General features: G+C 62.4%; 98 protein-coding genes and 2 pseudogenes (2 of these 100 running past the window's edge). 59 read left to right on the top strand and 41 right to left on the bottom strand.

Annotated features, from left to right (window positions below; all coding sequences use genetic code 11):
• A protein-coding gene (locus tag ACRANW_RS06530; protein WP_479433720.1) for a cysteine synthase A crosses the window boundary here: on the bottom strand, positions 1–422 show its 5' end (the start). 619 nt of this gene lie to the left of the window's left edge; only the first 422 of its 1,041 coding nucleotides appear in the window; its start codon is at positions 420–422; the stop codon falls past the left edge of the window.
• 42 nt (positions 423–464) lie between these two features.
• The gene (locus tag ACRANW_RS06525) at positions 465–782 is read right to left on the bottom strand and encodes a 2Fe-2S iron-sulfur cluster-binding protein (protein ID WP_479433719.1); all 318 of its coding nucleotides are present in this window, start codon (positions 780–782) and stop codon (positions 465–467) included.
• 105 nt (positions 783–887) lie between these two features.
• Here ACRANW_RS06525 and ACRANW_RS06520 point away from each other — a divergent pair, with 105 nt between their 5' ends.
• The 3 genes from ACRANW_RS06520 to ACRANW_RS06510 all read left to right on the top strand — a co-directional run bounded on the left by ACRANW_RS06520 (position 888) and on the right by ACRANW_RS06510 (position 4,570).
• A complete protein-coding gene (locus tag ACRANW_RS06520) occupies positions 888–1,505 on the top strand; it encodes a DNA-3-methyladenine glycosylase family protein (RefSeq protein ID WP_479433718.1) in 618 nt (205 codons plus the stop codon).
• Between the two features lie 85 nt (positions 1,506–1,590).
• Positions 1,591–3,666 carry a S9 family peptidase gene (locus tag ACRANW_RS06515; RefSeq protein WP_479433717.1) on the top strand — a complete coding sequence of 692 codons (2,076 nt, stop codon included), beginning with the start codon at positions 1,591–1,593 and terminating at the stop codon, positions 3,664–3,666.
• 85 nt (positions 3,667–3,751) lie between these two features.
• Positions 3,752–4,570, top strand: a complete 819-nt coding sequence (locus tag ACRANW_RS06510; RefSeq protein ID WP_479433716.1) for an SDR family oxidoreductase — start codon at positions 3,752–3,754, stop codon at positions 4,568–4,570.
• Positions 4,571–4,740: 170 nt separating this feature from the next.
• Here the strand turns inward: ACRANW_RS06510 and ACRANW_RS06505 are convergent, their stop codons facing one another.
• Positions 4,741–5,040, bottom strand: a complete 300-nt coding sequence (locus ACRANW_RS06505; protein WP_479433715.1) for a 4a-hydroxytetrahydrobiopterin dehydratase — start codon at positions 5,038–5,040, stop codon at positions 4,741–4,743.
• A 64-nt stretch (positions 5,041–5,104) separates the two neighbouring features.
• On the opposite strand from ACRANW_RS06505, the gene ccmA reads away from it, so the two are divergent.
• From ccmA to ACRANW_RS06485, 4 genes are read left to right on the top strand one after another with little or no spacing between them, the layout of a single operon-like run.
• Complete coding sequence (gene ccmA / locus ACRANW_RS06500; RefSeq protein WP_479433714.1) at positions 5,105–5,713, top strand: heme ABC exporter ATP-binding protein CcmA; 609 nt, start codon at positions 5,105–5,107, stop codon at positions 5,711–5,713.
• A complete protein-coding gene (locus ACRANW_RS06495; RefSeq protein WP_479433713.1) occupies positions 5,710–6,360 on the top strand; it encodes a heme exporter protein CcmB in 651 nt (216 codons plus the stop codon). The genes ccmA and ACRANW_RS06495 overlap by 4 nt, the downstream gene beginning before the upstream one ends.
• Positions 6,360–7,022, top strand: a complete 663-nt coding sequence (locus tag ACRANW_RS06490; RefSeq protein ID WP_479433712.1) for a hypothetical protein — start codon at positions 6,360–6,362, stop codon at positions 7,020–7,022. Before ACRANW_RS06495 ends, ACRANW_RS06490 begins: the two co-directional genes overlap by 1 nt.
• Positions 7,023–7,032: 10 nt before the next feature.
• Positions 7,033–7,410 (top strand): hypothetical protein, encoded by a 378-nt coding sequence (locus tag ACRANW_RS06485; protein ID WP_479433711.1) that lies wholly within the window; start codon positions 7,033–7,035, stop codon positions 7,408–7,410.
• A 131-nt stretch (positions 7,411–7,541) separates the two neighbouring features.
• Here ACRANW_RS06485 and map read toward each other — a convergent pair whose 3' ends face one another.
• Positions 7,542–8,369, bottom strand: coding sequence for a type I methionyl aminopeptidase (gene map, locus ACRANW_RS06480; protein WP_479433710.1), 828 nt, complete (start codon positions 8,367–8,369; stop codon positions 7,542–7,544).
• 32 nt (positions 8,370–8,401) lie between these two features.
• Positions 8,402–9,334 (bottom strand): PdaC/SigV domain-containing protein, encoded by a 933-nt coding sequence (locus ACRANW_RS06475; RefSeq protein ID WP_479433709.1) that lies wholly within the window; start codon positions 9,332–9,334, stop codon positions 8,402–8,404.
• A gap of 89 nt (positions 9,335–9,423) precedes the next feature.
• Between ACRANW_RS06475 and ACRANW_RS06470 the strand changes: the two genes are divergently transcribed.
• From ACRANW_RS06470 to ACRANW_RS06435, 8 genes are all read left to right on the top strand, one after another.
• On the top strand, positions 9,424–10,809 hold the full coding sequence (locus tag ACRANW_RS06470; protein WP_479433708.1) for a leucyl aminopeptidase family protein: 1,386 nt from the start codon (positions 9,424–9,426) through the stop codon (positions 10,807–10,809).
• A 104-nt stretch (positions 10,810–10,913) separates the two neighbouring features.
• Positions 10,914–11,276 (top strand): hypothetical protein, encoded by a 363-nt coding sequence (locus ACRANW_RS06465; RefSeq protein WP_479433707.1) that lies wholly within the window; start codon positions 10,914–10,916, stop codon positions 11,274–11,276.
• A 6-nt stretch (positions 11,277–11,282) separates the two neighbouring features.
• Positions 11,283–12,209: an N-acetyl-gamma-glutamyl-phosphate reductase gene (gene argC / locus ACRANW_RS06460; protein ID WP_479433706.1), complete on the top strand. Its 927-nt coding sequence runs from the start codon at positions 11,283–11,285 to the stop codon at positions 12,207–12,209.
• Positions 12,210–12,442: 233 nt separating this feature from the next.
• Positions 12,443–12,781 (top strand): P-II family nitrogen regulator, encoded by a 339-nt coding sequence (locus ACRANW_RS06455; protein ID WP_479433878.1) that lies wholly within the window; start codon positions 12,443–12,445, stop codon positions 12,779–12,781.
• An 80-nt stretch (positions 12,782–12,861) separates the two neighbouring features.
• Positions 12,862–14,271 carry a type I glutamate--ammonia ligase gene (gene glnA, locus ACRANW_RS06450; protein WP_479433705.1) on the top strand — a complete coding sequence of 470 codons (1,410 nt, stop codon included), beginning with the start codon at positions 12,862–12,864 and terminating at the stop codon, positions 14,269–14,271.
• 149 nt (positions 14,272–14,420) lie between these two features.
• Complete coding sequence (locus tag ACRANW_RS06445) at positions 14,421–15,380, top strand: calcium/sodium antiporter (protein WP_479433704.1); 960 nt, start codon at positions 14,421–14,423, stop codon at positions 15,378–15,380.
• A 194-nt stretch (positions 15,381–15,574) separates the two neighbouring features.
• The gene (locus tag ACRANW_RS06440; protein ID WP_479433703.1) at positions 15,575–16,183 is read left to right on the top strand and encodes a hypothetical protein; all 609 of its coding nucleotides are present in this window, start codon (positions 15,575–15,577) and stop codon (positions 16,181–16,183) included.
• Positions 16,184–16,433: 250 nt separating this feature from the next.
• Positions 16,434–16,835 carry a hypothetical protein gene (locus ACRANW_RS06435; protein ID WP_479433702.1) on the top strand — a complete coding sequence of 134 codons (402 nt, stop codon included), beginning with the start codon at positions 16,434–16,436 and terminating at the stop codon, positions 16,833–16,835.
• Between the two features lie 78 nt (positions 16,836–16,913).
• On the opposite strand, the gene ACRANW_RS06430 is transcribed toward ACRANW_RS06435, so the two are convergent.
• Together ACRANW_RS06430 and ACRANW_RS06425 are read right to left on the bottom strand one after the other, a co-directional pair.
• On the bottom strand, positions 16,914–17,570 hold the full coding sequence (locus tag ACRANW_RS06430) for a hypothetical protein (RefSeq protein WP_479433701.1): 657 nt from the start codon (positions 17,568–17,570) through the stop codon (positions 16,914–16,916).
• Complete coding sequence (locus tag ACRANW_RS06425) at positions 17,567–17,773, bottom strand: helix-turn-helix transcriptional regulator (RefSeq protein WP_479433877.1); 207 nt, start codon at positions 17,771–17,773, stop codon at positions 17,567–17,569. Before ACRANW_RS06425 ends, ACRANW_RS06430 begins: the two co-directional genes overlap by 4 nt.
• Before the next feature lie 209 nt (positions 17,774–17,982).
• Here ACRANW_RS06425 and ACRANW_RS06420 point away from each other — a divergent pair, with 209 nt between their 5' ends.
• Positions 17,983–18,543, top strand: a complete 561-nt coding sequence (locus tag ACRANW_RS06420) for a lysozyme (protein ID WP_479433700.1) — start codon at positions 17,983–17,985, stop codon at positions 18,541–18,543.
• A 79-nt stretch (positions 18,544–18,622) separates the two neighbouring features.
• Here the strand turns inward: ACRANW_RS06420 and ACRANW_RS06415 are convergent, their stop codons facing one another.
• From ACRANW_RS06415 to ACRANW_RS06400, 4 genes are all read right to left on the bottom strand, one after another.
• Positions 18,623–22,870 carry a translocation/assembly module TamB domain-containing protein gene (locus ACRANW_RS06415; protein WP_479433699.1) on the bottom strand — a complete coding sequence of 1,416 codons (4,248 nt, stop codon included), beginning with the start codon at positions 22,868–22,870 and terminating at the stop codon, positions 18,623–18,625.
• Positions 22,870–25,242 carry an autotransporter assembly complex protein TamA gene (locus tag ACRANW_RS06410; protein WP_479433698.1) on the bottom strand — a complete coding sequence of 791 codons (2,373 nt, stop codon included), beginning with the start codon at positions 25,240–25,242 and terminating at the stop codon, positions 22,870–22,872. Before ACRANW_RS06410 ends, ACRANW_RS06415 begins: the two co-directional genes overlap by 1 nt.
• Positions 25,211–26,068, bottom strand: coding sequence for an arginyltransferase (locus tag ACRANW_RS06405; protein WP_479433697.1), 858 nt, complete (start codon positions 26,066–26,068; stop codon positions 25,211–25,213). Before ACRANW_RS06405 ends, ACRANW_RS06410 begins: the two co-directional genes overlap by 32 nt.
• A gap of 199 nt (positions 26,069–26,267) precedes the next feature.
• Positions 26,268–27,530, bottom strand: coding sequence for a threonine ammonia-lyase (locus ACRANW_RS06400; RefSeq protein WP_479433696.1), 1,263 nt, complete (start codon positions 27,528–27,530; stop codon positions 26,268–26,270).
• A 134-nt stretch (positions 27,531–27,664) separates the two neighbouring features.
• Between ACRANW_RS06400 and ACRANW_RS06395 the strand changes: the two genes are divergently transcribed.
• Entirely contained in the window at positions 27,665–29,320 is a 1,656-nt protein-coding gene (locus tag ACRANW_RS06395; RefSeq protein WP_479433695.1) for an amidohydrolase, read from the top strand.
• On the opposite strand, the gene tatC is transcribed toward ACRANW_RS06395, so the two are convergent.
• The 9 genes from tatC to ACRANW_RS06350 form a co-directional block, all read right to left on the bottom strand.
• Complete coding sequence (gene tatC / locus ACRANW_RS06390; protein ID WP_479433694.1) at positions 29,321–30,130, bottom strand: twin-arginine translocase subunit TatC; 810 nt, start codon at positions 30,128–30,130, stop codon at positions 29,321–29,323.
• On the bottom strand, positions 30,117–30,542 hold the full coding sequence (tatB, locus tag ACRANW_RS06385; RefSeq protein WP_479433693.1) for a Sec-independent protein translocase protein TatB: 426 nt from the start codon (positions 30,540–30,542) through the stop codon (positions 30,117–30,119). Before tatB ends, tatC begins: the two co-directional genes overlap by 14 nt.
• 36 nt (positions 30,543–30,578) lie before the next feature.
• Positions 30,579–30,815: a twin-arginine translocase TatA/TatE family subunit gene (gene tatA / locus ACRANW_RS06380; RefSeq protein ID WP_479433692.1), complete on the bottom strand. Its 237-nt coding sequence runs from the start codon at positions 30,813–30,815 to the stop codon at positions 30,579–30,581.
• 90 nt (positions 30,816–30,905) lie between these two features.
• Entirely contained in the window at positions 30,906–31,544 is a 639-nt protein-coding gene (scpB, locus tag ACRANW_RS06375) for an SMC-Scp complex subunit ScpB (protein ID WP_479433691.1), read from the bottom strand.
• A complete protein-coding gene (locus ACRANW_RS06370; protein ID WP_479433690.1) occupies positions 31,541–32,329 on the bottom strand; it encodes a segregation and condensation protein A in 789 nt (262 codons plus the stop codon). Before ACRANW_RS06370 ends, scpB begins: the two co-directional genes overlap by 4 nt.
• The gene (nagZ, locus tag ACRANW_RS06365; RefSeq protein ID WP_479433689.1) at positions 32,326–33,348 is read right to left on the bottom strand and encodes a beta-N-acetylhexosaminidase; all 1,023 of its coding nucleotides are present in this window, start codon (positions 33,346–33,348) and stop codon (positions 32,326–32,328) included. The genes ACRANW_RS06370 and nagZ overlap by 4 nt, the downstream gene beginning before the upstream one ends.
• Positions 33,349–33,439: 91 nt before the next feature.
• Entirely contained in the window at positions 33,440–34,120 is a 681-nt protein-coding gene (locus tag ACRANW_RS06360) for an SPOR domain-containing protein (protein WP_479433688.1), read from the bottom strand.
• 44 nt (positions 34,121–34,164) lie between these two features.
• Entirely contained in the window at positions 34,165–35,913 is a 1,749-nt protein-coding gene (argS, locus tag ACRANW_RS06355) for an arginine--tRNA ligase (RefSeq protein WP_479433687.1), read from the bottom strand.
• A gap of 239 nt (positions 35,914–36,152) precedes the next feature.
• A complete protein-coding gene (locus ACRANW_RS06350) occupies positions 36,153–36,803 on the bottom strand; it encodes a hypothetical protein (protein ID WP_479433686.1) in 651 nt (216 codons plus the stop codon).
• Positions 36,804–36,874: 71 nt separating this feature from the next.
• Here ACRANW_RS06350 and ispH point away from each other — a divergent pair, with 71 nt between their 5' ends.
• From ispH to rnhA, 3 genes are read left to right on the top strand one after another with little or no spacing between them, the layout of a single operon-like run.
• Complete coding sequence (gene ispH / locus ACRANW_RS06345; protein WP_479433685.1) at positions 36,875–37,864, top strand: 4-hydroxy-3-methylbut-2-enyl diphosphate reductase; 990 nt, start codon at positions 36,875–36,877, stop codon at positions 37,862–37,864.
• A gap of 13 nt (positions 37,865–37,877) precedes the next feature.
• Positions 37,878–38,861: a homoserine kinase gene (locus tag ACRANW_RS06340; protein ID WP_479433684.1), complete on the top strand. Its 984-nt coding sequence runs from the start codon at positions 37,878–37,880 to the stop codon at positions 38,859–38,861.
• 25 nt (positions 38,862–38,886) lie between these two features.
• Positions 38,887–39,330, top strand: a complete 444-nt coding sequence (gene rnhA / locus ACRANW_RS06335; RefSeq protein ID WP_479433683.1) for a ribonuclease HI — start codon at positions 38,887–38,889, stop codon at positions 39,328–39,330.
• A 20-nt stretch (positions 39,331–39,350) separates the two neighbouring features.
• Here rnhA and ACRANW_RS06330 read toward each other — a convergent pair whose 3' ends face one another.
• The 3 genes from ACRANW_RS06330 to ACRANW_RS06320 are packed head-to-tail and all read right to left on the bottom strand — an operon-like array spanning position 39,351 to position 41,662.
• Positions 39,351–39,527 carry a YegP family protein gene (locus ACRANW_RS06330; RefSeq protein ID WP_479433682.1) on the bottom strand — a complete coding sequence of 59 codons (177 nt, stop codon included), beginning with the start codon at positions 39,525–39,527 and terminating at the stop codon, positions 39,351–39,353.
• Between the two features lie 60 nt (positions 39,528–39,587).
• The gene (locus ACRANW_RS06325) at positions 39,588–40,703 is read right to left on the bottom strand and encodes an NAD(P)/FAD-dependent oxidoreductase (RefSeq protein WP_479433681.1); all 1,116 of its coding nucleotides are present in this window, start codon (positions 40,701–40,703) and stop codon (positions 39,588–39,590) included.
• Positions 40,700–41,662 carry an alpha/beta hydrolase gene (locus ACRANW_RS06320; RefSeq protein WP_479433680.1) on the bottom strand — a complete coding sequence of 321 codons (963 nt, stop codon included), beginning with the start codon at positions 41,660–41,662 and terminating at the stop codon, positions 40,700–40,702. The genes ACRANW_RS06325 and ACRANW_RS06320 overlap by 4 nt, the downstream gene beginning before the upstream one ends.
• 133 nt (positions 41,663–41,795) lie before the next feature.
• Here ACRANW_RS06320 and ACRANW_RS06315 point away from each other — a divergent pair, with 133 nt between their 5' ends.
• The 7 genes from ACRANW_RS06315 to ACRANW_RS06285 all read left to right on the top strand — a co-directional run bounded on the left by ACRANW_RS06315 (position 41,796) and on the right by ACRANW_RS06285 (position 49,231).
• The gene (locus ACRANW_RS06315; protein ID WP_479433679.1) at positions 41,796–42,281 is read left to right on the top strand and encodes an A24 family peptidase; all 486 of its coding nucleotides are present in this window, start codon (positions 41,796–41,798) and stop codon (positions 42,279–42,281) included.
• 89 nt (positions 42,282–42,370) lie between these two features.
• Complete coding sequence (cpaB, locus tag ACRANW_RS06310; RefSeq protein ID WP_479433678.1) at positions 42,371–43,489, top strand: Flp pilus assembly protein CpaB; 1,119 nt, start codon at positions 42,371–42,373, stop codon at positions 43,487–43,489.
• 86 nt (positions 43,490–43,575) lie between these two features.
• Complete coding sequence (locus tag ACRANW_RS06305; protein WP_479433677.1) at positions 43,576–45,174, top strand: type II and III secretion system protein family protein; 1,599 nt, start codon at positions 43,576–43,578, stop codon at positions 45,172–45,174.
• 19 nt (positions 45,175–45,193) lie between these two features.
• The gene (locus ACRANW_RS06300) at positions 45,194–45,844 is read left to right on the top strand and encodes a CpaD family pilus assembly protein (protein WP_479433676.1); all 651 of its coding nucleotides are present in this window, start codon (positions 45,194–45,196) and stop codon (positions 45,842–45,844) included.
• A 3-nt stretch (positions 45,845–45,847) separates the two neighbouring features.
• A complete protein-coding gene (locus ACRANW_RS06295) occupies positions 45,848–47,128 on the top strand; it encodes a pilus assembly protein CpaE (RefSeq protein ID WP_479433675.1) in 1,281 nt (426 codons plus the stop codon).
• A gap of 107 nt (positions 47,129–47,235) precedes the next feature.
• A complete protein-coding gene (locus tag ACRANW_RS06290) occupies positions 47,236–48,207 on the top strand; it encodes a type II secretion system F family protein (RefSeq protein WP_479433674.1) in 972 nt (323 codons plus the stop codon).
• A gap of 19 nt (positions 48,208–48,226) precedes the next feature.
• Positions 48,227–49,231: a type II secretion system F family protein gene (locus ACRANW_RS06285; protein ID WP_479433673.1), complete on the top strand. Its 1,005-nt coding sequence runs from the start codon at positions 48,227–48,229 to the stop codon at positions 49,229–49,231.
• 32 nt (positions 49,232–49,263) lie between these two features.
• Here the strand turns inward: ACRANW_RS06285 and ACRANW_RS06280 are convergent, their stop codons facing one another.
• Both ACRANW_RS06280 and ACRANW_RS06275 read right to left on the bottom strand, forming a co-directional pair.
• On the bottom strand, positions 49,264–49,740 hold the full coding sequence (locus ACRANW_RS06280) for a MarR family winged helix-turn-helix transcriptional regulator (RefSeq protein WP_479433672.1): 477 nt from the start codon (positions 49,738–49,740) through the stop codon (positions 49,264–49,266).
• Positions 49,733–50,605: a crotonase/enoyl-CoA hydratase family protein gene (locus tag ACRANW_RS06275; RefSeq protein WP_479433671.1), complete on the bottom strand. Its 873-nt coding sequence runs from the start codon at positions 50,603–50,605 to the stop codon at positions 49,733–49,735. The genes ACRANW_RS06280 and ACRANW_RS06275 overlap by 8 nt, the downstream gene beginning before the upstream one ends.
• A 132-nt stretch (positions 50,606–50,737) precedes the next feature.
• Between ACRANW_RS06275 and ACRANW_RS06270 the strand changes: the two genes are divergently transcribed.
• Positions 50,738–51,631 carry a hypothetical protein gene (locus ACRANW_RS06270; RefSeq protein WP_479433670.1) on the top strand — a complete coding sequence of 298 codons (894 nt, stop codon included), beginning with the start codon at positions 50,738–50,740 and terminating at the stop codon, positions 51,629–51,631.
• A gap of 40 nt (positions 51,632–51,671) precedes the next feature.
• On the opposite strand, the gene ACRANW_RS06265 is transcribed toward ACRANW_RS06270, so the two are convergent.
• The gene (locus tag ACRANW_RS06265; protein ID WP_479433669.1) at positions 51,672–52,457 is read right to left on the bottom strand and encodes an SDR family NAD(P)-dependent oxidoreductase; all 786 of its coding nucleotides are present in this window, start codon (positions 52,455–52,457) and stop codon (positions 51,672–51,674) included.
• Between the two features lie 134 nt (positions 52,458–52,591).
• Complete coding sequence (locus ACRANW_RS06260) at positions 52,592–53,761, bottom strand: acetyl-CoA C-acetyltransferase (protein ID WP_479433668.1); 1,170 nt, start codon at positions 53,759–53,761, stop codon at positions 52,592–52,594.
• 1,429 nt (positions 53,762–55,190) lie between these two features.
• Here ACRANW_RS06260 and ACRANW_RS06255 point away from each other — a divergent pair.
• From ACRANW_RS06255 to ACRANW_RS06240, 4 genes are all read left to right on the top strand, one after another.
• Complete coding sequence (locus tag ACRANW_RS06255) at positions 55,191–58,166, top strand: TonB-dependent receptor domain-containing protein (RefSeq protein WP_479433667.1); 2,976 nt, start codon at positions 55,191–55,193, stop codon at positions 58,164–58,166.
• Positions 58,167–58,273: 107 nt separating this feature from the next.
• Positions 58,274–58,618, top strand: a complete 345-nt coding sequence (locus ACRANW_RS06250; RefSeq protein WP_479433666.1) for a hypothetical protein — start codon at positions 58,274–58,276, stop codon at positions 58,616–58,618.
• A gap of 697 nt (positions 58,619–59,315) precedes the next feature.
• Complete coding sequence (locus ACRANW_RS06245; protein WP_479433665.1) at positions 59,316–59,729, top strand: hypothetical protein; 414 nt, start codon at positions 59,316–59,318, stop codon at positions 59,727–59,729.
• 735 nt (positions 59,730–60,464) lie between these two features.
• Positions 60,465–63,764 (top strand): TonB-dependent receptor domain-containing protein, encoded by a 3,300-nt coding sequence (locus ACRANW_RS06240; RefSeq protein ID WP_479433664.1) that lies wholly within the window; start codon positions 60,465–60,467, stop codon positions 63,762–63,764.
• An 80-nt stretch (positions 63,765–63,844) separates the two neighbouring features.
• Here the strand turns inward: ACRANW_RS06240 and clpB are convergent, their stop codons facing one another.
• Positions 63,845–66,421, bottom strand: coding sequence for an ATP-dependent chaperone ClpB (gene clpB, locus ACRANW_RS06235; RefSeq protein ID WP_479433663.1), 2,577 nt, complete (start codon positions 66,419–66,421; stop codon positions 63,845–63,847).
• A 218-nt stretch (positions 66,422–66,639) separates the two neighbouring features.
• Here clpB and ACRANW_RS06230 point away from each other — a divergent pair, with 218 nt between their 5' ends.
• The 4 genes from ACRANW_RS06230 to ACRANW_RS06215 all read left to right on the top strand — a co-directional run bounded on the left by ACRANW_RS06230 (position 66,640) and on the right by ACRANW_RS06215 (position 72,730).
• Positions 66,640–68,856, top strand: coding sequence for an acylase (locus ACRANW_RS06230; RefSeq protein ID WP_479433876.1), 2,217 nt, complete (start codon positions 66,640–66,642; stop codon positions 68,854–68,856).
• Positions 68,857–68,902: 46 nt separating this feature from the next.
• Positions 68,903–71,752: a M16 family metallopeptidase gene (locus ACRANW_RS06225; protein WP_479433662.1), complete on the top strand. Its 2,850-nt coding sequence runs from the start codon at positions 68,903–68,905 to the stop codon at positions 71,750–71,752.
• 117 nt (positions 71,753–71,869) lie between these two features.
• On the top strand, positions 71,870–72,169 hold the full coding sequence (locus tag ACRANW_RS06220) for a lipocalin/fatty acid-binding family protein (RefSeq protein ID WP_479433661.1): 300 nt from the start codon (positions 71,870–71,872) through the stop codon (positions 72,167–72,169).
• Positions 72,170–72,295: 126 nt separating this feature from the next.
• Positions 72,296–72,730, top strand: coding sequence for an META domain-containing protein (locus ACRANW_RS06215; RefSeq protein WP_479433660.1), 435 nt, complete (start codon positions 72,296–72,298; stop codon positions 72,728–72,730).
• 31 nt (positions 72,731–72,761) lie between these two features.
• Here ACRANW_RS06215 and acs read toward each other — a convergent pair whose 3' ends face one another.
• Both acs and ACRANW_RS06205 read right to left on the bottom strand, forming a co-directional pair.
• Positions 72,762–74,699, bottom strand: coding sequence for an acetate--CoA ligase (gene acs, locus ACRANW_RS06210; RefSeq protein ID WP_479433659.1), 1,938 nt, complete (start codon positions 74,697–74,699; stop codon positions 72,762–72,764).
• Between the two features lie 233 nt (positions 74,700–74,932).
• The gene (locus tag ACRANW_RS06205; protein ID WP_479433658.1) at positions 74,933–75,610 is read right to left on the bottom strand and encodes an OmpW/AlkL family protein; all 678 of its coding nucleotides are present in this window, start codon (positions 75,608–75,610) and stop codon (positions 74,933–74,935) included.
• A gap of 147 nt (positions 75,611–75,757) precedes the next feature.
• Here ACRANW_RS06205 and ACRANW_RS06200 point away from each other — a divergent pair, with 147 nt between their 5' ends.
• The 12 genes from ACRANW_RS06200 to gdhA all read left to right on the top strand — a co-directional run bounded on the left by ACRANW_RS06200 (position 75,758) and on the right by gdhA (position 87,578).
• Positions 75,758–76,525, top strand: coding sequence for a Crp/Fnr family transcriptional regulator (locus tag ACRANW_RS06200; protein WP_479433657.1), 768 nt, complete (start codon positions 75,758–75,760; stop codon positions 76,523–76,525).
• Between the two features lie 75 nt (positions 76,526–76,600).
• Positions 76,601–78,268, top strand: coding sequence for a cytochrome-c oxidase, cbb3-type subunit I (gene ccoN / locus ACRANW_RS06195; RefSeq protein ID WP_479433656.1), 1,668 nt, complete (start codon positions 76,601–76,603; stop codon positions 78,266–78,268).
• Positions 78,269–78,290: 22 nt separating this feature from the next.
• On the top strand, positions 78,291–79,058 hold the full coding sequence (ccoO, locus tag ACRANW_RS06190) for a cytochrome-c oxidase, cbb3-type subunit II (RefSeq protein ID WP_479433655.1): 768 nt from the start codon (positions 78,291–78,293) through the stop codon (positions 79,056–79,058).
• Positions 79,055–79,219, top strand: coding sequence for a cbb3-type cytochrome oxidase subunit 3 (locus ACRANW_RS06185; protein WP_479433654.1), 165 nt, complete (start codon positions 79,055–79,057; stop codon positions 79,217–79,219). The genes ccoO and ACRANW_RS06185 overlap by 4 nt, the downstream gene beginning before the upstream one ends.
• Positions 79,206–80,147 carry a cytochrome-c oxidase, cbb3-type subunit III gene (gene ccoP, locus ACRANW_RS06180; RefSeq protein ID WP_479433653.1) on the top strand — a complete coding sequence of 314 codons (942 nt, stop codon included), beginning with the start codon at positions 79,206–79,208 and terminating at the stop codon, positions 80,145–80,147. The genes ACRANW_RS06185 and ccoP overlap by 14 nt, the downstream gene beginning before the upstream one ends.
• A complete protein-coding gene (gene ccoG / locus ACRANW_RS06175) occupies positions 80,140–81,687 on the top strand; it encodes a cytochrome c oxidase accessory protein CcoG (protein ID WP_479433652.1) in 1,548 nt (515 codons plus the stop codon). Before ccoP ends, ccoG begins: the two co-directional genes overlap by 8 nt.
• Positions 81,684–82,142, top strand: coding sequence for a FixH family protein (locus tag ACRANW_RS06170; protein WP_479433651.1), 459 nt, complete (start codon positions 81,684–81,686; stop codon positions 82,140–82,142). Before ccoG ends, ACRANW_RS06170 begins: the two co-directional genes overlap by 4 nt.
• Complete coding sequence (locus tag ACRANW_RS06165; RefSeq protein WP_479433650.1) at positions 82,139–84,262, top strand: heavy metal translocating P-type ATPase; 2,124 nt, start codon at positions 82,139–82,141, stop codon at positions 84,260–84,262. Before ACRANW_RS06170 ends, ACRANW_RS06165 begins: the two co-directional genes overlap by 4 nt.
• Positions 84,259–84,411, top strand: a complete 153-nt coding sequence (ccoS, locus tag ACRANW_RS06160) for a cbb3-type cytochrome oxidase assembly protein CcoS (RefSeq protein ID WP_479433649.1) — start codon at positions 84,259–84,261, stop codon at positions 84,409–84,411. Before ACRANW_RS06165 ends, ccoS begins: the two co-directional genes overlap by 4 nt.
• The gene (locus ACRANW_RS06155; RefSeq protein WP_479433648.1) at positions 84,408–84,635 is read left to right on the top strand and encodes a hypothetical protein; all 228 of its coding nucleotides are present in this window, start codon (positions 84,408–84,410) and stop codon (positions 84,633–84,635) included. Before ccoS ends, ACRANW_RS06155 begins: the two co-directional genes overlap by 4 nt.
• 156 nt (positions 84,636–84,791) lie before the next feature.
• Positions 84,792–86,102, top strand: a complete 1,311-nt coding sequence (locus ACRANW_RS06150) for a radical SAM protein (RefSeq protein ID WP_479433647.1) — start codon at positions 84,792–84,794, stop codon at positions 86,100–86,102.
• 120 nt (positions 86,103–86,222) lie between these two features.
• The gene (gene gdhA, locus ACRANW_RS06145) at positions 86,223–87,578 is read left to right on the top strand and encodes an NADP-specific glutamate dehydrogenase (RefSeq protein WP_479433646.1); all 1,356 of its coding nucleotides are present in this window, start codon (positions 86,223–86,225) and stop codon (positions 87,576–87,578) included.
• Positions 87,579–87,714: 136 nt separating this feature from the next.
• Here gdhA and ACRANW_RS06140 read toward each other — a convergent pair whose 3' ends face one another.
• The 3 genes from ACRANW_RS06140 to ACRANW_RS06130 all read right to left on the bottom strand — a co-directional run bounded on the left by ACRANW_RS06140 (position 87,715) and on the right by ACRANW_RS06130 (position 90,062).
• Entirely contained in the window at positions 87,715–88,074 is a 360-nt protein-coding gene (locus ACRANW_RS06140; RefSeq protein ID WP_479433645.1) for a hypothetical protein, read from the bottom strand.
• 91 nt (positions 88,075–88,165) lie between these two features.
• Positions 88,166–89,095, bottom strand: coding sequence for a tetratricopeptide repeat protein (locus ACRANW_RS06135; RefSeq protein WP_479433644.1), 930 nt, complete (start codon positions 89,093–89,095; stop codon positions 88,166–88,168).
• Positions 89,096–89,183: 88 nt separating this feature from the next.
• Positions 89,184–90,062, bottom strand: coding sequence for a hypothetical protein (locus ACRANW_RS06130; RefSeq protein ID WP_479433643.1), 879 nt, complete (start codon positions 90,060–90,062; stop codon positions 89,184–89,186).
• Between the two features lie 263 nt (positions 90,063–90,325).
• Between ACRANW_RS06130 and ACRANW_RS06125 the strand changes: the two genes are divergently transcribed.
• From ACRANW_RS06125 to ACRANW_RS06115, 3 genes are all read left to right on the top strand, one after another.
• Entirely contained in the window at positions 90,326–92,464 is a 2,139-nt protein-coding gene (locus tag ACRANW_RS06125; RefSeq protein ID WP_479433642.1) for a S46 family peptidase, read from the top strand.
• A gap of 102 nt (positions 92,465–92,566) precedes the next feature.
• Positions 92,567–93,574 carry a glucokinase gene (locus ACRANW_RS06120; protein ID WP_479433875.1) on the top strand — a complete coding sequence of 336 codons (1,008 nt, stop codon included), beginning with the start codon at positions 92,567–92,569 and terminating at the stop codon, positions 93,572–93,574.
• Positions 93,571–96,333: a phosphoenolpyruvate carboxylase gene (locus ACRANW_RS06115; RefSeq protein WP_479433641.1), complete on the top strand. Its 2,763-nt coding sequence runs from the start codon at positions 93,571–93,573 to the stop codon at positions 96,331–96,333. The genes ACRANW_RS06120 and ACRANW_RS06115 overlap by 4 nt, the downstream gene beginning before the upstream one ends.
• Positions 96,334–96,345: 12 nt before the next feature.
• Here ACRANW_RS06115 and ACRANW_RS06110 read toward each other — a convergent pair whose 3' ends face one another.
• Positions 96,346–97,380 (bottom strand): LacI family DNA-binding transcriptional regulator, encoded by a 1,035-nt coding sequence (locus tag ACRANW_RS06110; RefSeq protein ID WP_479433874.1) that lies wholly within the window; start codon positions 97,378–97,380, stop codon positions 96,346–96,348.
• A gap of 154 nt (positions 97,381–97,534) precedes the next feature.
• Between ACRANW_RS06110 and ACRANW_RS06105 the strand changes: the two genes are divergently transcribed.
• From ACRANW_RS06105 to eda, 4 genes are all read left to right on the top strand, one after another.
• Positions 97,535–98,950 carry a sugar MFS transporter gene (locus ACRANW_RS06105; RefSeq protein ID WP_479433640.1) on the top strand — a complete coding sequence of 472 codons (1,416 nt, stop codon included), beginning with the start codon at positions 97,535–97,537 and terminating at the stop codon, positions 98,948–98,950.
• Between the two features lie 90 nt (positions 98,951–99,040).
• Positions 99,041–100,495, top strand: a complete 1,455-nt coding sequence (zwf, locus tag ACRANW_RS06100) for a glucose-6-phosphate dehydrogenase (protein ID WP_479433639.1) — start codon at positions 99,041–99,043, stop codon at positions 100,493–100,495.
• The gene (gene edd, locus ACRANW_RS06095; protein ID WP_479433638.1) at positions 100,488–102,317 is read left to right on the top strand and encodes a phosphogluconate dehydratase; all 1,830 of its coding nucleotides are present in this window, start codon (positions 100,488–100,490) and stop codon (positions 102,315–102,317) included. The genes zwf and edd overlap by 8 nt, the downstream gene beginning before the upstream one ends.
• Positions 102,318–102,320: 3 nt before the next feature.
• Positions 102,321–102,929, top strand: coding sequence for a bifunctional 4-hydroxy-2-oxoglutarate aldolase/2-dehydro-3-deoxy-phosphogluconate aldolase (gene eda / locus ACRANW_RS06090; protein ID WP_479433637.1), 609 nt, complete (start codon positions 102,321–102,323; stop codon positions 102,927–102,929).
• 33 nt (positions 102,930–102,962) lie between these two features.
• Here the strand turns inward: eda and ACRANW_RS06085 are convergent, their stop codons facing one another.
• From ACRANW_RS06085 to ACRANW_RS06075, 3 genes are all read right to left on the bottom strand, one after another.
• Positions 102,963–103,835, bottom strand: coding sequence for an ROK family protein (locus tag ACRANW_RS06085; RefSeq protein ID WP_479433636.1), 873 nt, complete (start codon positions 103,833–103,835; stop codon positions 102,963–102,965).
• On the bottom strand, positions 103,835–104,914 hold the full coding sequence (locus ACRANW_RS06080) for a glycoside hydrolase family 68 protein (RefSeq protein ID WP_479433635.1): 1,080 nt from the start codon (positions 104,912–104,914) through the stop codon (positions 103,835–103,837). Before ACRANW_RS06080 ends, ACRANW_RS06085 begins: the two co-directional genes overlap by 1 nt.
• Positions 104,915–105,016: 102 nt before the next feature.
• A complete protein-coding gene (locus ACRANW_RS06075) occupies positions 105,017–107,482 on the bottom strand; it encodes a TonB-dependent receptor domain-containing protein (protein WP_479433634.1) in 2,466 nt (821 codons plus the stop codon).
• A 176-nt stretch (positions 107,483–107,658) separates the two neighbouring features.
• Here ACRANW_RS06075 and ACRANW_RS06070 point away from each other — a divergent pair, with 176 nt between their 5' ends.
• The 4 genes from ACRANW_RS06070 (at position 107,659) to ACRANW_RS06055 (ending at position 112,322) form a co-directional block, all read left to right on the top strand.
• A complete protein-coding gene (locus tag ACRANW_RS06070) occupies positions 107,659–108,987 on the top strand; it encodes an MFS transporter (protein ID WP_479433633.1) in 1,329 nt (442 codons plus the stop codon).
• Between the two features lie 21 nt (positions 108,988–109,008).
• On the top strand, positions 109,009–110,031 hold the full coding sequence (locus ACRANW_RS06065; RefSeq protein ID WP_479433632.1) for a LacI family DNA-binding transcriptional regulator: 1,023 nt from the start codon (positions 109,009–109,011) through the stop codon (positions 110,029–110,031).
• Between the two features lie 56 nt (positions 110,032–110,087).
• The gene (locus ACRANW_RS06060; RefSeq protein ID WP_479433631.1) at positions 110,088–110,348 is read left to right on the top strand and encodes a hypothetical protein; all 261 of its coding nucleotides are present in this window, start codon (positions 110,088–110,090) and stop codon (positions 110,346–110,348) included.
• 174 nt (positions 110,349–110,522) lie between these two features.
• Positions 110,523–112,322 (top strand): DEAD/DEAH box helicase, encoded by a 1,800-nt coding sequence (locus ACRANW_RS06055; protein ID WP_479433630.1) that lies wholly within the window; start codon positions 110,523–110,525, stop codon positions 112,320–112,322.
• A gap of 228 nt (positions 112,323–112,550) precedes the next feature.
• On the opposite strand, the gene ACRANW_RS06050 is transcribed toward ACRANW_RS06055, so the two are convergent.
• The 4 genes and pseudogenes from ACRANW_RS06050 to ACRANW_RS06035 all read right to left on the bottom strand — a co-directional run.
• Positions 112,551–113,681, bottom strand: coding sequence for an acyl-CoA dehydrogenase family protein (locus ACRANW_RS06050; protein WP_479433629.1), 1,131 nt, complete (start codon positions 113,679–113,681; stop codon positions 112,551–112,553).
• Between the two features lie 23 nt (positions 113,682–113,704).
• Positions 113,705–114,901 carry an acyl-CoA dehydrogenase family protein gene (locus ACRANW_RS06045; protein WP_479433628.1) on the bottom strand — a complete coding sequence of 399 codons (1,197 nt, stop codon included), beginning with the start codon at positions 114,899–114,901 and terminating at the stop codon, positions 113,705–113,707.
• Positions 114,902–115,132: 231 nt separating this feature from the next.
• Positions 115,133–115,294, bottom strand: a pseudogene (locus tag ACRANW_RS06040) (LLM class flavin-dependent oxidoreductase); the annotation flags it as partial.
• Positions 115,283–115,343, bottom strand: a pseudogene (locus ACRANW_RS06035) (TIM-barrel domain-containing protein) (its annotated part continues 590 nt past the right edge of the window); the annotation flags it as partial. The pseudogenes ACRANW_RS06035 and ACRANW_RS06040, both read right to left, overlap by 12 nt.

Raw genomic sequence — 115,343 nt, 5'->3', positions numbered from 1 at the left:
GTTTCTTCAGCCAGCCGGCGCGAGGTGTGGACGAAGTGGCCGGCGTCGGCAAACTTGGTGGGCGGCACCAGCACCAGTTCAGCGCCCAGCGCCCGCAGCGTGTCCATCTTCTCCTTGGACTGGTTGTCGGGCATGACAATGATGGTCTTGTACCCGCGTGCATTAGCGACCAGCGCAACGCCGATCCCGGTGTTGCCCGCCGTGCCTTCAACCACTGTGCCGCCGGGCTGCAATTCCCCGCGCCCCTCCGCATCGCGGATAATCCACAGCGCGGCGCGGTCCTTTACCGAGGAGCCGGGGTTAGCGAATTCGCACTTGCCATAGATGTCGCAGCCGGCCGCAGCGCTGGGTCCGGCCAGACGAACCATGGGCGTATTACCGATAAGCGCGAGCGTATCGCCGTAAGGGCGGGTGATGTTCATGAGTGTAGACCTAGGATCACCCGACCCCGATCGCAAACAAGTTTAGTCTTCAGGGGCAATAGTGACGTGCAGCCCGTCCAGCGCGTCGGTCAGCGGCACCTGGCACGACAGGCGCGAGGTTTCCGTGCGGTGATCCGACGATTCCAGCAGATCATCCTCATCCTCGCTCATTTTGGGAAGCTTGTCTGCAAACGCCGGATCGACATGAATATGACACGTCGCGCACGAACAGCATCCGCCGCACAGAGCCAGCAGTTCGTCAAAGCCATTGTCGCGGATCGCTTCCATCACAGTAAGACCGTCCTGAACGGAAATCTCACTGGTTTCGCCTTCGCGGTTGGTGACGACCAGTCTGGGCATGGATCGAAATTCCTTTTGAGCTATTGGGCGCAAGGATGTGCGCTTCAAGAAGGCACGGCGCTGCTAAGATAATCTTGGCACCAACGCAAGTTAAGGAAAATGGCCATGGGCCTGACAGCGGAAAAATTGCACAGGGATCTTGACGCTTTGGCTGCGCGCGAACCGCATCTGGCATCGGCGCTGGCGCGGGTCGGCTATCCCGATGCGCGCATCCGCGACCCGGGATTTGCGACCATGCTGCGCACCATTATCGGCCAGCAGGTGTCCGTGGCCTCGGCCGCATCGGTCTGGAACAAGCTCGAGGCAGAACTGGGCGCTGATTTTACCCCTGATAGCCTGCTCGCACGCGATTTCGACACGCTGCGCGCTTGCGGCCTGTCGCGCCAGAAGCAGGGCTATGCGCGCAGTTTGTGCGAACTGGCCCAGTCGGGCGCGCTCGATTTCGCGACCCTGCCTGCCGATGATGAAGACGCGATCGCCCTGCTCACGCAGATCAAGGGGATCGGGCGCTGGTCGGCGGAGATTTACCTGCTGTTTGCCGAAGGCCGCCCCGATATCTGGCCCGCGGGCGATCTGGCGGTGCAAGAGGGCGTCAAACGTCTGCTCCAACTGGAAGAACGCCCCGGCGAAAATGTCACCCGGCGCCTTGCTGAACCATGGTCTCCGCAGCGTGGCAGCATGGCGATCTTCACCTGGCATTTCTACGCCAATCCGTCGCTTTGAAACAGGGTCTCGCTTGCAAACCTGGCTGTTGCGTCTTACTCATCCAACACACTAGCTATCACGACACGCGATGGGGGTTTAAGCCATGACACGACTGACCAATATTCGGCGCTTGTGCCTGATTTCTGCGGCCGCTGCCGCGCTGGCAATGCCTGCGGCAGGACACGCCGACAACCACACTGCCAAAAACGGAACCGCGATGACAACCACAGCCGAAACCGCCCCTCTGATCCCGCGTGATGCCCTGTTTGGCAATCCCACCCGCGCTGGCGGCCAGATCAGCCCCGATGGCAAATGGCTCAGCTGGCTTGCCCCCAAAGACGGAGTGCTGAACATCTGGGTCGCCCCCGCCAGCAATCCCGATGATGCACGCGCGCTGACCAGTGCAACCGATCGCCCGATCCGGCAGCATTTCTGGTCACCCGATGCCAGCGCCGTGATGTATATCCAGGACAAGGGCGGGGATGAGAACTTCCTGCTTTACAAGATTGATGTCGCCACCGGCGCGGAAACCAACCTGACCCCGTTCGACAAGACCCGCGTGCAGATCGTCGGCGCATCGACGACCATCAAGGACAAGATCCTGCTGGGCCTCAACAACCGCGATCCGCGGTTCCACGATGTCCATATGCTTGATCTGACCACGGGCGAATTGGCACTGGTGCTGGAAAATCCCGGTTACGCCGGGTTCATGGCCGATGACACGTTGACCGTGCGCATGGCGCTGCGCCAGAACGCGCAAGGCGGGACCGATTACTTCCGGGTCGAAAACAACGTGGTGGCGGCAGAGCCGTTTGAATCCAACGATATGGAAGATTCGCTGACAACCTCGCCGGCCGGGTACACATCGGATGGCAGCACGCTGTACTGGATCGACAGCCGCGGCCGCAACACCGCAGCGCTGATCGCACAGGACAGCGCCACGGGCGAAAAGCGGATCATCGCCGAGGATGCCAAAGCCGATATCGGCGGCACCATGCGCGATCCGATCACCGGGGTGGTGGAAGCCTATGCCGTCAATTACCTCAAGAACGAATGGACCGCGATCGATTCCGAAATCGGCGCGTCGCTCGATTGGCTCGAAAGCCGGCTCGAAGGCCAGTTCGGCATCGCCAGCCGGACCGAGGATAACAGCATCTGGATTGTCGCCAATGATCCGCTGGTGAAGCCGGCAGCGACCTACATCTACGATCGCAAGGCGGAAACGCTGACCCCGTTCTACACCTCGCGCCCGGCGCTGGAAGGGATGCCGCTGCAACCGCTGCACCCCCGCGAGATCACCAGCCGCGATGGCCTGACCCTGCCCTCCTACCTCACCCTGCCGCCGGGCAGCGATGCCAATGGCGACGGCAAGCCTGATACGGCAGTGCCGATGGTGTTGCTGGTGCATGGCGGCCCGTGGGCGCGCGATGGCTATGGATTCAATTCGGCGCACCAGATGCTCGCCAATCGCGGCTATGCGGTGCTCAGCGTCAATTTCCGCGGGTCGACCGGTTTCGGCAAGGACTTCACCAACGCCGGGAACCTGCAATGGGGCCTAAAAATGCATGACGACCTGATCGACGCTGTCGATTGGGCGGTGGGCGAAGGTATCGCGCAGGCCGACAAGGTAGCAATCATGGGCGGTTCCTACGGCGGCTATGCGACGCTTGCAGGCCTGACCTTCACCCCAGACAAATTTGCCTGCGGGGTGGACATCGTCGGCCCGTCAAACCTCGAAACCCTGCTGAAGACGATCCCGCCCTATTGGGAACCGCTGGTCAAGCAATTCCATGACCGGATGGGCAATCCCAACACCGAAGAAGGCCTCGCACTGCTCAAGGCAGCCAGCCCGCTTTACAAGGCAGACCAGATCGTGAAGCCGCTGCTGATCGGTCAGGGCGCAAACGATCCGCGTGTGGCGCAGGCCGAAAGCGATCAGATCGTGGCCGCGATGAAATCGGCAGGAATCCCTGTGACTTACGTTCTGTATCCCGATGAAGGCCACGGCTTTGCCCGGCCCGAAAACAACATCGCCTTCTATGCGGTGGCCGAGAATTTCCTCGCCGAATGCATCGGCGGGCGCGCCGAACCGGTGGGCGATGCCCTGGCGCCGTCCAGCGCTCAGATCGTCGAGGGCGCAGAGCATGTTAAGGGGCTTGAAGCCACGCTCGGCGGGTAGCGGAAGCCTTGCGCCGATCTGCGCTGCTGACAACCCGCCCGTGCCGTTCTAATCAGGTTGCAAATCGCAATCAGAGGGGATCACCATGGCGTTTGAAGGTTCGGGGCAGCGCAGCATTTTCATCACCGGCGGCGGGTCAGGCATCGGCCGCGCGGCCGCGCTCCATTTTGCCAAAGCAGGGTGGTTCGTGGGCGTGGCCGATATCAATGCCGCCGGGATGGCCGAAACGCTCGCACTGATTGCGGACGAGGCCACGTGGTCAGGCCCCCTCGACGTGCGCGACCGGGCGGGCTGGGACGAAGCGCTGTCGTCCTTTGCTGCGGCGGCCGGCGGGCGGATCGACGTGCTGGTGAACAATGCCGGAATCGGCACGGGCGGATCGCTGGCAGACCTCGACCCGGAGGAAATCGACCGCTGCCTCGATATCAATCTCAAGGGCGTGCTGTACGGCGCGCAAGCTGCCTATCCCTATCTCAAAGCGAGTGCGCCGCGATCGGCCATGGTCAACATCGCCAGCGCGGCAGGCATTGCCGGCTCGGCGGGCATGAGCGTCTACTGCGCCACCAAGTTTGGCGTGCGTGCCGTTTCAGAAAGCCTTGATGCCGAATGGGCGCCGGACGGGATCACCGTCGCCTCGGTCTGCCCCGCCTTCATTGAAACGCCGCTGTTGAACGGCACCGGCAACCGCAAATCGAACGAGCAGATCCGCGACCGCGTCACCGCCGCAGGGCTGGAAATCAGCCCGGTTGAGCTCGTCGCCCAGGCGATCTGGGACGCGGTGCACGGCGACAAGCTGGACTATTTCGTCGGCGCCACGTCCAAGCGGATGGCCTTTGCCAAACGCTGGATGCCGGGCAAGGTCCGAAAGCAGCTGCGCGGCAGTGCAGGGCCGCTGGGGCGGTAAGGTAAGCGCACGGCTGATCTCACTAGCGGTGCGACGGTCGCGCAGCGACCGCAAGGCCGGAGTCGAAGCCAAAGGCCCAGACGTGCGGAGCACACTTGCACGGCCGCCCGCAGCGATGCGGCCTTCAGGCCGCGTGAGCGAGGACACCGCACGCCGGAGGGCGTGCGAAATCAAAGAAGCCCGTCAATCGCGCGCGCCAGCTTGGCATCGCGCTGTGAAAGGCCGCCGCTATCGCCGGCATCATGCGTGGTGAGCGTCACTTCAACCTTGGCGTAGACGTTGAACCATTCGGGGTGATGATCCTGCGATTCCGCCAGCAGCGCAACCCGCGACATGAAGCCCCAGGCCTCGGAGAAGTCCGCAAACTGGAACGTCCGCGTGATCGCTTTGCCGTCACGCGCAAGGCTCCAGTCAGGGTGCCGTTCGAGCAGGGTCTTTACTTCGGCGGCGTCGAGTTCGGAGACGGACATGGGGCACTTCCTGAAAAAGGGGTCGCTTGTTTGCTTGGCCCCTTTTCCCTAACGCGGACACGCAATGCAAGTGCCCTCTCCTTCCCTTGCCGCCGATAATCTCGCCTGCCGCCGCGGGGACCGGCTGCTGTTCCGGCGCCTGTCATTCCGCCTCGGCGCAGGCGCGGCGTGCCATGTGACGGGCGCGAATGGTGCGGGCAAGACCACCCTGATCCGCGCCGTCGCAGGATTAACGACGCCCTATGCAGGGACCGTGACACGGGATGGAGCACTGGCGCTGCTGGATGAACGCTCGGGCCTCGATCCCGACCTGCCGCTGGGCCGCGCACTGGCCTTTTGGCTCCAGATAGACGGCGCGGGCGAGGCGGAGGCGATCATGGCCCGGCTGCGGCTGGAGGCCTTGGCCGAAGTGCCGGTGCGCTACCTTTCCACCGGCCAGAAAAAGCGCGCAGCCCTCGCCCGTGTGCTGGGACAGGCGGCACCGATCTGGCTGCTGGACGAGCCGCTCTCGGGCCTCGACACCGCTTCGCAAGGTCTTGTCAGCCAATTGGTGCGCGAACATTGCGCAGGCGGCGGGATCGCGCTGATCGCGTCGCACCAGCCGCTGGACGTGCCGGGAATGACGAGCTTCGCGATCGAGGACTTTCCCCCCGTGGAAAAGGCCGAGACATGATCGCCGCCCTCCTCCGCCGCGATCTGGCGCAGTTCTTCCCCTTCACCGGCACAGGAGCCGCGCTGCCGGTGATGTTCTTCATCGCCGTCGCCATGCTGTTTCCCTTCGCGGTCGGGCCGGACGCCAATGTGCTGGCGCGCACCGGCGGCGGCGTGGTGTGGATCGCGGCGCTGCTGGCGGCGATCCTGCCGCTGGAGAAGTTGGTGGCGCGGGATATTGAGCTAGGCTTCTTCGACCAGCTCAAGCTGCGCGGGATAGCCGAAGAGTCGATGATGGCGGTGCGATTGGTCGCCCATTGGCTCAGCTTCGGCCCGCCATTGGTGCTGGCGACCTTCCCTGCCGCCGCGCTGCTCAAGATCGAGGGTGAGATATTTAAGATCCTGATCCTCGGCCTGATCGCTGGCACGCCGGGCCTTGCTGCCATCGGATTGATGATTGCCGCGCTGACCGCGTCCTTGCGTGCAGGCGCGGCGCTTTCGGGTCTGCTCCTCATCCCGCTGTCCCTGCCAATCCTGATTTTCGGCGCCGGCGCTCTCGCTCGTCAGGATCAAGTGAGCCTCGGGTTCGTTGCAGCCATAAGCCTCGGGCTGGTGGCACTCGCTCCGTTTGCCGCAGGCGCCGCAATCCGGGCGGCAAGGGAGAACTGATGCGCGCACCTGAAAACCACGTTCGCGCCAACAAGCTGATGGGTAACATCGCGCTGGGGCTGCTGGCCTTCACGCTGTTCGCCTTTGCGCTGAAGGCGGCGGCGCACCCGCAGGTTCAGGCGCGTTATACGCCCATCGTGGTTTTTCACGCAGGCTCAATGATTGCCTGGCTCGGTCTGCTGGCCAGCCAGAGCTTCCTCGCCGCAGGCTTCAAACTGTCCGCCCACAAGGCGACAGGCCGCGCCTCGATTGCGCTGGTGGGCGCGATGCTGGTGAGCGGCGCGGTGATTTCCTGGCGCATCGGGCAGGAACTGGGCCGCCCCGAAGTGACGGTGGTCAACCTCGCCGCCTTTGTGACCTTCCTGCCGCTGTACTTTACCGCGCTGCACTTCGCCCGCCGCCGCGACATCGCCGCGCACCGCCAGGCGATGCTGATCGCGACCCTCGCACTGATGACCCCCGCCTATGCCCGCGTGGTGCAGGTGCTGGGTCTGCCCGATCCGGTGGCGATTGCGGTGCAGCCGCCGATCACGATTGCGATTGCGGTGGCGTATGATTGGGTGCTGCACGGGCGGATTACCAAGCCGGTGCTGGCGATGCTGGCGTTTTCGGTGGGGGTCGTAGTGGTGATGGCTGGGGTGTTGGCGGCGTTGTTTTTGTAAGGAGGATGCGATGCGGATCGTGACCCTTTTGATGTGCGCAGCCCTCGTAGCTTGTGATGCGCCCGCAACCGAGACCGCTTCGCCCGCATTTGACGATCGCGCCATACTCGCCTCGAAGATCGAAGCGGCGGTTGGGACAGCATTGCCCAATATCGTCGTAGGACAATATGCACGGTATTACGCTCAGGATGCGGACGGTCGCATCCGCGCGCTCTATGCCCACAGATGCAAATACAGCGAGGCCACCTGCGCCGAAGCCAAGACTATTTGGACCAGTTTGGACAAGCTGCCGCCGCCGGTCATGGACGGGGGCTGCATAGTGGTCCGCGTTGAATATGATCTCGCCGACGACAAGCTGATCGGCGCAAGTTGCAATGGCTTGGCCTAAGGCAGGTTGCGTAAATCAACCGTCGTCATAGCGAGCCGCAGGCGAAGCAATCCATGGCCTGACCTCGCGACCAGCCGCAGCCGCAGTTCATGGATTGCCACGCCGCCTTCGGCGCCTCGCAATGACGAGTGTTACACGTAAGGCGGGCAATCCCGCCCCGTCGGGCTCTTCGTGAAGATCTCGTTGCCCGTTTCCATAATCGCTATCGAGTGTTCGAACTGCGCCGACAGGCTTTTGTCGCGCGTCACCGCCGTCCAGCCATCGCCCAGCACTTTCGCCCAGGGCTTGCCGAGGTTGATCATCGGTTCGATGGTGAAGAACATGCCCGCCTTCAGTTCCGGCCCGGTCCCGGCCTTGGCGGCGTGGACCACTTCGGGCGCGTCGTGGAACAGGCGGCCGACGCCGTGGCCGCAGAACTCGCGCACCACGCCGTAGCGAAACTGGTTGGCGTGCGCTTCGATCGCCGCGCCGATATCGCCCAGCCGTGCGCCGGGCTGCGCGGCGGCAATGCCGAGCATCAGGCATTCATAGGTCACTTCGACCAGCTTCTTGGCTTTGAGCGAAGGCTCGCCCGCGTAGAACATCCGCGACGTATCACCGTGCCAGCCATCGACCAGCGGGGTCACGTCAATGTTCAGGATGTCACCATCCTTCAAAACCTTGTCGCCCGGAATGCCGTGGCAGATCACATGGTTGATCGAGATGCAGCAGCTATGCGCATAGCCCCGGTAGCCCAGTGTGGCGGGGACAGCGCCGGCATCGAGCGTCATGGTGCGCACCGCATCGTCCAGCTGGCCGGTGGTCACGCCAGGCTTCACCATGTCGGCCAGGGCATCGAGGATCTCGGCAGCCAGCGCGCCTGCCTTGCGCATCGCGGCAAAGCCTTCGGCCCCATGCAGCTTGATGGTGCCATCGCGGTAGACGGTCTGATCGCCGTCAACGAGTTGATAATCGTGCATGGCGACTACATAGCAATGCCATGCGCAAAAAGCTACTTTGTGCGGGCGAAAACCGCCGTGTATTCGGGTTTGACCGCCGCAAAAACCGCCGCGTTGACGGGCAAGGTCGCCTCATACGCCCCTTCTGCGTAAGATCCGGCCACGTAAGGCGCGGCGATCAGGCCGATCCGGTCGAAGCTTTGCTTGTCCGATGAACCGACCAGCACGGTCAGATCGGCGATGGGTGGGCAGGTGAAGATGCTGTCTTCGCTGTAATCCGCGCCCAGCCGGGCCTTGCGTTCCGTTTCCAATGCCTTGCACCACGATGCCCCCAGCGCATCCTGCAAGGCGGCAGGCGAGCGGAACATGGCCTTGGGATCGAACGCCGCTCGCGCCTCGCGGTCCCACACCAGCGCGTCATAGGCGCTGTTGCCATGCGCGCCGCCGGTGTAGGCGTAGAAGCTGGCCGAGAGCGAAAGGAAGCGCGGCAGATCGGCGATCACTTCCCACGTCTTTTCAAAGCCCCGGTTGATGCAGGCCACGCAGTCGCTGCCGGCAAATTCGCGCAATGCGCCGTTCCAGTCGGCCTTCTGTTCGGCCAGCAACCGGTCACGCTCGGCGGTAAAGCGCGCGGTCAGCGCGGGGACGGCGGAGACTTCGGCGGGCCAGCTATAGGCGAATTCGCGCGTCGCCTCGCCCTTGCTGGCATTGTCGGTGAAATCGGTCTTGCCCGGTGCTGGAGCGGGCGGAAGGGGCGGAGCCGGGGGGACTGGCGCCGCCGAAGCCTGTTGCGCGCCGGAGCGTTCGGCGACATCGCCGGGCGCGGTACATGCCGCCAGCATAAGTCCCAACATCGCCCCCAGCATCGCCACCGTGCTTGCCCGAAGCAGACCCCTGCCTGTCCGGACGGGCAAGGCGCTTGCCTCCGCCAGACCCCCGCTAGACCCCTTCTTGCCCGGTCTTGCCTGATGTTTCACGTGGAACATGATGGCGCGCATCGTAGATCCCCTGCCTTCTCAAATTGCTGACCCGAATCTGCTGGTGACATTCGGCGTGCGCGGACTATGGAACACAGATGAGCGAACCCAAAGCACTGATCCGGCCCGATCGCGGCGAAGAGGCGACGGCCATTTATCTGGTCAACAAGGACGGTTTTGAAGCCTTCGCCAAAGAGCTGAAAACCGGGCAGTGCGCGGCGTTGGCTGGGCAGAAATTCGATGGCAGCGGCTATCAGGTCGCCATCGTTCCTGACGGGGACGGCTGGTTCGCAGTAGGCGGAGTCGCAAATCCGGAAAGCTTGTCGAGCTGGTGCCTGGCCAAGCTTGCCGAAGACCTGCCCGAAGGGGTGTACCGCGTCGCCAATGCGCAGCCCGGCCCGGCGATGTTCGGATGGATCACCGGCCAATATCGCTTCACCCGCTACAAAAGCGAGGACAAGGGCCAAGGCTCCCGCGTGCTGCTGACCACGCAAGTCGGACAGATCGAAGGTTTGACGGCCGAAGCCGAAGCAGAAAGCCTGATCCGCGATCTGGTCAATGCGCCGCCCGAAGACATGGGGCCAGCCGCGCTCGAAGCCCAGTGCGCAGCGCTCGCCAAGACGCACAAGGCGGAAATGACCGTGGTGCGTGGCGATACGCTGGAACAGGACTATCCGATGATCCACGCGGTAGGCCGGGCGGCGGCGCGGCATCATGACCCGCGGCTGATGCATCTTACGTGGGGCGATCCTTCGCACCCGGTGCTGGCGGTCGTCGGCAAGGGCGTGTGCTTCGATAGCGGTGGCCTGAACATCAAGCCGGGCGCAGGGATGCGGCTGATGAAGAAGGACATGGGCGGCGCGGCCCATGCGCTGGCGCTGGCCGGGCTGATCATGGGTGCGCGGTTGAAAGTGCGGCTGCATCTGCTGATCCCCGCGGTGGAAAATGCCATTTCGGGCGGCGCCTTCCGCCCCGGCGATGTGCTGAAAAGCCGCAAGGGCCTGACCGTGGAGATCGACAACACGGACGCCGAAGGGCGGCTGATCCTAGGGGATGCGCTGACCCGCGCATCGGAGGAAAAGCCCGATCTCATCGTCGATTTTGCCACCCTGACGGGCGCAGCGCGTGTGGCGCTCGGCCCTGATCTGCCCGCAATGATGGCGCGCAAGGCCGCAACCGCGGACGCGTTTCTGGCAGCGGGCAAGGCTCATGACGACGCGCCCTGGCGGCTGCCACTGCACGAGGGCTACCGCGAATATCTCGCTTCGGACATTGCCGACATGGTCAATTCCGCGTCCAATCCCTTTGCCGGGGCAAGCGTTGCAGGACTGTTTCTCGACCGCTTCGTCGATGAGGGGCTGGACTGGGTGCATTTCGACACCTTCGCCTGGACCCCTGCGCCCAAGCCGGGCCGCTCACGCGGAGGCCGCGGTCTTGGCTTGCGCGCATCATGGCACGCCTTGCGCGCCCGGTATGGCCAATGATTGATCGGCCTAGCCTTGCTCCACGGGCCGCTTGCCGCTAACGGCCCTGCCACGCCGACACTGGCCAGTGCGCGAGCGGGACAACCGGGGCTGACGGAACACAGATGAACGGCGCGGAGCGCGACAATCCGGAATACGCAGTGCCTGCGGGCGTGCTGGGCCTGAAAGGCCCGGTCGAAAAGCCTGCGCCCGGCACGCTCCCCCTGCGCGGCGATCTGGCGCACGTCGCGCTCGCGGGCATTCATTTGGCCGCACACTATGTCGTCCCCCAAGTCCGCATGATCAGCGCGACTGGCGCAGGTCTTCGCCTTTCTCCGCGCAATGATGCCGAGGTGTTTGTGCAGCTTGCACCCGAAAGCCGCTTTGAACTGCTTGATGTTGCAGGCGAATGGGTGTGGGGATGTCCGGGGCCGCAAGGGCCGAGCGGTTGGTGTCGGGCGAGTGAACTCGTTCCGGCTGAGGCCTGACGCGCGATGGCGATACGGCTGTTCATCGACGGTGCGGCAGGCACCACCGGCCTCGAAATCCGCGAGCGGTTGCAGGGGCGTGACGAGTTCGAATTGCTGGTGCTGGACGATGCCCAGCGCAAGGATGAAAGCGCCCGGCGCGATGCGCTCCACGCGGCGGACATTGCCATCCTTTGCCTGCCGGATGAGGCGGCCAAGGACGCGCTGACGCTTGTCAAAGGCGGCTCTACACGCATCATCGACGCCTCTAGCGCGCACCGGGTGGCATCTGGCTGGACTTATGGATTTCCCGAACTGATCGGGCACGACGCCATCGCAAATGCGCGTTTGGTGAGCAATCCAGGGTGCTACCCGACCGGCTTTCTCGGGCTGATCGCACCATTGGTGCGTGCCGGGCTGCTACCCGCCGACTGGCCCTTCACTGTCAACGCCGTGAGTGGATATTCTGGCGGCGGCAATACGCTGATTGCACGCTTTGAGGCAGAAGGCGCGCCCGCATTTCGCGCCTATGGTTTTGACATGGTGCACAAGCATCGCGCTGAGATGAAGTGTTACGCCGGGCTGGCGCATGGCGTGATCTTTGCTCCTGCCGTGGTGCCCGCCTATCGTGGCATGGTTGTTGAGGTGCCGCTGCATTTGGGCGCAATGCCGGGTGGCCCGGGTGCCCCGCAGCTTCGCGCGGCATTGCGAGATTTCTACGCCCATTCCGCCATAATTTCGGTCGCCGACGATACGGCCCCGGGAGAGCTGTTGCTGGAACGCAGCGCACCGCCCAGCGATTCAATGACGCTCCATGTTATTGGCAATGAAGGGGGCTGGCACGCCCGGCTTGTTGCCCGGCTCGATAATCTCGGCAAGGGTGCATCGGGCGCGGCGATCCATAACCTCAATATCATGTGCGGTCTGCCGGAGGCCACGGGCCTTCGCTTGTAAGCCTTAAGTTGCTGCTTAAAATTTGGGCAGGCCCCGATCAGATGCTGTGCACCCATTGCGCAGTGCACCATAATGTTGCTACCCATCAAACTCCGGTGAAAGACATCCGGCCCCTTGAGTCTTCAAGCGGCAAGGATCGTTCGCAGCCACAACAACAAGGCTTGGCACGGTTCTTGTTAAGAATCGGTCAGCAATCCAGCCAAGCGCGGATGGGCCAATCGGACGGGGACGACGTGAAAAAGATCGAAGCGATCATCAAACCCTTCAAGCTCGACGAGGTGAAGGAGGCGTTGCATGAAATCGGCGTGTCCGGGATCACCGTCACCGAAGCAAAAGGGTTTGGCCGCCAGAAGGGCCACACTGAGCTTTATCGCGGCGCTGAATATGTCGTCGATTTCCTGCCCAAGGTGAAGCTTGAAGTGGTCGTTTCCGACGATCAGGTTGAGCGTGTGGTCGAGGCCATCGCCGCAGCTGCGCAGACCGGACGCATCGGCGACGGCAAGATCTTCGTCACCGCAATTGAAAGCGCGCTGCGCATCCGCACCGGTGAGACCAACGACGACGCGGTCTGATTTTCCACCTCTCCTGCCTGCCCAAAATTGAATGGAATTGGGCAGAACGGTTACGATGATACTCGAAAGGCACACTCAAAATGTCGAACGCAAAAGATGTTCTCAAGCTCATCAAGGACGAGGAAATCGAGTGGGTTGATCTGCGCTTCACCGATCCCAAGGGCAAGTGGCAGCACCTCACCATGGTGGCTGGGCTTCTTGGCGAAGACGAGCTTGAAGACGGCCTGATGTTCGACGGTTCGTCGATCGTGGGCTGGAAGGCGATCAACGAGTCCGACATGATCCTGAAGCCCGATCTCACCGAAACATGGATCGATCCCTTCAGCGCCACGCCGATGCTGATCATCAATTGCGACATCGTCGAGCCTTCGACCGGCGACTGGTACAGCCGCGATCCGCGCACCACCGCCAAGCGCGCCGAGGTCTACCTCAAGTCGACCGGTATTGGTGACACCGTCTATGTCGGCCCGGAAGCCGAGTTCTTCATGTTCGACGATGTGCGCTTTGAAGACGGCTACGCCGGTTCCGGCTTTTCGATCGACGATATCGAACTGCCCACCAATACCGCCAAGGAATACGACCAAGGCAACATGGCCCACCGTCCGCGTGCCAAGGGCGGTTATTTCCCGTGCGCGCCGGTTGACAGCGCCGTCGACATCCGTGCCGAAATGGTGTCGACCATGCTTGAAATGGGCCTGCCCTGCGACAAGCACCACCACGAAGTCGCCGCCGCCCAGCACGAACTCGGCCTGACCTTCGGCACACTGGTGCAGACCGCCGACCGGATGCAGATCTACAAGTATGTCGTGCACCAGGTCGCCCATGCCTATGGCAAGACCGCAACCTTCATGCCTAAGCCGATCAAGGCCGATAACGGTTCAGGGATGCACACCCACATTTCGATCTGGAAGGATGGCAAGCCGATGTTTGCCGGCAATGAATATGCCGGCCTGTCGGAAATGTGCCTGTATTTCATCGGCGGCGTGATCAAGCATGCCAAGGCGCTGAATGCCTTCACCAACCCGACCACCAACAGCTACAAGCGGCTGGTGCCCGGCTTCGAAGCGCCAGTGCTGCTGGCCTATTCGGCGCGCAACCGTTCAGCTTCGTGCCGCATTCCTTACGGCACGGGCGACAAGGCCAAGCGCGTGGAATTCCGCTTCCCCGATGCGATGGCCAACCCCTACCTGTGCTATTCGGCATTGCTGATGGCGGGTCTGGACGGGATCGAGAACAAGATTCATCCGGGTGAAGCGATGGACAAGAACCTCTATGATCTGCCCCCGGCAGAACTGGCTGAAGTGCCGACCGTGTGCGGTTCCTTGCGTGAAGCGCTGGATAGCCTGGCCGCCGATCACGAATTCCTGCTCAAGGGCGACGTGTTCACCAAGGACCAGATCGAAGCTTATGCCGAGATTAAGTGGGAAGAGGTCATGCGCACCGAAACCACCCCGTGCCCGGTTGAATTCGATATGTATTACAGCATGTAAATCGCTTTGCACCGCATGGCAGTGCACGGTCAGGATCGAGGGCGGGGAAAGCGATTTCCCCGCCCTTTTTCGTGCCCTGCCCCTGCGCACTTCACCTCGGGGTGGGCGGGCAGTAAGGACGCAACACGGAACGTTAAACGAGGATATGCATGACCGAATCCCTTCTGCTATTGGCAGCCGGCCTTGTCTTGCTGGCGGTGGGCGGCGAATTGCTGGTGCGCGGAGCCGTCGGCATGGCAGCGCGGCTGGGCATCTCACCCCTGTTGGCAGGGCTGACAATCGTAGGCTTCGGCACGTCAATGCCTGAACTGGCGACCAGCGTGCAGGCTGCGCTGGCCGGATCGCCAGGTATTGCGTTGGGCAATGTCGTTGGATCAAATATCGCCAACATCCTGCTCGTGCTGGGCGTGTCGGCGTGTATCATGCCGCTGGCAGTGAACCCTGCCTCGTTTGCCCGCGATTCCCTCGCGATGGGCGGATCGGCCGTGCTGGCAACCGGCGCGGTGCTTCTGGGCGTGATCGGCTGGCTGCCGGGCGTCGTGCTGATTGCCGCGTTGATCGGTTACATCTGGTGGGCGTACAAATCCGAAAGCGCCGCCCCCTGCCCTGAAGGCGCGCGCCACGAAGCCGAGGTCGAGGATCACCCGGTGCCACCCAACACCGGCCCGGTGGTGTTGGTGGGAATGATCATCGCAGGCTTGGCCGCTGCTGTTTTCGGCGCGGGCTTCCTTGTCGACGGTGCAACCGTCATCGCGAGCGCGGCGGGCGTATCGGAAAGCGTCATCGGCCTCACCGTCGTGGCGGTTGGCACGTCCTTGCCTGAGCTGATCGCCTGTGTCGTTGCTGTGCTTCGCAAGCACGGCGATGTCGCGCTGGGCAATGTGGTGGGTTCGTGCATCTATAACCTGTTTGGCATTCTTGGGGCTACGGCATTGATCACCCCGATCGCGGTTCCCGCCGAGATCGCCGGTTTTGACATCTGGGTGATGCTTGGCGTGACCGCCTTGCTGCTTGTGCAATTGCGCAGTGGCTGGAAACTCTCGCGCATCGAAGGTGGGCTGCTTGTGCTGCTTTATGCAGGATACACCACGCTGCTGGCCATGCGCTGATTGGCTGCAATGTCCCCTATCGCGTGATGCGATAGGCCTGTTTGATCAACCATCATGCGCGTTGTGATGCCATAAAGCCACGGCTACGGGTTTCTATTACTCTGAGATGCTTCGTTCGGTCAGAGGGTTAGTTTGCCGGGTGCCAGCGAGCCATCATCGGCAGGTTTCAGGTCGCAAAAACCCCCGGAGGATCCATGATTGTGCGTGTTGGCCGGGTTTTTCCAGCGCTGATGGCGCAGATCGCCTCGTCATGTTTCGTGCTGGGTGGCGCAAGTGCACACGCTCAGACCAGTGCGGCGGCGTCGGCACCACAGGTGCGACAGGCGGGATCGGTGTGCCGTCAGGCGGTTCGCGCTTTTTCGATCCGAAGCCAGGTTCCAGCTACGGCAGGGCGCCATTTTACCGCCGCTCCATTTTATTGGGACTGGATCGCCCAGAACAATCCCTACTGCTATGTCGGAGCGAAGGCGTGCAACGGAAGCTGGGAAGACGCATCCCATTGGGTGTCCTTGCAGGGCGCCAACTACCGCATCAGCGGCGCAAAGGGAGAATTGGTGACCGGGGTGCCGCGCAAGCATGGTGAAGAGAACCTTGGCACCTCGGGTCAATTTGGTCAGGTCTGCATCCAGGGTCCGGCTGCCGGGACCGGCGTGCAGGGTTGTTCCGATCTTTCCACCGGCGCGTTCACGCCGACGCCGGGCGGCATCGGCATGGCCGACGGCAACCGCTTGGCCGGCGTGGTTCTACGCGACTTCGACGTAACGCTTGACAATGCTGGCCCAGGACACCCGGCAGCACGGTGACAATTGACCGCGTGACACTGCGCGGCCCTGCCGGGCTAAGCGTCGCCGGGTTAGTCGACGGTCTCGGCCGAGCGCACAGGATCCGTAGCGCCACAGATGGGGTATCCGGCGCCTTCACAGCTCAAAGGCTGCCGGCTATCCTCAGCCAATTGTTCACCTATCTGGACGACGCCGTGCTGATGGAAATCGTGGCAAAAAGCTACGGCGCCGTGATCAACCTAGCAGCTCCGTTCAGCGCGCATGCGCGAAATTGTTCGATCAGAACTGTCCAAACGCGGCGCTTGCGGGGCTCTACGATCTCAATTTCGTCACTGCCGATACGATCCGCACTACATTTGCTGCGCTGCCTCCAGTGAACGAACAGGCGGTGCAATCACTTTCAGCGCGATCGCTCAAACTGCGGCAGAACTTCAACGAAGCGCGCTTGCGCATAGCGGACAAGGCGCGCCAGGGCGGCAAGGTGGCTGTCACCGGGCGTCCGCTCGATCTCACGCACATGCGTGTTTCATCAACGGGCTTGCCGCTTGGCAGTGCGCTGATGGCGCTCCACGACGGCGCCAACAGTACTGAAATGACGGAGAGGAGCCTGCCCGACAATGTCGGCATTTTCCGTTCGGACGGCTGTGTCGGGCGCGCTGGGGCTTTCCTATGATCTCGAGAGCCGTTTTGGCACGGTCTCGCCTGGGGTCGAAGCCCGCCACGCAACGGTCGATCTTGCCACCGGCCGGCGTCAGCGGGGCGCCAGCATCCCGCGCCGTCCAACGGCAATGAAGCTCGCCATCAGAACCAGCACGTAGAACAACGTCAGCAGATCAAGTGGCGCGAGCGCGGCGGCGTAACCAAGATGCGCGAGGATCGACCACAGGCCCACCACGAGAAAGACCAGCCCGAAACCCCAGGCTCCGGCCTCGAGATTGATCGCCAGCATCAACTCGTCGCAGGCGCGGTAGATCAACGCGGACAGCACTGTCCCGATCACCAGTCCGCTCGCCGCCACCAGCAGCGCTGCAGCCTGCGGCACTGGGCCACCGGGCGCTGCAAGTGCCAACGCGAGAAGCGCCACACCCCACAGCGTCATGGCCCAACTCGAAAGGCTGAGCACCTTCTTCTGTTCGCGCAGTTCGTCGGCATCTTCGACATTCAGGAACCGCTCGCCAATCTTTGGGTTCGCCGCGCCGAGCGTTATACTGATCCCGATCACGGCATAAAGCACGCCCACTACCGCGGCGATGGTCCCCGATGCATTGAGCCCTCCCACGGCAGAACTATCGATAAACCGCATCATCGCGGCCGTGGCTGCAAACCCCGCAACGCCGCCGATCAGGGCGGGGATCAGCAGCTTGCGCACCCAGCGGGGCATGGCGGAGGACTTGTTGTCGGACATCATGCTTCAGGCTCCCAATGATCGATGAACAGTTCCGGCACGGTAACATCAAACAGACGCGCCATGCGCAAGGCGAGCGGCAGTGACGGATCATACTTGTCGGTCTCGACGGCGTTGATCGTCTGACGCGACACACCCAGCCGCCGGGCCAACTCACCCTGACTCCAGCCGTGTGCCTCGCGATGGTGCTTCAAACGGTTTTCCACGCAATCCCTGACCAGCGAATTATTCACGTGCATCCCAGCCGCGGGAGATTAGGAGGCCTGCCCAAGGCCGAGCCTGACAAGAGCTCTTTACAGTCAAGAACTCTTGTCAGTCAAGACCTCTTGTCACCCCATTTGCATAAAACCATTTTCCTACTGCAAGCGATTATGCGCAATGCGTTCGCCTCACTGCCAATGGAGGCGCATCTCCCATGCCCTATAAGCCGTCCTCTTCGCTGCTTACGCTGATCCGCCGATTGGCTGCTCTTTCCGGAACCACACCACCGGCTCCGCACCGCGTCAGCGCCGCAGGGATTGCCCTGATCAAGCGGTTCGAAGGCTGCGCGCGTCTTCGCACCGATGGCATGGTTGAAGCCTATCCCGATCCGGGCACGGGGGCTGCTCCGTGGACCATCGGCTGGGGCGCGACGGGGCACGATCACGTGAATGGCGGGCGCATCGGTCCCGGCACGCGCTGGACGCAGGCCGAATGCGACACGAGGCTGGCGCAGGATCTGGTCCGTTATGCGGCCGAAGTTGCCGCCGCAATCGGCGCCGCCCCGACCAATCAGGCCCAATTCGATGCGCTAGTCAGCTTTCACTACAACACCGGCGCGATTGCCCGCGCCACGCTGACGCGAAAGCATATTGCGGGCGATCATGCAGGCGCAGCGCGCGAATTCGCCCGCTGGAACCGTGCCGGCGGGCGCGTGCTCAAAGGCCTTGTGCGCCGCCGCGCCGCCGAAGCCGAATTGTATCTGAGTGCGGACTGAGAAAGCTGCTGTAGTCAAGGCGCCTGCTTCGCGTCACGCAAGGGGTGATCGCAGGCCGGATCGCATCTCTACCTCTTAATCAATAATCACGGCTCACCTGCACCACAGCCGAATCGCGCCCGATGGTTGACACCGTCCCCAGCAGTGCCAGCCAGCTTGTGATCCGATATTCGATCTGCGTCGCACTATAGCCACGCCCATCGGTCACCAGTTCAACATAAATGTTGCGGGTGATGTTCTTGCCAATCGCCACGCCCGTGCCGCGCCCGATCAACGGGTCGGCGCTGACAATCCGCAGTTGGTCAAGCCCGATCGAACGGCGCAATTCCCCGATCGGATCAAGCCCCCCACCCCCGCTTTGGAACGACGCCAGCGCCGCAGCCAGCTGCAAGGCATCGGTTGCGGAAAGCGAAGTCACCGATCCACCAAACAGCAGCCGCGCAAGGATCTCTTCCTCGGGCAAGGAAGGATCGCTCGAAAAGGCAATCAAGGGCGACTGCGCATTGCCGGTGATGGCGACATCGACATTGGTGCCGTTTTTCGCGGTTTCGGCCAGCACATCCAGCCGCGGATTGATCGGCTCGTTCACGTCGAACTGGATCCGCCCACGGGTCAATTCAAAGCGTGTTCCGGCAAAGGTGTAATCGCCGCGCACCAGCCTTGCACTGCCGCCGATGCGCGGATCGTCCACCGTACCGCGCAGCGCGATATCGATACCCCATTCGCTTTCAAGCCCAAGACCGTCGACAGCGACCCGGTTTGGCCCGCTGGCATTAACCAGATAGCGCCAGGCGGCATCACGTCCTGATACTTGCGTCCGAGCGCGCCCGTCCTCGCCATTGATTTCCCGCGTGGCAATGCGCGGCAGAGCGGCATCTTCTTCCGCGATCCCTAGCGCCCAAGCCGCCCGATCAATCGTGACGCGCCCGGCAATCGTTCCGCCCAAGCCGTTGGATACGATCCGCAAGGGCCCGGTGATGGTCGCCTCAAGGCCATTGGCATTCAGTATGCGCGCGTTGTTTACGGCTGCGCGCAAGTCCATCTGCGGTCCGCGTGTCGCGCTGATCCCGCCCAGATCAACCGTGCCACTCCCGCTGATCGTGCCGCCACCGGCGGTCGAGCCTGCAAAGCGCACCAGTTCAAGCCGCGATCCGGCAAAGCGTCCGCGCGCATTGATATTGCTGACGCGCGTGCCGGTAAGCGAACTTTCGAGAGTCAGGTCATCGGTTGCGAGCGTGCCGGTAATGCGCGGATCGGCGAGCGTACCGGTGGCACGCGCGGCGATCCGCAACGGGCCAGACAGGTCGAAAACCTCGATAGCGGCAAGGCGCCACAGCGTCTCGGCTGCGCCATCAAAGGTCAGACGCGCGCCCAGCTGGCCCCGCATCAAGCGATCCGTCAGCGCACCGTCTGCGCTAAGACCCGATATCCGCAACGCCACATCACCGCGCCGGTCCTCACCTTCAAACAGGCGCGCTGCCGCAGTGAGCTGCGAAGCTGTCAGATCAATTACCGCCAGCACGTTGACCGGCTTGGACGACAGCACCAAGCCAGCACGGCTGAAACGGTTGATCCGGCCCCGTGCGGTGGCGGTCGGCGGTGCGCGGCCATCCTGACGATAATCGAGCACTCCTGTCAAACGTCCACCAAGGCCAAGGTCAGCCCCCGCCAGATCGAGCAGGCGCAGAGGCATCCGCGCCAGCTTCAGCTCAAGCGCGGTGGTCCCGCCCCCAAAGCTGCCCTGCGCGATGGCAAAGCCGCCGCCAAAACCAACCTGGGTGGGGGCCAGCTGCCAACCATCGCCATCTTCGCGGGCAGTCAGAACAGCGCGTCGTGGCATCGTGATTTGCGCATTGCCATATTGGCCCCGCGCGACCGCTGCGATCCGGCTTGGCGCGACATCAGCATCGAAATTGAGTGCGAAGCGATCCGCACGGCGTCCGGAAAGTGCACCTGTGACCTTGCCTTGACCATTGGCAATCGCAGCCTTGGCTGTGAGATTGGCCAGGTTTAGGCCACCATATTCAAGCCCGGCCGCGGTGACATCGGCATCGACATTGGTGCCGCTTTCAGCATAGCGCCCGGTCGCAGTAATGTCAGCGCTGGCGATGCTGATCGGTGTGGCCCCGCCGAAACTTGCATTGCGGGCCGCCAGATCGACAGCAAAGCCGATGGCATCGACGGGCTGCGGACGGAACGCGACGGTGCCGTTCACGCCGCCGCCTGTCAGTCTGAGATCGCCCGATGGACCTGCGTCCGCCAGAACCACCTCTCCGGTAACAGTGGTGCGATAGACATCCAGCCGATCAATCGCTACGCGCGTCGGCGCATCCGCGGGCAGGATCAGTTGCAGGGCGCCTTCGAACTCTCCGAGCAAAGACTGTCCCGCCACATCCAGACCGAAGCCCTGATCGCTAGGGGCCAACGCAATGCGCACGTCCTTGAGGCCGGCAGCGGGGTAAGGATCGGCGAGCACTAACACGGCGCGCGGGCCATCTGCCGCGATTTCGGCGTCAAAGCTGAAGGGGCCATATTGCGCCTGTCGCCCGCTGCCCGCCAGCACGGTGCGGGTGACGCCTCCACCGGTCACGATCCGGCTATCGAGCCGGGCGTTGAGCCGGGGTGAGGTGATCACGGTATCACGAAACACGATCGCCTCGTTCGCGCCCATGCTGAACGCGCCCCTGAAGCGGACCTGTTCGCCAGCGAGATTGACGAGCGTGGCATTGCCGATCCGGCTGAGAACGCCTGCGAGGTTGGCGCGCAGGCTCCAGGGCACCGATGGGCCGAACTTGGCCAGAATCTTGGCGTTGGCGGTCACATCGCCCGCCCCTTCGATGGCGAGGCGGCTGGCTGTGATCGGGCCTGCGATCGCGTAGGCACCGCTGGCAATGTCACCGCGCAATGTCAATGTGGCGTCAAGCCCGGGGAAGTCGATCTGCGTGCGATCAGCGACGAGGCGTTGGCGCGCGAAGTCATAGGTCAGAAGACCTGTGATACGGCCCTTGACCAGGCGCGGATCGGCAAAGGCATTGCCAGTGGTCACGCGTTCGGCCGTGAGTGCAAGCGGAAGGCTCAGAACCTTTCCGTCGATGCGGCCCACGCCGTCCTGCGCCAGTCCAGTGGCGATAATGCCCGAAGCGGCCAAACGGGCAACGGCGATTTCATGTTTGATCGCAAGATCGTCAAACGCGCCCTGAAGATTCGCGGCCAAGCGTCCGCCTTCGATTTGCAACGCTTCGCCAAATAGGTCGGGATCGCGAAGGGCAAATTGTACCCGCGCCCCGTCAACGACATTGTCAGCAAGATCGACCACGCCGGCGGCGCGCAGGTCCACCGCATCTGAAACAGCGGTCGCGCTCCCCTCGATCACGCTATTTTCCAGCTTGAACCCGACCGCAAGCGACAGCGTCTCCCCCAGCGCACGGGCAGTGAGCGTTTCGCCGGAAAGGCCGGGGCGAAGCTGGCCAATCACACCGTAGCGTCCTGCATCGTTGCTGATCCGGAATGCGGCAACCGGCGGTTGTGCGCTGTCACCGATGCGCCGCGCGGTCGCAGCGCCGCGCCAGCGTGTCCAGGTGCCGTCGCCAACGATGCGCCCGGCATAACCTTCTTCCAGCCCCGCCAACCCCGCCAGCACGCCGCCCGCAGGCGCGCGTACGTCCGCTGCAAGATCGAACCGGTCCCCATCAGGCTCAGCATCAAGTAACAGATTGATCCGGTCTTGCGCCCCCAATTGCGCCTTGGCATCAATCAGCGCGCGCCCTCGGCGGATATCGACTTGCGCGACAAGATTGGCGCGCTCGTCACTATCGGTAGCGACGCCTCGGGCAATCACCAGATTCTCGATCCTGAGCGTGTCGATCCGGATATCAAAATTCGGCAGCAGGGGCGCATCAGGATCGCCGGGGAGCAGTTCCGGCAAGCGGGTCAGGCGCCCGCGCTGTGCGGTGACTTCACGGATATCAAGTCCGCTCCACAGCCAATTCAGCGGTCGCCAATCGAGCTGCATCACGGGAACGGTCAGGAACGCACCCTTAGTATCGCTCACCACCACATTGCGCAGCACGGCCTGCCGGTAAATATCGCCTTCGATCCGTCCGATCGTAAACCTAAGACCCGATGCTGGCGCCACGCTGGCGATCTGATCGGCAATGAAACGCTTGCCAATCGGGGTGGCAAAAAACAGCGCGATCAGCAGCAGTGGTCCCAGGAGGATCGCCAGCGCCCAGCCCAATCGCTTGCGCCAACGCCGCCACACGCCGCTGCCCCGCAGAGGCATAGTCTCGTGCTCACGCTCAGGCGGGATGGCGGTGTCTTCAGTCATCAGAAAGCTTGACCCAAGCTGACATAGACCACCACCGGGCTATCAAACTCGGTGCGGTTGAGCGGCGTGGCGACATCGACGCGGATCGGACCGAAGGTCGTCTTGTAGCGTATGCCAATCCCTGCGCCGAAGCGAATTTCCTCAAAATTGGGCGTCGATCCCCGCGAGACCGAACCTGCATCGATGAAGGGCACGACTTCCACCGCGCCATCGAACAGCGGCGTTGCAATGCGGGCCTCGAGCGCGAATTCCACAAGCGAGGCGCCCCCTGTGGGGATGCCCTGCTCGTCGCGCGGCCCAACGCCCTGGAAGCCGTAGCCGCGTACGGACGCGCCGCCGCCGCCATACAGCCGGCGCGAAGGCGCAATCGCCTCGATCCCTGCGCCCTGGATCGTCGCCGCTCGTACCCGCCCTGCCATCACGGTCGATCCGATCGACTGATAATAGGTTGCGTCTGCCTGCGAGCGCAGATAAAACGACTGCGTCCCTTCCGAGCGTGAAACCTCGGGCGCGACGAAGAGCGTTGCGCGGTAGCCTTGCGTGGGATCAAGCAGATCGTCGCTCGCATCCAGCGTCACACTGCCGAACACTCCGCCGATGAGGAACGCCCGTCTCGGAAGCGTGAGATCCGGTTCGTCGCGCAAGCGACGATTGAAGTTGCGTTCGTCGGTGTAAAGCAGTTCGCCGCCAACCTGGAAACTGAGCGGTTTCTGGAACAGGATGTTGGACACTTTTTCAAAGGTTCCACGCAAGCCAAAGCCGCGCGAATCCACCGCCAGCGTGGTGATGTCGCTGGCATAGAGATCCGCGCTCAGCACCTGATCGCGGCCAAGGAAATTGTTGCGCCGCACCCCCACGCTGGCGAGCGCTTCGCGTGTGCCGAGAATACCGCGCAGCCGCAGCGCGCCTTCGGGCGGAAACAGGTTGCGATGTTCCCACCGGCCTTCAAGCTTGAACCCGTCTTCGGTGCCGTAGCCGATCGCACCGGCGATGGTGCGCAACGGGGCGCGTTCAAATTCGACATCGAGTGCGACTTCGCCGGGCACACCATCTTGCGGGCTGCGCGTTTCGCGCGGCGTGACAGATACGCTGGAGACAAGGCCGGTGGCGATAATCGCACGGCGCAGATCGGTTTCAAGTCTTTGCTGGAATACATCGCCTTCATCAAAACGCGCGATTTCGGCGATGTGCCGACCGGACAGAAAGCGATCATCGCTGCTCACGATCTCGCCGAAAACATACTTGCCACCAGGCACGACCGGCAGTGTCAGATCACCTTCGACGCGGGCGTGATCAATCAGCAAAGCGGGCTCAGACACTTCAGCGAAGGGGTAACCCGTCTCGCCGAGCGCGACGCGCAATTCAAGCTCGCGCTCGATTATCCGATCGGCATACAGCGGATCCCCCGACTTGATCCCGAAGGCTGCGATTAGGCGGGACGCGTCCGGTTCCGGTAGGGCCGGCAGACCGCCCAAATCGACGCGGCCAAAGCGGTAGAGCGCGCCGGGCAGGATATCGAACCGAACGCTCGGTTCACGCGAGGCGGCCTGGGCCGCCTGCTCGGCTTCGGCCGCATCATCATTGCCGTTGCCAGCGCGCCTGCCACCGGAAAGCTGGCGCACCACTTCGCCGTCGTAATAGCCATAGGTGCGCAGGATATCGCCCAACAACACCTCGTCAGCACGCGCCCGGGCAGCAACTTGCGGGCCGGATTCATCGCCATCATCGAGCAAGCGCAAGGTCGATAGATCCTTGAACCGCTGAACGAATTCGTCCTTTTCCGGAAAGGCGTCCTCGGCCTCTGGCATAGCAAGCACTAGCGTGCTGGAGATTTTTGTTTCTGCCAGTTCCGGTAGATCACCCAGCGTCGGCGGCGCTATTGAAGCCAGAGCCTCAAGTTCCGGATCGGGATCAAGCGGCTGGGGATTCTCCAGCGAAAAATCTGCAAAGACGCCATCAATAGCAGGCTGCAAGGCAGGGTCTGGCGGCGGGAGAAAACCCTCCAAAGGGTCGCCTGACGCAGGGCTACCGCCGTCAACAAAATCATTGTCCGACACCACCACTGGAGCAGTATTAGCCACCCCCGCGGCTGCCCAATCTTCGGGATTGGTCACGGCATCGGCCGGGATCAGATCGTCAAGCGATTGTGGCACCGGGGCCGGTTCAGCATCCCCGACCAAAACATCCCCCGGCTCGCCATCGGGCACAGGCCCAGTCTGCGGACGCGAGTCTTCATCGGGCGCCGCCTGCTGCGCTGCAGCCGGAAACGCGCCTAGTGCCAGCGCTCCCTGACCCAATCCGGCAAATATCGCGAGACCGAGCTTGAGATGCCGCTGGATCTCAGCTTGCCGAGAACTTGACAGGTTGGCCATCCTTGCCCCGAGCACCTGCGCCCATTGCGACTAGGCCTTCGTCTTGCGATTGCCGCGGCGCCGTAGCAGCCGCAATCAACCGATGCTGTTCATCCGCTTCCATGCGCTGCCAACCTTCGCGGGTCAGCCGCTCAAGCGGGCGGTAGCGAACCTTGTATTGCATACGCGGACTGCCTTCGACCCAATATCCGAGATATACATAGGGCAATGCCTCATCGGCGGCCCGGCGAATATGATCGAGGATAATAAAATTGCCCAAACCTGCGCGATCCGGGTGATCGGGTTCATAAAAGGAGTAGATCATCGACAAGCCATCACCCTGCCGATCGGTCAGGCAGGCGCCCACCAGCCGCCCTGGCTTGCCGTCCGGCAAAGGCTCTCGATATTCGGTCACGACACTGCCGACGGGCGTGTGTTCGATCATGTCGGCGTAATCGAGCTCATCCATCGCCGACATGCCGCCATCGGGATGTCGCGCGCCAAGATAGCGCGCCAACAGCGCAAATTGTTCATCGGTTGCCCAAGGGCGACATTCATTGACGATCAGATCGGCGTTACGCTTGAGTTCGCGCTTCTGCGTGGCCGACGGCTGGAATTGCGTGGCCAGTACGCGCACCGAAACACAGGCCTCACAATCGAGGCACGACGGGCGATAGGCAACCGTCTGACTGCGGCGAAAGCCAATGCGGCCCAGCGCTTCATTCAGCTGATCGGCGTGCGGGCCTTTCAGCTCAGTGAAAACCTTCCGCTCGCTCCGCCCCGGCAGATAGGGACAGGGCGCAGGGCTGGTCACAAAGAACCGGGGAAAGCGGATCGGAGCCGTCACGGATGGAGCCAGTCCTTCTTGTGTTGAATCGCAAATGGCGAAACCGTTAAGAAAATCTTATGCCCGTACGTGTGCTCCGGTAAAAGTCCTTTAACCATGAAAATATCGCGAATTGCGCAGGCAATCGCGCAACCTGTCGAAAAGGGCGTGTGTGAGGATGCCAGGCGGGACGATTTCGTCCTGTTCCAGCGCGCGGGGTTCAGCCCAGCTCAACCAGCTGGACGATATATCCCTTGGCACGCAGGCCTTCGACCAACCGCTCGACCTGCTCAGCGTCGCGCGCTTCGCATTCGATGTCGGTAATCAGCCCCTTGGCTGGCAGGGTCGTGAAAATCCGCTGGTGATAGATTTCGATGATGTTGACGTTGTGTTCGTCAAACAGGCGCATCACCTTGAACAGCGCGCCCGGGCGATCCTGCAAGGTGATCCGCAGGCGCGCTAGACGCCCCTGGCGGGCCAAATCGCGCAGCAGCACGTTCGCCAAAAGGCGCGTGTCGATATTGCCCCCGCACAGCGCAAGGCCGATGCTTTTACCTCGGAACCGCTTGGGACTGCCCAGCACCGCCGCCAGCCCCGCCGCGCCCGCGCCTTCAACCACGGTCTTTTCAATCTGAAGCAGCAGCGCAACCGCCTTTTCGAGCGCAGGTTCATCGACCAGCAGGATATCGTCCACCCGCTCTGCGATCACCTTGGCGGTGAAATCGCCCGGCTGCTTGACCGCGATGCCTTCAGCCAGCGTATCGCCGCCGCACGGCAGGTTGGCGCCCTTGATCCGATCAAACATGGACGGAAACAGGCCCGCCTGCACGCCCACGACTTCGATATTCGGGTTCAGCGCCTTGGCCACCGTCGCCATCCCCGAAATCAGCCCGCCCCCGCCAATCGGCGTGACGATGCAATCAAGATCGGGCTTCACTTCAAGCATTTCCAGCGCAACCGTGCCCGCCCCTGCAGCCACATCGGGATCGTCGAACGGGTGAACGAAGGTCAGCCCCAGTTCGATTTCCAGCTTGCGGGCGAACGCATAGGCTTCATCGAAGGTCTCGCCTTCGAGCAGCACCTTGCCGCCGACGCTTTCGGTCTGCATCACCTTCACCGTGGGCGTGGTTTTCGGCATGACGATGGTGACCGGCACGCCCAGACGGGTGCCGTGATACGAAAGACCTTGGGAATGGTTGCCTGCCGAGGCCGCAATCACGCCCCGGCGACGTTGCTCGTCATTCAGCAGCAGCAGCGCATTCAGCGCGCCACGCTCCTTGTAAGCGGCGGTAAACTGGAGATTTTCAAACTTCAGCCAGATATCCGCGCCGGTGATTTCTGACAGCGTGATCGAATGCATCATCGGCGTCTCAACCACTGCGCCGCGAATGCGGGCGGCCGCGGCGCGGACGTGATCCAGGGTCAGGTCGGCCGGCGTGGCGGCGGCACCCTTGGGGCTGGCAGAGGCAGGTTGTGTCGACATGGCGACGGAGCGATTAGAGCCTTGGGGACGTAAGGGCAATCGGCCCCGCACCGATTTCGTATGCGAACGAGCCGTTGGCAAGCGTGCGGGAAGGCGATAGGCACCGCGCTCTCCCAGCATTTTCAAGGATTGTCATGCTCCGCACTGTCTCCGCCGCTTTTGCTGCTGTTTCCATTCTCGCGCTGTCTACCCCCGCATGGGCTGATACGCTGGTCGACAATGTCGATGGCGTAACACTTGACGCCGAAGGCAAGGTCAAACGCTTCAGCGCGCTGGTGTTCGACGCGGACGGCAAGGTCACAGCGGTGCTGGACCGCGGCGACAAGCGGCCGCAGGTCGATTACCGGCTGGATGGTGAAGGCCGGGTGATGATCCCGGGCATGATCGATGCCCATGTGCACGTCATGGACATCGGCTTTGCGGCAATGACACTCGATCTGTCGGACACAACCTCGCTTGAAGATGCGCTCGCCAAAATCAAGACCTTTGCCGATGCCAATTCAGGCCGCCCGTGGATCATTGGGCGCGGGTGGAATCAGGAAAAGTGGGGCCTGGGCCGGTTTCCGACGGCGGCGGAACTGGACACGGTGGTGTCTGACCGCCCGGTGTGGCTGGAACGCGCGGACAACCACGCCAACTGGGGCAACACGCTTGCCATCCAGACCGCCGGCGTCACCGCCAAGACCCCCGATCCGGCGGGCGGCAAGATCATCCGCGATGCCAAGGGCGCGCCTGCGGGCGTGTTTGTGGACAATGCGGTCGGGCTGGTGGGCAAGGTCGTGCCTGCCCCTCGCCCCAAAGACCGTGACCTGGCCTTTGCTGCGGCGCAGAAGGCGCTGCTCGCCAAAGGCGTCACCGCAGTGGCCGACATGGGCACCGAAATGCCGGACTGGACGACCTTCCGCCGCGCGGGCGATCAGGGCCGCTTGCAGATCCGGATCATGGCTTACGCTGACACGTTCGAGACGCTGGAGACCGTTGCCGGGCCAGAGCCCACCGCGTGGCTTTATGACGACAAGCTGCGCATGGGCGGGATCAAGCTCTATCTCGATGGCGCGCTGGGATCCCGCGGGGCGAGCTTGAAGGAACCCTATCATGACGATCCGGGCGCACGCGGTCTGCCCCTGCTGACCCCTGCGCAATTGCGCAACCTGATGAGCCGCGCCAGCATGGACAACTTCCAGACCGCCATTCACGCCATTGGCGATGCCGCCAATGCCGAGGTGCTCGATGCCGTCCAGGAGCTGTCAGAAAGCTACACGGGCGACCGGCGCTGGCGGATCGAACATGCGCAGATCATCGATCCGGTCGATCTTTCGCGGCTGGGCCAGCACGGCACCATCGCCTCGATGCAGCCGCTCCACCAGACCTCCGACCGGCTGATGGCCGAAGCGCGGCTGGGGCCGGACCGGCTGGATGGCGCCTATCCGTGGCGCAGCGTCATCAGCGTCGGCGGGCGGCTGGCGTTCGGTTCGGACGCACCGGTGGAACCGGCCGATCCCTTTGCCGGAATGGCCGCCGCGATCAGCCGCACCGATGCCAACGGCCAGCCTTTCGGCGGCTGGTTTCCTGAAGAAACGGTAAGCCGGGAACAGGCGCTGGCTGGATACACCTCCGGCGCGGCCTTTGCGGGCTTTGCGGAAGGTCGCTTCGGCCGCCTCATCCCCGGCGAACGGGCGGATTTCCTGCTGATCGACCGCGACCCGCTGTTCGCGTCGCCCGAAGCCTTGCGCGAAACGCAGATCTTTCAGGTGTGGATTGGCGGTGTGAAAATGACCGGCGCGGAATAGCTACTCTGCCGCAGCGCGCTCCGTCGCTTCCTCGGCCTCGCGCGCGGCCTTGTCCGCCGCGACGGCCTTGTCCTGAAAGCGCATCAGCACCAACGAGGCTTCAAACAGCAGAATCAGCGGCAACGCGAGGATCACCTGCGATCCGGGATCGGGCGGTGTCACAATCGCGGCGACTGCAAAGATGCCAACGATCACATAACGCCGCGCGCCCGCCATTTGCGTGCGCGAGATAATTCCGGCGCGGTGGAGCAGCAGCAGCAGCACTGGCAACAAGAAAGTCATCCCGAAAGCGAGGATAAACTGCATCACAAGCCCGAGATATTCCTCCGCGCTCGGCAAGGCCTGCAAGGTCAGGTTCCCGGCCTTGCCGCCATAGCCCAAAAAGAACACGAAAGCGGTCGGCATGACCACGAAATAGGCCAGCGCCGCGCCGCTCAGGAACAGCACCGGCGTTGCCAGCAGAAACGGCAGAAACGCCTTCTTCTCTCGTGCATACAGCCCCGGCGCGATGAACGCCCATAACTGGTTCGCTATCACCGGGAAGCTGACCATGAAGCCAGCAAATAACGCGACCTTGAGTTCAACAAAGAACACTTCGGGCAGCTTGGTGAAGATCAACTGGCCCTGACCTTCAGGGAAAGCGCGTTCCAGCGGCCACACCAGAAAGCCGAGGATGTCGTTGGCAAAATACAGGCACACGCCAAACCCCACCGCCAGCGCCAGCAAGGCGCGGATCACACGGGTGCGCAGTTCGACCAGATGATCGAGCAGCGGCGCACGGGTCTCGTCGAGGTCGTCAACCTTGAACATGGTCGCCGCCTTTGGGAGGAGTTTCAGGCAGTGGTTGTGCATCGGCCGGCAGGGGCTCGATCGGCGGCGGATCAAACGCAGCGGGCGGCGTTTCGGAGGCAGGCTTTTCGAGTGGTGACTTTTCGAGCGATGGCGGGCCGGTCATCACCGGAGCGCCCGCTTCAGCTTCGGTCAAAGCGGCGGACCGGCGCATGATTTCCTCGTTCTGCGCCTTCCACTTCTTTTCCATGTCCTCCAGTTCGGCCTCCCTCACCATCGTGTCGATGCCCGAGCGGAAATGGCCGGAAATGCGCCGCATCTTGCCGATCCAGCGACCGGCCACCCGCATGGCGAGCGGAAGATCTTTCGGCCCGATCACAACGACCGCGACGATGATGATGACCAGCAGTTCTGCGACGCCGATGTCGAACATGTCAGATGCGGGCGCGCCGCCTCCTCAAGACGTGGATCAGGCGCTGGTGCTGTCGTTCTTGTCCATCACGACCGGCTTTTCGGCCGGCGGCGGCGGCGCGACCGGCGGTTCGATCCGGGCCTTGGCCTGCGGCTCGTCCGGCTCGCTCATGCCCTTCTTGAAGCTGGAGATGCCCTTGCCAAAATCGCCCATCATCTCCGAGATGCGCCCGCGTCCGAACAGGACGAGCACGACAAGTGCGATGATGAGAATTTGCCAGATACCGGGTTGCATAGTTCAAGACTCATGTTGGTGTGACACCCTCTATATAGGGGGCTTATCGTGCGGATGCCAACTTTGGCGACGGATCAGCGCGCAGCAGGCCTAATGCTGGTCATCCCGATGGCCCTCGCTATCAGTCTCATCGGGATCGAAGTGCACCAAACCTTCCAGCGCGGCCTCCATCGCCCCGTCGACCGGATCGAGCAATCCGGCAGCGCGCAATTCGTCGATGCCGGGCAGATCGAGGCGACTGGCGAGGCCGAAATGGTCGAGAAATTCCGGCGTCGTGGCATAAATCACGGGCCGTCCCGGCACCTCGCGCCGGCCGGCGAGGCGAACCCAGCCGGCCTCCAGCAGCACATCCAGCGTGCCCGCGCTGGTCTGTACACCGCGAATGGACTCGATCTCGGCGCGGCTGACCGGCTCATGATAGGCGATGATCGCCAAGACTTCGGTGGCCGCGCGGCTGAGGCGGCGGACCTGTTCCTTTTCGCGGCGCAACAGATGCGCCAGATCAGGCGCGGTTTCGAAATGCCAGCGCCCGCCCCGCTCCACCAGGTGCACGCCGCGGGCGCGGTAGCGGGTTTCAAGGCTGGCCAGCGTCTCGCGCACGTCGCCAAGTGCCAGACCACCCAGATGCGCGGCAATCGCAGCGACGGTCAAAGGCACCTCGGACGCAAAGAGCGTGGCTTCCACTGCACGTTCGCGCATATCCGGTTCTTCGAAATCCCCGTCGTTCATGCCGGGGCGGCATTCTTCAGGCGGCGGATGCGCAAGGGGGCGAAGGCGCCGTCTTGCTCCAGTTCCGCCCGGCCCCGTTTGGTCAGTTCCAGCGCGGCGACGAAAGACGATGCCAGCGCGGAACGCTTGAGTTCAGGGGTGGCATGAGGCGGCAGAAAAGCGCGGATGTCCATCCATTGCAGCGTGACGCCCAGCATCGCGGTGACGCGCTCAAGCGCGCTGTCGAGCGTCATCACCTGACGATTGGCAACGTGATAGATTCGCGGCGCAGTGCGCGCCTTGACCTGGCCATAGGCCTGCATCAGAGTGAAAACATCACTCCGCCATACCGTCTTGCGGTCTGTGCGCAGGCCTTCGGGTGCGCCGCGCAGGAACACATCGCGCCCGATCCGATCGCTTCCCATCAGCCGCGCTGCTGCCTCGCGCATAGCGCCAAGGCGTTGCAGTCGCAGTTGCAGGCGCAGCGCGAGTTCCTCAGGGCTGGGGTCTTCCTGCTCGGCTTTTGGTAGCAGCATCGCAGACTTGAGATAGGCGAGCCACGCCGCCATCACGAGGTAATCGGCAGCCAGTTCCAGCTTCATGGCGCCTGCCTGCTCGACATAGGCGAGGTATTGATCGACCAGCGCGAGGATCGAGATTTGCAACAAATCGACCTTTTGCCGCCGCGCCAGATCGAGCAGAAGGTCCAGCGGGCCTTCCCAGCCATCAAGTTCGAGATAGAGCGCATCGGCCTCGGTCCTGGCCGTGTCGGGCGCGAACAGGAACGGGGCAGGATCCTCGTTCATACCGGCCTACCGGTCAGCGCCAGAAGCGCATCGCGTTTGGCCAGCAATTCGGCGGCTTGCGGCGCAATGGAGGGCGCGATGCGGGTGCCGGCCAGCGCCCGGTCCAGCCGGGCCGTCGTAGCCTCGGACATGGAGGGAAGCACATCGCAAATGCCCCGCATATCATCCATTTTTGCCCAGCAATTCAGCATGATATCGCACCCCGCCGCATGAGCACGGGCGGCGCGCTGCGGGATGGTGCCGCCAAGGGCTTCCATGTCGATATCATCGGTGAGCAGCAGGCCATCGAATCCGATCTGTCCGCGGATCACGTCGCGGATCACTTTTTCGGACAGCGTGGCGGGATTTTCTGGGTCCCACGTGGTGAAGACCAAATGCCCGGTCATGCCGATAAGCGCATGATTAAGCGTCCGAAACGGAAAAAGGTCATTGTCCAAATCGGCTGCCGACGCGGTCACAGTGGGCAGCGCCTTATGGGTGTCAACATCGGTGCGGCCGTGGCCCGGCATATGCTTGATGCAACCCGCCACGCCGCCCGCTGCCAGCCCTTCAAGCACCGCGCGCCCGATTGCAGCGACCTGCATCGGATCGCTGCCGAAGGAACGGTCCCCGATCACGTCATGCGCGCCGGGAACGCGCAGGTCGAGCGGTGGGTGATAATCCACCGTGATGCCCATCGCCGACAGCTCCAGCCCCATCGCAGTCGCATTGGCCCGCGCCGCCTCAATCGCACTGGCAGGCGCAATATCATACAATTTTTCAAAGGCCTGCCCCGATGGATAGCTGGCCCACAGCGGTGGACGCAGGCGTGCGACGCGGCCGCCTTCTTGGTCGATAGAGACCAGCAAGCGGTCGCGTCCATGGATACTCCGCAGATCATCGGTCAGGCTGCGCAACTGATTGGGCTCGACGCAATTGCGACCGAACAGGATATACCCCGTCGGATCCGCCTCACGGAAAAAAGCGCGCTCGTCAGCGGTCAGGTGCGGGCCGGAAAGGCCGAAGATTGCCGGAATCATGGCTTAAACTCGCACTCTGGCGGGGGTCTAGCAAGGGCTAGCGTGGGTCAAGAGCGGGGAAAAGCTCCACCAAAACCGACCTGCCGAACCCTTATTTGACCTGACAATCGACCCCGTCACCTTTGAGCGCAGCGCACAGCCGATCGGCTTCGGCGCGAGTGGCTGCAACCGCCTGCAAGCGATAGACAGTTCCGATATCAACCTTGCCTTCAACCACCCGGTATTTGACGCCGGACAGCACATCGGTGCGGCGGGTGATGTCGGTCCAACCCTGTTCGGCGCGGGCGCGGGTGCCGTAGGCTGCCAGCTGCACGCCAATGCCGGTCAGATCGGCGCCTGCGGGGACCGCGGCAGGCACCGTCGAGATTGAAGGTTTGGGAGCGGCGCTCGGGGCTGGCGCGGGTGCTTCAGCCACCACGGCGGGGCGCGACCCACCCTCACCCACGACCGGCGCGACATTGCCGGTGCCCGCGAATTCCTTGCCGCCCGGATCATCGGGGCGCTGTTTCACAGGGCCTTCGGGGGCAGCGATAACGCTGCCATCGGCGACTACATCGCCGCCCGATGCGCGGTGCGAGATGAACCATACGCCGCCCACAACTGCGCCCAGCACCAGCACCAGCGCCGCGCCGAACAGCATGATCTGGCTGGTGTCGAGCCCGCCCGCCTCGCTGTCATCCTCATCGGATTCAAGCCACGGCAAGCTGTCCGTATCGGCCAGGTCCAGCGCGCTGCCTTCGTCATTCAATTCTTCGTACTCGGCATCGATCATGGCGATCTTTCGCTTCCCCCCCCAAGAGACCAACGACCTCTGGGTTACATGCTTTCCACAGCCTCGACGCCCAAGACGGCGAGCCCGCTTCTGATCACTTGCCCGATTGCGTTGCCGAGGAAAAGCCTTGCCGCTGTCACTTGCGCATCCTGTTCCACGATGAAGCGCTTTTCCGGCCGGTCGTTACCCAGATTCCAGTAGGAATGGAGATCGGCGGCAAGGTCAAAGAGGTAAAAGGCAATCCGGTGCGGCTCTCGCGCACGGGCGGCGGCCTCGATCTCGCGCGGGAACTGTGCAGCGCGGGCGATCAGGGCAAGCTCTTCGGTGCCCAGCCGATCAAGGTTCGCATCAGACGGCGAATGCCCCGCCTCGGCGGCCTTGCGCAGCGTCGAGCGGATCCGGGCATGGGCATATTGCACATAGAACACCGGATTGTCCTTGGAGGCTTCGACCACCTTGTCGAAATCGAAATCCATCTGCGCATCGGGCTTGCGGGTGAGCATGGTGAAGCGCACCACGTCCTTGCCGACCATGTCGACCACATCGGCCAGTGTCACAAAATTGCCCGACCGCTTGGACATCTTGAATGGCTGGCCCCCCTTCAGCAGCTGCACCATCTGCACCAGCTTGACCTCGAAAGGCTTTGCAGTCCCACCGTCCGCGCTGGTCAGCGCCGCCACCGCCGCCTTGATCCGCTTGACCGTGCCGGCATGATCCGCGCCCCAGATATCCACCAGCGCATCGGCGATCTGGGCTTTCTGGAAGTGATAGGCGAGATCGGCCCCGAAATAGGTCCACGCGCCGTTCGACTTCTTGATCGGGCGATCCTGATCATCCCCAAACCTGGTCGAGCGAAACAGCGGCAGCTGCACGGGCTCCCAATCCTCGGGCGGGGCCTTGGCCTTGGGCGCTTCGAGCACACCGTCATAGACAAGGTCATGGCTCCGCAGCCACGCTTCGGCAGCATCAACCTTGCCCGAGGCCTGCAATTCGGCCTCAGAGGAGAACAGGTCATGCTTGATACCCAGCGTCGCCAGATCGTCGCGAATCATGTCCATCATCGCCGCGACCGCGCGGGTGCGGAACAGGTTCAGCCAGTCGCCTTCGGGTGCGGTGGCGTAGCGATCACCGAACTCGGCAGCGAGGGTTTGGCCGATGTCGACCAGATATTCGCCGGGATACAGGCCTTCGGGGATGGTGACGCTTTGCCCCAGCGCCTCAAGATACCGCAGATGCACCGAGCGGGCGAGCACATCGACCTGCGCGCCGGCATCGTTGACGTAATATTCGCGCGTCACCTTATAGCCGGCGAATTCCAGCAGGCTGCTGAGCGCATCGCCTACCACCGCGCCGCGGCAATGGCCCATGTGCATCGGGCCGGTGGGGTTGGCCGAGACATATTCGACATTGACTACGCGGCCCCCGCCCATGGCAGAGCGGCCGTAATCATCGCCAAGCGCGGCGATGGCGCGCAATTCATCAATCCATGCGTCAGGTACTAGCCGCAGGTTGATGAAGCCTGGCCCGGCAATATCGGCGCTGGTGATCGTCGGCTGCGCGGCAAGCTTGGCCGTGATGGCCTCGGCCAGCGCGCGCGGGTTCATGCCGGCAGGCTTGGCCAGCACCATCGCGGCGTTGGTGGCAAGATCGCCATGCGAAGGATCGCGCGGCGGCTCCAGCGTGACGTTGGTGAACGCGGTGCCAGCGGGCAGCACGCCTTCGTCCACAAGCTGGGTCAGCACGGTTTCGATCAACGCCGTGTAAGTGGTGTAAAGGGTAGTGGGTTGGGTCATGTTGGTCTCGTGCGATGTGCGCGGAATATTGCGCCTGCAAGATAGAAAGCGGGGTCCTGGGTCAAGTCCGCGAAGACGTTAGGTGGAATTCACCAAATGACGCGAAGACGTCGCAAGGCCGGAGTCGTAGCCGAAGGCGCAGACGTGCGCTGCACACCTGCATGGCCGCCCGCAGGTACTCCGGCGCGAAGCGACGGAAACGCACCGAGGACGCGGGCGCGGAGGCGCCCGCGCAAACCCTAACGCGTCACATTATACGCCAGCTGCGCCTCGGTCAGCTGGAAACCGACCAGCATTTCAAAACGCGTCCGGGCAATCGCGGCCTTCACTTCGGGGTCGGCCAGCGGATCGAGCGCCGCTTCAGGATCACCGGCGCGGCGTCGCTTCGTGATTTTCTCACGGATATCAGCGGGCAAGGCGGCATCGGCCCGGTTTACGAAGCTGCCGACCTTGCCATTGGCAGTGGCGCGATCCTGCCCGTCGGCAAAGGTCAGCGTTACGGTGCCCAGCCGCTTGCTCACCACGGCGCTGCCACCGCGCAAAACTGTGACAAAGTAGGGCAGTTCAACACTGCGCGCGCCGCGTGCATCGGTGCGGCGCGCGTTCACAGTAAAGGAGGCTTCGGAATAAATTTGCTCGCCGGCGTCGTTACATACGGTCCGCAGATCGGTCATCGCCGCGGACACATCAAGGCTGGCCGTGGTCGTATCCTCGGCGCTGCGAAAAGTGGTGACATCACCGGTGTAGTCCGGAATACCGACCGAGGGACAAAGGGTCAGCACGCTTGTGATACCAACACCCTCGTTCAGCACCAGTTCGCCCTCGTTCGAACAGGCAGCCAAGGCCATGGCGGCGGAAAGAGCAAAAAAAGCGGGTGCGCGAAGCTTCATCAAAGCCATCCTAGCATTTACGTTCTCGTGCGCCCTAGCGATGACGCGGGGAAAGCGCTAGAGGGAGCGATATGAACGCGCCCTTTCAAGCATCCGACGCCGACGCCGCAGCGACCGTGGCGGACCGCCCGCCTCTCAATCTCTTGATAGCCGCCCCGCGCGGCTTCTGCGCCGGGGTCGACCGCGCGATCGAGATCGTCGAAAAGGCGCTCGAACGCTATGGCTCGCCAGTCTATGTCCGGCATGAAATCGTCCATAACAAATATGTGGTGGAAGGGCTGAAGGCCAAGGGCGCGATCTTCGTCAAGGAACTGGACGAAGTGCCCGATGATGCGCCGGTGGTGTTCAGCGCCCATGGCGTGCCCAAAGCGATCCCGGCCGAGGCCAGACGCCGCGAGTTGCTGTATGTCGATGCCACTTGCCCACTGGTCAGCAAGATTCACCGGCAGGCCGAACGCCAGATCGAAAAGAACCGCCACATCATCTTCATCGGCCACGAAGGCCACCCCGAAGTGATCGGCACGATGGGACAGGTCGAGCCCGGACAGATGACGCTGGTCGAAACAATCGAGGATGTCGACAAGCTGCCGTTCGATTCCGAGGAAGAATTGTCGTACCTTACGCAAACAACTCTGTCGGTCGATGACACGCGTGAAGTGATTCAAGCGCTCGAATGGCGCTATCCGAATATCTCCGGCCCGCGCGCTGAAGACATTTGCTATGCGACTTCCAACCGGCAGGCTGCGGTCAAGGAACTGGCGCATGACTGCGAGCTGGTTCTGGTGATCGGAGCGCCCAACTCCTCCAATTCGTTGCGACTGGTGGAAGTATCAGAACGGCTCGGCACCCCCGCCAAGCTGATCCAGCGCGCCAACGAAATCGACTTCGCTTGGCTGGAAGGCGTGGAAACGCTGGGGCTGACGGCAGGGGCTTCGGCGCCCGAGGTGCTGGTGCGCGAAGTTGTCGCCGCGCTCGCACAACACCGTACAATCAGCGAAAAGGAAATCACGGCAACGGTCGAAAAGATGGTGTTCAAGCTGCCCCGCCAGCTGACCGAATAAGGCCAGGGCGCAGGTGGCGGTCTACACCCATCTCGGAGCCGAAGACCTCGCCCGGTTGATGGCACACTACGATGTGGGCGAACTGGTTTCGGCCAAGGGCATTGCCGAAGGCGTGTCCAACTCCAACTGGCTGGTGGAGACAACGGGGGGTTCAGGCGGCACCGGTGGTTCTGGCACACGCTTTATCCTGACGCTGTATGAACGGCGAATCGATTACAGCGATTTGCCCTATTTCCTCGATCTGCTCGATCATCTGGCCAGTAAGGCCTGCCCTGTGCCGCGGACGATGCATGATCGCGATGGCGCGTCGTATCGGACGGTCGAAGGCAAAGCCGCCGCGCTCATCGAATTTCTCCCCGGCGTGTCTCCCACCCGGCCCACACCGGCCCAGGCCCGCGCCGTGGGCGAGGTGCTGGCGCAGTTGCATCTGGCGGCCCGCGATTTCCCGCGAACCCGCGCCAACGCAATGGACTTTGCTGCCACGGCGGCGATCCTTGATGCCTGCGGAGCGCCAGCCTTGGCCACGATTGACGCTGGGCTGCCCGCCATGCTGGCCCACGCCCATGCTGCCGCTGCGCTTGATCTTGCTGCCCTTCCGCAGTCACAGACACACACCGATCTGTTCCCTGACAATGTCCTGATGCTGGGCGACCGCGTAACCGGGCTGATCGATTTCTACTTCGCCTGCACCGGGCCGATGTTGCTCGATCTGGCCGTCACGCACGCGGCGTGGTGCTTCGATAGCGCCAATGCCTACCGCGCCGATTGCGGCGCGGCGTTGATTGCGGGCTATCAAAGCGTCCGCCTGCTCGAGGCCGCTGAACGCCAGCTGTTTCCCGATGTCGCCAAGGGGGCGTGCCTCCGGTTCGTGGCCAGCCGGGCCGAGGACTGGCTGGATACCCCTGACGATGCGCTCGTAACCCGCAAGGATCCGATGCAATTCGTCCAGCGCTGGGAATTCTACCACCGGGCGGGCGAAGGCGTGCTTGCAGCCTGATCGCTGCCGCGCCAAAGCATCTGCCATGAAACAGGTCGAAATCTACACCGACGGCGCGTGCAAGGGCAATCCGGGCCCCGGCGGCTGGGGCGCGCTGCTGCGCATGGGCGCGCACGAAAAGGAATTGTCGGGCGGGGAGCCTGATACCACCAACAACCGCATGGAAATGATGGCCGCAATCAAGGGGCTGAATGCGCTGATCGAACCGTGCAAGGTCGATCTGTATTCCGACAGCAAATATGTGCTCGACGGGATGAACAAATGGATTCACGGCTGGCAGCGCAATGGCTGGATGAACGCATCAAAGAAGCCGGTACGCAATGCCGATCTTTGGCACGAGCTGATCGAGGCGGCACGCCCGCACCAGATCACCTGGCATTGGGTCAAAGGCCACAATGGTCATCCCGAAAACGAACGGGTTGATGCGCTGGCCAGCACCGAAGCGTCGCGGATTGCGGCGGGAGGTTAAATCCCGCCGCCTGCGCGTGATCAGCTGTTGTCCTGAACCTCGGCGCCGGGGCCGTTTTTCTTGATCGAATCAATCGCGTTCTGCGCACTGGCTTTGCTCGAATAGCCTTGCGTGGAGAACATCACTTCGGAATTGTACTTGAACCGCACGCGGAATTCGCCCGCGTTATCCTTGTAGATTTCGAATGTGTGCGCCATCGGCTGCCCCTCCCTTGTGGTTCAACAAGGTTAGAAAATGACAGATTGGCCCGCCGCTGGCTAGGCCGACTGCGCGGCGCGGGCGGGGTGGAAACGCGCAGGCGCATAGGCGGCGGGATCAATCTTGGCGGTCATCGCGTCCCGGCTCTGCCCCAGCAATAGTTGCGCTCCCAAACGCGCGGCTGCGGGCGCCGTCTGGATACCAAACCCGCCCTGCCCGGCAAACCAGAACACGCTTGGGTCGTGCGGATCGCGGCCATAGACCGGCAGCCGATCAGGCGCGAAACTGCGCAGGCCCGCCCAGCGCCGCTCAACTGCCGCGATGCGCCAATCGGTCACGCTCTGGAAGCGGTCAATGGCGATGGCGACATCGAGTTCTTCGGGTGCGGCGTCGCACGGCGCAGACGGTATCTCGTCATGCGGGCTTAGCCACAAACGGCCTGCATCCGGCTTGAAATAGAACCCGCCATTGATGTCGAGCACCAGCGGCAGATCGGCAGGTGCTTGCGGTTCGACGCGCAGCACGGCGACTGTGCGGCGCAGCGGATTGATGCCGATGGGGCGCACGCCAGCCATCTGCGCAACGCTGTCCGCCCAGGCCCCGGCGGCGTTGACGATGGTGGCGGCGCGCCAGGTTTCGCCGCGTTCAGACATGATGCGCCACGCCCCGCCCTCGCGCACCAATCCGCTCACTTGCGCACGGCAGGCGATGGTGACGCCATGGCGGCGGGCCGTGGCAAGGTAATGCTGGTGCAACCCCGCCACGTCGATATCGGCGCAGGCAGGCTGATGCAGAGCCTCGCTCCATTCCGGACGGATATGGGGCACCTTGGCAGCAAGGCCAGCGGGCGACAGGCGTTCGATAGTGACGCCGGTGCCGGCAAAGGTTTCAACGTGGGCGTCCATCGCAGTGCGGTCCTCGGCGCGCCCGACATAGAGCGCGCCGCGCGGCGTGAGAAAACCGTGTTCCTGAAGATATGCGCCTGAGGCGAGCGTCAGCGGAACCACACCGGGGCCGCCATAGCATTCCTCCCAGAACGCGGCCGATCGCCCGGTCGCGTGATAGCCCGGCGCATCTTCCGCCTCCAGCAGCAGCACACTGGCATGAGGAGCGAGTTCGGCGGCGATGCTGGCGCCAGCCATCCCGGCGCCGATAATGGCGAAATCATGGATCATGCGGGGATTGTTTCTCCGGGAGCCACGCGGTCGAGGAAGGTCGCAATCGCTTGCATGACGCTGTCGCGGACAACGTCAACCTCCCGCAGCACCTCGTGATGCGCTTCGCTGCCCAATGCCAGCAGTTCGCCCCTCGGCAGGCGAGCAGCGGCTTTGAGGTTGGCAGGGTGGCTGACCAATTGGTCCGTCGCAGTGGAAATCAGCAGCACCGGCACGTCCACGGCCTCCAGCGCGCCAGGCGCATCAAGCACCCGCCACGAGGCATAGGCCCGTTCGACCCAGCGCCAGCTGGCCGGGCCCATCACAAGCTCAGGCCGGTGATCGCGCCACCATTGTTCGTCGGCATAGCGGTCAGGATCGTGGGTGAGGAGATCGGATCGGGCAGCGGGAAGCTCACCCGGCTTTTCGCTCCACTTCCACGCAGGCCGCATCGGATCACCCACCCGGCACATCGTCTGCGCGACCGTGTGGAGCAACGCCAAGGGCAAGGCTGGCCCGGCAATGCCCGTCATCGGTGCGCTCAGTACCACCGCGTCGGGGTGGATACGCCGGCTCGCCAGCGCCCGCAACGCCAGATGCCCGCCCATCGAATGCGCGGCGAGCACATGGGGGCCGGGCGTTTCGACGATCCAGCGGTCCCACAGCGCCGCCAGATCATCCACCCAGATGCCGAAATCCGCGATGTGGCCCGTGACCGGATCCTTGCCCAGCCGCCCGGATCCGGCCTGCCCGCGCCAGTCCGCCGCCGTCACCCGCCACCCGGCGCGGTGCCATTCTTCCAGCGTATCGAGATACTTTTCGTAAAAATCGCCGCGTCCCGGCAGAAACAAAATCGACCCGCGCGGGCCATCACGGGTGTCCGCTGCGCCCCGCCAGTCGATGCGGCGCACTGCATGACCGTCAGCCGCGGCCCACAGGCTTTCTTGCGCGTGAGACGGGATGCTCCGGCGATCGATCATGGGCGCATTCCTTCAACACACGGCCGCAAGCCGTTAAGCGTGGTTACTATTTGGTAAGTCATAACCTGTAGCAGTGTCCCGATGAAGGACGGCCCGCGTTTCCTGCGAGGCCCGCCCCGGGGGCACGAAGTCGATGAGTTCCATTTCCTACGGTTTGCTGATCGCGTTGGCAATTGCGCTGGTCTTTGCCGCGTTCACCGATTTGCGACGGCGCCAGATCGCCAATTGGCTCAATGGCGGCATCGCTCTGGCAGCGCCGGCGTTCTGGTGGGCGAGCGGCTTGTCGCTATGGCCCGATGTCGCCATCCAGCTGGGCGTGGCGCTGGCGGCTTTCGCGCTGTTTGCCGGATTGTTCGCGCTCAAGATGATGGGCGGCGGCGATGTCAAGCTGCTGACTGCTCTGGCCCTGTGGGTGAGCCCACAGCATTTCGTCGAATTGCTTTTTGTGATGGCATTGGCAGGCGGCGCGCTGACGATCGTGATGGTCGGTTGGCACACGATCCGCCGTCAGAAAGACAGGATTGCGATCCCCTACGGCGTGGCCATCGCCTTTGGCGGATTATGGGTGCTCGCATTCAATTATTGGCCGGCTGGAACGCTGGCCGTCACCAGTGCGTGAACCCGATCTTAACCAGTCACAGCTTACGCATCGCAACCATACCTGCCCGCTAACCAACCAAGGGCATATACGAGGGGGCTTATTGAGCCATGGATAGGAAGAAACTGGTTCTGCTGCTCGGCGCGCTGATCATCGCGATCGGGACGGCCTTTGCCGCACGGAGCATGTTTGCCGGAAGCTCGGCTCCCGTTGCTGAAGCAGCGCAGCCCACCGGGCCACGCGTGCTTGTTGCAAAGCGGGCTCTGACGGCGGGGACAATCATCACCGCCGATGCGCTGGGGTTCCAGCCTTGGCCCACCGAATTGGTGCAGGACGTCTATTTCATTGATGGCGAAGCCGATATGAACACGCTGCTCGGCACCGTGGTCCGCTATCCGATCACTGCAGGTGAACCGGTCACGCAAGGCTCGCTGGTCGCGCCGGGCGATCGCGGCTTCCTCGCGGCGGCGCTCGGACCGGGCATGCGGGCGGTCACCGTCCCTGTGTCGGCAACGACGGGCGTTGCAGGCTTCATTTTCGCAGGTGACCGTGTCGATCTCGTCCTGACCCAGAATGTGGCGGGCGAAGGGGACGGCGAATCACTCAAGACGGCGGAAACGGTGCTGCGCAACTTGCGGGTGCTGGCAACCGACCAGACCGTCGAGAAGACCTCCGACGAGAACGGCAAGACTGTGGTCAACCAGTTCAGCAACGTCACCCTCGAAGTGACGCCCAAAATCGCTGAAAAGGTTGCGGTGGCGCAGACCATCGGAACGATCAGCCTGGTGCTTCGCTCGCTTGCGGATAGCCCGGCAGAGCTGGAACGGGCCGTGGCCTCAGGCGACATCCAATTGCCTGCCAACGCGACACCGGAGCAGGAAGAATCGATGCTGAAGGCGGCCATGTCGCGGCCGATCGACAAGGGCACCACCTATGTCACTGGCGGCGATGTTTCGCGCTTCCAGCGCACGACGGTCCCGTCCAAGCCGCAGCCAACCGCCAATAGTTACAATCAGGCGCCGGCACAGGCCCGCTCCGAAGCGCCGTCGGGTGGAAACGCCGCACCTGCCTACTCCGGCCCAAGCGTGCGGGTGACCCGTGGCAAAGACACCGAAGACACGCCGGTCAGTGCCAAGGCTAACAGCACGTCGATCCTCTCCAGTCAGCAAAGTGGTGTCCGCCGCGCCGGGAAAACGCTCCCAGCTGCTGGCATGACCGTGATCAACTAAGAGGCATCGGACCCATGTCAAACATCATGACCTATCGCTTGCCTGCTCTTCAGGCTCGCCGTGGCACACCCGAAGGGGGGCAACCCATGACACGCACATTCAAGATGAAGCTGCTGGGGGCTGCGCTGGCCGCAGTACCGATTGCAGCAATGCCGGCGGCAACCGCCACCGCGCAGCAGATCGTCAGCCCGGCGCAGGAAATCGTCTTGTCGATCGGCAAAGGTGAACTGGTGACAGTGCCTGGCACCATGGCGGATGTTTTCGTTGCCAATGACTCGGTCGCCGACGTTCAGGTAAAGTCGCAGCGCCAGCTTTACGTTTTCGGCAAGGCAGGGGGTGAAACCACCATCTATGCCAGCAATGATCGCGGCGATGTGATTTTCTCGGCGAACATCCGGGTGGGCTCGAACATCGGCAGCATTGATCAGATGCTCGCAATGGCCATGCCCGATGCCAAGGTCAGCATTTCGACCATGGGCACCAACACCGTGCTGCTCACCGGCACCGTGGCCGCACCCGAAGATGCCGCCGAAGCCGAACGATTGGTAACAGCGTTCCTAGGCGAAGAGGCCAATGTTATCAGCCGCCTGAAGACGGCAACACCGCTTCAGGTCAATCTGCACGTAAAATTTGCCGAAGTCAGCCGCAGCCTGGTCCGCGAGATCGGCGGCAACCTGACGCAGATTGACGGGTCAAGCGGAATGCAGATCGGCGTCGGCACCGGGCGTACCGGCTTCTTCAACAACATCCGACCGAATTCCGCTCTCGGTACGGGAAATGACGTCCTGGTGACGGTCCCCGACATCAACAACCCTGGTCAGTTCATCGAGGTGCCCGGAAACCAGGTGACACAGGCTGCCGGTAGCACGACGCTTGCAGGTATTGGTCGTCTGTTCGGTATCGATACGCTGGGCGCGCTCGATCTGTCGGAACGGCTGGGCCTGGTGACCACTATCACCGAACCGAACCTTACTGCGCTCTCTGGCGAAACTGCCACGTTCCTGGCGGGCGGCGAATTTCCGATCCCGCTGGCCCAGGGCCTCGGTCAGGTGACAGTGCAGTTTCGCCAGTTCGGCGTCAGTCTTGCCTACACCCCGACAGTTCTTTCCAACGGTCGCATTTCCATGCGTGTCCGCCCCGAAGTCTCCGAACTTTCAACGCAGGGCGCGATCACTTTGAATGGCTTTCAGGTGCCTGCCATCACCACCCGTCGCACCGAAACGACTGTAGAGCTCGGCTCAGGCCAAAGCTTCATGATTGCCGGCCTGATGAGCGCCAACTCTCAGAACTCGCTCGAGAAGGCACCGGGTCTGGGTGATGTACCGATCCTTGGCAACCTGTTCCGCAGCCGCAGTTTCCGAAAAGGCGAAACCGAGTTGGTGATCATTGTCACCCCCTATCTGGTCAAGCCGGTGGACGCCAAGGACATCAAGCTGCCGACCGACGGTTATCGTTCAGCCAACGAGTTTGAGCAGCTTTTGGGCTACCAGAACAACGCCGGCGTATCGGGCCAAGAACGTCCCGGCCCTGTCGCCGCACAGCCCGATGCACCGCAACCTAACGTAAGCCAAGCCGATCCGGTCGGCATTGTCCCGATGCAGCCCGAACAACCGCGCCGCGCGGGCAAGAAGGACCGTCGTCAGGAACGTGAGGCCAGCGCCGCAACCCCGGGCTTTAGTCTTTAACGTGAGAAAGGTGACCACGATGCCGATTGCACGACACACCACGCTCGCCCTCGCACTCACGCTGGGCCTCGGCCTCGCCGGGTGCGGCGGGATGCCCACCAATACTTCGCTTTACTCGACGAAGGTTCCGGTGGTCGAACGCACCAACATGGTGCTTGACGTGAACACCACCACGGCTGGCCTGCCGATTTCCGAACAACAGCGCCTTAACGGCTGGTTTGAAACGATGGACCTTCGTTACGGCGATCGTATCGCGGTGGAAAATCCGGGCCAGAACCCTGCCGTTGACAATGCGATCCGCGATCTTGCGGGGCGTTATGGCCTGATGCTCAGTGAAACGGCGCCGGTTACCGCAGGGTATGTCCAGCCGGGTCAGGCCCGCGTGGTCATCACCCGCACCACCGCCAGCGTGCCAGGCTGCCCGGACTGGTCGGCCAAATCCGACATGAACTACACCAATGGCCTCAGCCCCGGCTACGGCTGTGCGGTCAACAGCAATCTGGCAGCCATGGTCGCCGATCCGCAGGATCTGCTTGAAGGCAAAAAGGGCGCCAGTGAAACCGTGATCGCCACCTCGAACAAGGCGATTTCGACCTATCGTGAAACACCGCCCACTGGTGCGGGCGGCTTGCAGGCGGCAGGAACCGCTGGCGGCGGAGGAGGTAACTAAGCCATGAATGCTCCCTGGAAATCCGGTATCCCCGGAAGTCGCGATCCCTTTGCCGCCTATATCTGCGACGATGCTGCGCTGGATGTATTGCGCCCGGTGGTGATCGAACTCGGCTGGCAGCCGGAAAAGTGCAACAAAGGCGGCCTACGCAATGCCGTGCAATCGCTTTCTGTCAGCGCCAGCCCGGCGATTCTGATCGTCGATCTATCGGAATGCGGCGATCCGCTGAACGATATCAATGCGCTGGCCGAAGTGTGCGAGCCAGGAACAGTTGTGATCGCCATCGGCCAAGTCAACGATGTGCGCTTGTACCGTGACCTGCTTTCGAGCGGGATTCATGATTACCTGCTCAAGCCGCTTTCGGCCCAGCAAGTGCATGATGCGCTTAGCCAGGCGCTGGCGGCGTTCATGTCACCCAAGGCAGGTGATGCTGATGCCGCCAAACGCCATATCTCCACCGCTGTCGTGGGAACCCGCGGTGGTGTTGGTGCCTCGACGCTGGCGACTTCCTTAGCCTGGCTGTTCGCTGATGAACACAAGGCGGCCACCGCGCTGCTTGATCTGGACATCCATTTTGGCACCGGCGCGCTGGCGCTGGATCTGGAACCGGGCCGCGGCCTGAGCGATGCAATTGAAAACCCGAGCCGAATTGATCCGCTGTTCATTGAACGTGCGATGGTGCGGGCAAGCGACAATTTGTCAATCCTGTCCGCCGAAGCGCCGATCAACCAGCCATTGATGACCGATGGAGCGGCTTTCGTGCAACTGGAGGACGAATTCCGTCAGGCGTTTGAGATGACGGTCATCGACATGCCACGCAACATGTTGATCAATTTTCCGCAGCTTCTGGCTGACGTGAACCTAGTGGTGCTGACGTGCGAACTGACGCTTGCGTCTGCGCGCGACACGATCCGCATTCTTTCATGGCTGAAATCAAACGCGAGCCATGCACATCCAATGATTGTCGCGAACAAGGTGCAGCCGGCGCTGGCCGAAATCAGCAAGTCCGATTTTGAAGCGTCGATCGAACGCAAGATCGATTTCATGGTGCCTTATGACATCAAGGCGGCATCGAACGCAGCCAAGCTGGGGCAGGTTTTGGTCGACGCCAATCGTTCGAGCAAGGCGACCGCTGCGATAAGGCAGATTGCCGAGCGCGTGATGGGTGTGAGTTCGGAAGATATGGCAATGGCCACCGGGGAGAAAAAGTCGCTGCTGGGCAACTTCGACTTCAAGGCCATGCTTTCCAAAAAGCCCAAGGTCGACCTGACCAAAGCCGACTGACCGCCGGCAGCGTGGGGGATGCGGCGTGCCACGGCGGCCCGCCCCCTCGCTAGGCGACACAGCATTAACCCGCTGCAACCCGGCGGACCGAGCCAGGAACCACAGACATGGAATTCATTGAAACCCTGTTCATCACGCTGGTGATTTTCTCTGTGCTGGTCTTGGGCTATGTCGCGGTTTCCGGTTCTGGTTCAGCCAAAGCGCAAAAGCGCCGAGTACAGGCCTTGCGAGGCCGCCACTCGGAAAGTGTCGATGCCAAGGTTGATGCCCAATTCAAGCGCGCTGTCGCCGCCCGCAAGCCGAAGGCTTTCAAGGTCGCAGGCTCAGGCTCGCGGAGTGAGGCGCTCGCGATCCGCCTCGACCGGACCGGCAAGGGCTGGACTGTTTCCCAGTATCTTTACGCCTCGATCGGGCTGGCGATGGTGGTAGCGGTGATTGTGTTCGTGCTGAGCCGGACGCCGATGCTTTCGCTCGGGGTGGGCCTGTTCATCGGCGCTGGACTGCCGCACATGGTCATTGGCTACCTCATCAACAAACGCACCGACCAGTTCATCACCAAGTTTCCGGACGGGATCGAATTGCTGGTGCGGGGCCTGCGTTCTGGTCTGCCGGTAACAGAAACACTCGGCATCATCGCGACCGAAGTGCCCGGCCCGGTCGGCGCCGAATTCAAGACTGTCATCGACCGCATCAAGGTCGGCAAGACCATGGAAGATGCGCTTCAGGACACCGCCGACAAGCTTGGTATTCCCGAATTCAACTTCTTCACGATCACGTTAGCGATCCAGCGTGAGACAGGCGGCAACCTTGCCGAGACTCTATCCAACCTTGCCGAAGTGCTACGCAAGCGGGCGCAAATGAAGCTCAAGATCCGGGCGATGAGTTCGGAATCCAAGGCATCGGCCTACATCATCGGCGCGCTGCCGTTCCTGGTGTTCGCAGCGATCTCATACATCAATCCCGAGTACATGGGCGGCTTTTTCACGGATGATCGTCTGATCGTTACTGGACTTGGCGCCGGGGTGTGGATGGGCTTGGGCGTCTTCATCATGTCCAAAATGATCAGTTTCGAAATCTGATGGCAGGGGGCGTAACAGCATGATCAACCAACCCACCGGACCGACCCTGCTCGGCTTCGATGTCCTCTTCGTCGGCACCTTGCTCGCTGGCTTTGCTGCGTTTGCGGTGATGCTCGCGATCTATGCCGCGGTTACGATCCGCGACCCGATGGCCAAGCGCGTCAAGGCGCTGGAGGCGCGGCGCGAACAATTGAAAGCGGGGATCGTCGTGGCTGGCGCAAAAAAGCGCTCCAGCCTGGTGCGCCGGACCGACACAACCGACAAGGTCAAGGACAGTCTTGGCCGTCTCAACGTGCTGCAGGAAAGCCAGATCAAGGCGATCCAGCAAAAGATGGCGCACGCCGGTTATCGCAACAAAGAACTGGCCGTTCTGATTATCGGCATCCGGGCAATCCTTCCGATTGTCCTGGGCATTTTCATGGGCGCGCTGATTTACGGCATTGAATTCTGGCCAGATTGGGGCCCGATGAAGCGTTTGGCCGTGTTTGCCGGCACGGTGTTCATGTCCTACAAAGGACCGGAAATTTACCTCAGCAACAAGGCGGGAAAGCGCACCAAGGAAATTCAGAAGGGTCTGCCCGATGCGCTCGACTTGCTGGTGATCTGCGCTGAGGCCGGTTTGACGGTGGACGCCGCGTTCAATCGCGTCGCCAGGGAACTGGGCCGCGCCTATCCTGAGTTGGGCGACGAATTCGCCTTGACCGCGATTGAACTGTCGTTCCTCAATGAACGCAAAATGGCGTTCAACAATCTGGCCTACCGCGTCAATCTGGACGCGGTGAAGGGCGTGGTGACAACCATGATTCAGACCGAACGCTATGGTACGCCGCTGGCTTCGGCGCTGCGGGTGCTGTCTGCCGAATTCCGGAACGAACGCATGATGCGCGCTGAGGAAAAAGCGGCCCGTCTGCCTGCGATCATGACCGTGCCGTTGATCCTCTTCATTCTGCCGACGCTGTTTGTTGTCATTCTGGGGCCTGCAGCCTGTTCAATCTCGGACAATTTCATTGGCGCCAGTGGCTGATCCCTTTTGAACGACACAGGGCCGGAGCAGAATCAATCCTGCTCTGGCCCTTCATGCGTCTGACGGGCCAGCCTGAGCGCCCGCGCGCGCAACGCAGCCAGCAGGTCGCGCAACGTATCCTCTTCTCCCGGCGCAAGGTCCGCCAGCAATTCGCGTTCTGTCGCGCGAGCCAGCGGCATGACCTCAGCGTGGATCGCCCTGCCCTCAGGCGTTAGCGCCAGCAGGTGTGAACGGCCGTCGCCCGGATGGGGCACCCGAGCGATCAAGCCACGTTCTTCCAGCACCTTGACCGCGCGATTGACCGCGACCTTGTCCATCAGGGTTGCCGCCGTCAGCACGCGCTGCGTCAGACTGCCGCGATCGCCCATCACCGCCATCACCCGCCATTCAGGGATCTTCAGACCGAACCGCTTGCGATAGCGTTCCGCGATCAGCCCGCTGACCGCGTTGGAGGCAACCGAAAGCTGATACGGCAGAAACCCGGCAAGCTCGCCGGCATCGTCATTCATAGGTGCGCGCGTCCCACCACGGATAGAAATCGGGCATGTCGGCGCTAACCTTACCGGGATACATCGCTTTGCGTTTTTCGAGGAAGCTGGCGATGCCCTCCTTGGCGTCGGCTCCGCGGCTGAGTTGGTAAATCGCCCGGCTATCGATCTTGTGCGCCTCCATCGGGTGATCGGCGCTCATCAATCGCCACATCATCGCCCGCGTCATGGCGACAGACAGGGCCGAGGTGTTGTCGGCGATCTCGCGCGCCAGGGTCTGCGCGGCATGAAGCAGATCGGCGGGCGCATGGACCGACCGGACAAGCCCGCCCGCCTTGGCTTCGGCAGCATCGAAGATGCGGCCCGTGTAGCACCACTCCAGCGCCTGCGCGATCCCGACAAGCCGCGGCAGGAACCAGCTGGACGCCGCCTCTGGCACGATCCCGCGCCGGGCGAAGACGAAGCCGTAGCGCGCTGTCTCGCTGGCAAGCCGGATATCCATTGCCAGCTGCATCGTTGCTCCCACGCCCACTGCCACACCGTTGCAGGCCGAAATCAGCGGCTTCTTGGATTCGAACAGCCGCAACGTCAGCAACCCGCCGCCATCGCGCACCTTGGGATCGGACAGGTCGCCCACCTCGGTCGGATCGGAGAACACGTGCCCTCCGTGATCCGGCGTCAGGTCTGCGCCCGCGCAAAACGCCCGCTCCCCCGCACCGGTAAAGATTACCGCGCGCACGCCATCATCGGCGTCGATATCGTCCATCGCCGCGATGATCTCGGCTCCCATAGTGCGGGTATACGCGTTCATCTTGTCGGGACGGTTCAGCGTGATGGTGGCGATGCCATCAGCTTTTGTGACGTTGATCTGGGTGTATTGGGTCATAATCGTCCTCTCATCCTTATCGCCACTGTGATGCCATGGCCCGCATAAAAGAAAACCCCCCGCAAATGCGAGCGCCGCTGCTGCGTTAATCTGGCGGTTGCAGCCGTTGTTCGTGGCTAGTACGCGAAGACGATGACCGAAACTCGTCCGATTTCCGCCATAGATCCGCGCGCGCGATTGCGCGATCCGGCCTATTTTGCGCTGCATCTTCAAGCAGCCAAAGCCATCCGCGAAGTCGATCAGGTGCATTGGTATGATTCGCAGTTTCTACGCCGGTTCGAAGTCGCCAAACGCTATGTCAAAGGGGTGCGGCCCGATGCGTTGGCCGATTTCCTCGCGGGGTTTGACGCGATCAAACCTTCACCAACCTTCACTGAAACGCTGATCGAAGATGTCTTCGATGCAGCCACCCGCGAAGCAATCATCGCCGTCAGCCGAAAAGTCGAGGTCGAGAAATCCGGTCAGCAGGATAGAGAAAACGCCGACTTTGGCCGGGATGTGGTCTGGGACCACCCGTTCTTCCTTGAACTTCAGGATCAGGTGCGCCCTCGGATCGAAGCCATCGTCGGCTGCCCGCTGACATCGAGCTACAATTTCCTCAGCCGCTATGGCGCCAAAGGCAAATGCGATCTTCACATGGATCATCCCAATGCCATGTACACCTTCGACTATTGTATCGAACAAGACGCAGCGTGGCCGATTCATGTCAGCCGAGCGGTCGAGTGGCCCACAGCCGAGTTTGCGCGAAGCTTCGATCCCGAAGCGATCATCGCCGATCCGGCCTATGGTTTTACTGATTACCTGCTGCAGTCCAATCAGGCGCTGCTGTTCAACGGCAGTTCGCAGTGGCACTATCGCCGCCCGAAAATCGCGGGGGGATTTTGCCACTTACTATTTTTCCATTACGTACCAGCCGGTTGCGAGGCGCTAGTCGATCCGTATCGCTGGGCAGAGCATTTCGCCGTTCCCGAGCTTCAACCGCTGTGCGACTTGTTCGTGCGACCCGAGATCGACGGGCTGGCATAGCCCCTCTCCGTTCTGATTGAACGAAGAGGGGCTGATCGGATTAACGCGGCGCCATGCGGATCGCGCCATCAAGCCGTACGTCTTCACCGTTGAAGTAGCCGGTTTCGATCATGCACATGGCCAGCTTGGCGTATTCGGTCGGCACGCCCAGACGCTTGGGAAACGGCACCGATGCCGCCAGCGCATCGCGCACGTTTTGCGGCGCAGCGGCCAGCAGCGGGGTATCGAAGATGCCCGGCAGGATGGTGTTCACCCGGATGCCTTCGTTCATCAGGTCGCGCGCGATGGGCAGCGTCATGCCGATCACGCCGGCCTTCGACGCAGAGTATGCAGCCTGCCCGATCTGGCCGTCCTCGCCTGCAACCGACGCGGTGTTGACGATCGCACCGCGCTCGCCATTCTCGTCCAGCGGCTCCAGCGTCATCATGCCCGCAGCCGACTTGGCGATGCAGCGGAAGGTGCCGATCAGGTTGACCTGAATGACGAAATCGAACGCGCTAACGGGGAAGTGCTTGATCGAGCCATCTTCCTTGGAACGGCTGGCGGTTTTGATTGCGTTGCCGATTCCGGCGCAGTTGACCAGAATACGCTCCTGCCCGTGAGCTTCGCGGGCCTTGGCGAAACCGGCATCGACATCGTCATCGCTGGTCACGTTGACCTTGCAGAACACGCCGCCGATTTCCGCCGCGAGCGCTTCGCCCTTTTCTTCGTTCATGTCGAAGATCGCAACCTTGGCGCCCTTGGCAGCCAGTGCGCGGGCCGTTGCCGCGCCGAGGCCCGAGGCTCCTCCGGTGACGACGGCGGGGGTATTGGCAGAAACTTCCATGATTCTCTCCTAGATCACAAATCCGGTCGCCCTGAGCTTGCCGAAGGGCTGCACTTTCTAAGGTCCCGCGTCCCCCCAAAAAGGACGGTGCTTCGACAAGCTCAGCACGAACGGGTTCTTCGCAAGGTGCTCGTTCAAAGCGCCTCGATGATTGTCACGTTGGCGACGCCGCCGCCTTCGCACATGGTTTGCAGGCCATACTTCTTGCCGTGGCGGTGCAGGCCGTGAACCAGCGTCGCCATCAGCTTGGTTCCCGACGCGCCCAGCGGGTGCCCCAGCGCAATCGCGCCGCCGTGGACATTAAGCTTGGCCGGGTCAGCGCCCGTATGCTTGAGCCATGCCAGCGGCACCGAAGCAAAGGCTTCATTGACCTCGTAAAGGTCGATATCGTCAATGGTAAGCCCGGCACGCTGCAAGGCCTTGTCGGTCGCAAACAGCGGTTCTTCCAGCATGATCACCGGATCGCCCGCCGTCACGGTCAGGTTATGGATGCGCGCCAGCGGGGTGAGGCCGTGCGCCTTCAACGCGGCTTCGCTTACCACCAGCACCGCTGAAGACCCATCGCAAATCTGGCTGGCCGACGCCGCCGTCAACGCGCCATCGGGGCTGATCAGCTTGACGCCCGCGATGCCTTCGAGCGTCGCATCAAACCGGATGCCTTCGTCGACGGTGTGGAACTGCGTGCCTTCTGCCGTCTCGACCTCGATCACCACGATCTCGCGCTCGAAGGCACCGGCCTTGGTCGCGGCGATCGCCTTCTGGTGACTTTCATAGGCGAAACGGTCCAGATCGTCCTTGGAGAAGCCATGCTTCTGCACGATCATCTCGGCGCCGACGAACTGGCTGAAATTTATACCCGGATACTTCGCCTCGATCCCGGCAGCCTTGCTGTAGAGGCCTTCCTTCATGTGCAAGGTCACATTGGAGCCCATCGGCACGCGGGTCATGCTTTCGACGCCGCTGGCGATCACCACGTCCTGCGTGCCGCTCATCACGGCTTGCGCCGCAAACTGGATCGCCTGCTGCGAAGAACCGCACTGGCGGTCGATAGTGACGGCGGGGGTGGACTGCGGGAGATGCTTTGATGCCAGCACGCCCATGCGCCCGATCTGCATGGCCTGCTCGCCCGCCTGGCTGACGCATCCGGTGACCACATCGTCGATAGCCTTGGGGTCGATCCCGCTGCGCTCAACGATCGCATCGAGCGATTTTGCCAGCAGGTCGACCGGGTGGACCCCGGCCAGACGTCCGCCGCGGCGCCCGCCCGCAATGCGAACGGCCTCGACAATATAAGCTGTGGTCATGTCTCTCTCCCGGCATTGGTTATGCGTTCACACGTTGGCGCCAAATCAGTTTCATTGCGCCACCTGCGTCCCTCGAACCGCCTATTGAAGGCATCCCATCAAATCAAGCTGACAAAATGATGACCGGTCTGGCCGCCCTGCGCTTGCCTTGGCGCGAGCACAGCGGCCGGCATCTCCTAACTTCGGGCGACGAAGACCCCGACCGACCTTAACGCAGCGCTTGATCGCAAGGCGCTTGCAGCTCGTTTTGCTGCGGCAGGACGCGTTCATCTGCGCGATGTTTTGACCGGAGCGAGTACGCGCAAACTGCTCGCTCGCGAGACCCCTTGGTGAGTGCCGATAAGCAATGGCGAAAGAACACTTCGCAGCGCGCACGAAACTCTATGCAAACACATCAATGTATCCGCCTTCATGGATTTCACGGGCGCCATGACTGGACTTGATCTCACCAAGTCCGAGCGGAAGGCCAGCAGGATTTGGCCCCATGCACTATCTTGGCCGCCCTATCGGAACCCAAACTTGCGCATGATGATTGGCACCCAGCCTAGGGCGAATACCCGCTGTTCTTTGATGATGAGGACGAAGTTGGTGAACGCTCTAAGCCGCGCTTTAATGCATGAACCCTGCTTCCTGTGCCGCGAGCTGCACTGTGTAGATTGTGTCCCGCCATTTGTGTCCATGGAGCGGCCGCTGATGCGAAGGCCATTGCAGAAGCGGCCCACCGCGATCTTCCGGGTGACGCTCTGCGTGCGGGTGCGGCGGGCGAATTGGCGCCAAAAGCGGGCGGCTCCAAGGGGGTTTAGGCGCATTTCGCTGGCGCCTGCGTGCGCTTCACGACTGGGCACGGGTTGAACCAAAGGCGGAGCACGTGATGCCGTGGCACGATTTGACCACGCGTTAGTAAGAAGCCCGGACGATGCTGAATGCGGGTTGGCGCGATACGTATTGGTGGCTCACGCGTTTGCGCTGCTTCATCGGCTCCACAGGGCGGTTTCAATAAGGCTTGGCCAGTCCTTGCGCGGCGGCACCCGGAAGTGCTGCCCCCTATTTCACCGCACCGAACCGGTGGGTGCTGAATTACACGCGGCAATCAATGCCACGCTTGCAACCTATCAGGCCTAACTGACGCAGCGCACCAGAACCCGCGCCATGCTTCGCCTTGCGCGACCATCGCCGATGGCTTGTCGAATGTCTAAGCCACACGGACAAAAGTGTTGCATTGAGGTTACAATCGGCTTGCGATCCGTTGTTACAGCTCGGGAAGAGCTTGGCTTAAGGAGAGCCATTCGCCAACGGGTGTCGCTGCGGGGTGCGCTTTAACTCGACCCCACGATTACAGGCTGGATGTTTGCTCCCTCTGATAGGGAGTTGATCAAGCAACACGGAGGCCTTCAGAAGGTCTTCGGCCATAAGAGGGAACATGACCAAAATGAAGATTTCAACCAAACTCAAGCTTAGCGTTGGCACAGCCACGCTTGGGCTTGCGATGGCAGCAACGCCTGTGTTTGCGCAAGACGCAGACCAGAGCACAACCGAAACACAAGCTGACCAAGCGGCGGGCAATGCGATTGTCGTGACCGGTTCGCGCATTTCGAACCCCAACCTTATCCTTTCAAGCCCGGTTTCAGTTGTTACCGACACCGAACTCAAGCTGCGCCAGACCAACACGGCAGAGCAATTCCTGCGCGAACTGCCCTCCGCAGTGCCGAGCATTGGGTCGGCCGTGAACAATGGCAACGGCGGTGCATCTTTCGTCAACCTTCGTGGCATTGGCGCGCAACGTAACCTTGTCTTGCTCGATGGACGCCGTTTTGTGCCAGCTGATCAGTCGGGCATCGTCGATCTTAACAACATCCCGCTTGCTGTGATTGAGCGGACCGAAATTCTGACAGGCGGCGCAACCACAACCTATGGTGCCGACGCAATTTCTGGCGTGGTGAACTTCATCACGAAGAAGAATTTTGAAGGCGTTCAGTTGGACGCCAGCAATCAGATTACCGAACTGGGCGATGGCCTAACCCAGCGCGTCGATTTGACGATGGGCGCAAATTTCGCCGACGGTCGTGGTAATGCCGTTTTCAGCCTTGGGTATCAGAACACAGACGGTGTTTTCCAGGGCGACCGCTCGTTCTCGGAGTTTAACGTCGACTCCTTCACCGGCCTCGCCGGCGGCTCATCCGCCGCGGTTCCCGCATTCATCGTCGGCCCGGCAGGCCCCGGACCGGCAGTGTCTGGTCAGATCAATGCTGCAGGGACAGATGTCGGCCCGTTTGACCGTCCGTTCAACTTCAACCCGGCCAACATCTTCCAGACGCCGTTTGAACGGTACAATATGTACGGTTCAGCAAATTACGAAGTGTCCGACGCGCTTGAAGTCTACGGTCAGGGCGTTTTCTCGAAGCAGACCGTATCGACGATCATCGCTCCTGGTGGTTCGTTCTTCAACACCTATCAGATCAACCTGAACAACCCCTTCATCCCTGATGCGATCGCACAGCGTTTTGGCGATCGTCTTGGTTTGACCCCGGCGCAGTTCACCGCGGCGCGCAACACGCAGTTCGGCCCGACCTTGGCCAATGGTGCTGCGAACCCGGATTACGTGCAGTTCGGCGCCCAAGTGCGTCGTCGGTCGACCGAAGCGGGTCCTCGTGTCTCCGACTTTGACACGACCTTGTTCAACATGGTTGTTGGTGCTCGCGGCGGGATCACGGATGATATCTCGTGGGACCTGTCGGGTACCTACGGCGAATCTGAGCGGATTCAGCAGCAGGGCGGATTTGCCCGGCTCGATCGCCTGCAGCAGTCGGTCTTGGCTATCCCCAACGGGACTGGCGGGGTCCAATGTATCGATCCTTCGCGGAGCTGCGCACCGCTGAACCTGTTCGGCACTGAAGGTAACCTCGGCTCGCCAGAGGCACTCGCCTTCGCGTTTGATTTGACGCAACAGGTGATTGATGTTTCATCGATCAGCACGGTCAATGGCTTGATCTCCGGTGATCTGCCCTTCGCCATCGCCACCACTCCAGTCGCTTTCGCTATCGGCGCTGATTACCGCAAGTATCAGGCGTCCACGTCATCCGACGAAGCATCGCAAACTCCGGGCGCCGTTGTTGGCGGCGGCGGGGCCAGCCCGAACTTTGAAGGCTCGTACACGGCTGTTGACGTATTCGGCGAATTGGTGGTTCCTTTGCTTGAAGGTGTACCGTTCTTCGAAAGCCTGACGCTTGAACTGGGTGGCCGCTATTCGGACATCAATATCGTTGGAACCGAATACACGTGGAAGGCAGGCGGTTCTTGGGAACCGTTTGATGGCTTGAAGTTCCGCGGTAACTATTCCCGCGCCGCACGTGCACCGAACATCAGTGAACTGTTCTTCCCGGAAACGACCCAGCTTGATAGCCTGGCCAATGACCCGTGCGCTGGTGCAGCACCTGTCGGTAACGCGCAGCTTTCGGCCCTTTGTCAGGCACAGGGTTCACCCGCTGGCCAGATTGGTTCGATCTTGCAGCCGGCGGCTGGCCAGATCAACGTAACGACAGGCGGCAATCGGAACCTTGATTTCGAAATCGCTAATACGTGGACGGTTGGTTTCGTTGCCACTCCGGCATCCGTGCCCCGTCTGTCGCTCTCGGTCGATTACTTCAACATCCAGCTCGATGGCGCAATTGGCACCCCGGGTATCGGTGACGTGATCGATGGGTGCTATCAGGGTGAACTGAACTTTGCGGCCAACCCTTTCTGCCAGCTGATCGCGCGTAGCCCCACCACCGGCGGCCTCGATGGTTCGCCTGACGAAGTTCGTGGTTTGCTGCTCGGTCTGTCCAACCTCGGACGCATCAAGACCGATGGCATTGATGTCTCTTTGAATTGGGGTACATCGCTCACGAACTCGATCGGCTTTGATCTGGGTGTAAATGGTACCTGGACCAACCAGAACCGTTTCCAGGCCATCACCGGCTCGGCTGACTCGCCGTTCCGTGATTGCGTCGGGTTCTACTCGGTCAACTGCGGCTCCATTCAGCCAGAGTTCGTGGTGGATACCCGCGGTTCACTAACCTTTGCTGACGATGCGCTGTTGTCGTTGCGCTGGCGCTACCTCGACGGTGTTGAGCAAGAGCCTCTGGATGTCGCCTCACAGGGCCCGGCATTTATTGGCAACACCACGCTGTTTGGCGATGTCGACTTCACGCAGATCCCGGCGGAAAGCTACTTCGATCTGACGGCGCAGTTCTATGCGCTGGAAAACTTGACGTTCACCTTCACTGTGCAGAATTTGCTCGATAACAAGCCAGCAGTTGTCGGTTCGACAATCGGGACGACCGCGTTCAACAGCGGCAACATCTTCCCGTCGAGCTACGACGCCCTTGGCCGTCGTTACGCAGCAGCACTCAGCCTCCGCTTCTAATTCGGACGCTGATTAATAAAAATTGGGGGCGGGCCGAAAGGCTCGCCCTTTTTTTCTTTGGAAAAGCCTGTACGCTTTCTGGGTATTAGGATTGTTGGAGAAGATTTATGTTGCTGACTCTCACCGTGGCGGTCCCCTTGCTGCTGCTTCAGGCGGAGCCAGCAGCAGCGCAAGATGCGCCAGAGCAATCGGCGGGCCAGCAAGCGGCAAAAGCTACCGCTTCTGCAACCCAAGATACGCCAGCAACCACTATCCCCGTATCAACCAGCGCGGTCTCTGACAAAAATCATCCGGATTTCGTCCGCTGCCGCACTGATCGCGTGATTGGTTCACTCGCCAAGCGCACAAAAACTTGCATGACAAACCGCGAGTGGGAAACTGTTGCACGCGTCGGTAATCGCGGCGCGCGTGACATCGTCGAAAGTCAGCAAGTTGGTATGAACGGCCAATAATTGCATTCTTGACCGGCTTCATCCTCCCTTGGTCGAACGATTAAACGCGGACGCAACGATCGGAAAACCAGCTATCTGGCTAAATGGTCTGTTCCACGATTGGTTTTGTCCGTCCCGCATCACGGACCGTTCGGGCGCAGGCATATCACGCAATCAGCTTGCGCCAAATTAATCACGAACGTCCAGCAACATAGTCAACCGCGCAACATTTGCGGCTCGCATGTTCGTGACCAGACGGACAAGCAAACCAGTGTGTTGTCAAAACGATGATTACTTTTGCAAAACAGGAGAAAGCCAAGCCATGGCGATTTTCCAACGCAGGTCGTACGGATAAAAAAGTCGGCAAGGCGCCACACAGTCCACGCATCAGAACGAACAAACAATAGTCCGGTTCGGTTGGTCTTGCCAAAGCCTACAGAAGCGACGCGTTCGCCGCCTACGCAATCGCGGATGTCCGCTACACCTGCGAGCGCTTCGGGATTGATCGACAGGTTGTGTCTGCCCAGCTTCGCAATGCCGCGATCCTAGTCCAACCAGTACAAGCGCCGGTCACACCGCCGACTTTAACGCTGGTGCGTGTGAGAAATTTCTTGCTCAAGCACATAGTGACGCGCCTTTTCCTGTTCATCGTATTGAAGGCGTTCCATCTTTGCGCCCGGACTGATTGCCGCAACAAACGTGTCGTTGCCAGGAATCGGTGGGTCTGGACGCCCATCATGCCGGCATTTTCGTCCTGGAAAACTTTCTTGCCAACTCGGTAGGGTTCAAAATCCAGTTGAAACAGCGCAGCCTTTTCTTCGACCTCAGCCCCGTTGATGAAATGGCCGGCACGCGAAAAAAGACCTGCAACTCGTGCGATACAGGATTGATGCTGTGCGTGAATCGCGCATTGCCTTCAATGTCGAAAGGGACCCCCAGATGCATCCCGACGTGCGCAGGACGGGCGAACGCGCCCCATTTGATAATTGACGTTATCGTAGAAGCGAAGCCGAAATCTGACGACGACATCGCTCTTGGTCGTATCAGTCACCGCTACAACCGTGGGCACGAGGATCGAGTCCAGATCGTTTGGCAGTGTGTTCATCAGACAAATTGTCACCAAGCCGGCTGAATTTGCTGGCTTCAACGTGTTATGAGGACGAGGCGTAGCTGCGCATATTCTTATCCTGGTTCTTCACGGCTTTGCGCAAGACCTGCTACATTGTTCGGCAGGTCTGCGCACCACTTACCAAAGTCGCTGAAACAATCTCCACCGGATTGGCCATTACGCGACACAGAGGCTGGGAACGATCATTATCCTTGAAAATCCAGGAATTTATTCGCTTCTGCGGCTTTCCATTTTGGATATCACCAGATCCTTTCCGTTGAGCGAAGCCTTGACTGACTTGATCACATCTCGGAGCGCCCCGACATCAAACGGCGTGGCATATTGCGCTTTTGCGGCAACGGGAGGGCCATGGCGCGTTCAGCAGCTATTTCCCACGCATCAATAGCCAGAAGGCGGACAGATCACCGGGTCCCGCCGGGGCTCCGCCTGCTGCATGACAATAGGCGGGAGACAGTCTTCAATGGCCGTGCCCTTTGAGTATGTGCGACAGGCATGCCCGACTCTTGCGAAAACCCGCTGGCCCATGGCATCCTCACCGCAGGAGACCTAACCGAGCGACAATGTGACCATTGCGGGAAAATGTTGCAAAATCGCCACTGCCCGTAACTTAATTGCCTTATACACCCTGAGAGTAGCAACTCGCCGTTGCGACCGCCGGCAATATCCCTTCTAAAAGCCAAATGGCGCGAGTGTGTGGTGCTCGTGCTGAGTTTCGCTTTTTACAAGGGGCATTACGTAATGAAGAAGTTGAACGGCTTCGGTCCTCGGATCGGCCTTTTTGCAACAGCGGGCATCGCCGCTCTTGCAATCGCATCGCCGGCGGTGGCGCAGGACGCGGACGTTACGACGGATACAGGCGCGACTGCAGCCGGCGACGATCGCGTGGCGGACAACGTTGCAAGCGTAATCACTGTGACAGGCTCGCGCATCTCGCGTCCTAACCTCGATTCGACGATCCCGATCGCTACCATCCAGGCACGTGACCTGATTGAGCGTGGCTCGCTTTCACTTGGTGATGCGCTGGCGGAATTGCCACAGCTCGGGTCTACCTTCACGCAAGCAAACTCGACCCGCTTCATCGGCACTGCCGGCATTAACCGGCTCGACCTTCGTAACCTTGGCACCTCGCGCACCCTGGTGCTGCAGAACGGTCGCCGTCATGTGACATCGTCGCCCGGCACCTATGACGTTGACGTCAACACGATCCCGTCTGACCTGCTTGAGCGCGTCGACATCGTGACCGGTGGTAACTCTGGTGTTTACGGCTCGGACGCTATTGCCGGCGTCGTGAACTTCGTGATGAAGACCGACTTTGAAGGTCTGCGCATCAATGGCCGTGCCGGTATCTCGGACGAAGGCGATGCGGGCAACCAGTTCGTCAGCGTAACCGCTGGTAAGAACTTCATGGACGGCCGCCTGAACATTTCGTTCGCTGGTGAATACGCCAATCAGAACCAGCTCTTGATGCGTGAACGTGATGGTCAAACGGGTGCGCTTACGGGCACCTATGGCTTCACCACGACTCAGCCGGTGAGCACATACAACCCGCTCACGCGGACAGTGACCCCCACTCCGAACCGCAACTTCGACGGCGTCCCCAACACCACCTTGGTGAGCGGCATCCGGTTCCCGCAGCTTAACGAAAGCGGGATGCTGCAGACAGTCTGTCCGAACCTCAGCGATGCGGCATGGGCTGCTCTCACGCCGGAAGCGCGCGCTCGCACCACACAGCAAATCCAGCTGAGCTGTGCGTCCACCGCGACCCTTGGCGGCCCGAACGGGCGCGTTGTTCCGGGCACCTTCTCGCCAACCGGCGGCGGCATTAACCACTTCTGGGCGTTCGACCCCACCGGCACCCGTCTGGTGCGCAGCGTGCCCGATGCGGACCTTCGTCCTGTCGGCGGCAGCGTTTTGGGCGGTCTTGGTTCGACCGGCATCGAGGAAGCTCAGCTGCTTCCTGAACTGCAGCGCTATGTCGCCAACGTGTTCATCAACGCGGACATTAGCTCGGCCTTCCAGCCGTTCCTCGAAGCCAAGTATGTGCGCGTCGATTCGATCCAGACCTCGACCCAGCCGACCTTCAGCACTGGTCTGCTGCGCTCGACCTTCCGTCTCGACAATCCGTTCCTGACCGACGAAGCCCGCCAGCAGATCATCGCCATCAACGGCCTCGATCCTAACAGTGCGGCAGTCCAGAACGGCTCGGCAACCTTCTCCTCGTTCCGGTTCAACTACGACCTCGGTACGCGTGCGGAAGATCACCGTCGTGAACTTTACCGTGTTGTTGTCGGCGTAAAGGGCGATCTGTCCACGACCGGAAACCTGCGCTACGAAATCGCCGGTAACTATGGTCGTTCAGAAACTTTCTACGATACCGGCGGCAACGTAAACATTGCCAACTACAACCGTGCGAGCGATGCGGCGCGTGATGCCAACGGCAACATCGTCTGCCGCGTTAACCTCAATCCGGCCACGGCTGATCCGAACTGCTCGCCGCTGAACCCGTTCGGTTTCAACACTCTGAGCCAAGCCTCTAAGGACTACGTCCTGTCGACTGCCTCGCGTGAACAGTGGGCTGAACAGATCAATGTGGTGGGCTTCCTTTCGGGTGACACGACCGGCCTGTTTGAACTCCCCGGTGGCCCGATCGGCTTCGCCGTGGGCGCGGAATACCGCCGTGAAGACGCCTTCTCGGCCTTCGATTCGTTGACTGTCAGCGGCGCGACCTTCCTCAATGCCATCGGTGCGTTCGATCCGCCGGCGCAGGAAGTCCGCGAATTCTTCGGCGAACTTCGCGTTCCGCTGCTGGGCAACATGCCGTTCGTCGAAGAACTCACGCTCGAAGGGTCGTTCCGCGGTTCGGATTACAACACCCTCGACAAGCTCGTCTGGGCCTACAACGCCGGTGTGATCTACTCGCCGTTCGATGGTCTGCGTCTTCGTGGCAGCTATGCCCGCGCTGTTCGGGCACCGAACATCGGCGATCTTTTCTCGACCGCTTCCGAAACGTTCCTCAACGGCTTGGTTGACCCTTGCGGTCAGACCGTGATCAACGACAACCCCAATCGTGCGCGTAACTGCGCGGCCGCTGGGGTTCCGACCACGATCCAGATCAACGGCGAAACCCGTCCGTGGACGAACGTTGCGGCTTCGGGGATCTCGGGGATCAACCGCGGTAACCCGAACCTCAGCCCTGAAACCAGCGACAGCATCACGATCGGGGCTGTGTTCCAGCCGCGCTTTGTGTCGGGCCTGAGTTTCTCGGTCGATTACTACAACATCAAGGTCAACGATGTGATCAGCGGTGTGGCTCCGCAGGCCATTATCAACCAGTGCTATGATGACCCTGTAGGCCTCGACAACCCGTTCTGTGCTGCGACCTTCCGGCGTACCACGAATGATCCGCTGACCAACCTGACCTTTGCTGGTCAGCTGAACCGCCGGTTCGACGGCGTGCCAGATATTCAGATCGAGAACATCGGCCCGTCGTTCATCAACCAGCCGTTCAACTACGCTCAGCTGCGGGCTGAAGGCATCGATGCGTCGATTGACTTCGTCACCGACCTGTCGGCCGACCTGCGGTTGAATATGCGCGGTGTGCTGACCTACAACCTCAACCGTGTGAACTTCACCTTCATTTCGGAACCTGAGCGTTCGGAACGTCTGAATGGTACACTTGGCCTCCCGACTATCGCGGCTAACCTGTTCACGACGTTCGAGTACAAAGAGTTCGATCTGGGCTACAACGCACGCTTCGTGGGTCGCCAGACCGTGAACAGCTGGGAGACACAGTTCTCGCACCAGGGTCGCGATCCGATCAACCCCGATGCCACGCCGTTCCGTTACTACCCGGATATAGTGTACCACGATCTGCGCTTTGGCTTTGAGCCCGAAGGCACAGGTTTCCGGTTCTACGGCGGTATCGATAACGTGCTTGATCAGCTGCCGCCGCAGCCGCTCGATGGTCGCGGTGAAGGTAGCGGGATCTTCCCGGTTCTGGGCCGCTACTTCTATGCCGGCGCGGTGCTGAGCTTCTAATCGGAAGATCAAGATAAACAGAAAAGGCCCCGGGAAACCGGGGCCTTTTTTGTAACAACGCACCGTAGCGGGAAACTGGCTTAGCTGACCTGCATGCTGAGTTGCCCGTCTCCTTCATCAATCGCGAGCGTTGCGCCATCGGGCAGATTGCCCTCCAGCAACATTTCGGCCAGCGGATCCTGAAGGTAGCGCTGCACCGCACGCTTCAACGGACGTGCGCCATAGACCGGATCATACCCCACCCGGCCAAGCCAGCGCAGCGCTGCTTCGGACAGGTCCAACGTGATCTTGCGATCACTCAGCAGCTTTTGCACGCGGCCCACCTGGATTTCCACGATCGGGGCCATGTGTTCCTGCGCGAGCCGGTGAAACAGGATGATCTCGTCCAAACGATTGAGGAACTCGGGCCGGAAATGCCCGCGCACCACCTCCATCACATCCTTTTCAACCGTGGCGGGCTCAGCCCCGTCGGGCAGGTTGGCGAGGTACTGACTGCCAAGATTGGAGGTGAGGATGATCAGCGTGTTGGCAAAATCCACAACGCGGCCTTGCCCGTCGGTCAGGCGGCCATCATCAAGCACTTGCAACAGCACGTTGAACACATCCGAGTGCGCCTTCTCGACCTCGTCGAATAGTACCACCTGATAGGGGCGGCGGCGCACGGCCTCGGTCAACACGCCGCCTTCTTCGTAACCGACATAGCCCGGAGGCGCGCCGATGAGGCGAGCGACCGCGTGCTTTTCCATGAATTCGCTCATGTCGATACGCACCATCGCGCTGTCATCATCAAACAGGAAGCCCGCGAGCGCCTTGGTCAGCTCGGTCTTGCCAACGCCCGTGGGGCCGAGAAACAGGAAGCTGCCCAGCGGGCGGCCGGGATCCTGCAAGCCCGCCCGCGCGCGGCGCACGGCTCGGGATACGGCCGCAATCGCCTGGCTCTGGCCGATCACGCGCTTGCCCAGAATGCTCTCCATCGCCAGCAGCTTTTCGCGCTCGCCCGCCATCATCCGGTCAACCGGGATGCCGGTCCAGCGGCTTACCACCCCTGCAATGTCTTCTTCGGTCACTTCTTCGCGCAGCATGGCGTTGGCAGCCTGCCCTTGCGCTTCGGCCAGTTGCTTTTCCAACGCAGGAATGGTGCCGTAAGACAGCTCGCCCGCCTTGCCCAGATCGCCTTCGCGCTGTGCCTGTTCCAACTGCAGTCGCGCGCCATCAAGCTGCTCCTTGAGCTTGCCTTCGGCCTCAATTTTGTCACGTTCGTTCTGCCAGCGGGTGGTAAGTTCGGCGGACTGCTGTTCAAGGTTCGCCAGTTCTTCGCGCAGGGCGATTAGGCGATCTTTGGAATTCCGGTCGGTTTCCTTGCCAAGAGCGCTTTCTTCGATCTTCAGCTGGATGATCCGCCGGTCCAGCGCTTCGATTTCTTCAGGCTTGCTCTCCACCTCCATGCGGATGCGGCTGGCGGCTTCGTCCATCAGGTCGATCGCCTTGTCGGGCAGGAAACGGTTCTGGATGTAGCGGTCGGACAGCTTCGCTGCCGCCACAATCGCGCCATCGGTGATGCGCACGCCATGATGGAGTTCGTACTTATCCTTGATCCCGCGCAGGATGCTGATGGTGTCTTCCACGGTGGGTTCGGCAATCAACACCGGCTGGAAGCGGCGCTGGAGCGCGGGGTCTTTTTCGACATACTTTTGATATTCGTCGAGCGTGGTCGCTCCGATGCAATGCAACTCGCCGCGCGACAGAGCCGGCTTCAACAAGTTCGAGGCATCCATCGAGCCTTCCGAGGCGCCCGCACCGATAAGGGTGTGCATTTCATCGATGAACAGGATGATCTGGCCCTCGGCGTGCTTCACTTCGTCGAGCACAGACTTGAGCCGCTCCTCGAACTCGCCGCGATACTTCGCACCTGCGATCAGCGCGCCCATGTCGAGCGACATGAGGGTGCGGCCCTTCAGGCTGTCGGGCACATCGCCATTGGCAATCCGCAGCGCAAGTCCTTCGGCAATCGCGGTTTTTCCGGTGCCGGGTTCGCCGATCAGGGCGGGATTGTTCTTGGTCCGCCTGGCAAGGATCTGGATTGTGCGGCGGATTTCCTCATCTCGGCCGATGACCGGATCAAGCTTCCCGTCGCGCGCGGCCTGGGTCAGATCGCGCGCGAATTTCTGCATCGCATCATAGGTGTTTTCGGCGCTGGCTGAATCGGCACGCTTGCCGCCGCGCAATTGCTCGATGGCGGTATTCAGGTTCTGCGGCGTGACGCCTGCAGCTTTCAAGCCCTCGCCTGCGGCCGTCTGCGACAAGGCAAGCGCGGTCAGGAGGCGTTCGACTGTGACATAAGCGTCACCGGCCTTTTCCGCGATCTGTTCCGCCTGATCCAGCAAGCGCACCGCATCATTATCCAGCCCTGGCGTCGCCTGCGCGCCACTGCCAGTCACGGCCGGGATCTTCGACAGCGCGAGGTCAATTGCCGTCACGGCGAGCGGCGCCTGCCCCCCTGCGCGCTGGATCAGCCCCGCCGCCATGCCCTCGCTGTCTTCCAGCAAGGCCTTGGCAATATGCGAAGGCGTGATGCGCTGGTGATTCATGCGGATCGCAACGGTCTGTGCGGCTTGCAGGAAGCCCTTGGCCCGGTCAGTGAATTTTTCCAGATTCATGTCGTCAAACCCCTCCAAAGGTTGCCGGCAGGACATGGTGTGACCTATCGGCAACACAAGCCCTGTCCTGCAAAAATCGCAATCGGGTGTGTTACTGGACTAGGTGGGTTCATAATCTGCGCAAGGCAAGAGGCTGATGATGCGAAAGGGGGCGAGCCTTGACCTTGCTGCGCCCCCGCGCAATGAAGCGGCCATACGATTTGGGAGAGAAATCGGAGATGACGTGGGTCAAGCGCGGCGCCATTGCGCTGGTCGTGATGCTTTTGCTGGCTGTGGCGGCGCTTGCCACGTGGGAGCCCTTCTTTGCGAGCGCCGGCACGCCGCCCACAGCGCGGGCGTACACAGCCGAAATCATCCGTGACGATTTTGGCGTGCCGCATATCTACGGCGCCACCGATGCCGACACAGCTTACGGCGTCGCCATTACCCATGCCGAGGATGATTTCTTCACACTGCAAGACGTGGTCGCGATGGCGCGCGGGCGCTACGGCGCCATCGCGGGCGAGGACGGCGCGAAGGTTGATTATGTCTATCACCTGATCGATGCGCGCGGGACAGCGACCCGCGAATATCCCAAGCTGCCCGCCGATACCCGGGGCCTGTTCGAAGCCTATGCCGCAGGCCTCAATCAGTTTGCCCAACAGCATCCGGGTGAGGTGAAGCTGGCCAATTTGTTTCCGGTCAACGGCCTTGACGTGGCAGCGGGCTTTGCGCTGCGCCAGCCGTTCTTCTTCGGGCTGGACGCTGTGATCGGGCCATTGGTGGCGGGCGAGGATCTGCGCCGCGAACACGGCCCCGACATCCCCGGCTTCCCGCGGGAGCCCCTGCCGGTTGCGCCGCCGGGCGATCGTGCGCCCGCCCCCACTCAAGCGCGCACGCTGGTGCTGCCCTTGGGCGAGGATGCCGAGCATCTCGGTTCGAACGCCTTTGCGGTCGCGCCGGAGAAGGGCGGCGGGGTCACCACCCTGATCTCGAACTCGCACCAGCCTTTGCGCGGCGGAGTCGCGTGGTACGAACTGGTCGTCGAAAGCGGTGAAGGCTGGCATTTTGCGGGCGCAAATTTCCCCGGATCGCCCTTCCCCTTTCTAGGCCATAACGAGCATCTGGGCTGGACTAACACAGTCAACACAGCCGACATGATCGACGTGTACGAGCTGGAGCTCGACGAGACCGGTAACCGCTACAAACTCGACGGGGCATGGCGCGATCTGGAGAGCGAATGGGTGACGTTGCCGGTGAAGATCGGCCCGGTCGTCCTGCCGATCCGGCGCGAAGTGCTGCGCTCCGCCCACGGCCCGGTGATCCGCAATGCCAAGGGCGCCTTTGCCATCCGCTATGGCGGGATCGGACAGCTTGGTCAGTTGGATGCCTATTACCGCATCAACAAGGCGACCAATTTTGCCGAATGGGAAGCGCAGATCGCGCGTCTTGCCATCCCGAGCACCAACTTCATTTATGCTGATGAAGCCGGGACGATCGCCTTTGTCTACAATGCCGCCATCCCCAATCGGCCAGAAGGCGTGACGGCTGACTGGCGCACGGTCCTGGCCGGCAACCGTTCGGAACTGATCTGGCAGGGCGCGATCGATTACGAGACTCTGCCTCGCATCGTGAATCCGGCGAGCGGGTGGGTCTACAATTCCAACAACACCCCCTTCACCGCCGCTGGCGCCGGCAGCGATCTTGATCCTGCCGCGTTCTCGCCTCTGATGGGTATCGAACTGAAGCAGACCAACCGCTCATGGCGCGCTTACAAGCTCCTGTCCGAAGCCAGTGTGCTGGACCGGGCGACGCTGGAACGCATCAAGTATGACACCGGCTACGAACGCCGTGGCTATGTCGACCGACTGTTCACCGAGTTGGAGGGTCTGAAAGCTGAGGGCAAGCTGGCTGAAGCGCGCGATCTGATGCTGTCGTGGGACTTCACCGCCGACAACGTGGGCAAGGCCGATGCCATCGCGCTGTTGATGATCCGGGATTTCATGTCGGCCGATTACAACCAGAAAGCCGTTCCCGATGTGGGCGAAAAACTGCAAGCGGCCGCCGATCACCTCACCACCCATTTCGGCCGGCTCGATCCGCCGATGAGCGATCTTCTGCGGCTGCGGCAGGGCAATATCGACCTGCCGCTGGACGGCGGCTCGGACACTTTACGCGCTTCAACCACATGGGACGTGGCCGAAGACGGTCGCCTCAGCCTCAAGCATGGAGACAGCTTCATCATGTGGGTCGAATGGCAGCCGGGCCAGAAGGTGAGATCGCGTTCGATCCAGCCCTTCGGCGCGGCAACAACGCGTCCCGCCAGCCCGCATTACACCGATCAAATGCAACTCTTCGTCGATCACAAGCTGAAGCCTGTTCACTTCTGGCGCGATGATCTGCGGTCAACTGCCAAAGATCGGCGCACTGTATCGACCACCACCGCCGCGCGCTAACCGGCGCTATACCTTTGCTCGATCCTACCACCGGAGTCTTTTGATCATGCCGTATCGTTTTGCCGCCGCCAGCCTTTCGGCGCTCGCTCTTGCGCTGGCCGCGCCGGTCACCCCGGCTTTTGCCCAGGCCACCGCGCCAGCCGCCGCCCCGCAGGCGACCGCCGACCTTGAGGCTCTGGTTGCACAGGTACAGATCCCCTACGAAGAGTTTACGCTGGACAACGGCCTGACTGTGATCGTCCACGAAGATCGCAAGGCGCCCGTCGTCGGCGTGGCCGTGTGGTACAATGTCGGCTCCAAGGACGAACCCAAAGGCCAGACCGGCTTTGCCCACCTGTTTGAACACCTGATGTTCAATGGATCGGAAAATGCGCCGCAGGATTATTTCCAGTATCTCGCCGAAATGGGCGCGACCGATTACAATGGTACCACCAATTTTGATCGCACCAATTATTTCCAGACTGTGCCCCGCCCCGCGCTGGAACGCGCCTTGTGGCTGGAAAGCGACCGGATGGGCTATCTGCTGGGCGCGGTGACGCAGGAAAAGCTCGATAACCAGCGCGGCGTGGTCCAGAACGAAAAGCGTCAGGGTGACAATCAGCCGGGTGGGCTGGTGTTCTATGAAATCCTCAAGACGCTGTTTCCCGAAGGCCACCCCTACAACCACAACGTGATCGGCTCGATGGCTGATCTGGATGCGGCGTCGATGGCCGATGTGCGAAAGTGGTTCACCGACAAATATGGCCCCAACAACGCCACGCTGGTGATGGCGGGCGACGTATCAGCCGCCGAAGCCCGGGTCTTGGCGCAAAAATACTTCGGCAGCATCGCGCGCGGTCCTGTCAACACCCCGGCGGCGGCCGAGATCGTACCGCTGGCAGCGCCGGTGCGCACCGTGATGAAGGATCAGGTCGCTGCGACCTCGATCAGCCGTTACTGGCCCGCACCGGGCATCACCAGCGCCGATCTCACCGCGCTCAACGTGGGAACCGAAATCCTCGGCGGCCTTGCCTCGAGCCGGTTGGACGAAGTGCTGGTGCGTAACGAACAGCTTGCGGTGGGCGTATCTTCCGGCATCTATGATTTCCAGCGGGTCGGGACATTGACTGTCAGTGCCACCGTCAAGCCGGGCGTGGATCCGGCGGTTTTGGAAGCGCGGCTGGATGCGGTCGTGCAGCAGTTCATTGCCGAAGGCCCGACTGAGGACGAAGTCCGCCGCGCAGCTACCAGCAACCTTGCGAGCACGATCCGCGGACTTGAGCAAGTCGGCGGTTTCGGCGGCAAGGCCGTGACACTGGCAAACGGCGAAGTGCTGGCGGGCGACGCGTCGTTCTACGCCACCCAGCTTGAACGGCTTGCCACGGTCACCCCCGCCGAGGTCAAGGATGCGATGGCGCGTTGGATGACCAAGCCCGCTTTCACGCTGGTGCTTGAACCGGGCGAGCGCGAAGGAACCTATGAAGAAGCCGCTTCGGTCGCAGCCGAAGGCGAAAACGCGTCCGAGCGTGACCGCGAAAGTGAGACCATCAGCGTTTCGGTTGAGCGGCCCAAGCCTGCGATCGATACCATTGCTGAACTCGATTTCCCGGATATCGAACGTGCGACGCTGCAGAACGGGATGAAGGTAACCTACGCCCGGCGCAATGCGGTTCCGGCGACCTATGTGGCGATGGCGTTCAACGCCGGCGGCGCGGCGGATCCGGTGGGCAAGGCCGGGCTGGAAGGTCTGACCCTGGGCCTGTTCGATGAAGGCACCAAAAACCTGACATCTCAGCAAATTGCCGAAGCGAGTGAGCGTCTGGGCGCCAATGTTTCGGTCGGCGGCGGGGATGACCGCTCCACCTTCACGCTTTCAGCGCTGACGGCCAATCTTGCCCCCAGCCTTGATCTGATGCGTCAGATCATGCGTGAACCCGCCTTCAATTCCGAGGATCTGGAGCGAGTGCGCAACCAGACCATCACCGGCATTCGCCAGTCGATGAAGTCGCCCCAGGGCATCGCAGCGCGCACGATCACGCCCGAACTGTTCGGGGAAAACAGCCCCTATGGGAAGGTGAGTACGGTGGACAGCGTCAGCGCCATCACCCGCGATGATCTGCTCGCCTTCAAGGACAGCTGGATCCGTCCGGACAACGGCGAGGTGTTTGTCATCTCGGACAAGCCACTGGCCGAGATCGTGACGGCGCTCAACGCCGTCTTCGGCGATTGGACTGCGCCTGCCACGCCCAAGGGCACCAAGCAATTTGCCGCCAACATGGCGGCCGAAGGCAATCGCATCATCCTCGTCAACCGGCCCAATTCGCCGCAGAGCTTCATCTACGGCGCGCAAGTGACGCCGCTGGACGCAGGCGATCCGGCGTTCCTCGCCTTCAACAGCGCCAACAATTCGCTAGGCGGCAATTTCCTCGCACGGCTCAACATGAACCTGCGTGAGACCAAGGGCTGGAGCTACGGTGTGCGCGGCGGTTCGCAGGCGCGCGAAAATGCGGTCGTGTACGGCATTTCAGGCGGCGTCCAGGCGGACCGCACGGGGGACTCGCTGGCAGAGATGATCCGTGAAACCAGGGAATTCCTGACCGAAAAGGGCGTTACCGCTGACGAACTGGAACGCAATCTCGCGTCAGAAGTCGGTGCGCTGCCGGGCCGGTTCGAAACCTCGCCTGCAGTGCTCGGCGCGATGCAGGGCAATGCCCTGTTCGGCCGACCGGACAATTATCAGGAAACCCTCGCCAGCATCTATCGTGCACAGACCACGGCGAGCCTTGATGAAGCAGCGCGCGCTGCGATCGACACCGACACGTTCGTGTGGGTTGTGGTAGGGGATGCCAGCGTCGTGCGCAGCCAGCTTGAACCGCTCGGCCTGCCGATCGAGCAGCGCGAAATGGGCAGCGAATAAGCCAAAGCGCAGCGCGCTTCAGCCGGAATCCGGTTGAAGCGCGCTGACATGAGTGTAAATAATCGCGTCGAAGTGCCGGGTCGCTCAGGGTCCGCACCCTTGCCAAGGAGTTGGATTATGTCAGTTGCAGGTACCTACAAGACCATCGTGAAAAGCCCGATGGGCGACCAGACCGGCACGCTCACCGTCGTTCCCGAAGGTGACAGCTTCTCTGGCTCGCTGGTCGGTAGCCTCGGCTCGATGGACATCAATGACGGCACCGTCGAAGGCAACACCATCAAGTGGAAGATGAACATGGTCGTGCCGATGCCGATGACGCTCGATTGCGAAGCGACCATCGATGGCGACAATCTGACCGGTTCGGTCAACGCCGGCGCCTTTGGCGCGATGCCGCTTTCGGGCACCCGCGAAGCCTGATTGCATCGCCTTCATTTCAAAAAGCCGCCGGAGTTCGCGCTCCGGCGGCTTTTTTGTTTGCCCCGGATTGTCTGTGTTCAGGATCGCAGGCTATGTGCTGAACGCATCTTTTGGGGAGTTTCAGGAATGACCGTTCGCATCGCCTTTGCCGCCACCGCCGCCACGCTCGCGCTGTCCGGCTGCGCGACGACGACCGTCTCGCACCCGCTGGCGGGGACCGAATGGACGCTGATCGCAATGGATACGAGCGGCAGCACCACCACGCTCACCGCCTCGCTGCAACAGCGGCACACGGTCAGCTTCGGCAATGACGGCGAAATGACGCTCCAGCTCGATTGCAATCGGGGCCGGTCAACCTGGACCGCGGGACAAGCGATGAGCGGCGCCGGCACCATCGCCATTGGCCCCGTCGCCAGCACCCGCATGGCCTGCCCTGACCCGAGTTTCGGCACCGAACTTGCGCGCCTTTCCGAGGCAACCCGCTACACCCGGACGCTCGACGGGCGGCAGCTGGTGATCGAAACGCCGATGCTGCGTTACACCTTTTCCCCGGCCGATTGACGCGCCGAGGCGATCAGGCGCAGGTCCGTCCTCAGCGGTTCTGCCGCCCCTCGATCAGCCGCTCGACCAGCGAAGGATCGGCCAGCGTTGACGTATCACCCAGCGCGCCAAAATCATTCTCGGCAATTTTGCGCAGGATACGGCGCATAATCTTGCCTGAGCGGGTCTTGGGCAGGCCATCGGTAAACTGCAGAATATCGGGCGTGGCGATCGGCCCGATTTCCTTGCGCACGTGTTGTTTCAGCTCCGCCAGCAACGCATCGCCACCTTCCACGCCCGCATTCAGCGTGACGTAGCAATAGATGCCCTGGCCCTTGATATCGTGCGGGTATCCCACCACCGCGGCCTCCGCGACCTTGGGGTGGGACACCAGCGCGCTTTCGACCTCGGCGGTGCCCATGCGGTGGCCCGAGACATTGATGACGTCGTCCACCCGGCCCGTGATCCAGTAGTACCCGTCCGCATCGCGCTTGCACCCGTCGCCGGTGAAATACTTGGCCGTGTAAGTGCTGAAATAGGTCTGGCCGAAGCGTTCGTGATCGCCATAAATCGAGCGCGCCTGCCCCGGCCAGCTATGGGTAATGCACAGATTGCCCTCCGCCGCGCCATCAATGACAACCCCTTCGTTATCGACCAATTGCGGACGGATGCCGAAGAACGGCAGACCCGCACTGCCTGGCTTCATGTCATGCGCGCCGGGTAGCGTCGTGATCATGCAGCCCCCGGTTTCGGTCTGCCACCAGGTGTCGATGATCGGGCAACGGCCTTCTCCCACGACATCGAAATACCATCGCCACGCCTCAGGATTGATCGGTTCGCCAACGCTGCCCAGCAAACGGAGCGAGGCGCGGCTGCGGCTGGTGACGTGGGCATCGCCCTCGCGCATCAGCGCGCGAATGGCTGTGGGCGCGGTGTAGATGATGTTGACGCCGTGGCGGTCGACCACGTCCCAGAACCGCCCGTGATCGGGGTAATTGGGCACGCCTTCGAACACCACCGCGGTCGCCGCGTTGAACAGTGGGCCGTAGACGACGTAGCTGTGCCCGGTGACCCAGCCGATATCGGCGGTGCACCAAAATACCTCGCCGGGCTGATAATCAAAGATGTAGTGGAAGGTCGTGGCCGTCCACACGCCGTATCCGCCAGTGGTGTGAAGGACGCCCTTGGGCTTGCCCGTCGATCCTGAGGTGTAGAGGATGAACAAGGGGTCTTCGGCGCCCATCACCTCGCAGGGGCAATCATCATCGCTGGCGATATCGTCCAGCCAGTGATCGCGGCCATCGACCATCGCGATGTCGCCGCCGGTGTGGCGGATCACCAGCACGCCATCGACCGGCGTGGCGTGCGCGGCAAGGCCGAGCGCCGCATCGACATTGGCTTTCAGCGGCACGCGCTTGCCGCCGCGCAGGCCTTCGTCGGCGGTGATGACAAAGCGGCTGCCGCAATCCTCGATCCGCCCGGCCAGCGCTTCAGGCGAGAAACCACCGAACACCACCGAATGCACCGCCCCCAGCCGCGCGCAGGCGAGCATCGCGATCACCCCTTCGAGGATCATCGGCAGGTACAGCGTCACGCGGTCACCCTTGGCAACGCCCAGCGTTTTGAGCGCATTGGCCATGCGCACCACCTCCGCATGGAGTTCGCCATAGGTGAGGCTGCGGCCTGCCGAAGCCGGATCGTCGGGTTCGAAAATCAGCGCGGTGCGATCGGCGTGCGCGGGCAAATGGCGGTCAACCGCGTTGTGGCACAGATTAAGCGTACCGTCCTTGAACCACGTGATACCAACGGGGTCATAGGACCAGTCCCCACCCACGGTCGGCACCTTGGCCCAATCCAGCCGCTGGGCCTGTTCCAGCCAGAAGGCGTCCGGGCTTTCGACCGAACGGCGATACATCTCGTCATATTGTTCGGGGGTGCAATGGGTCGGCGTTCCTGCGGAACTCTCGGGCCGTTTTACGGCGTGGATCAATGCGACTCTCCCTCGTCTGATACTTTCTTTTTGGCAGGCTACACCGCCTGCTCCTCCAGACAAAGGGCTTACGATCCTCACCAGCACCACAGGACCAGCGATTTATTTTATTAACCAATCTGGCAATGTTTCACGTGAAACATTGCCAGATCAGCATTCGTTGACGGTGGCTAACCGGACCCTGGGCCACCCCTGGCGCGGGCTAAGTCTTGCCTGCGCCAGTGACCAAGCCATCAGAACCGATAGGATAGTCCTGCGCTGATGACCCACGGATCCAGCTTGTGGGTCGTCTCGATCGCCAGCGTGTTGCCGACGAACCAGCGCGCTGTGGTGTCGATGAAGTACCGCTTCACATCCACGCTGAGGCCGAAGCCCGTGTCGTTCACCGGCACATCGAAGCCCGCTTGCAGCGCAAGGCCCAATTCGTTCGACAGGTCCGTATCAGTCACGCCCAGCGGCAGCGTCGCCGCGCCCGGATCATCGGCGACCCACAGGAAATAGGCCGGACCTGCACCGACATAGGGTTTAAAACCGCCCAGATCGAAATGATACTTCGCCGTCACCGTCGCCGGAATCAGCTTGGCATTCGACACCAGTTCGGCGCCCACTGGCAGGCCGGCGGTGGCATCGACATCGTGCTGGGTGATGCCAGCAATCGTCTCGATCGAGACATTATGGGTGACGAAATATTCAATCGCGATGGTCGGCGTCACGTTGTCGCTGGCCTTGGTCTGCGTCGAGGCAGGCAGGCCTGGCAGATTGACGGTGATGTCGGTGATCTTGCCATCGGGCAGCACGGCCGTGGCGAATACCTTGAGCTGGATGTCGCCGGCGCGGTCGTTGTCCTGCGCCATCGCGGGGCTTGCGGCCAGCGCCAAAGCGGCCCCGCCAAGCATCAGAAAAGTCTTCATTATACGTGTCCTCAACGGCAGCAGCGGCCGCCTTGCGCGGCCCAGGATGGTTGCTGCCTGTAAGCGCCGGATAGAACGTGCCGCCCCTTTCGCTCATTGATCCGGATCAAAGACCTTTGCTTTGACCTGCCGCATTGCCGCGTCATCATGGCAACTCTTAGCCCCCCTCCGCCCGCCACGGGCCTTGCCTTCGCCCTGGCCGGGTTTCGGGCAGCTTTGCCACCGGCAAGTGGCGATGCGCTGACAGCCGATCGGCTCTGCGCCATCGGCACTGCGGCGCATCTGGTGCGGGGCGAAACGCTGCCGCCCGATCCGGACGCAGACCGGCTGGTGTGGATCGCGGCCGGATCGGTCAAGCTGGTCGCGCCCCATGCCGCCCCTGCGCCAAGCGGTCAGGTTCTGGCGTTTCATTTCGCGGGCGATCTGGTGTCCGTTCTGCGCCAAAGCGCTCAGGTCGATGGCGCAGACTTCCGGCTGGTCGCGCTCAGTGATTGCGACCTGTTGGTGTTTCCCGCTGATGCGTTTCTCAACACGGCCGAGGATGATCCGGCGGTGCTGCGCGCGGTGCTCACCCGCGCGCTGCAGGCACTGCATCGCAGCCGCACGCGGATGACGCAGATGGGGCACAAGTCCGCCAGCGCGCGGATCGCCGATTTCCTTGTTTCGATGGCCGAACGGCTGGCCGATTGCACGCAAGGCGCCTGCGCCTTTGCCTTGCCGATGAGCCGCCGGGATATCGGCGATGCCCTTGGCCTCACCATCGAAACCGTCAGCCGCCAGCTGACTGAACTTCGCGAGGCGGGTCTGGTGACGACCGAGGGGCGCTCGAAGGTGCGCCTGTCCGATGTCACCGCGCTCGCCGGGCTGGCCGGTCGGAACGTGCCGCACAATGGCGAGGCTTCCCCGAATAACTAACCCGATTTGATCTCGGTCAAACACAATCATTGCGATGGCGCGCTACAAACGTGCCGACGGAAGGAATAATCAATCATGGAAACAGTCGTTAGGCGGCTGGGGGTCTGGGCGCTTGTCCTGATCGCCAGTATCGCGGCCATTGCGCTTACCCCGGACAGCGGGTTTGCCATTCACATGGGCATTGTGGCGCTGAGCGCCGTGATCCTGATTGCGGTCACGGCGACGCGGTATGATCCGCTGGCGCGCGCGCAGGGCATCTTCAAAATGCCGCCCGGCCCATCGCGCTATGATGACGATGTGATCCGCTGGGGCGTGATTGCAACGATGTTCTGGGGCCTCGCCGGGTTGCTGGTGGGCGTGGTGATTGCCGGTCAGCTGGCGTTTCCGTGGCTGAACCTTGAACCCTACCTCAATTTCGGACGCCTGCGCCCGTTGCACACCAGCGCGGTGATCTTTGCCTTTGGTGGCAATGCCCTGATCGCCACCAGTTTCTATGTCGTGCAGCGCACCTGCCGCACCACGCTGGTGTTCCCGCAAATGGCACGCTTCGTGTTCTGGGGGTATCAGCTGTTCATCGTGCTGGCCGCCACCGGCTACCTGCTCGGTATCACGCAATCGAAGGAATATGCCGAGCCGGAATGGTATGTCGATCTGTGGCTGACGGTGGTGTGGCTCGCCTACTTGGCCGTGTTCGTGGGTACGCTGCTGCGCCGCCATGAACCGCACATCTATGTCGCCAACTGGTTCTACCTCGCCTTCATCATCACCATCGCGATGCTGCACGTGGTCAACAACCTGGCCATGCCCGTGAGTTTCCTCGGCAGCAAATCCTACTCCGCCTTTGCGGGCGTGCAGGATGCGCTGACGCAGTGGTGGTACGGCCACAACGCGGTGGGCTTCTTCCTGACCGCAGGCTTCCTCGCCATGATGTATTACTTCGTGCCCAAGCAGGCTGGGCGCCCGGTCTATTCCTACCGCCTGTCGATCATCCACTTCTGGTCGCTGATCTTCCTCTATATCTGGGCCGGGCCGCACCACCTGCATTACACCGCCCTGCCCGATTGGGCGCAGACGCTGGGCATGGTGTTTTCGGTGATGCTGTGGATGCCGTCATGGGGCGGGATGATCAACGGGCTGATGACGCTGAACGGCGCCTGGGACAAAGTCCGCACCGACCCGATCATCCGCATGATGGTGATGGCGCTGGCCTTCTACGGGATGAGCACCTTTGAAGGCCCGATGCTGTCGATCAAGGCGGTGAACAGCCTGTCGCATTACACCGACTGGACCATCGGCCATGTCCATTCCGGCGCGCTGGGATGGAACGGGATGATTACCTTCGCCTGCATGTATTTCCTCGTTCCGCGCCTGTGGAACAAGCCACGGCTGTATTCGCTGCGGATGATCAATTGGCACTTCTGGCTCGCGACACTGGGGATCGTTTTCTACGCCGCCTCGATGTGGGTCGCCGGGATCACCCAAGGGCTGATGTGGCGCGAATACGGGTCTGACGGATACCTCGTGAACAGCTTCGTCGATACCGTCGCGGCGCTGCACCCGATGTATGTGCTGCGCATGGTGGGCGGGCTGATGTACCTCAGCGGTGCGATCATCATGGCTTACAACATCTGGATGACCATCGCCGGGCATCTGCGGGTGGAAGCGCCGATGGGTGACACCCCCCATGATGCGGCCGCCGATCGCCCGATTGTCACCCCTCCCCTCGCCCAGCCCGCCGAATAGCTGCGCCAAGGAACGCAAAATCATGAGCAAGAATGCAAAACACTCTGACGTTTTTGAAAGCCACAAGCGGCTGGAAAAAAGCGTCACGCTGCTCGCGGTCGCGACCTTCGTGGTGGTGGCCATCGGCGGGATCGTGGAAATCGCGCCGCTGTTCTGGATCGATAACACGATCGAGAAGGTCGAAGGCATGCGGCCCTACACCCCATTGGAACAGGTGGGCCGCGATATCTATGTGCGCGAAGGCTGCTACCTGTGCCACAGCCAGATGATCCGGCCCTTCCGCGACGAGGTGGAACGCTATGGCCATTACAGCCTCGCGGCCGAAAGCATGTACGATCACCCGTTCCAGTGGGGATCAAAGCGCACCGGGCCCGATCTGGCGCGGGTAGGTGGCAAATATTCGGATGCGTGGCACGTCCAGCATCTCAAAGCGCCGCGCAGCGTGGTGCCTGAAAGCATCATGCCAGGGTACAGCTTTCTGGCGGATACCCTGGTCGATGTGCCTGATCCGGCGGCCAACCTCACTGCGCTGCGCCGCGTGGGCGTGCCCTATTCCGATACCGACATTGCCCAGGCTCGCACCGATCTGATGGCGCAGGCCAATCCCGATGCCGACGCGGGCGATCTGGCGACCCGCTATCCCAAGGCGCAGATCCGCGATTACGATGGCGATCCTGCCCGCGTGACCGAAATGGATGCGCTGGTTGCCTACCTCCAGATGCTCGGCACGCTGGTCGATGTGAACAGCGCCGCAGCGCAAGAGCAGTTGACCAAGGAGGTGGGCCGGTGAGCGCTTACGAAACCCTGCGCCACTTTGCCGACAGCTACGGGCTGGCGGTGATTGTCGCGCTCTATCTGACGCTGTGCCTGTGGCACTTCCGTCCTGGCGCAAGCCCGCATGTGGCGGCGGCCAAGCACTCGATCTTCAAGGATGATGATGATGGTCAATAAACGCGTTGACGAGCCCACCGGCACTGAAACCGTCGGCCATGAACGGGACGGTATCGAGGAGTTGAACACGCCCCTGCCGCGCTGGTGGCTGTACACCTTCTACGCCTGCATCGCCTTTGCGGCGGTCTATGTCGTGCTCTATCCGGCCTGGCCGCTGATCGACAAGGCCACCGCAGGCACGCTGGGCTGGTCGAGCCGCGGCGATCTGGCCAGGGAGATGAGCGCGGCTGACCTTGCCCGCCAAAGCGTTGTCCAGAAAATCGCGGCAACCGATATCGAAAAGCTCCCCGGCTCGCCCGACCTGATGCAGGCTGCCATCGCGGGCGGCGCGGCGGCGTTCAAGATCAACTGCGTACAATGCCACGGCGCGGGCGCGGCCGGGTATCAGGAATTCGGCTACCCCAACCTCAATGATGATGACTGGATCTGGGGCGGCACTCTGACCGAGATCGAATACACCTTGCAGCACGGCATCCGCTGGGAGGGCGCCGAGGAAACCCGCGCCACTTACATGCCGGCCTTTGAAGGCGTGCTGGATTCCGGACAGATTCTCGCTGTCACGAGCCACGTCCTGTCGCTTTCGGGCAAGGGCAAGGCCAATCCCGCCGGCGCGCAAACCTTCGCGGAAAACTGCGCAGCCTGTCACGGCAATGGCGGCGAAGGGATGCCGGCGATGGGTGCGCCTGCGCTCAACGACGCGATCTGGCTTTATGGCGGCACCCAAGCTGCGGTAAGCAAGCAGATCCTTGCCCCGCGGCATGGCGTGATGCCCGCATGGCAGGGCCGGCTCAATCCGGTGACGATCAAGATGCTGGCCGCCTATGTTCACTCACGCGGCGGCGGGCAAAAGGCTGCGCCGGCCCAACCAAACACCCAGCCTGCTGGCGATGTTGCCCAGACTGCCGAGAAGGCCAAAACCGATGGCTGATCCTCAGGACCGCGAACGCGCCGTTCCGCCAGCGGGCAAGACCCGCAACTGGTCCGGCGCGCTCGGGTCTGCAGCCCCGACCGCTGCCCCGCCAGAAGCCGAGGTCGGTTTCCTGGGCAGCGCGCTCTATGAAAAGGGCAAGACGATCCACAACAAGCGGATCGATGGCTCCTTTCGCCGCTTCAAGTGGCTGGTGATGCTGGTGACGCTGGCGATCTACTACGTGACGCCGTGGATCCGCTGGGATCGCGGGCCATATGCGCCCGATCAGGCGGTGTTGATCGACCTCGCCAATCGCCGTTTCTACATGTTCGATATAGAGATCTGGCCGCACGAATTTTACTTCGTCGCCGGGCTGCTCATCATGGCGGGGATCGGCCTGTTTCTGGTGACGAGCGCCGTGGGCCGCGCATGGTGCGGTTATGCTTGCCCACAAACCGTGTGGACCGATGTGTTCCAGCACGTTGACCGGCTGTTTGATGGCGACCGCAATGCGCGCATCCGATTGGACAAGGCACCGTGGACCGCATCGAAGATCGCGCGGCGCACTTTGAAATGGAGCGTTTATCTCATCATCAGCCTGCTGACCGGCGGGGCGTGGATCCTCTATTTTGCCGACGCGCCCACGCTCACGCAGGAATTTTTCACCGGTGAGGCTGCACTGGTGGCCTATGCAACCGTAGCAATCCTCACCGGCACGACCTTCTGGCTGGGCGGATTCATGCGCGAACAGGTGTGCATCTACATGTGCCCCTGGCCGCGCATCCAGACCGCGATGCTCGACGAAAAATCACTGATCGTCACTTACAAGGACTGGCGCGGCGAGGCGCGCGGCAGCCTGAAGACGGCGGCCAAAGACCCTGACGCTTATGGCGACTGCATCGATTGCAATATGTGCGTGGCGGTGTGCCCTACCGGGGTCGATATTCGTGAAGGCCAGCAAATCGGCTGCATCACCTGCGGGCTGTGCATCGACGCCTGCGACAAGGTGATGGCCGACATCGGCCGTCCACGCGGGCTGATCGATTACGCCACGCTGGACCAGTGCGAGGCCGAGGCGGCGGGCGCGCCTGCGACCCCTGCCTGGAAAGCCCTGCTGCGGCCGCGCCTGTTCATCTATTTCGGCGTCTGGGCCGCGATCGGCGCCGGACTGCTGTTCGCGCTCGGCACCCGCACGCACACCGATTTGACAGTCGAGCCTGATCGTAACCCGCCCTTCATGCTGTTGAAGGACGGATCGGTCCGCAATGCCTACACCTTGCGCCTGCGCAACATGGAAGCCCGACCGCGTGATCTGGAAGTGGCAATGCTGGGCCTGCCTGAAGGCGCGGTGATGTGGACCGAAGCGGTCAGCCTCGAAAACGCGGCTCCGGTGCAGGTTATCGCCGTCCCCGCCAACGAAACCCGGATCGTGCGCGCCTATGTCATGCTGCCGCCGGGCGCGGCGGCCGATAATTTCACCTTCCGCCTCACCAGCCTCGACGAACAGCGCGAAACCGATCTGGTCCCCACCACCTTCGCCATGCCGGGAAATGAATGATGACGAGCCAATCGGGCACCTTTACCGGCAAGCACATGGCCGCAGTTTTTATCGGTGGCTTCGGCATCGTGATCGCGGTCAACCTGTTCATGGCCTATAACGCCGTCGGCGGGTTTCACGGCACCGTGGTCGACAATTCCTATGTCGCCAGCCAGAAATACAACGGTTGGATCGCCAAGGCTGAGGCGTCAAAGGCGCTGGGGTGGCAGGTCATGCCGGAACGCCGTGCGGACGGGCGCTTGGTCCTCGAAACGCTTCGTGTGCCCGAAGGAGCGGTCATCAGCGTCACGGCAGAGCGCCCGCTGGGTGAGCGCGAGACACGGGACCTTTCCTTCGCGCCGCAAAGCGAGGGCCGCTGGGTCTCGGCCGAGGCTCTGGCGGCGGGCCGCTGGCAGCTGCGCATCGCGATCCGCGCACCAGACGGCGAATGGGCCGGGGAAAGCGAAATCCGGTGAACGCACCCGCCCCCATTCTTTCTGACGTTGCCAGTCCCCTCACCACCACGCGCTTCACGGTGCCGGGGATGAAATGCGCCGGCTGCATCGGCAAGATCGAGCGCGAATTGCCCGAGGTGGTCGGCATCGCCGCCGCGCGGGCCAATTTCTCCGCGAAACGCGTGGCCATCAGCCATGATCCGGCGCTGGGCGAGGAGGCGCTGACCGCCGCGCTTCTTGGCCTCGGCTTTGAAGCACAGCCGGTCGCTGATAATCCGCTGGGGGTGGAGGATGGCGAGAAAAAGCGCCTCAACCGCGCCTTGGGCGTCGCAGGCTTCGGCATGATGAATGTGATGCTGCTGTCGGTCAGCGTCTGGTCGGGCGCGGACGGGGCAACGCGCGAGCTGTTCCACTGGCTTTCGGCGCTGATTGCACTGCCCGTGATTGCCTATTCGGGGCGGCCCTTCTTTGCCAGCGCATGGATGGCGCTCCGCCACCGGCGCACCAACATGGACGTGCCGATCTCGATTGGCGTCATCCTTGCCACCGCCCTTAGCCTTTATGAAACGACCACGGGCGGCGGCCACGCCTATTTCGAGAGCGCGGTGATGCTGTTGTTCTTCCTGCTGGCAGGCCGCGCGCTGGACGCTGAAATGCGTAACCGAACACGCGCCGGGATTGGCGCGCTGCTGGGGCGGATGGGCAAAAGCGCCAGCGTGATCGCGCCCGATGGCACCACCCGCCGCGTGCCGGCCGCCAGCCTTGAACCCGGAATGCTGGTGCTGGTCGCCGCGGGCGAGGCGTTCGCCGCCGATGGCGAGGTGGCGCAAGGTGCCAGCGCGATCGACAACGCCATGCTGACCGGCGAAAGCGCGCCCGAACCGGTCGGGCCGGGCAGCGCCGTTCATGCCGGCGCGATGAACCTTTCGGCCCCGATCCGGGTGCGTCTGACCCGCGTGGCCGAGGACACCGCGCTGGCCGAAATCGCGCGCCTGATGGACGAAGCCGGGCAGTCACGCAGCACCTATGTCCGCATCGCCGACCGCGCCAGCCGCCTTTACGCGCCGGTGGTGCACAGCCTTGCGGTGCTGGCGTTTGCGGGATGGATGATCGCGGGCGCGGGCGTACACCAGTCGCTGACCATCGCGATTGCCGTGCTGATCATCACCTGCCCCTGCGCCATAGGCCTCGCGGTCCCGGCGGCGCAGGTTGTGGCCAGCGGCGCGCTGCTGCGGCGGGGGTTGCTGGTGAAGGACGGGAGCGCGCTGGAGCGCCTTGCCGAATGTGACGTGGCGCTGTTCGACAAAACCGGCACGTTGACGCATGGCGAACCACGCGCCGATATCACCGCGCTGAATGCCGAAGCCCGCGCCGTGGCGCTGGGCCTCGCCCAGGCAAGCCGCCATCCTTTAAGCCGCGGCCTTTCGGCGGCGTTGCTGCGTGTCGGCGCGGTGCCCGCCGAGATCATCAATATCACCGAGACCAGCGGGCAAGGTCTCACCGGCACATGGCAGGGTCTTGCCGTGGCGCTCGAACGGCCGGGCAGCGCGGATCAAGCGCTCGCCGCATCCTTGCGGATCGGTGACAGCGTGCAGACCATCACCTTCGCCGATCCCGTTCGCAGCGATGCCGCCGCCGCCCTTGCCGCGCTGCGTGGCGAGGGGATCGACGCCAGCATTTTGTCGGGCGACCGATGCGCTCCGGTCGACGATGTGGCCCGGACGCTGGGTATCTTCGCGCAGGCCGAAGCCAGCCCTCAGACCAAGCTGGCTGTGCTCGAAACCTTGAAAGCCCAAGGTCGCCGCCCGCTGATGGTGGGCGATGGCCTTAATGATGGCCCCGCGCTCGCCGCCGCCCATGCTTCGATCGCGCCCGGCACTGCGTCCAATGCCAGCCAGCAGGCCGCCGACGCGGTGTTCATCGGCGAAGGGTTGATGCCGGTCGCGCTGGCGGTGCGGGTGGCCCGCAAGACCATGCAGATCGTGCGGCAGAACTTCGGCTTTTCGATCGCCTACAACCTGCTTGCTGTACCGCTGGCACTGCTGGGCCTGGTCACGCCGCTGGTGGCTGCCATTGCCATGTCGGTCAGTTCACTGGTGGTGGTCGCCAATTCGCTGCGCTTGGCGGGGGCGGCAAAATGACCGGGCTTGCGATCCTTATCCCGATTGCGCTGGGTATGGGACTGCTCGGCCTTGCCGCCTTCTTCTGGTCGATGAAGGACGGGCAGTATGACGACATGGACGGCGCAGCCAACCGTATCCTGATCGATGATGAGGATGAGCCTGCATGACCGCCGCCTTGCCCTTCGTGATCGCGGCGCTGGTGCCTGTGATGCTCGGCCCGCTCCCTTCAGAGACAAGGTCCCTCACCGCAACCCTGTGCAATGGCGGCACAATCACCCTTCCCATAGGGGACAGCGCGCCGGACAGCGACGGCCCGTGCCACCCCACCGGCTGCCACGCCGGATCGTGCCGCGCCAAAAGCGCAGCGAAAGGTCCGAAGCGGGCAATTTGATCTCGCGCAAAGACGCCTTGTAGTGGGTTCGCTATCGCGAACCGCAGACCACCCGCCCCGCCTCCCCACCCGGCCACCAATGATACCATCAGGCTATGGTGGCCGGGTGGGGAGGCGGGGCGGGTGGTCTGCCGCGACGAAGGAGCGCCAGACATAATGTGGACCTATCACCCCAACCTCCTCGCCACGCCGGTGCCGCGTTACACCAGCTACCCCACCGCCGCCGATTTCGGCCCGCTGGAGGGTGGCGCAATCGAGCGCGCCATTGCCGGCGCGACGGGCGATATTTCGCTCTATCTCCACATCCCGTTTTGCGAAAAGATCTGCTATTATTGCGGCTGCAACACCGCTGCCTCGGGCAAGGCTGCGCGGATGGAAAGCTACCTTGCCGCGTTGCATCAGGAAATCGCCAGGGTTGCCAGCCTGTTGCCCGAAGGCACGCGGGTGCGCCGCGTCGCCTTTGGCGGTGGCAGCCCCAACGCGATTGAACCAGTCGAGTTTCTGGCGCTGGTCGATGCCATCCACGCCCATTTCCCGCTGTTCGCGCCCGATTGGTCAATCGAGCTTGATCCGCGCAGCCTGACCCCGGCCTGGAGCGAGGTGATCGGCCATGTCGGCATCACCCGCGCCAGCATGGGCGTGCAGACCTTTGCCGCGCATTGCCAGAAGGCGATCGGGCGCGAACAATCGCTGGCCATGATCTGCCGCAGCGTTGACATGCTGCGCCGCGCCGGTGTGACCTCGCTCAATTTCGATCTGATGTACGGCTTGCCCCATCAAAGCGAAGCCGATCTGGAAGACAGCCTTGAATACACGCGCAAGCTGGGCGCAGACCGGGTTGCGGTGTTCGGCTATGCCCATGTGCCGCATCTGGTGCCGCGTCAGGCGATGATCCCGGAACACGCCCTGCCCGGCGCCGCCGCACGCTTCATCATGGCAGCCGAAGCCCATGCCACGCTCACGTCGCAAGGTTACGAAGCGATCGGGTTCGATCACTTCGCCCTGCCGCATGATCCGATGGCCCGCGCGGCGCAATCGGGGACGCTGCGGCGCAATTTTCAGGGATTCACCGATGATCCGTCCGAGGTTCTTATCGGACTTGGCGCGTCGTCGATCAGCGGCTTTCCCGGCCTGCTCGCCCAGAATGAAAAGCACACCGCGAGCTATCGCACCCTGTCAGGCGAAGGGCGCCTGTCTGCCCGCCACGGGATCGTGCGCCGCGCCGATGATCGCCGCCGCGGCGACGTGATCGAGGCGCTGCTGTGCAAGGGCATTGCCACGGTGCCCGGCGATCTATTGGCTGATACATCGGCGCCGCTGGCGCCTTTCGTTGACGCCGGGCTTGCCACGCTTGACGCAGACCGGCTTACTATCCTGCCCGGTGGGCTGCCCTATGCCCGCGTGATCGCTGCCCTGTTTGATCGTTATCGCGCCTTTGCCCCGCGCCAGTTCAGCACAGCGATCTGACAGCTTCTCGATTCTTTGCGCCCGCCTTGTAGACCTGGCCCGTTGTCGCAATATTATGCCGCAACACGTTCAGCACATACGCGGCCCGACGTAACGGTCAGGCGCACGGAAGGATCCATCATGGCAGCGGCCGATCACGTCGACCTCAACACCTTCATGGAAGGCGTCAAAAAACGCAATCCGCACCAGCCCGAATTTGTTCAGGCCGTGCAGGAAGTGGCACAGGACATCTTCGAATTCATCGAGAACAAGGAAGAATATCACACTGCCCAGATCCTACGCCGCATTGCCGAGCCTGACCGGGTGGTCTCCTTCCGCGTCTGCTGGGAAGACGACGCCGGCAATGTCCGCGTTCAGCGCGGTTGGCGGGTGCAGAACAACAACGCCATCGGCCCGTACAAGGGTGGCCTTCGGTTCCATCCATCCGTCAACGAAAGCGTGCTGAAGTTTCTGGCGTTCGAACAGACCTTCAAGAACGCGCTCACCGGCCTGCCGATGGGCGGCGGCAAGGGTGGGTCGAACTTCAACCCCAAGGGCAAAAGCGTGCGTGAAATCATGCGCTTTTGCCAAAGCTTCATGACCGAACTGTACCGTCACATCGGCCCCGATGTGGACGTGCCGGCGGGCGATATCGGCGTGGGCGGGCGCGAAATCGGCTATATGTTCGGCCAGTACAAACGCATCACCAACCACTGGAACGGGGTGCTGACCGGCAAGGGGTTGGAATGGGGCGGCAGCCTCGTCCGTCCCGAGGCGACGGGATACGGCGCGGTCTATTTCCTTGAATCCATGTTCGCCACCAAGGACGAGAATCTTGACAGCAAGACCGCGATCATTTCAGGCAGCGGCAATGTTGCGATCCATGCGGCCGAAAAGATCGCACAACTGGGCGGCAAAGTGCTGACTCTGTCAGACTCAGACGGCTTCATCCATGATCCCGACGGGATGGATCTGGACAAGATCAATTGGGTGAAACGGCTCAAAAACGACCGCCGCGGGCGGATCTCGGAATATGCCGAAGAGTTCTCCGGCGCGACCTTCCACAAGGGCAAGACCCCGTGGGGTGTGCCGTGCGACATGGCCCTGCCCTGCGCCACGCAGAACGAATTGCTGGGCGATGATGCGAAAACGCTGGTGGAAAACGGCTGCCGCGCCGTGTCCGAAGGCGCGAACATGCCGACCGATCTGGAAGGCGTGCACATCTTCAAGGAAGCGAATATCCTTTACGCGCCGGGAAAGGCCTCCAACGCGGGCGGGGTCGCCGTGTCAGGCCTGGAAATGAGCCAGAACTCCGAACGCCGTTCGTGGAAGGAAGAGGAATTGCAGCAGATGCTGAAGGACATCATGGCCGGCATCCATGAACGCTGCACCCGCTATGGCGATCAAGGGGATGGCAATATCGACTATGTGAAGGGCGCGAATATCGCGGGCTTCAAGAAGGTGGCGGATGCGATGCTGGCGTTCGGCGTGGTGTGATTGTCCAACGGCGAAAATTAGCTCCCGCGTCTGGATGGGCGCGGGGGCTTCTTGAGTTCTGAGGGGATGGCAGCTTCGCGGTGTCGGGCGGAAAATGCTGCCGTTCGGCTAGCGACCCCTAAGCGGACATAACTGGCTATGGTTGCGTCTCAATCACTCGGGCCCGCGACATCGCGAGGAATACAGGCAACACGTTAATCACAGCGCCCACTGATAGGCCCAGCCATAGCGGCCCTATGTTGAACTTTGTCATCATGAGCAGGATCCACCAACCAGAACGCCCCTTTGCCTGAAGCTCGTAAAATGTGGCAACTACTGCGAAAAGATAGAGTGGGATCGCAGGGACCAACAGCAGGTCGGAAAGGCTGAGCAGATTGACCAACGCGGTCGATACCAAAGCGATAGCAACCATAACAGGAACCCTGATGTTGAATGAGCCACGCGCCCAGTCCACAACAGAGGACCCGAAACCGGTCAATTGGTGGCCGTAAGACATTGGTAAAAGCTATCATCTTCGGTTTCCGGTTTCCACCCACTTTCCGTCATTCGCGACCCACAGCCGTTTACCTGAAAGCGGACACGCGGCCTTAGCTGATCCCCAGCCCCGCCGCCTGCGCGCGCAGGTCTGCCGCCGCGCCAGGGTTGGCCTTGACGGCCGCATCCAGCGTGGCCTTGGCCTTGGCAGGTTCGCCCAGTGTCATGCGGCTGCGCATCAGCATCACCCAGCCGTCGACATTGCTAGGCTCCCGCTGGAGCCGCGCTTCAAGCTGCGCGACCATCCCTTCGGCCATCTGCCGTTGATCGCGCGGCGTCATCGCGCCCGCCGCCGCGACATCAAGCGCGCTCGGGCCGCGCAGATTGGGCGAGGCTGCGCCCGGCACTGATGGTGCCGAACTGCGGCGGGCCTGCGCTGCGGCGATGCGCGGGGCGACATCGATGCTGTTATTCTGGCCGACCTGGACGATGGTGCGGATCAAATCAGCCTCCCACGGCGCGCCTTGCGGGCTATCAGCCAGCAGCGCGAGCCACGCGGTCAGCGCACCTTCGTGATCCTTGTCCAATTCCTGCTTGGCCGCCAGGAAATACCGCGCCCGCGGATCGGAGGCGTCCAGCGCTGCGGCTTTGCGGAACGCGTCCAAGGCGTCCGGCGGCATCGGATCGCCCGTGCTCACCAGCACCAGCGTTTCGCCCAAGGCTGACCACAGCGTTGCGTCATCCGGCGCAATCTCGAGCGCGCGGCGATAGGCGGTGGCGGCTTGCGCATATTGGCCCTGCCCGAAATAGGCGAAGGCCAGATCGCCCCATGGCCCGGCATCGTCCGCCGACGCCTCGGCCGCAGCACGCAATTGTGCGATGGTGGCGCTGCCATCACTCGGTGCCGCAGGCGCGTTGTCGTCGCCCTCGCCTTGATAGATATTAAACCCGATCGATCCCGCCGCCAGCAGCAAAGCTGCTCCCAGCAATACCCATCCCGCTTTCGATGCACCGCCACTGGCCGATTGGTCTGTTGTTACCATGGTCACGCCGCTAGCACCCCCCGCCCTACGCGGCAATTCGCGCTGACTTGTGCGAGAGGGAGCAAACCGGGCAACCCGCCCGGCCAGGTCAGCTTGCCGTAGCGAGCATCACCTTGGCCGAAGCCCCGGACACAGCGCCGGGCTCAACTGGAAGCTTAGCGGGACGGGCAGCGCCGGGATAGGCCTGGGCCAGCACGCCAAGGGCTTCGGTGATGCGGGCGTGGGCCGCCGGGTTCTCCGCCTTGATCGCCGCGCCGGATGTGGCGAAGGCCGATGCGGCCACCTTGGCAAAGCCGTAGCCATCAAGATAGGGCTCATACGCGGTGTTCTTTGGCAGTTGGCGATACATCGCACTCGCCCGTTCGATCTGGTCGGCGATAACGCCAGTGGCAACCGTGGCGGCGCTGGCGTTGGACTTCGGCGCCTTGCCCGCTGCGCCGCGCAGGGCAACAATGATGGCGTCATAGGCCTTGTTCACTTCGGCCGCGGGCTTGCCCGCCAGCGCGGCATCTGACGCGGTCGTAAACAGCGGTTTGATGTCCGCAACGCCGAGCGCCGTGAAGGTCGGATCCATTTCAAGCAGCACTTCGCTCACCGGATGCGCGAACATTTCTGCAGCAGCCTCTTTCTGTCCCGCCGCATAGGCATCACGCGCGGCAACAACATGGGCTTCGGCAACGGCAAGGGCTGTGCCGTAGGCGACGGGATTGGTTGCCGCATCGGCCACGGCGACGCCGCCTTCCCCTTCGCCGTCCGCCGTCTCGCCGCCTCCCGTTTCACCGCCAGCTGCTTCGCCGCCTGCCGATTCGCCCCCCTCTCCTTCGCCCGCCGTCGCCGCAGTGCCGGCAGCGCCCGCCTCACCGCTCGCGGCGCCTTCGCCGGCTTCGCCGCCGCACGCAGCAAGCATTCCGCCTGCGACCATCGTGCCAAGGCCAAGCTGTGTCCAGAGTTTGAGGGTGCTGTTCATCGGTAAAGGCGTCCTTTAGGCGGTCTAGATTCGATATTGAACTCCGCCATGGCCGAGATGATAATGGTTCGCAAGAGCCCTTTTGCAAGGCCCGTCCTGTAATGTCGCCTGCCGAGAGCCTTCGGCGGTTTGTCGATGCGGGCAATTGGGGCTTTTCACAAGGCCGCCGTCTGCCCTAACACCGCCGCCTTGCCTTTACGGGCAAAGCCATCTCCCGCCACGCGGCAAAGATCTGCGCGGCACAACCTGAGGGAACGCAAGCCATGAAGACGTTTTTGCTGGCCGGTGCCAGCATCGCGATGCTGTCCACCACTGTCGCTGTCCAAGCCGATGAAGGCATGTGGCTACCGAGCCAGACCGCCGCCATTGCCGATGACATGAAGGCTGCAGGCCTCGAACTTGATGCCAAGACGCTGGGCGATCTTCAGCGCCCGCCACTGACCGCAATCGCGTCGCTCGGCGGCTGCTCGGCTGCGTTCCTTTCGCCGCAGGGGCTGGTTGCGACCAATCACCACTGCGTTGCCGGATCGCTGCAGTACAACTCCTCGCCCGAAAACGACTACCTCACCAACGGCTTCCTCGCCGCTGACCTGGGTGACGAACTGCCCGCCGCGCCCGGCAGCCGCGTTTATGTGATCGAGGATCTGCGCGATGTGTCGGCCGCGATGCTGAAGGGCGCGAGCGCGCTCGAAGGCCGTGCCCGTTACGACCGGCTGCAGGCCAACCGCACCGCGCTGATCGAAGCGTGCGAAAAGCAGGCCAACCGCCGCTGCGATGTGCGCGCCTATTTTGGCGGGCAGCAGTACTGGTTGCAGCAGCAGCTCGAAATCAAGGACGTGCGCCTCGTCTATGCACCCGCGGCGGGCGTTGGCAATTTCGGCGGGGAGAAGGACAACTGGATGTGGCCGCGCCACACCGGCGATTTCTCGTTCTACCGCGCTTATGTGGCACCCGATGGCTCGTCGGCGGACTACGCGGCAGAAAACGTGCCGTTCAAGCCCAAGGCCTGGCTGCCGATCGCCAAAGACGGCGTGAAGGAAGGCGATTTCATCATGGTTGCAGGCTTCCCCGGCACCACCGAGCGCCTTCGCTCGGCCGAAGAAGCGCGGTTCTATTACGAGGAACTCTATCCCTATCAGCAGAACATGCTGGCCGAATATGGCGACATGATCGATGCGCTGACAGCGGGCAATCAAGCGGCAACCATCGCCTATGCGGCGACGCTGCAGGGCGTTGAGAACTACGAAAAGAAGATCGCAGGCCAGATGGCGGGCGCCGATGCGATTTCGTTGGTCGAAAAGAAGGCAGCCGAAGAAGCGGCGTTCCGCGCCTGGATCGCTGCTGATCCCAAGCGTCAGGCGCAATATGGCGCCGCGATGGCTGAACTCGACACGTTGATTGCCACCAGCAATTCCGAGGCCCTTGCCGATGCCAAGCGCGGGATGCTGGGCCGCAGCCAGATGTATGGCGCGGCGCGCAGTCTTTACCGCTGGGCCAACGAACAGGCCAAGCCCGACAAGGACCGTGAACCCGGCTATCAGGAGCGTGACCGCGCGTTCATGACGCAAGGGATGCAGCGGATCGAGCGGCGTTACGTGGCCGACATCGACAAGGCATTGTGGGAAGACGGCATCGCCGAATACCGCACCCTGCCCGTCGAAGACCGCAACGCCAGCTTCGATGCCTTCATGGAAGGTCGCGATCTTGCAGCGTTCTACAGCGCGACCGAACTTGGCGACACGGCCAAGCGGATGGAGTGGATGGGCAAATCGGTCGCCGACTTCAAGGCATCGAACGATCCCTTCATCCAGCTCGCCGTGGCCACTTATGACGAGGCAATGGCCAACGAAGCGGAAGAAAAAGCCCGTTCCGGCTATGTCCAAAAGGCTCGGTCCAAGGTCATGGAAGCGCGCCTTGCCTATGCCGCATCGCTCGGCAAGACGATGTATCCCGACGCCAACGGTTCGCTGCGCTTCACCTATGGCAAGGTGACGGGCAAGGCGGTTGATGGGCAGGTGTGGACCCCGTTCACCACCGCTGAAGGCATCGTGGCCAAGCACACGGGCCGCGGTGAATTCGATGCACCTGACAAGATGATCGAACTGATCAAGGCCAAGGATTACGGCCAGTACGCATCGCCGGAACTCGGCACGCTGCCGGTCGATTACCTCTCCACCGTGGACATCACCAACGGCAACTCGGGCTCCTCGACGCTGAATGCCCGCGGCGAGTTCGTCGGGCTTGCCTTTGACGGCACAATCGAAGGCGTGGTGTCGGACTGGATGTATGACCCCAAGATCAACCGCACCATCCATGTCGACAGCCGCTTCATGCTGTGGACCATGGACAAGGTTGACGGGGCGCAGCGGCTGCTGGCTGAAATGGGCGTGACCGCCCAGTAATCTGAATAAGCCAATAATCTGAATAAGTATGCGGCGCGTGGGATTTCCACGCGCCGCCTGCTATTGCCCGCCCGTCATACGCAATCGGACGGGGAGAGAGTGATGCACGAAGTGGTTGTGGTCGACATCGGCGGCACCCATGCCCGGTTTGCGATTGCCAGCATCGCAGATGACGGCACGATTGCGCTCGACGAACCGGCAACGCTGCACACCGTCGATCACGCGAGCTTCCAGACCGCCTGGCAGCATTTTCGCGATATGCGCGGCGGCACCCTGCCCTCTGCAGTCAGCATGGCAATTGCCGGGCCGGTGGGCAGCCCCGGCAATCTCAATCCGGTAATCCGCTTCACCAACAATCCGTGGATCATCCGCCCGGCCCTTATCGGTGAAAAGCTGGGAGTGGAACGCTACACCCTGGTCAATGATTTTGCCGCCGTCGCCCATGCCGTGGCGCGCGCAGATGACGATCAGTTCCTTCACCTTGCAGGGCCGGACGAGCCACTGGGTCGGAAAGGCACAATCAGCGTGCTTGGCCCCGGCACCGGCCTTGGCGTGGCGCATCTGTGGCGTTCGGGCACGCAATACCGCGTGCAGGCGACCGAGGGCGGGCACATTGACTTCGCCCCGCTGGACAGCATCGAGGACGCGATCCTCGCCCGGCTGCGCAGTCGCCATAACCGCGTTTCGGTGGAGCGGGTGGTGGCTGGACCTGCCATCGTCGATATCTATCAGGCGCTTGCCGCGATGGAGGGGCGCAGCGTGGCGGAACGTGACGCCGTCACGCTTTGGGGCTTGGGCACCAGCGGTGAGGACAGCCTTGCGGCAGCGGCGGTAGACCGGTTCTGCCTCTCGCTCGGCTCGGTCGCGGGCGATCTTGCCCTCGCCCAAGGCGGCTTTGCGGGCGTGGTGATTGCCGGAGGCCTAGGCTACCGTATCCGCGATACATTGCTTGCCTCGGGATTTTCGGCACGGTTCAAGGCCAAGGGGCGGTTTGAAAGCCTGATGGCCGGCATCCCGGTCAAGCTGATCGTCCATCCCCAACCCGGCCTGTTCGGTGCAGCAGCAGCTTTTGCTTCGGAGCATCTTATCGTTCAGGGAGAGCCGGCATGAAAACCGTTGCAGCGCTCGAAACGCGGCTGGGCGATCTCCACCAGCGCACACGGGAAACCCCGCTGTTCAACCCGGTGTTCCAGCTTTCGCTGGACCTGTCCCGCGCGCTGGAGGGGGGCGAACTGAGCCTTGATGACCTGACGGCGCTGGTCGCGGAACTGGAACGCGATGGGCTGACAACACGTGCGGGCAAACTGGGCAAGCTGCTCGCTCCGCCGGCATCACCCGCGCCGCTCGCGGACGATGCCGATGATTTCGAGGCTTACCGCGCCCGCTGGGAACGCCCGCAACTCCATGCCGTTTTCACCGCGCATCCAACCTTTTTGCTTGCGCCCGCACAGGCGGACGCCGTGGCGCAGGCGGCGTCTGCCGTGGGCGAGGCGGTTAACACCATCGGCGCGGTTTCCTCGGAACGCAGCGCGGTCACATTGAACCACGAACACCGCGCTGCGATGGCCGCGATGGGCCGCGCGCAGGAGGCCCGCGATGGGATCGTCGGCCGGCTGCTGGCTGAGGCGGAGGCGCGCTGGCCGCAGGAATGGCGGTCCTTGCGCCCGCTGCCGTTCCGCTTTGCCAGCTGGGTCGGCTACGACATGGATGGCCGCACCGATATCGGCTGGCACACCTCGATCGGCTTCCGCCTCGCCGAAAAGGCCGAGCGGCTGGCGCGGTACACCGCAAGCCTTGCGGCGATTGATCCGGCCCACCCCCTGCTCGAAACGCTGCGCCCCGCTGTCGCCTTTGCGCAAGATCGCGCAGAAGATTTCGCGGCAGACCTGTCGAGCGCCGATGCGCTGGCCACCGCCGCCAACCGGCTTACCACACGCAGCGCCGACAACCTGCTGTCGCTCAAGCCTGTGATTGCCGCGCTGGAGACCGAAGCTGATAGCGTCTCGACCGAACGGGCGATCCGCCTTCTCACCCTCGCCGCTGCGATGCGCGCCGATGGGCTGGGGATGGGCTGGATCCATTTCCGGGTGAACGCCAAACAGCTCCATAACGCGGTCCGGCGCCGGCTGGGCGAAGGCGAGCCGATCGACCTTGCCAGCAAGGGCGCCATCGCCACGCTGCGCCGCATGGTCGATGAAGCCAAGCCTTTGCGCACCAATTTTGCCGCGCTCGCCACCGAAAGCTCGACCGCGATCCGTCAATTCATCGCGATGGCGCAGATCCTGAAGCATATTGATGCCGACGCGCCGATCCGGATGCTGGTGGCCGAATGCGAACAGCCCGCCACGGTGCTGGCCGCGCTCTATTTCGCCAAGCTGTTCGGGGTGGACGACAAGGTCGATGTCTCGCCCCTGTTCGAGACCGAAACCGCGCTGGAGCATGGCGGGCGCTTCCTGGATGCACTGCTGGCCGAGCCTGCCTACCGCGCTTACGCACGCCAGCGTGGACGCGTGGCTATACAGACCGGATTTTCCGATGCAGGCCGCTTTGTCGGCCAGATCCCCGCCAGCCTCGCCATCGAGCGCCTGCAAGGGCGGCTGGCCGAGGCCATGGCCGCCAATGGCTTGTCCGACATTGCCGCTCTGGTGTTCAACACGCACGGCGAAAGCATGGGCCGCGGCGCGCACCCGGCAAGCTTCCGGGACCGGCTCGAATGGCCGCTATCGCCTTGGGCGCGGCGGCGGTTTGCACGCGCCGGGATCCGGCTGGAGCCCGAAGTCAGCTTTCAGGGTGGCGATGGCTACCTGTTTTTTGCCACGCCCGAACTGGCGCTCGCCACGCTCAGCCGCATCGCCGAATTGCGCCCGGCCGAAACCGACCTCGCCGCGCCTGCCGACCCGTTCTACAACCGCACTGACATCAGCCTCGATTTCTACCGCGCCGTAAAGGAGCATCAAGGCGATCACTTGGCCAGCCGCACCTATGCCCGCGCCGTAACGGCCTTCGGTCTTGGGCTGCTGAACCCCACCGGCAGCCGCGTTTCGCGCCGCCAATCGGATATCAATGCCGATCGCGAGATGAGCCTGCGTCAGATCCGCGCTATCCCGCACAATGCCATTCTCCAGCAGCTTGGCTACCCCGTCAATGTCCTTGCCGGGATCGGCAGCGCAGGCGACGCAAACCGCGAGGAAATCGCCGCGCTGCTGACTGACAGCCCGCGTGGCAGCCAGATCCTCAGGCTTGTACAAACGGCCAATGCGCTTGCCAGCATCAAGACCGTGGCGGCGTTTGGCGAGCTGTTCAATTCCGCCTATTGGGCCAGCCGGACCTATCGCGGGACCGAGGATCACCTTGCGGGATCATGCGCGGCGCTGGCGGAGTATCTTGTCGGTGATGACCGGACGGGGGTGTTCCGCCGCCTGGCATCGCGCCTCAGGATCGACGCATTGAAGTTTCACCGCTTGATGGATCTGCTCCCCGACGATGTCTCGGATGATAACCGCGAACACGTCCGGCGCCGCATCGGCGTGCTGCAAGCCTTGCGGCTGGCGCTGCTCCAGCACATGTTTCTCAAAGCGGTCGCCGTCCCCGCCTTCAGCCGCGCCAACGATATCAGCCGCAGCGATGTGATCGAGATGGTGATGACCTTGCGCGTCGAGGAAGCCCTCGCCCAGTTGCGCCGCGCCTTCCCGGTGCGCGTCCCCGGCCCACGCGACTTCCCCCTGGACGAGCCGAGCGATTACCCGGACGGGGGGGAGGAAGGCTATGGCGCAATCGAACGCGATTTCATGACGCCGATCGCCAGAGCGCATGACCTCAACCTGCGCATATCAACCGCCATTGCCAATGAATTCGGTGCGCACGGCTAAGCGGCGTGACGTTTATCGCAAGGTACTGCCACGCGCTATCAGCGATACCGGCACGCGCGTTCGGGCCTTGGCGACGGCGCCGCCCAGCACGGCCTCGACCAGCGCGGCGCCCGCTTCGGCCGGATCGGGAGCAATCGTGGTCAGCGGCGGCCGACTAAAGCGGCCGGCCACCAGATCATCAAACCCCATGATGCCCACCGTTTGCGGCACAACCATATCGGCCGCGTTGAAGGCCTCCATCGCCCCCAACGCCATCGCATCGCAAGCAGCAAAGACCGCGTCGACCTCCCCCTGTTCAATCTGGCCCCGTTCGATCAGGCGGCGCGCCGCGCGGCGGCCTTCCTCCTGGCGGGTGGGGGCGTTGACAGTGGGGGCAAGGCACGGCTCCAGCCCGGCGGCGCGCATTGCCTCGGCATAGCCTTCATAGCGTTCGGTGAACTGCACCTGCGGCGTATTCAGCGCGCCAAGGAAGCAGGGACGGCGGTATCCTGCGGCCAGAAGATGCGCGACGGCAAGCTTGCCTGCGGCGTGGTTGTCCGACCGCACCCAGTCAAGCTCATCAAAGGGCGATCCCCAATAGGCAACCTGCCGCCCTTGGTCTTCGAGGTTACGGAAATGCGCCCATGCCCCCGCATTGGTGGTGGTACCGATCACCACCAGCCCATCGGCACGTCCCTGTTCCTGATAATGGCCGAAGAAATCCGCCTCGCGCGCCTGGAAGCTTACCAATGTCTCGAACCCGCGCGCAGAGGCGGCGACGCAGACCGAACCGAGCAGCGCATAAGCAAAAGGATTGATGCTCGACGCATTGTCGCCTTCGCGGCAGATGACGACCACGGCAAGCGTCCCGGTCGATCCGCGGCGCAGCCGTGCCGCCCGTTCATCGACGAAATAGCCCAATGCCTCTGCAGCCTCGACCACCTTGCGCCGGGTGGCCTCTGCGATGGCGGGCGAACCCGACAGCGCACGGCTGACGGTCGGCTGGCTCACGCCCGCCCGCTCTGCCACATCGAACGATGTCGGCCGTCTGCGTGGTCCCCCTGTCATCGGCATATTCTCTAGGGCCTGTCAGTGGCACCGTGCAAGCCGCACCTACAAAGCTATTCGTACGGGATTTGTGCGCACGGGTCTTGCAAATCGGCGTCACCGCGCAGATTGTGAACGTTAGCAGAAAAAATGCGCGCTATGGGAGAGAGCGACGATGGCAATGGCACCGGGTGTGGGCGCGGCAGCGCCCGTGGGCGACGAGCTGAACGACACGCCGCAGGTCGTTGCGCCAGGCCTCAACTATTTCGTCTTCGCGCTGTTCTTCATTTTTGGCGGCATCACCAGCCTCAACGATGTGATCCTGCCCAAGCTGCAAGAGCTGTTCACGCTCAGCTACACCGAAGCGATGCTGGTGCAGTTCTGCTTTTTCACGGCCTATCTGCTGATCGGCATTCCCGGCGCGGAACTCGTCAAGCGGATCGGATATATGCGCGGCGCGGTGGTGGGCCTGCTGACGATGATGGGCGGGTGCCTGTTGTTCATCCCCGCCAGCCAGACCGCTACGTATGGCCTGTTTCTGGGAGCCTTGTTCATCCTCGCCAGCGGGGTCGTGGTGGTGCAAGTTGTCACCAATCCGCTGATCAGCCTGCTTGGGCCGCAAAAGACGGTCCATAGCCGCCTCACCTTCGCGCAGGCGTTCAACAGCTTGGGCACCACGGTTTTTCCGCGGATCGGATCGGGCCTTATCCTTGGTGGGCTGGCCGGCGTGTCAGCCACCGAACTGAGCGGCGCTGCGCTTGACGCCTATCGTACGGCAGAAAGCGCGGCGATTGTTTCCACCTATATCGGCCTTGCCGTGGCGCTTGCGGTGATCGCTGCAGCCGTGTGGATTTATCGCAACAAGCTGCCCCATGATGCGGGCGCAGCGCGTGATGCGGCCCTCACGACGCCAGCCCGATATTTGATCGGCGTGGTCCCGATCATTCTGGGCGGCTGGCTGGTGATACAAGGGGTTGAACTTCCTGGGATTGCTTTGCTGATCACCGGTCCGGCCTTCTGGTTGTGGGGCAACCCGCTGCTGGCCCGCACGCGGTTCACTTTCGGGGCAGCCTGTATCTTCCTTTATGTCGGCGCCGAAGTTGCCATTGGCTCCCTGATTGTCAGCTATCTGATGCAGGACAGCGTCATGGGACTGACCGAGCGCAGCGCAGGCGATCTTATCTTCCTTTACTGGGGTGGCGCGCTGGTGGGGCGGATCATTGGGTCTGCGGTGCTGCGTTTTGCGAGCCCCGGCCTTGTCCTGGCAGGCGTAGCCGTTGGCGCGATCACGCTGGTCGTCTTCTCCACCAACGCCACCGGCACAATTGCGGGCTACAGCTTGCTGGCGGTAGGCCTGATGAATTCCATCATGTTCCCCACAATCTTCAGCCTCGCCTGCGAAAAATTGGGCGCCAAGGCGGCAGATGGGTCGGGCATCATCAACATTGCTATTTTCGGCGGTGCGGTGATCCCGCTTCTGACCGGCATTCTCGCCGATGCAAGCGGCAGTCTTGGCACAGCGATGCTCCTCCCCATTGCCTGTTATGCCGTCATCGCAGCCTTCGGACTGTATGCCCGGCGGCCCGCCTGATCGCTTCACGCTTGAATAAGTATGCGCCGGGGTGGCAGGCTAGGCGGTGCGCGATTAGGTAGAGCGCACGCCAAGAAGGGGCCGCCTTGCATGAGCTTCACTGCTGACCGCCTGCTGCTATTCGGAGCCACCGGCGATCTTGCCCAGCGGATGCTGCTGCCCAGCCTGTTTGCGCTGGATGCTGATGGGTTGCTGGCCGCCGATCTCAGGATCATCGGCACTGCCCGCAGCCAGAAGACCGACAGCGAGTACCGCAACTTCGCGCGCGCGGCGCTGGAGAAGTATCTTCCGGCTGACCGGCGCGGGCGCATGGCGGAGTTTCTGAACCGCCTCAGCTACCAGCCGCTCGATGCCACCACGCTGGAAGGTTATGATGATCTGGCCAAGAAGGTCGGCAAGCCCAAGCGCGGCCTGGCAATTTTCCTGTCGACTGCGCCCAGCCTGTTTGGCCCCACCATCAAAGGACTGCAATCAGCCGGACTGACGGGTGAGACAGTGCGGATGTGCCTTGAAAAGCCGCTCGGCACCGATCTGGCCTCCAGCTGCGAGATCAACGACGCGGTCGCGGGCGCCTTTCCCGAAAGCCGGATCTATCGGATCGACCACTATCTCGGCAAAGAGACGGTGCAGAACCTGTTGGCGCTGCGGTTTGCCAATCTGATGTTCGAACCGCTGTGGAATGCGGCGCATATCGATCATGTGCAGATCACGGTGGCCGAAACCGTCGGCCTCGAAGGGCGTGTCGCCTTTTACGATGATGCCGGCGCAATCCGCGACATGGTGCAAAACCACATGCTGCAATTGCTGGCCCTCGTCGCAATGGAGCCGCCGGGACATTTTGATGCGACCGCCGTGCGCGATGAAAAGGTCAAGGTGCTGCGCGCCTTGCGGGCTGTGGAACCGCAAGAAACGGTCACCGGACAATATCGCGCCGGTGCGATCGGCGGGCAGGCTGTGCCGGGCTATGACGAGGAATTGGGCAAGCCATCAGACACCGAAACCTTTGTCGCAATCAAGGCGCATGTCGATAATTGGCGCTGGAAGGGCGTGCCGTTCTACCTGCGCACCGGTAAGCGGATGCCCAAGCGCGTGACCGAAATCGTGATCCAGTTCCGCTGCGTGCCGCATTCGATCTTCGCCGGCCCCAGGAGCAAGGGGGGCGGTGCCACAATGCTGCCCAACCGGCTCGTCATCGGCATCCAGCCCGAGGAGAACATCACATTGTCACTGATGGCCAAGGTGCCCGGCCTGGACCGCGAAGGCATCCGCCTGCGTCAGGTTCCGCTCAACATCGCCATGCCCGATGCCTTCAGCGGCGCGGTGCGGCGGATTGCCTATGAACGCCTGCTGCTCGATCTGGTGGAGGGCGACCAAACGCTGTTCGTGCGCCGCGACGAGGTGGAGGCGCAGTGGGAATGGGTCGATGCGATCCGCGCGGGATGGAAGGCGCAAGAGCAGACGCCGAAAACCTATACCGCCGGCAGCTGGGGGCCAAGCGCGGCCATCGCGCTGACCGAGCGCGATGGAGTGACATGGCATGAATAAGCCCCTGAACGACGCCCTTCACCGAGTCACGCAGCGCGTCATCCAAAACTCGCGCGCCAGCCGCGCCGCCTATCTCGATCTGATCCGCCGTGAGGGCGACAATATGGGCGAACGCAGCGCGGTTTCCTGCTCCAACCTCGCCCATGCCTATGCGGGTATGGAGGAGGACAAGGCAGCGCTTGTATCGGCGCGCGGGGCAAATATCGGGATCGTCACCAGCTACAATGACATGCTGTCTGCCCACCAGCCCTATGGCCGCTATCCTGACCGGCTGAAGGTCTACGCGCGCGAAATCGGCGCCACTGCGCAGGTTGCCGGCGGCACGCCGGCGATGTGCGACGGGGTGACGCAAGGCGAAGTGGGCATGGAGCTGTCGCTGTTCAGCCGCGACGTGATTGCGCTCAGCACTGCTGTCGCGCTAAGTCACGCCATGTATGACGGCGCGCTGATGCTGGGCATTTGCGACAAGATCGTGCCGGGTCTGCTGATGGGTGCGCTGCGGTTTGGCCACCTGCCTGCGATCTTTGTGCCTTCAGGCCCGATGCCCACGGGCATTCCGAACAAGGAAAAGCAGCGCGTCCGCCAATTATATGCCGAAGGCAAGGCAGACCGCGCGGAACTGCTCGCTAGCGAAATGGCCAGCTACCATTCGCCCGGCACCTGCACATTTTTCGGCACGGCCAATTCCAACCAGATGATGATGGAGATGATGGGGCTGCACATCCCCGGCAGCGCCTTCATTCAGCCCGGCACGCAGCTGCGGCAAGCCTTGGACCGCGAGGCGGTGCACCGCGTCGCGGCGCTGGGGCGCAAGGGTGATGAATACCGCCCGCTGGGGCTGTGTGTTGACGAAAAGGCGATCATCAACGCCGCCGTCGGCCTGCTCGCCACGGGCGGATCGACCAATCATGCGATCCATCTGCCCGCCATGGCGCGCGCGGCAGGGGTGATCTTCGATTGGGACGATCTATCGGAATTGTCAGGGGCCGTGCCCTTGATTGCACAGGTTTACCCCAACGGCTCGGGTGATGTGAATCAGTTCCATTCCGCAGGCGGCATGGGCTATGTGATCGGGGAACTGCTGGGCGCAGGGCTCGCTCACGGTGACATCCTGACCGTGGGTCGCGGGGATTTCAGCGATTATGCGCGCGAACCCGGCCTTGATGGCGAGAAACTGGTCTGGCGCGAGGTTGGCGCTGCCGGGGATGACACCATGCTGCGGCCAGTTGCCAATCCCTTTCGCCCCGATGGCGGGATGCGGCTGCTCCAGGGCAATCTGGGGCGGGCCTGCTTCAAGACCTCCGCCATTGAGGAAAGCCGCTGGACCATCGAAGCGCCGTGCCGCGTGTTCGAGGATCAGGCCAGCGTCAACGCAGCCTTTGCGGCAGGTGAACTGGACCGCGATGTGGTGGTGGTGGTGCGCTTCCAGGGGCCACGTGCCAATGGGATGCCCGAACTTCACAAGCTGACCCCGGCCTTGGGCGTGTTGCAGGATCGCGGATTCAAAGTCGCGCTGGTCACCGATGGGCGGATGTCGGGCGCCAGCGGCAAGGTGCCCGCGGCGATCCATTGCACCCCCGAAGCTCTTGGCGGCACAGAGGGCGGCGGCGGCCCGCTGGCGCGGCTGCGCGATGGCGATATCGTCCGGGTCTGCGGGGTTACCGGCGCGCTGTCGACCACGGCGGACCTTGCGGCGCGTCAACCCGCCGCCGATCCACGCCCCGAAAGCGGCACGGGCCGCGAATTGTTCGGCATGATGCGCCGCTTTGCCGATGGGGCCGAACAAGGCGCCAGCGCAATGTTAACCACCGGAGGAATCTGACCGATGAATATCGATGCCATCATGCGCACCGCGCCGGTGATTCCGGTGATTGTGATCGACGATGTTGCCCACGCCGTGCCGCTTGCCGAAGCGCTGGTGGCTGGCGGCTTGCGCGTGCTGGAGGTCACCTTGCGCACGCCTGCCGCACTGGACGCCATTACAGCGATGAAGCAGGTCGATGGCGCGATTGTTGGCGCAGGGACTGTCACCAATCCGCGCCAGTTGGACGCGGCCTTGGCAGCGGGAAGCGAATTCATTGTCTCTCCCGGTCTCACCGAGACGCTGGGCAAGGCCGCGATTGCCAATGGTGTCCCCTTCCTGCCCGGAATCGCCAATGCAGGCGATATCATGCGGGGGCTGGATCTGGGGTTGGACCGGTTCAAGTTCTTTCCCGCCATGGCGGCAGGTGGGCTTCCTGCGCTCAAAGCGCTGGCCGGGCCATTTGGTCAGTGCCGGTTCTGCCCGACAGGCGGGATCACGATTGACACCGCCGCCGAATGGCTCGCCTTCGATCCGGTCCTGTGCGTCGGGGGAAGCTGGGTCTCGCCAAAGGGCGCGCCGGATAAGGCAATGATTGAAGCGCTGGCACGCGAAGCCTGCCAGTTGGGCTAATGCACTTTGGGCCATCGCCGATAAGGCTTGCGTTCAGTGGGCCAGCGCCTCCCGTGCTAGCATCATGGCCCCCACGATCCCGGCATCGCTGCCGAGCCGTGGCCGGATCACCGCGTGGCGGGCGCCGCCGGGCAGATAGCCGGCATTCAGCGCCATTGCGCGCTTGGCAACGCTTTCGACCAACCCCGGCGTATTCGCGACGCCGCCGCCGATGACCACTTCGCCGACGGCAACGCTGGCAAACAGCATATGACATGCCTGCGCGACATAATCGGCAATGATCGTATGAGCGGGATGGTCTGCCGCGAGTTCGGACAGTGACACGCCCCAGCGTGCGATGATCGCCGGGCCACTGGCGAGCCCTTCTAAGCAATCGCCATGATGCGGGCAGACCCCGGCGAAGCCTGTGTCTTGCGGATGGCGGCGCGGGTAGATGTGGCCGAGTTCAGGGTGCGCGATGCCATGCACCGGCCTGCCATCGAGCACCAACCCGCCACCTATGCCGGTGCCGATGGTCAGATAGGCCAGGCTGCCACCCGCCCTGCCCGCCGCCGCATACTCCGCCAATGCCGCCGCGTTCACATCGGTATCAAAGCCGACCGGGACACCCAGCGTCTGTGCGAAATACCCCGCCATATCGCAGGCCGCCCAACCCGGTTTCGGGGTGTTGGTGATGAAGCCCCAGCGCGCCGACTGCCGGTCGAGATCCACCGGCCCGAAACTGCCGATGCCAAGCGCCCTGACCGCGCCCGTGCCCGCGCCTCTGCCCGCGAACCAGTCCGCCGCCTCGGCCAGCGTGGTTGCGGGATCGCGGGTGGGGATGGTGTGGCGCGCGGCAATACGATCAGGCGAAGGGCCGACCGCCAGCACGAACTTGGTGCCGCCTGCCTCAATCCCGCCCAGCATCAGCCGACCCGCTCTGCAATGCGAACCTTCGATTGCGCGCCGTCAAGCTCCAGCTGCAACAGCGGCGCAGGCACGCCGCCAAAGCGCCCATCGGGCAAAACATCGACGAAACTGCACACCGTCAGCGTAGCATCGACGAACCAGCTATAGGTCTGCTGCGGCCGATCGATCGGGTTGGCGAGCACCAGTCCGGTTCCGTTCAACGGCCGCCAAGGGCCAGCCATGCTATCGGCCACCATCCCGTAAAGCCCCCCCGGCGCATGGCGCAGATCGGGCGCGAAGGTTGCGGTCTGCGTTGACCAGAAGGCGTAGTAATGTTTCGCGTGAAACACCAGGTGAGCCCGCTCTAACTCGTTGTTGACGCCCTCTGCGTGGAGGCAAGGCGGGGTCAAGACCCACCCTGAAGCGGTCAAGCGCGCCATCCCGAACGCTCCGTTAAAGGCGCTGTCCGATCCCGCCAGCGACGCAGTGAAGGCGATATATTGCGTGCCATCGGCCGGATCGCGGAACCAGGCCGGATCGCGAAACGCCTTGATCGTGCCAGGCGCGCCCTCGTGCGCGTCGGCGGGCATGTAATGCGGGGCATAACCGTGCACCAAGGGGGTAGGAAACGACCATTGCGTAGGCCAGCCCTTGTCATCCAAGGGTGCGCGCGCCGACCATAATTCCTGCTGGTAGCCGCCCGCGCGCGTCGCGGTTCCGGCGGCTGTGAAGAACAGCGTCACGGCGCCATCATCAAGCAAGGCCGACCCAGCCCATTCGCGTTCGTAAGGGACAGGCATATCCGGAAGCACTGGTCCCAGATCATTCCAGTCACCGCCGCGCCGCTCGATCCAGTGGATCTTCGCCTCGAAGTGACGCAGCGCCGGATCGCCGCGATCAGGCGCGGTCAGCGCCATCCACATCCACCGGCCTGCCAATTGCGCAGGCTGCCCGGTCGCATCTTGCAACGGCCACATGTCCCAATACAGCCGCGCCGGATCGAGGCCCGAGCGATCAGGCGCTTGCACCCCCGGTATCGCGCCCGCGTCCGCCGGCGAGATGCCGTTGACGTGTTCGGCTTTCCAGGCGCTCGTCATGGCAGCGTTTCCATTCATTCTGTAATCAAAAAACGGGCCGGCCGCACCCCAAGTTCGGGGGAAGAAAGGGCGACAGCCGGCCCGTGTGCTTCAGACCGGTTCTTAAACGTCAAACCGGACCGAAGCCAGTATCGTGCGTCCGGCGATCGAGCGTGCGCGCACGATGCCGTTGAGGGGGATTGAACCTTCCTCGGCCTCGGTAAAGCCGGTGACGTTGAACAGATTCTGTGCGTTCAGCCCCACCTCAATCCGATCAATCGGGCGGAAGGCGAGGAAGGCGTTGACCTGCGCGAAGGCGGGCAGCACCAGATCATTATTGTCCTGCGTGAAGCTTTCCGTGGTCCCCACCACGTTCGCGCCCAGCGTGAACATGTCGGCATCATATTGCGCTGTGGCCTGATAGACGAAATCGGCCTGACGGCGCGGGGTGTTGCCGATGGTGCCGGCGGCCAATGCGTCGACGATTTCGGCGTCGGTCCAGGTGACGCCTGCCGAAAGGCTGAACGGGCCGGTGCGATAGGCGCCTTCCAATTCAAGGCCATAGGCTTCAAACTCGGTGTCGAACAATACCACAGGGGCAATATCGACATTGGTCTCCGCGGTCTTGGCAAAGAACCCGGTGGCAAAAAGCGACAGGCCATTGGCCTGATACTTGAGGCCCGCTTCGAACTGGTCGACCGTGGCCACCACGCCCTGGTCGCCGCCCGGCAGACCGCCGTCAACGGCACTGACTGCTGGCGAGAACAGCGAACGATCCGCCGTGTGACGACCGCCCTGGCTGTAGCGTGCGAACACGCCCAGATCATCGCTCAGCAGGTAATTCGCACCGACGGAGAAGCTGAAGTAATCGAACTCGTAATTCACGGGGCGCGCATTGCCCAGCGGCAGGATGCTGGTCTGCGCCTCGGCCGGGCTGATGGCGCCATTACGGTCAAAATCAAAGCTGCCGACGCCGACGCCAAAGCCGGTATCCGAACCCGTGATCGTGCCGCTGGCATCGCCGTAATCATACCGGATCGAAGCGTCGATCGTCAGACGATCAAGCTCCACCGACAGCGAGGCGAAGGGGGCATAGGTGCTGTAATCGACGTCGTAATTCCGGCGACAGCAATTGCCAAAGAAGCTGGCGCCAAAGCCCACGGTGCCGTTTTGCGTGACCAGATCGCCCGCAGCGTTGCGGATATCAACCAGCACCGCCTGGCCATCGCCCTGAATGGTCTGGACCTGGCTGGTCCATACCCAATCGGTGTTGATCGACTGGCGCGACAGGTAGAAGCCGGTGGTGAAATTGGCCGAACCGCTGCCAAAATCGAATTGCTTGTTCACACGGAAATCATTGGTGACATTGTCGAGGCTGTTCAGCCGGACATTGAACACCACCACATTGGCCAGCAATCCATTGCCGCCGATATTGGCCGCGTTGGCGGCCTGCCCTGAATTGGGCCCGGTGGCGAAACTGATCGTCGATCCGGCGCCGCCGATGCCATTGGCAACATTCTGCGCGGTGTCCGCGCCTGCCGGAAAAGGCGACTGGAAGCTGCCCGAATTGTCGGCAAAGCGGAACCGGTTGGTCAGTGTCCACCCGCTGCCGACATCGATCTCGCTTTCAATTCCGAAGGCGAGGCTCTTGACCGACAGCCCATCGCGGAAATCGTAGCTGGCCGGATTGTTATTGCCGTCAAGCGACTGGGCCGGGGTCAGGAATGGGCTATAAAGCGAATCCGTCCGGGGATCGAACCCGGCAATCGCGTTGTAATCGGGGTTGGCGTTGGAGCCGCCGACAAACACCGGCTGCGGCAGAATAGTGGGCGTGCGATCATCCAGATACTTGGCATGGAAGCGCACATAGCCGCCGTCGAATTCCTTGGTGAGGTTGGCCTTGATCTGGCCGCCATCATAGCCGTTGTAGCCGATATCGCGCGGGCCTTCGCCGGTGCGGTAAAAGCCACCGACGTGGAAATACAGGTCTTCCGCCAGCGGCGCACCGTAATCGAAATCGAGCCGGTAGCTTTCGAAATCGAGGCCGACAGAGCCCTGGATCGCGCCGCCTTCCTGCTCACCCGTCTTGGAGATAAAGTTGATGACCGCGCCCGGCGCGTTGGAGGCAAAGGTTGAAGCCGAACCGCCACGCACCGCTTCGACGCGAGCGACGCTGCGGTCAGCGCGCAGGAAATTGTCGGCATTGCCAAACACGATGTCGCCAAATTCCAGGATCGGAAGACCATCTTCCTGAAGCTGGATGTAGCGCGCCCCGCCGGTCGAAACCGGGATACCGCGCACCGCGATATTGGCATTGCCTTCGCCGCCCGATGCTTCGGAACGGATGCCGGGGATCTGGCGGATCAGATCCGCCGCGGATGGCGCGGCCAGATTGGTGATCGCTTCGGCGCCGATGGTGCTGACCGACACCGAGCTTTCGATCCGGTTCTGTCCGCGAGCAACGGCGGTTACGATGATTTCGTTGGTGTCCGCCTCGGCCGAGGCAACGGCGTTATCCTGCGCAAGGGCGGGAACGGTGGTCAGGCAGCACAGGGCCGCACTTGCGCAAAGCGCGTGACGCAATTTCATGGTCTCTCTCCTCTCAAGTGCGCGCTTCTCTGGCGGCAACCACCATACGCCTAACTTTCCTGCAAACGATTGCAACAGAATATTTGCAATCGTTTGCAAGCTACGCAGAATCGTGTCACCCATTCGCAACAGCGTGGCATAGACTGCGCAAGGGACAGGATCGAGGAGAGGTGCACATGACAAGCAAGCCACGGCTTTCGTTGTTAAGAATCATCGAGATGAACATCGGCTTCTTCGGTCTGCAATTCTCGTTCGGGCTGCAGCAGGCCAATATGGGGCCGATCTACGGCTTCCTCGGTGCCGACGAGGCAACCATGCCGCTGCTGTGGCTGGCCGGGCCGATGACCGGTCTGCTGATCCAGCCAATTGTCGGCGCGATGAGTGACCGAACCAACACCCGCATGGGCCGCCGCACGCCCTATTTCCTGATCGGCGCAGTGATCTGCACGCTTTCGCTGTTTGCCATGCCCTATTCGAGTACTCTGTGGATGGCGGCCAGCCTGCTGTGGATTCTCGATGCGGGCAACAACATCACGATGGAGCCCTACCGCGCCTATGTGGCGGACCGGCTCGCGCCCGATCAACGATCAACCGGGTTCCTGACGCAAAGCGCCTTTACCGGCCTTGCCCAGACGCTGTCCTATCTTGCGCCCTCGCTGCTGACCGCGTTTGTGGCGCGCGACGTGCTCGATGCGAACGGTATCCCGGTGATCGTGCGGATCGCCTTTGTCATCGGCGCGGTGCTTTCGATCTCGACCATCGTGTGGTCAGTGTGGCGCGTGCCCGAACTGCCGCTTGATGCGGCCGAACAAGCCGAGCTCGAAGCCAAGCCTCTGACTGTGCGCAGCACCTTGGCCGACATTCGCGATGCGATCCGCGAAATGCCGCGCCCCATGCGCCAGTTGGCGGGCGCGATGCTGTGCCAGTGGTATGCGATGTTCGCGTACTGGCAATACATCACCTTTGCTGTGGGCCGCAGCATCTATGACACCAGCGATCCGGCCAGCGCGCTGTTCCGCGAAGCGACGCTGACCACCCAGCAGGCGGGCGCGCTGTACAATTTCATGGCTTTTGTTGGCGCATTGGTGCTGATCCCGGTGGTCAAGCGGTTTGGTGCGCGCCACGTTCATGCTGTATGCCTCGCCGCTTCGGGCGCGGCGATGCTGATGATCCCGGGCGCGAGCACGCCCGCGGCGCTGTTTGTGCTGATGCTGGGCATCGGGATTGGCTGGGCCGGGATGATGGGCAATACTTATGTCATGCTCGCTGATTGCATCCCTCCGGCGCGCAACGGCATCTACATGGGCATCTTCAACCTGTTCATCGTGATCCCGATGCTTATCCAGACCTTGACCATGCCGCTGATATATCGCCCGTTGTTGGGCGACGATCCGCGTCATGTGCTAATTCTGGGCGGTATCTTGATGCTGGCGGGCGCGCTGGCTACGCTGCTGGTGGATGCCGGGCATCGTGCCCCACGCGAACAGACATTGGCCACGCAGTAAGGCCGCATATCAGGGATGACCATGCCAGATCGGGATACCAAGGGCGCGGTGCGCACCATCACCGATCTGGCACGGATCGCTGGCGTTTCGCCCGGCACGGTCAGCCGCGCTCTGGCGGGCAAGAGCCTCGTCAACACTAAAACCCGCGAGAAAATCGAAGCCATCGCCCGCGAACATGGCTTTCGCCCGAACCAGATGGCCAGTGGATTGCGGCGCCAGAAAACCGGCGTGATCGGCGTGGTCATCCCGCTGGGCCATGACTCCCGCCAGCAGATTTCCGACACTTTCTTCATGACTCTGCTCGGCCACCTTGCCGACGAGCTGACCCGCGAAGGTTATGACCTCATGCTGCGCCGGGTGGTGCCCGGCAGCGATGCCCACTGGCTTGACCGGTTCATCGGGTCGGGCATGATCGACGGGGTGATCGTGATCGGTCAGTCGGACCAGTTCGACAGGATCGAGGACGTCGCCGATGGCTATGGCCCGATGGTGGTGTGGGGCAACCACACTGAAGGCCAGCGTCATTGCGTGGTCGGCACGGACAACCGCCTGGGCGGTAGAATGGCGGCAGAGCGCCTGATCGCAGCCGGCGCCACCCGCATCGCGTTCCTCGGTGACACCACGGCGATCGAATTCGCTGCACGCTTTGCGGGCGCGCAGGACAGCGCTGCGCGGCTGCACCTGCCGCCGATCATCACCCTGCCCACCCACCTCTCGCCCGACCATGCGAGCGAGGAGATTGCCCGGCATCTTGCCGCCCATGCGGGCAACATCGACGGGATCTTTGCCGCCACCGATACGCTCGCTGCACTGTGCCTCACCGAACTGCGCAACCACGCAATTGCCGTTCCTGATGACATGAAACTGGTTGGCTTCGACGATCTGCCGATTGCACGTCAGACCGTTCCCCCGCTCACCACCGTGCGACAGGACATCGCCGCAGGCGCACGCGGACTGGTCGATCTGCTGCTGCGGCGGCTGGCAGGGGAGGAAACCGAAAGCCTGGTCATGCCCCCGCAATTGCTGGTGCGCGCCACGGCCTGAGATGTGCGCCCCGCCGCCGGTATGCAATCGTGCCTGCTTGCGATAAGAAGACGCGCATGGATATGGCTGACCTTCTGCACCGCTATTTCGGTACCCGCGACCTTGACGCAGTCGACGCTGCGGCCCTGCCTGACGGGATCGAGCGGATGCGGGTCGATTTCGGCATGACACAGGACCGGGGCGCTCGCTTTGCCCTCTGGACGCTGCTGATGGTGCTGGGTGATGCGCCCGATCTGGGCGTCGCTTTCCCCCATGAAGAGGACCGTGAAGCGGCGCGCAAACTGATGGACAGGCTCGCCGCCGCCGCGCCTGAATAGCTATGGCGCGCCCTTGCGCAATTTAAACGCAAGCCAAACACCCCAAAACTGTGTATGGGACAATATCGATGCTCTGCGCGAGGCGGCCTTTCGGCCTGATCCGTGCGTCCGACGTCCCCTTTGCCTCCCCGCCTGCCACACCTGGCGGCGCTCTTGCCTGAAAGCCTTCTTTCCATGTCATTTCCCCAAATAGCCGCCGGCCTCGCCGAGGCTTTGACCACGCGCGGCTATGAAACGCTGACCCCGGTGCAGTCCGCCGTGCTTGAACCCGAAGCCCACGGCCGCGATCTGGTCGTCTCGGCGCAGACGGGTTCCGGCAAGACAGTCGCCTTCGGTCTCGCCTTTGCCGATCAGGTGCTGGGTGAGGATGGCCGCGTGGTCCGTGCCACAGGGCCGTTGGCGCTGGTCATCGCCCCGACCCGCGAGTTGGCCCTACAGGTCGCCCGCGAACTCGACTGGCTGTACAAGTCGGCAGGCGCACGCATCGCCACCTGCGTCGGCGGCATGAACCCGCAGGTTGAACGCCGCGCACTGGCGGGCGGCGCGACCATCGTGGTCGGGACCCCGGGCCGCCTGCGCGATCACCTGGAACGCGGCGCGCTCGACCTGTCGGCGCTGGCCGCGGTTGTGCTCGATGAAGCGGACGAAATGCTCGACATGGGCTTTCGCGAAGAGCTTGAGGAAATCCTCGACGCGACGCCGGAAAGCCGCCGCGTGCTGATGTTCTCGGCCACCATGCCGCGCCCGATCGAAGCGCTCGCCCGCCGCTATCAGCGCGATGCGCTGCGCATCCAAACCGGCGGCAGCGAACGCGGACATGGCGACATTGCCTATCAGGCCGTCACCGTATCGCCTCCGGAAATCGAGAATGCGGTCATCAATCTGCTGCGTTTCCACGAAGCGGAAACCGCAATTCTGTTCTGCGCCACGCGTGACAATGTGCGCCACCTTCATGCCACCTTGCAGGAACGCGGCTTCGGGGTCGTGGCGCTTTCAGGCGAACATTCGCAACAGGAACGCAACCAGGCATTGCAAGCCCTGCGCGATCGCCGCGCACGGGTGTGCGTGGCCACCGATGTGGCTGCGCGCGGGATCGATTTGCCCAGCTTGAGCCTTGTGGTTCACGTGGAAATCCCGCGTGATGCCGAAACCCTCCAGCACCGTTCGGGCCGCACCGGGCGCGCAGGGAAAAAGGGCATTGCCGTCATCATCGTACCTTACCCGCGCCGCAAGCGGGTGGAATCGATGCTGCGCGCTGCCAAGATCAACGCTGAATGGATCAACGCACCCAGCCGCGAAGATATCGTTGCGCAGGACCGTGTGCGACTGTTCGACAAGCTGATGCAGCCGGTTGAAGTGACCGAGGGTGACCGCGAACTGGCTGACAAGCTGCTCGAAACCCGCTCACCCCAGGAAATCGCCGCGATGCTGGTGCAGGCGCATCGCGCCTCGATGCCCGAGCCGGAAGAGCTGCTCGCCCAGTCGGTCGATGCTCAGCGGCTTGCGCAGAAGGACCGTCACCGCGAAGGGTTTGAGGATACAGTGTGGTTCCGGATGGATATTGGCCGCCGCCAGAACGCCGATCCGCGCTGGATCATGCCGCTGATCTGTCGCCGCGGGCATATTACCCGCAATGAAATTGGTGCGATCCGCATTGCCCAGGGCGAAACCTATTTCCAGATCCCCCGGGCCATTGCGGGCAAGTTTGCCGAAGCGGTCGCGGCCACTGCCGGGAGCGAAGAAAACGGCGGCTACATTGCGATCGAACAGTCGAACGAACCGCCGCGCATGGCGGCTCGCGAAAACGCTAAGCGCGGGAAGTCCAACGGCGCAGGCCCGCAGCGCACATTCAAGCCCAAGCCCAGCGGTCCGGGTGCTGGCGGTGGTGGCGGGTTCGCCAAGCCTAAGAGTTTCGCCAAGGCTGGCGGCCAATCTCAGGGCAAGTTCAAGGGCAAGCCCAAACCCCGCGACTAGTCCGCTTGCGGCGGCGGCTTCAGCAATGCTGAGCCCTGCGATCTTGACCAATGCGATTGCACGTAATGGCGCCCACCTGCGAGAGCACCATCAGCCGGGCAAGCGGGTTTTCGTTAGCTTCCACGGCTCCGTGTTCGCACCCGATTCGCCGGCGGTTACAACGGATATGCAAAGGCCCCGCTCTCGGATGACCAAGAGCGGGGCCTCGTGCATGGGAGATCGGATGTCTCAGCTCAGCGCGACGTGGCGCTTCATGTGGTGATCGGCATTGCCGAATTCGCTTTCGAAGATTGTCAGGCGCTTGAAGTAGTGGCCGATGGCATATTCATCGGTCACGCCGTTGCCGCCGTGGATCTGCACGGCTTCCTGCCCGATCAGACGGGCCGATTGCCCGATGCCGACCTTCGCTGCCGACACAGCGCGCTTGCGCTCCACCTCGTCCGAGCCGAGCCGCAGCGTCGCCAGATAGGTCAGTGACACAGCGGTTTCGTAGGCGGTGTACATATCGACCATGCGGTGCTGGAGCACCTGGAAGCTACCAATCGGCACGCCGAACTGCTTGCGCTGACGCGAATATTCAACCGTCATGGCGTGCGCGACCTTCATCGCCCCGCAGGCCTCGGCGCACAGCGCTGCGATGGCTTCGTCGGTGACCAGTTCGATCAGCGCCAGCCCTTCGCCTTCCGCGCCAATCAGCGCGTCAGCCGGGACAGCAACGTTTTCGAAATAGACTTCCGAAGCGCGGCGGCCATCGACCGTCACATAATCGCGGGTGGTGATGCCCGCCGCGTCCTTGGCCACCACGAACACTGACACGCCGCTGCGATCCCGCCGCTCACCGCCTGTGCGGGCGGTGACGATCAGGTGGCTGGCCCAAGGCGCGCCGATCACGACCGCCTTGTGGCCGTTGATCACATAACCGCTGCCGTCCTTCTTGGCCGTGGTTTCGAGATCGGCGTAGTCAAAGCGGCCCCGCGGTTCGGCATAGGCGAAGGCGAAGACAGCACTGCCCGCGACGATTCCGCCGATATGCTCTTCCTTCTGCGCTGCGCTGCCGCCGTGCTTCAGGAAGCCGCCCGCACACACTACGGTCGGAACAAACGGCTCGACCACAAGGCCTTTGCCGAATTCTTCCATGATGACCATCGCATCAATCGCGCCGCCGCCAAAGCCGCCATCGGCCTCGGAAAACGGCATGCCGAGAATGCCGAGCTCCGCCAGCTGTGCCCAGACTTCGGGCCGCCAGCCTTCGGCCGTGGCGATGGCCTTGCGCCGCGTTTCCCAGTCGTATTGTTCGCGAACCAGCCGTGACAGGCCGTCGCGGACCATGTCCTGCTCTTCGGTGAAATTGAAATCCACGTCTTCTCTCCCGTCCGCTGCCTTTACAGGCCGAGGATCATCTTGGTGATGATGTTGCGCTGAATCTCATTAGACCCCCCATAGATCGACGTCTTGCGCATATTGAAATAGGTTGCCGCCGCGTGCTGCGCGTGCGCCGGACCGACGGCATATTCGTTGCTGCCGGTGTCATTGGCAATGCTGCCATAATAGGGCGCGCTGTAGGTGCCGACCGCCTCCAGCGTCAATTCAGTCAGACGTTGCTGGATTTCAGTGCCCTTGATCTTGAGGATCGAGCTTTCCGGCCCCGGACCCTTGCCCGCCTGCTCGCCTGCCAGCGTACGCAGTTCGGTGATTTCCAGCGCGGCAAGATCGATTTCGAGCTGGCTGACCTTCTTGGCGAAATCGAAGTCTTTAATCAGCGGTGCGCCGTCCAGCGTCTCGTTTGCGGCGATTTCGCGCAGCTTTTCAACGCCGCGCTTGGACCGGGCAACGCCTGCGATACCGCTGCGTTCATAGGCCAGCAGGAACTTGGCATAGGTCCAACCCTTGTTTTCGACACCGACAAGGTTTTCAACCGGCACGCGCACGTCCGTGAGCCAGGTCTCGTTGACCTCGTACCCGCCATCAAGCAGCTTGATCGGCTTCACTTCGACACCGGGCGTTTTCATGTCAATCAGGATGAAGCTGATGCCTTCCTGCGCCTTCACGGTGGAATCGGTGCGGCACAAAAAGAAGCCCCAATCGGCGTGCTGGGCCAGCGTGGTCCAGGTCTTCTGGCCGTTGATCACATAATGGTCGCCATCGCGCACGGCGGTGGTCTTGAGGCTGGCAAGGTCGGAGCCTGCGCCGGGTTCCGAGTAACCCTGACACCACCACACTTCGCCGCTGCGGATGCCGGGCAGGTGACGGGCTTTTTGCTCTTCGTTGCCGAAGGTGTAGATCACCGGGCCGACCATCGATACGCCGAAGGGCAACGGCATGAAGGTGTTGGCGCGGGCGTTTTCTTCCGACCAGATATAGCGCTGCGTCGGGGTCCAGCCAGTGCCGCCATATTCGACCGGCCATGCAGGAACAGACCAGCCCTTCGTGCCCAGAACCTTGTGCCAGGCGACCATTTCTTCGCGAGTCATGTCCTCGCGCATCCCGAAATCACCCAGTTCGGTGGGGTGGTTTTCAGCAATGAAGGTGCGCACTTCGTTCCGGAAGGCCTGTTCTTCGGGGGTGAATTCGAGGTTCATGAGCTCATCTCTCCGCTTGTGGATTTCTGCCTTGAGTTACGTCTTGTCACGGCGAGCGGACGCGGAAAAGAGGCAATTGCCCCCTCGTGGCCAAGCCGTTGCGCGAACCCGCCGTGCAGTAAGGGAAGGTTTCACGTGAAACATCGGCAAGGCCCGGTCAAGAAAGGGTCTAGCGGGGGTATAGCGCAGCCTGGCGGGGTCAGGAATCGATTCTGCCCCGCTCTGGACACCTCACAATTCAAGCCGGCCGTGCAGGATATGCGGCAGCACATGGCGGGCGAACAGATCGGCTTCTTGCGCATGGGGGTAGCCGGACTGGATGAAGGCCTCGATGCCTTCGGCCTGATAGGCGCGCAGCTTGGCCAGCACCTGATCCCGCGCGCCGATCGGCGCAGGCGCATCGTGCCAGCCGGGGGCATAATCTGCCCGCACCAAAGGTGTC

Source organism: Erythrobacter sp. 'gip.4 top 5' (genome assembly GCF_056495765.1).
This window is presented reverse-complemented; position numbering and strand designations above follow the sequence as displayed.

Bases quoted from the DNA above. Each gene is read 5' to 3' on its own strand.
- ACRANW_RS06470 (WP_479433708.1), top strand. From the start codon at position 9,424: ATGAGCGAACCCAAAGCACTGATCCGGCCCGATCGCGGCGAAGAGGCG.
- ACRANW_RS06445 (WP_479433704.1), top strand. From the start codon at position 14,421: ATGACCGAATCCCTTCTGCTATTGGCAGCCGGCCTTGTCTTGCTGGCG.
- ACRANW_RS06215 (WP_479433660.1), top strand. From the start codon at position 72,296: ATGACCGTTCGCATCGCCTTTGCCGCCACCGCCGCCACGCTCGCGCTG.
- argC (WP_479433706.1), top strand. From the start codon at position 11,283: ATGGCGATACGGCTGTTCATCGACGGTGCGGCAGGCACCACCGGCCTC.
- cpaB (WP_479433678.1), top strand. From the start codon at position 42,371: ATGGATAGGAAGAAACTGGTTCTGCTGCTCGGCGCGCTGATCATCGCG.
- ACRANW_RS06270 (WP_479433670.1), top strand. From the start codon at position 50,738: ATGACCGAAACTCGTCCGATTTCCGCCATAGATCCGCGCGCGCGATTG.
- ACRANW_RS06325 (WP_479433681.1), bottom strand. From the start codon at position 40,703: ATGATCCATGATTTCGCCATTATCGGCGCCGGGATGGCTGGCGCCAGC.
- tatC (WP_479433694.1), bottom strand. From the start codon at position 30,130: ATGTTCAAGGTTGACGACCTCGACGAGACCCGTGCGCCGCTGCTCGAT.
- ACRANW_RS06415 (WP_479433699.1), bottom strand. From the start codon at position 22,870: ATGACTGAAGACACCGCCATCCCGCCTGAGCGTGAGCACGAGACTATG.
- ACRANW_RS06395 (WP_479433695.1), top strand. From the start codon at position 27,665: ATGCTCCGCACTGTCTCCGCCGCTTTTGCTGCTGTTTCCATTCTCGCG.
- ACRANW_RS06170 (WP_479433651.1), top strand. From the start codon at position 81,684: ATGATGACGAGCCAATCGGGCACCTTTACCGGCAAGCACATGGCCGCA.
- ccoS (WP_479433649.1), top strand. From the start codon at position 84,259: ATGACCGGGCTTGCGATCCTTATCCCGATTGCGCTGGGTATGGGACTG.
- ACRANW_RS06045 (WP_479433628.1), bottom strand. From the start codon at position 114,901: ATGAACCTCGAATTCACCCCCGAAGAACAGGCCTTCCGGAACGAAGTG.
- ACRANW_RS06525 (WP_479433719.1), bottom strand. From the start codon at position 782: ATGCCCAGACTGGTCGTCACCAACCGCGAAGGCGAAACCAGTGAGATT.
- ACRANW_RS06260 (WP_479433668.1), bottom strand. From the start codon at position 53,761: ATGACCACAGCTTATATTGTCGAGGCCGTTCGCATTGCGGGCGGGCGC.
- argS (WP_479433687.1), bottom strand. From the start codon at position 35,913: ATGACCCAACCCACTACCCTTTACACCACTTACACGGCGTTGATCGAA.
- ACRANW_RS06205 (WP_479433658.1), bottom strand. From the start codon at position 75,610: ATGAAGACTTTTCTGATGCTTGGCGGGGCCGCTTTGGCGCTGGCCGCA.
- ACRANW_RS06490 (WP_479433712.1), top strand. From the start codon at position 6,360: ATGCGCGCACCTGAAAACCACGTTCGCGCCAACAAGCTGATGGGTAAC.
- ACRANW_RS06430 (WP_479433701.1), bottom strand. From the start codon at position 17,570: ATGATGTCCGACAACAAGTCCTCCGCCATGCCCCGCTGGGTGCGCAAG.
- map (WP_479433710.1), bottom strand. From the start codon at position 8,369: ATGCACGATTATCAACTCGTTGACGGCGATCAGACCGTCTACCGCGAT.
- ACRANW_RS06465 (WP_479433707.1), top strand. From the start codon at position 10,914: ATGAACGGCGCGGAGCGCGACAATCCGGAATACGCAGTGCCTGCGGGC.
- clpB (WP_479433663.1), bottom strand. From the start codon at position 66,421: ATGAATCTGGAAAAATTCACTGACCGGGCCAAGGGCTTCCTGCAAGCC.
- ACRANW_RS06515 (WP_479433717.1), top strand. From the start codon at position 1,591: ATGACACGACTGACCAATATTCGGCGCTTGTGCCTGATTTCTGCGGCC.
- ACRANW_RS06085 (WP_479433636.1), bottom strand. From the start codon at position 103,835: ATGCTGGGCGGGATTGAGGCAGGCGGCACCAAGTTCGTGCTGGCGGTC.
- nagZ (WP_479433689.1), bottom strand. From the start codon at position 33,348: ATGATTCCGGCAATCTTCGGCCTTTCCGGCCCGCACCTGACCGCTGAC.
- ACRANW_RS06140 (WP_479433645.1), bottom strand. From the start codon at position 88,074: ATGTCTTACGGCCACCAATTGACCGGTTTCGGGTCCTCTGTTGTGGAC.
- ACRANW_RS06105 (WP_479433640.1), top strand. From the start codon at position 97,535: ATGGCAATGGCACCGGGTGTGGGCGCGGCAGCGCCCGTGGGCGACGAG.
- ccmA (WP_479433714.1), top strand. From the start codon at position 5,105: ATGCAAGTGCCCTCTCCTTCCCTTGCCGCCGATAATCTCGCCTGCCGC.
- ACRANW_RS06130 (WP_479433643.1), bottom strand. From the start codon at position 90,062: ATGAACAGCACCCTCAAACTCTGGACACAGCTTGGCCTTGGCACGATG.
- ACRANW_RS06055 (WP_479433630.1), top strand. From the start codon at position 110,523: ATGTCATTTCCCCAAATAGCCGCCGGCCTCGCCGAGGCTTTGACCACG.
- ACRANW_RS06475 (WP_479433709.1), bottom strand. From the start codon at position 9,334: ATGTTCCACGTGAAACATCAGGCAAGACCGGGCAAGAAGGGGTCTAGC.
- ACRANW_RS06505 (WP_479433715.1), bottom strand. From the start codon at position 5,040: ATGTCCGTCTCCGAACTCGACGCCGCCGAAGTAAAGACCCTGCTCGAA.
- ACRANW_RS06240 (WP_479433664.1), top strand. From the start codon at position 60,465: ATGAAGAAGTTGAACGGCTTCGGTCCTCGGATCGGCCTTTTTGCAACA.
- edd (WP_479433638.1), top strand. From the start codon at position 100,488: ATGAATAAGCCCCTGAACGACGCCCTTCACCGAGTCACGCAGCGCGTC.
- ACRANW_RS06290 (WP_479433674.1), top strand. From the start codon at position 47,236: ATGGAATTCATTGAAACCCTGTTCATCACGCTGGTGATTTTCTCTGTG.
- ACRANW_RS06200 (WP_479433657.1), top strand. From the start codon at position 75,758: ATGGCAACTCTTAGCCCCCCTCCGCCCGCCACGGGCCTTGCCTTCGCC.
- ACRANW_RS06360 (WP_479433688.1), bottom strand. From the start codon at position 34,120: ATGATCGATGCCGAGTACGAAGAATTGAATGACGAAGGCAGCGCGCTG.
- ACRANW_RS06275 (WP_479433671.1), bottom strand. From the start codon at position 50,605: ATGACCCAATACACCCAGATCAACGTCACAAAAGCTGATGGCATCGCC.
- ccoN (WP_479433656.1), top strand. From the start codon at position 76,601: ATGGAAACAGTCGTTAGGCGGCTGGGGGTCTGGGCGCTTGTCCTGATC.
- ACRANW_RS06495 (WP_479433713.1), top strand. From the start codon at position 5,710: ATGATCGCCGCCCTCCTCCGCCGCGATCTGGCGCAGTTCTTCCCCTTC.
- ccoG (WP_479433652.1), top strand. From the start codon at position 80,140: ATGGCTGATCCTCAGGACCGCGAACGCGCCGTTCCGCCAGCGGGCAAG.
- ACRANW_RS06220 (WP_479433661.1), top strand. From the start codon at position 71,870: ATGTCAGTTGCAGGTACCTACAAGACCATCGTGAAAAGCCCGATGGGC.
- ACRANW_RS06485 (WP_479433711.1), top strand. From the start codon at position 7,033: ATGCGGATCGTGACCCTTTTGATGTGCGCAGCCCTCGTAGCTTGTGAT.
- ccoO (WP_479433655.1), top strand. From the start codon at position 78,291: ATGAGCAAGAATGCAAAACACTCTGACGTTTTTGAAAGCCACAAGCGG.
- ACRANW_RS06115 (WP_479433641.1), top strand. From the start codon at position 93,571: ATGAAAACCGTTGCAGCGCTCGAAACGCGGCTGGGCGATCTCCACCAG.
- scpB (WP_479433691.1), bottom strand. From the start codon at position 31,544: ATGAACGACGGGGATTTCGAAGAACCGGATATGCGCGAACGTGCAGTG.
- zwf (WP_479433639.1), top strand. From the start codon at position 99,041: ATGAGCTTCACTGCTGACCGCCTGCTGCTATTCGGAGCCACCGGCGAT.
- ACRANW_RS06075 (WP_479433634.1), bottom strand. From the start codon at position 107,482: ATGAAATTGCGTCACGCGCTTTGCGCAAGTGCGGCCCTGTGCTGCCTG.
- ACRANW_RS06400 (WP_479433696.1), bottom strand. From the start codon at position 27,530: ATGTCGACACAACCTGCCTCTGCCAGCCCCAAGGGTGCCGCCGCCACG.
- tatA (WP_479433692.1), bottom strand. From the start codon at position 30,815: ATGCAACCCGGTATCTGGCAAATTCTCATCATCGCACTTGTCGTGCTC.
- ACRANW_RS06120 (WP_479433875.1), top strand. From the start codon at position 92,567: ATGCACGAAGTGGTTGTGGTCGACATCGGCGGCACCCATGCCCGGTTT.
- ACRANW_RS06135 (WP_479433644.1), bottom strand. From the start codon at position 89,095: ATGGTAACAACAGACCAATCGGCCAGTGGCGGTGCATCGAAAGCGGGA.
- ACRANW_RS06295 (WP_479433675.1), top strand. From the start codon at position 45,848: ATGAATGCTCCCTGGAAATCCGGTATCCCCGGAAGTCGCGATCCCTTT.
- ACRANW_RS06320 (WP_479433680.1), bottom strand. From the start codon at position 41,662: ATGATCGATCGCCGGAGCATCCCGTCTCACGCGCAAGAAAGCCTGTGG.
- ACRANW_RS06410 (WP_479433698.1), bottom strand. From the start codon at position 25,242: ATGGCCAACCTGTCAAGTTCTCGGCAAGCTGAGATCCAGCGGCATCTC.
- ACRANW_RS06280 (WP_479433672.1), bottom strand. From the start codon at position 49,740: ATGAATGACGATGCCGGCGAGCTTGCCGGGTTTCTGCCGTATCAGCTT.
- ACRANW_RS06255 (WP_479433667.1), top strand. From the start codon at position 55,191: ATGAAGATTTCAACCAAACTCAAGCTTAGCGTTGGCACAGCCACGCTT.
- ACRANW_RS06150 (WP_479433647.1), top strand. From the start codon at position 84,792: ATGTGGACCTATCACCCCAACCTCCTCGCCACGCCGGTGCCGCGTTAC.
- ACRANW_RS06230 (WP_479433876.1), top strand. From the start codon at position 66,640: ATGACGTGGGTCAAGCGCGGCGCCATTGCGCTGGTCGTGATGCTTTTG.
- ACRANW_RS06065 (WP_479433632.1), top strand. From the start codon at position 109,009: ATGCCAGATCGGGATACCAAGGGCGCGGTGCGCACCATCACCGATCTG.
- ACRANW_RS06285 (WP_479433673.1), top strand. From the start codon at position 48,227: ATGATCAACCAACCCACCGGACCGACCCTGCTCGGCTTCGATGTCCTC.
- ACRANW_RS06300 (WP_479433676.1), top strand. From the start codon at position 45,194: ATGCCGATTGCACGACACACCACGCTCGCCCTCGCACTCACGCTGGGC.
- eda (WP_479433637.1), top strand. From the start codon at position 102,321: ATGAATATCGATGCCATCATGCGCACCGCGCCGGTGATTCCGGTGATT.
- ACRANW_RS06350 (WP_479433686.1), bottom strand. From the start codon at position 36,803: ATGAAGCTTCGCGCACCCGCTTTTTTTGCTCTTTCCGCCGCCATGGCC.
- ACRANW_RS06225 (WP_479433662.1), top strand. From the start codon at position 68,903: ATGCCGTATCGTTTTGCCGCCGCCAGCCTTTCGGCGCTCGCTCTTGCG.
- ACRANW_RS06125 (WP_479433642.1), top strand. From the start codon at position 90,326: ATGAAGACGTTTTTGCTGGCCGGTGCCAGCATCGCGATGCTGTCCACC.
- ACRANW_RS06080 (WP_479433635.1), bottom strand. From the start codon at position 104,914: ATGACGAGCGCCTGGAAAGCCGAACACGTCAACGGCATCTCGCCGGCG.
- ispH (WP_479433685.1), top strand. From the start codon at position 36,875: ATGAACGCGCCCTTTCAAGCATCCGACGCCGACGCCGCAGCGACCGTG.
- ACRANW_RS06370 (WP_479433690.1), bottom strand. From the start codon at position 32,329: ATGAACGAGGATCCTGCCCCGTTCCTGTTCGCGCCCGACACGGCCAGG.
- ACRANW_RS06265 (WP_479433669.1), bottom strand. From the start codon at position 52,457: ATGGAAGTTTCTGCCAATACCCCCGCCGTCGTCACCGGAGGAGCCTCG.
- glnA (WP_479433705.1), top strand. From the start codon at position 12,862: ATGTCGAACGCAAAAGATGTTCTCAAGCTCATCAAGGACGAGGAAATC.
- ACRANW_RS06510 (WP_479433716.1), top strand. From the start codon at position 3,752: ATGGCGTTTGAAGGTTCGGGGCAGCGCAGCATTTTCATCACCGGCGGC.
- ccoP (WP_479433653.1), top strand. From the start codon at position 79,206: ATGATGGTCAATAAACGCGTTGACGAGCCCACCGGCACTGAAACCGTC.
- ACRANW_RS06110 (WP_479433874.1), bottom strand. From the start codon at position 97,380: ATGACAGGGGGACCACGCAGACGGCCGACATCGTTCGATGTGGCAGAG.
- rnhA (WP_479433683.1), top strand. From the start codon at position 38,887: ATGAAACAGGTCGAAATCTACACCGACGGCGCGTGCAAGGGCAATCCG.
- gdhA (WP_479433646.1), top strand. From the start codon at position 86,223: ATGGCAGCGGCCGATCACGTCGACCTCAACACCTTCATGGAAGGCGTC.
- ACRANW_RS06330 (WP_479433682.1), bottom strand. From the start codon at position 39,527: ATGGCGCACACATTCGAAATCTACAAGGATAACGCGGGCGAATTCCGC.
- ACRANW_RS06420 (WP_479433700.1), top strand. From the start codon at position 17,983: ATGCCCTATAAGCCGTCCTCTTCGCTGCTTACGCTGATCCGCCGATTG.
- ACRANW_RS06060 (WP_479433631.1), top strand. From the start codon at position 110,088: ATGGATATGGCTGACCTTCTGCACCGCTATTTCGGTACCCGCGACCTT.
- ACRANW_RS06070 (WP_479433633.1), top strand. From the start codon at position 107,659: ATGACAAGCAAGCCACGGCTTTCGTTGTTAAGAATCATCGAGATGAAC.
- ACRANW_RS06250 (WP_479433666.1), top strand. From the start codon at position 58,274: ATGTTGCTGACTCTCACCGTGGCGGTCCCCTTGCTGCTGCTTCAGGCG.
- ACRANW_RS06315 (WP_479433679.1), top strand. From the start codon at position 41,796: ATGAGTTCCATTTCCTACGGTTTGCTGATCGCGTTGGCAATTGCGCTG.
- ACRANW_RS06520 (WP_479433718.1), top strand. From the start codon at position 888: ATGGGCCTGACAGCGGAAAAATTGCACAGGGATCTTGACGCTTTGGCT.
- ACRANW_RS06305 (WP_479433677.1), top strand. From the start codon at position 43,576: ATGACACGCACATTCAAGATGAAGCTGCTGGGGGCTGCGCTGGCCGCA.
- ACRANW_RS06155 (WP_479433648.1), top strand. From the start codon at position 84,408: ATGACCGCCGCCTTGCCCTTCGTGATCGCGGCGCTGGTGCCTGTGATG.
- tatB (WP_479433693.1), bottom strand. From the start codon at position 30,542: ATGTTCGACATCGGCGTCGCAGAACTGCTGGTCATCATCATCGTCGCG.
- ACRANW_RS06440 (WP_479433703.1), top strand. From the start codon at position 15,575: ATGATTGTGCGTGTTGGCCGGGTTTTTCCAGCGCTGATGGCGCAGATC.